103 protein-coding genes, 7 tRNA genes and 1 pseudogene are annotated in these 105,754 nt (G+C 58.4%); 73 read left to right on the top strand and 38 right to left on the bottom strand.

Annotated features, from left to right (window positions below; translation table 11 throughout):
• Nucleotides 1–204 precede the first annotated feature (204 nt).
• The 3 genes from R3F64_RS16150 to R3F64_RS16140 all read left to right on the top strand — a co-directional run bounded on the left by R3F64_RS16150 (nt 205) and on the right by R3F64_RS16140 (nt 4,712).
• On the top strand, nt 205–2,667 hold the full coding sequence (locus R3F64_RS16150) for a DUF1266 domain-containing protein (protein WP_268902405.1): 2,463 nt from the start codon (nt 205–207) through the stop codon (nt 2,665–2,667).
• Nucleotides 2,668–2,780: 113 nt separating this feature from the next.
• Nucleotides 2,781–3,476 (top strand): C40 family peptidase, encoded by a 696-nt coding sequence (locus R3F64_RS16145; protein WP_199283688.1) that lies wholly within the window; start codon nt 2,781–2,783, stop codon nt 3,474–3,476.
• 27 nt (nt 3,477–3,503) lie between these two features.
• Nucleotides 3,504–4,712, top strand: a complete 1,209-nt coding sequence (locus R3F64_RS16140; protein ID WP_085917748.1) for an MFS transporter — start codon at nt 3,504–3,506, stop codon at nt 4,710–4,712.
• Here R3F64_RS16140 and R3F64_RS16135 read toward each other — a convergent pair.
• From R3F64_RS16135 to R3F64_RS16115, 5 genes are read right to left on the bottom strand one after another with little or no spacing between them, the layout of a single operon-like run.
• Nucleotides 4,660–5,298 carry an ABC transporter ATP-binding protein gene (locus tag R3F64_RS16135; protein ID WP_309780871.1) on the bottom strand — a complete coding sequence of 213 codons (639 nt, stop codon included), beginning with the start codon at nt 5,296–5,298 and terminating at the stop codon, nt 4,660–4,662. The two genes, R3F64_RS16140 and R3F64_RS16135, sit on opposite strands and share 53 nt — an antisense overlap.
• Entirely contained in the window at nt 5,291–6,106 is an 816-nt protein-coding gene (locus tag R3F64_RS16130) for an ATP-binding cassette domain-containing protein (RefSeq protein WP_332612593.1), read from the bottom strand. Before R3F64_RS16130 ends, R3F64_RS16135 begins: the two co-directional genes overlap by 8 nt.
• Before the next feature lie 20 nt (nt 6,107–6,126).
• Nucleotides 6,127–6,927, bottom strand: a complete 801-nt coding sequence (locus tag R3F64_RS16125; RefSeq protein ID WP_199283685.1) for an ABC transporter permease — start codon at nt 6,925–6,927, stop codon at nt 6,127–6,129.
• Entirely contained in the window at nt 6,924–7,904 is a 981-nt protein-coding gene (locus R3F64_RS16120; RefSeq protein ID WP_332612590.1) for an ABC transporter permease, read from the bottom strand. The genes R3F64_RS16125 and R3F64_RS16120 overlap by 4 nt, the downstream gene beginning before the upstream one ends.
• Nucleotides 7,895–9,484, bottom strand: a complete 1,590-nt coding sequence (locus R3F64_RS16115) for an ABC transporter substrate-binding protein (RefSeq protein WP_332612588.1) — start codon at nt 9,482–9,484, stop codon at nt 7,895–7,897. Before R3F64_RS16115 ends, R3F64_RS16120 begins: the two co-directional genes overlap by 10 nt.
• Before the next feature lie 87 nt (nt 9,485–9,571).
• Between R3F64_RS16115 and nikR the strand changes: the two genes are divergently transcribed.
• Nucleotides 9,572–9,973, top strand: a complete 402-nt coding sequence (nikR, locus tag R3F64_RS16110; RefSeq protein ID WP_199283682.1) for a nickel-responsive transcriptional regulator NikR — start codon at nt 9,572–9,574, stop codon at nt 9,971–9,973.
• Nucleotides 9,974–10,048: 75 nt separating this feature from the next.
• On the opposite strand, the gene R3F64_RS16105 is transcribed toward nikR, so the two are convergent.
• On the bottom strand, nt 10,049–10,534 hold the full coding sequence (locus R3F64_RS16105; protein WP_085917753.1) for an FKBP-type peptidyl-prolyl cis-trans isomerase: 486 nt from the start codon (nt 10,532–10,534) through the stop codon (nt 10,049–10,051).
• A gap of 173 nt (nt 10,535–10,707) precedes the next feature.
• Here R3F64_RS16105 and R3F64_RS16100 point away from each other — a divergent pair, with 173 nt between their 5' ends.
• On the top strand, nt 10,708–10,986 hold the full coding sequence (locus R3F64_RS16100; protein ID WP_332612586.1) for a hypothetical protein: 279 nt from the start codon (nt 10,708–10,710) through the stop codon (nt 10,984–10,986).
• A gap of 94 nt (nt 10,987–11,080) precedes the next feature.
• On the opposite strand, the gene R3F64_RS16095 is transcribed toward R3F64_RS16100, so the two are convergent.
• The 9 genes from R3F64_RS16095 to R3F64_RS16055 form a co-directional block, all read right to left on the bottom strand.
• The gene (locus R3F64_RS16095; RefSeq protein WP_066318047.1) at nt 11,081–11,548 is read right to left on the bottom strand and encodes a glycine zipper 2TM domain-containing protein; all 468 of its coding nucleotides are present in this window, start codon (nt 11,546–11,548) and stop codon (nt 11,081–11,083) included.
• Between the two features lie 309 nt (nt 11,549–11,857).
• Entirely contained in the window at nt 11,858–13,456 is a 1,599-nt protein-coding gene (locus R3F64_RS16090) for an isocitrate lyase (protein WP_085917755.1), read from the bottom strand.
• Between the two features lie 303 nt (nt 13,457–13,759).
• Nucleotides 13,760–14,197, bottom strand: coding sequence for a GNAT family N-acetyltransferase (locus tag R3F64_RS16085; protein ID WP_199283680.1), 438 nt, complete (start codon nt 14,195–14,197; stop codon nt 13,760–13,762).
• Nucleotide 14,198: 1 nt separating this feature from the next.
• Nucleotides 14,199–15,383 carry a cupin domain-containing protein gene (locus R3F64_RS16080; protein ID WP_199283679.1) on the bottom strand — a complete coding sequence of 395 codons (1,185 nt, stop codon included), beginning with the start codon at nt 15,381–15,383 and terminating at the stop codon, nt 14,199–14,201.
• An 80-nt stretch (nt 15,384–15,463) separates the two neighbouring features.
• Nucleotides 15,464–16,849 carry an adenylosuccinate lyase gene (purB, locus tag R3F64_RS16075; RefSeq protein ID WP_332612583.1) on the bottom strand — a complete coding sequence of 462 codons (1,386 nt, stop codon included), beginning with the start codon at nt 16,847–16,849 and terminating at the stop codon, nt 15,464–15,466.
• Between the two features lie 42 nt (nt 16,850–16,891).
• Nucleotides 16,892–17,530 (bottom strand): high frequency lysogenization protein HflD, encoded by a 639-nt coding sequence (gene hflD / locus R3F64_RS16070; protein ID WP_332612581.1) that lies wholly within the window; start codon nt 17,528–17,530, stop codon nt 16,892–16,894.
• Nucleotides 17,527–18,681: a tRNA 2-thiouridine(34) synthase MnmA gene (gene mnmA / locus R3F64_RS16065; protein ID WP_199283677.1), complete on the bottom strand. Its 1,155-nt coding sequence runs from the start codon at nt 18,679–18,681 to the stop codon at nt 17,527–17,529. The genes hflD and mnmA overlap by 4 nt, the downstream gene beginning before the upstream one ends.
• Before the next feature lie 69 nt (nt 18,682–18,750).
• Nucleotides 18,751–19,194 carry an NUDIX domain-containing protein gene (locus tag R3F64_RS16060; protein WP_085917760.1) on the bottom strand — a complete coding sequence of 148 codons (444 nt, stop codon included), beginning with the start codon at nt 19,192–19,194 and terminating at the stop codon, nt 18,751–18,753.
• Entirely contained in the window at nt 19,191–19,805 is a 615-nt protein-coding gene (locus R3F64_RS16055) for a pseudouridine synthase (protein ID WP_332612579.1), read from the bottom strand. The genes R3F64_RS16060 and R3F64_RS16055 overlap by 4 nt, the downstream gene beginning before the upstream one ends.
• 232 nt (nt 19,806–20,037) lie before the next feature.
• Here R3F64_RS16055 and R3F64_RS16050 point away from each other — a divergent pair, with 232 nt between their 5' ends.
• The 3 genes from R3F64_RS16050 to clpA all read left to right on the top strand — a co-directional run bounded on the left by R3F64_RS16050 (nt 20,038) and on the right by clpA (nt 25,242).
• A complete protein-coding gene (locus R3F64_RS16050) occupies nt 20,038–22,272 on the top strand; it encodes an NADP-dependent isocitrate dehydrogenase (protein ID WP_085917761.1) in 2,235 nt (744 codons plus the stop codon).
• A 247-nt stretch (nt 22,273–22,519) separates the two neighbouring features.
• A complete protein-coding gene (gene clpS, locus R3F64_RS16045; RefSeq protein WP_085917897.1) occupies nt 22,520–22,828 on the top strand; it encodes an ATP-dependent Clp protease adapter ClpS in 309 nt (102 codons plus the stop codon).
• Nucleotides 22,829–22,965: 137 nt separating this feature from the next.
• Entirely contained in the window at nt 22,966–25,242 is a 2,277-nt protein-coding gene (gene clpA, locus R3F64_RS16040) for an ATP-dependent Clp protease ATP-binding subunit ClpA (RefSeq protein ID WP_085917762.1), read from the top strand.
• A gap of 148 nt (nt 25,243–25,390) precedes the next feature.
• Here the strand turns inward: clpA and infA are convergent, their stop codons facing one another.
• From infA to aat, 3 genes are all read right to left on the bottom strand, one after another.
• A complete protein-coding gene (infA, locus tag R3F64_RS16035; RefSeq protein ID WP_066318014.1) occupies nt 25,391–25,609 on the bottom strand; it encodes a translation initiation factor IF-1 in 219 nt (72 codons plus the stop codon).
• Between the two features lie 137 nt (nt 25,610–25,746).
• The gene (locus R3F64_RS16030) at nt 25,747–26,481 is read right to left on the bottom strand and encodes an arginyltransferase (protein ID WP_085917763.1); all 735 of its coding nucleotides are present in this window, start codon (nt 26,479–26,481) and stop codon (nt 25,747–25,749) included.
• Between the two features lie 59 nt (nt 26,482–26,540).
• Nucleotides 26,541–27,275 (bottom strand): leucyl/phenylalanyl-tRNA--protein transferase, encoded by a 735-nt coding sequence (gene aat / locus R3F64_RS16025; RefSeq protein WP_332612575.1) that lies wholly within the window; start codon nt 27,273–27,275, stop codon nt 26,541–26,543.
• A 130-nt stretch (nt 27,276–27,405) separates the two neighbouring features.
• On the opposite strand from aat, the gene R3F64_RS16020 reads away from it, so the two are divergent.
• Both R3F64_RS16020 and lolA read left to right on the top strand, forming a co-directional pair.
• On the top strand, nt 27,406–30,408 hold the full coding sequence (locus R3F64_RS16020) for a DNA translocase FtsK (protein WP_332612573.1): 3,003 nt from the start codon (nt 27,406–27,408) through the stop codon (nt 30,406–30,408).
• 141 nt (nt 30,409–30,549) lie between these two features.
• Nucleotides 30,550–31,206, top strand: a complete 657-nt coding sequence (gene lolA, locus R3F64_RS16015; protein WP_199283671.1) for an outer membrane lipoprotein chaperone LolA — start codon at nt 30,550–30,552, stop codon at nt 31,204–31,206.
• Between the two features lie 28 nt (nt 31,207–31,234).
• Here lolA and R3F64_RS16010 read toward each other — a convergent pair whose 3' ends face one another.
• On the bottom strand, nt 31,235–32,569 hold the full coding sequence (locus R3F64_RS16010; protein ID WP_332612571.1) for a replication-associated recombination protein A: 1,335 nt from the start codon (nt 32,567–32,569) through the stop codon (nt 31,235–31,237).
• A 111-nt stretch (nt 32,570–32,680) separates the two neighbouring features.
• Between R3F64_RS16010 and R3F64_RS16005 the strand changes: the two genes are divergently transcribed.
• The 5 genes from R3F64_RS16005 to R3F64_RS15985 all read left to right on the top strand — a co-directional run bounded on the left by R3F64_RS16005 (nt 32,681) and on the right by R3F64_RS15985 (nt 41,462).
• Nucleotides 32,681–33,226, top strand: a complete 546-nt coding sequence (locus R3F64_RS16005) for a hemerythrin domain-containing protein (RefSeq protein ID WP_066318002.1) — start codon at nt 32,681–32,683, stop codon at nt 33,224–33,226.
• A 135-nt stretch (nt 33,227–33,361) separates the two neighbouring features.
• Nucleotides 33,362–34,195 carry a glutamate racemase gene (locus tag R3F64_RS16000; protein WP_332612568.1) on the top strand — a complete coding sequence of 278 codons (834 nt, stop codon included), beginning with the start codon at nt 33,362–33,364 and terminating at the stop codon, nt 34,193–34,195.
• 40 nt (nt 34,196–34,235) lie between these two features.
• A complete protein-coding gene (trmA, locus tag R3F64_RS15995) occupies nt 34,236–35,348 on the top strand; it encodes a tRNA (uridine(54)-C5)-methyltransferase TrmA (RefSeq protein ID WP_264823419.1) in 1,113 nt (370 codons plus the stop codon).
• A gap of 164 nt (nt 35,349–35,512) precedes the next feature.
• Nucleotides 35,513–40,336 carry an NAD-glutamate dehydrogenase gene (locus R3F64_RS15990; RefSeq protein WP_199283669.1) on the top strand — a complete coding sequence of 1,608 codons (4,824 nt, stop codon included), beginning with the start codon at nt 35,513–35,515 and terminating at the stop codon, nt 40,334–40,336.
• 100 nt (nt 40,337–40,436) lie between these two features.
• Nucleotides 40,437–41,462 carry a quinone-dependent dihydroorotate dehydrogenase gene (locus tag R3F64_RS15985; RefSeq protein ID WP_085917771.1) on the top strand — a complete coding sequence of 342 codons (1,026 nt, stop codon included), beginning with the start codon at nt 40,437–40,439 and terminating at the stop codon, nt 41,460–41,462.
• Between the two features lie 59 nt (nt 41,463–41,521).
• Here the strand turns inward: R3F64_RS15985 and rmf are convergent, their stop codons facing one another.
• On the bottom strand, nt 41,522–41,731 hold the full coding sequence (rmf, locus tag R3F64_RS15980; protein WP_066317995.1) for a ribosome modulation factor: 210 nt from the start codon (nt 41,729–41,731) through the stop codon (nt 41,522–41,524).
• Between the two features lie 366 nt (nt 41,732–42,097).
• On the opposite strand from rmf, the gene rlmKL reads away from it, so the two are divergent.
• Both rlmKL and R3F64_RS15970 read left to right on the top strand, forming a co-directional pair.
• The gene (rlmKL, locus tag R3F64_RS15975; protein ID WP_332612563.1) at nt 42,098–44,290 is read left to right on the top strand and encodes a bifunctional 23S rRNA (guanine(2069)-N(7))-methyltransferase RlmK/23S rRNA (guanine(2445)-N(2))-methyltransferase RlmL; all 2,193 of its coding nucleotides are present in this window, start codon (nt 42,098–42,100) and stop codon (nt 44,288–44,290) included.
• 19 nt (nt 44,291–44,309) lie between these two features.
• The gene (locus R3F64_RS15970; RefSeq protein ID WP_199283667.1) at nt 44,310–44,642 is read left to right on the top strand and encodes a glutaredoxin family protein; all 333 of its coding nucleotides are present in this window, start codon (nt 44,310–44,312) and stop codon (nt 44,640–44,642) included.
• 21 nt (nt 44,643–44,663) lie between these two features.
• On the opposite strand, the gene R3F64_RS15965 is transcribed toward R3F64_RS15970, so the two are convergent.
• On the bottom strand, nt 44,664–44,945 hold the full coding sequence (locus tag R3F64_RS15965; protein WP_085917774.1) for a hypothetical protein: 282 nt from the start codon (nt 44,943–44,945) through the stop codon (nt 44,664–44,666).
• Between the two features lie 96 nt (nt 44,946–45,041).
• Here R3F64_RS15965 and pdxB point away from each other — a divergent pair, with 96 nt between their 5' ends.
• Nucleotides 45,042–46,187 carry a 4-phosphoerythronate dehydrogenase PdxB gene (gene pdxB, locus R3F64_RS15960; protein WP_332612558.1) on the top strand — a complete coding sequence of 382 codons (1,146 nt, stop codon included), beginning with the start codon at nt 45,042–45,044 and terminating at the stop codon, nt 46,185–46,187.
• An 80-nt stretch (nt 46,188–46,267) separates the two neighbouring features.
• Here the strand turns inward: pdxB and htpX are convergent, their stop codons facing one another.
• From htpX to ylqF, 3 genes are all read right to left on the bottom strand, one after another.
• The gene (gene htpX / locus R3F64_RS15955) at nt 46,268–47,173 is read right to left on the bottom strand and encodes a protease HtpX (protein WP_085917776.1); all 906 of its coding nucleotides are present in this window, start codon (nt 47,171–47,173) and stop codon (nt 46,268–46,270) included.
• 138 nt (nt 47,174–47,311) lie between these two features.
• The gene (locus tag R3F64_RS15950) at nt 47,312–48,559 is read right to left on the bottom strand and encodes a pyridoxal phosphate-dependent aminotransferase (protein ID WP_199283665.1); all 1,248 of its coding nucleotides are present in this window, start codon (nt 48,557–48,559) and stop codon (nt 47,312–47,314) included.
• Between the two features lie 58 nt (nt 48,560–48,617).
• Complete coding sequence (gene ylqF, locus R3F64_RS15945; protein WP_085917778.1) at nt 48,618–49,571, bottom strand: ribosome biogenesis GTPase YlqF; 954 nt, start codon at nt 49,569–49,571, stop codon at nt 48,618–48,620.
• A gap of 160 nt (nt 49,572–49,731) precedes the next feature.
• Between ylqF and R3F64_RS15940 the strand changes: the two genes are divergently transcribed.
• Together R3F64_RS15940 and R3F64_RS15935 are read left to right on the top strand one after the other, a co-directional pair.
• Complete coding sequence (locus tag R3F64_RS15940; RefSeq protein ID WP_085917779.1) at nt 49,732–50,193, top strand: YeeE/YedE family protein; 462 nt, start codon at nt 49,732–49,734, stop codon at nt 50,191–50,193.
• Nucleotides 50,190–50,603 carry a DUF6691 family protein gene (locus R3F64_RS15935; protein ID WP_199283664.1) on the top strand — a complete coding sequence of 138 codons (414 nt, stop codon included), beginning with the start codon at nt 50,190–50,192 and terminating at the stop codon, nt 50,601–50,603. The genes R3F64_RS15940 and R3F64_RS15935 overlap by 4 nt, the downstream gene beginning before the upstream one ends.
• A 5-nt stretch (nt 50,604–50,608) precedes the next feature.
• Here R3F64_RS15935 and dsbG read toward each other — a convergent pair whose 3' ends face one another.
• Complete coding sequence (dsbG, locus tag R3F64_RS15930; protein ID WP_199285483.1) at nt 50,609–51,355, bottom strand: thiol:disulfide interchange protein DsbG; 747 nt, start codon at nt 51,353–51,355, stop codon at nt 50,609–50,611.
• A 172-nt stretch (nt 51,356–51,527) separates the two neighbouring features.
• Nucleotides 51,528–53,291 (bottom strand): sugar phosphorylase, encoded by a 1,764-nt coding sequence (locus tag R3F64_RS15925; RefSeq protein WP_199283663.1) that lies wholly within the window; start codon nt 53,289–53,291, stop codon nt 51,528–51,530.
• Nucleotides 53,292–53,435: 144 nt separating this feature from the next.
• On the opposite strand from R3F64_RS15925, the gene nrdR reads away from it, so the two are divergent.
• The 10 genes from nrdR to R3F64_RS15875 all read left to right on the top strand — a co-directional run bounded on the left by nrdR (nt 53,436) and on the right by R3F64_RS15875 (nt 65,031).
• Nucleotides 53,436–53,912, top strand: coding sequence for a transcriptional regulator NrdR (nrdR, locus tag R3F64_RS15920; RefSeq protein WP_085917782.1), 477 nt, complete (start codon nt 53,436–53,438; stop codon nt 53,910–53,912).
• A 2-nt stretch (nt 53,913–53,914) separates the two neighbouring features.
• A complete protein-coding gene (ribD, locus tag R3F64_RS15915) occupies nt 53,915–55,075 on the top strand; it encodes a bifunctional diaminohydroxyphosphoribosylaminopyrimidine deaminase/5-amino-6-(5-phosphoribosylamino)uracil reductase RibD (RefSeq protein WP_267905867.1) in 1,161 nt (386 codons plus the stop codon).
• Between the two features lie 42 nt (nt 55,076–55,117).
• Nucleotides 55,118–56,275 (top strand): bifunctional 3,4-dihydroxy-2-butanone-4-phosphate synthase/GTP cyclohydrolase II, encoded by a 1,158-nt coding sequence (ribBA, locus tag R3F64_RS15910; protein WP_085917783.1) that lies wholly within the window; start codon nt 55,118–55,120, stop codon nt 56,273–56,275.
• 29 nt (nt 56,276–56,304) lie between these two features.
• Complete coding sequence (gene ribH / locus R3F64_RS15905; protein WP_199283662.1) at nt 56,305–56,796, top strand: 6,7-dimethyl-8-ribityllumazine synthase; 492 nt, start codon at nt 56,305–56,307, stop codon at nt 56,794–56,796.
• Complete coding sequence (nusB, locus tag R3F64_RS15900; RefSeq protein WP_085917785.1) at nt 56,789–57,292, top strand: transcription antitermination factor NusB; 504 nt, start codon at nt 56,789–56,791, stop codon at nt 57,290–57,292. The genes ribH and nusB overlap by 8 nt, the downstream gene beginning before the upstream one ends.
• A gap of 59 nt (nt 57,293–57,351) precedes the next feature.
• Nucleotides 57,352–58,329: a thiamine-phosphate kinase gene (thiL, locus tag R3F64_RS15895; RefSeq protein ID WP_199283661.1), complete on the top strand. Its 978-nt coding sequence runs from the start codon at nt 57,352–57,354 to the stop codon at nt 58,327–58,329.
• Nucleotides 58,326–58,799, top strand: coding sequence for a phosphatidylglycerophosphatase A family protein (locus tag R3F64_RS15890; RefSeq protein ID WP_199283660.1), 474 nt, complete (start codon nt 58,326–58,328; stop codon nt 58,797–58,799). The genes thiL and R3F64_RS15890 overlap by 4 nt, the downstream gene beginning before the upstream one ends.
• A gap of 48 nt (nt 58,800–58,847) precedes the next feature.
• Complete coding sequence (locus R3F64_RS15885; RefSeq protein ID WP_085917788.1) at nt 58,848–60,104, top strand: DUF945 family protein; 1,257 nt, start codon at nt 58,848–58,850, stop codon at nt 60,102–60,104.
• Nucleotides 60,105–60,195: 91 nt separating this feature from the next.
• Nucleotides 60,196–62,640 carry an endopeptidase La gene (gene lon, locus R3F64_RS15880; protein ID WP_085917789.1) on the top strand — a complete coding sequence of 815 codons (2,445 nt, stop codon included), beginning with the start codon at nt 60,196–60,198 and terminating at the stop codon, nt 62,638–62,640.
• A 225-nt stretch (nt 62,641–62,865) separates the two neighbouring features.
• Entirely contained in the window at nt 62,866–65,031 is a 2,166-nt protein-coding gene (locus R3F64_RS15875) for a methyl-accepting chemotaxis protein (protein WP_332612553.1), read from the top strand.
• 57 nt (nt 65,032–65,088) lie between these two features.
• Here R3F64_RS15875 and msrB read toward each other — a convergent pair whose 3' ends face one another.
• From msrB to R3F64_RS15850, 5 genes are all read right to left on the bottom strand, one after another.
• Nucleotides 65,089–65,487 (bottom strand): peptide-methionine (R)-S-oxide reductase MsrB, encoded by a 399-nt coding sequence (msrB, locus tag R3F64_RS15870; protein WP_085917791.1) that lies wholly within the window; start codon nt 65,485–65,487, stop codon nt 65,089–65,091.
• 146 nt (nt 65,488–65,633) lie between these two features.
• The gene (locus tag R3F64_RS15865) at nt 65,634–67,220 is read right to left on the bottom strand and encodes a gamma-glutamyltransferase family protein (protein ID WP_085917792.1); all 1,587 of its coding nucleotides are present in this window, start codon (nt 67,218–67,220) and stop codon (nt 65,634–65,636) included.
• 30 nt (nt 67,221–67,250) lie between these two features.
• Entirely contained in the window at nt 67,251–68,576 is a 1,326-nt protein-coding gene (locus R3F64_RS15860; RefSeq protein ID WP_332612550.1) for a TRAP transporter large permease, read from the bottom strand.
• 3 nt (nt 68,577–68,579) lie between these two features.
• Nucleotides 68,580–69,089 carry a TRAP transporter small permease subunit gene (locus R3F64_RS15855; RefSeq protein WP_332612548.1) on the bottom strand — a complete coding sequence of 170 codons (510 nt, stop codon included), beginning with the start codon at nt 69,087–69,089 and terminating at the stop codon, nt 68,580–68,582.
• A 1-nt stretch (nt 69,090) separates the two neighbouring features.
• Nucleotides 69,091–70,194, bottom strand: coding sequence for a TRAP transporter substrate-binding protein (locus R3F64_RS15850; RefSeq protein ID WP_066317930.1), 1,104 nt, complete (start codon nt 70,192–70,194; stop codon nt 69,091–69,093).
• 312 nt (nt 70,195–70,506) lie between these two features.
• Here R3F64_RS15850 and R3F64_RS15845 point away from each other — a divergent pair.
• From R3F64_RS15845 to R3F64_RS15680, 34 genes are all read left to right on the top strand, one after another.
• Nucleotides 70,507–70,582 (top strand) — tRNA-Glu (locus R3F64_RS15845).
• 22 nt (nt 70,583–70,604) lie between these two features.
• A tRNA-Gly gene (locus tag R3F64_RS15840) sits at nt 70,605–70,679 on the top strand.
• Nucleotides 70,680–70,758: 79 nt separating this feature from the next.
• Nucleotides 70,759–70,834, top strand: a tRNA-Glu gene (locus tag R3F64_RS15835).
• A 37-nt stretch (nt 70,835–70,871) separates the two neighbouring features.
• Nucleotides 70,872–70,946 (top strand) — tRNA-Gly (locus tag R3F64_RS15830).
• Between the two features lie 22 nt (nt 70,947–70,968).
• A tRNA-Glu gene (locus R3F64_RS15825) sits at nt 70,969–71,044 on the top strand.
• A gap of 22 nt (nt 71,045–71,066) precedes the next feature.
• Nucleotides 71,067–71,141, top strand: a tRNA-Gly gene (locus R3F64_RS15820).
• 218 nt (nt 71,142–71,359) lie between these two features.
• Nucleotides 71,360–72,334, top strand: a complete 975-nt coding sequence (locus R3F64_RS15815) for an ABC transporter ATP-binding protein (protein WP_332612543.1) — start codon at nt 71,360–71,362, stop codon at nt 72,332–72,334.
• Entirely contained in the window at nt 72,331–73,104 is a 774-nt protein-coding gene (locus R3F64_RS15810; RefSeq protein ID WP_085917796.1) for an ABC transporter permease, read from the top strand. Before R3F64_RS15815 ends, R3F64_RS15810 begins: the two co-directional genes overlap by 4 nt.
• 3 nt (nt 73,105–73,107) lie before the next feature.
• Nucleotides 73,108–73,941: an NADPH-dependent 7-cyano-7-deazaguanine reductase QueF gene (gene queF, locus R3F64_RS15805; protein WP_332612542.1), complete on the top strand. Its 834-nt coding sequence runs from the start codon at nt 73,108–73,110 to the stop codon at nt 73,939–73,941.
• Between the two features lie 48 nt (nt 73,942–73,989).
• On the top strand, nt 73,990–74,550 hold the full coding sequence (locus R3F64_RS15800) for a nitroreductase family protein (protein ID WP_085917798.1): 561 nt from the start codon (nt 73,990–73,992) through the stop codon (nt 74,548–74,550).
• Between the two features lie 2 nt (nt 74,551–74,552).
• Nucleotides 74,553–75,059, top strand: a complete 507-nt coding sequence (locus R3F64_RS15795) for a YiiD C-terminal domain-containing protein (RefSeq protein ID WP_085917799.1) — start codon at nt 74,553–74,555, stop codon at nt 75,057–75,059.
• Between the two features lie 94 nt (nt 75,060–75,153).
• Nucleotides 75,154–75,241 (top strand) — tRNA-Ser (locus R3F64_RS15790).
• A 162-nt stretch (nt 75,242–75,403) separates the two neighbouring features.
• Entirely contained in the window at nt 75,404–76,687 is a 1,284-nt protein-coding gene (locus R3F64_RS15785; RefSeq protein ID WP_332612536.1) for a tyrosine-type recombinase/integrase, read from the top strand.
• On the top strand, nt 76,680–77,540 hold the full coding sequence (locus R3F64_RS15780; RefSeq protein WP_332612534.1) for a hypothetical protein: 861 nt from the start codon (nt 76,680–76,682) through the stop codon (nt 77,538–77,540). The genes R3F64_RS15785 and R3F64_RS15780 overlap by 8 nt, the downstream gene beginning before the upstream one ends.
• 66 nt (nt 77,541–77,606) lie before the next feature.
• Nucleotides 77,607–77,825, top strand: a complete 219-nt coding sequence (locus R3F64_RS15775; RefSeq protein ID WP_332612532.1) for a helix-turn-helix transcriptional regulator — start codon at nt 77,607–77,609, stop codon at nt 77,823–77,825.
• A gap of 266 nt (nt 77,826–78,091) precedes the next feature.
• Complete coding sequence (locus R3F64_RS15770) at nt 78,092–78,298, top strand: hypothetical protein (RefSeq protein WP_332612530.1); 207 nt, start codon at nt 78,092–78,094, stop codon at nt 78,296–78,298.
• The gene (locus R3F64_RS15765; RefSeq protein WP_332612528.1) at nt 78,295–78,597 is read left to right on the top strand and encodes a hypothetical protein; all 303 of its coding nucleotides are present in this window, start codon (nt 78,295–78,297) and stop codon (nt 78,595–78,597) included. Before R3F64_RS15770 ends, R3F64_RS15765 begins: the two co-directional genes overlap by 4 nt.
• A complete protein-coding gene (locus R3F64_RS15760; protein WP_332612525.1) occupies nt 78,594–78,827 on the top strand; it encodes a hypothetical protein in 234 nt (77 codons plus the stop codon). The genes R3F64_RS15765 and R3F64_RS15760 overlap by 4 nt, the downstream gene beginning before the upstream one ends.
• The gene (locus R3F64_RS15755; RefSeq protein WP_332612523.1) at nt 78,824–79,072 is read left to right on the top strand and encodes a hypothetical protein; all 249 of its coding nucleotides are present in this window, start codon (nt 78,824–78,826) and stop codon (nt 79,070–79,072) included. Before R3F64_RS15760 ends, R3F64_RS15755 begins: the two co-directional genes overlap by 4 nt.
• Entirely contained in the window at nt 79,069–79,488 is a 420-nt protein-coding gene (locus R3F64_RS15750) for a hypothetical protein (RefSeq protein ID WP_332612521.1), read from the top strand. The genes R3F64_RS15755 and R3F64_RS15750 overlap by 4 nt, the downstream gene beginning before the upstream one ends.
• Before the next feature lie 187 nt (nt 79,489–79,675).
• The gene (locus R3F64_RS15745; RefSeq protein ID WP_332612519.1) at nt 79,676–80,005 is read left to right on the top strand and encodes a hypothetical protein; all 330 of its coding nucleotides are present in this window, start codon (nt 79,676–79,678) and stop codon (nt 80,003–80,005) included.
• Nucleotides 79,998–81,533, top strand: a complete 1,536-nt coding sequence (locus R3F64_RS15740; RefSeq protein WP_332612517.1) for a YfjI family protein — start codon at nt 79,998–80,000, stop codon at nt 81,531–81,533. Before R3F64_RS15745 ends, R3F64_RS15740 begins: the two co-directional genes overlap by 8 nt.
• Nucleotides 81,534–81,787: 254 nt before the next feature.
• Nucleotides 81,788–82,309: a hypothetical protein gene (locus tag R3F64_RS15735; protein ID WP_332612515.1), complete on the top strand. Its 522-nt coding sequence runs from the start codon at nt 81,788–81,790 to the stop codon at nt 82,307–82,309.
• Nucleotides 82,310–82,364: 55 nt separating this feature from the next.
• A complete protein-coding gene (locus R3F64_RS15730; RefSeq protein WP_332612513.1) occupies nt 82,365–82,838 on the top strand; it encodes a hypothetical protein in 474 nt (157 codons plus the stop codon).
• A gap of 115 nt (nt 82,839–82,953) precedes the next feature.
• The gene (locus R3F64_RS15725; RefSeq protein WP_332612511.1) at nt 82,954–83,241 is read left to right on the top strand and encodes a hypothetical protein; all 288 of its coding nucleotides are present in this window, start codon (nt 82,954–82,956) and stop codon (nt 83,239–83,241) included.
• 355 nt (nt 83,242–83,596) lie between these two features.
• On the top strand, nt 83,597–83,755 hold the full coding sequence (locus R3F64_RS15720; protein WP_332612510.1) for a hypothetical protein: 159 nt from the start codon (nt 83,597–83,599) through the stop codon (nt 83,753–83,755).
• 215 nt (nt 83,756–83,970) lie between these two features.
• Nucleotides 83,971–84,729, top strand: coding sequence for a hypothetical protein (locus tag R3F64_RS15715; protein WP_332612508.1), 759 nt, complete (start codon nt 83,971–83,973; stop codon nt 84,727–84,729).
• Nucleotides 84,730–84,798: 69 nt separating this feature from the next.
• On the top strand, nt 84,799–85,356 hold the full coding sequence (locus tag R3F64_RS15710; protein WP_332612506.1) for a hypothetical protein: 558 nt from the start codon (nt 84,799–84,801) through the stop codon (nt 85,354–85,356).
• A gap of 717 nt (nt 85,357–86,073) precedes the next feature.
• A complete protein-coding gene (locus tag R3F64_RS15705; RefSeq protein ID WP_332612504.1) occupies nt 86,074–86,241 on the top strand; it encodes a hypothetical protein in 168 nt (55 codons plus the stop codon).
• A 488-nt stretch (nt 86,242–86,729) separates the two neighbouring features.
• The gene (locus R3F64_RS15700; RefSeq protein WP_332612503.1) at nt 86,730–86,915 is read left to right on the top strand and encodes a hypothetical protein; all 186 of its coding nucleotides are present in this window, start codon (nt 86,730–86,732) and stop codon (nt 86,913–86,915) included.
• A 502-nt stretch (nt 86,916–87,417) separates the two neighbouring features.
• Nucleotides 87,418–87,585 carry a hypothetical protein gene (locus tag R3F64_RS15695; protein ID WP_332612501.1) on the top strand — a complete coding sequence of 56 codons (168 nt, stop codon included), beginning with the start codon at nt 87,418–87,420 and terminating at the stop codon, nt 87,583–87,585.
• Nucleotides 87,572–88,234, top strand: a complete 663-nt coding sequence (locus tag R3F64_RS15690) for a hypothetical protein (protein WP_332612499.1) — start codon at nt 87,572–87,574, stop codon at nt 88,232–88,234. Before R3F64_RS15695 ends, R3F64_RS15690 begins: the two co-directional genes overlap by 14 nt.
• Nucleotides 88,235–88,596: 362 nt before the next feature.
• The gene (gene mobV / locus R3F64_RS15685; protein WP_332612497.1) at nt 88,597–90,048 is read left to right on the top strand and encodes a MobV family relaxase; all 1,452 of its coding nucleotides are present in this window, start codon (nt 88,597–88,599) and stop codon (nt 90,046–90,048) included.
• Nucleotides 90,049–90,520: 472 nt separating this feature from the next.
• Nucleotides 90,521–91,189, top strand: coding sequence for a hypothetical protein (locus R3F64_RS15680; protein ID WP_332612495.1), 669 nt, complete (start codon nt 90,521–90,523; stop codon nt 91,187–91,189).
• A 270-nt stretch (nt 91,190–91,459) separates the two neighbouring features.
• Here the strand turns inward: R3F64_RS15680 and R3F64_RS15675 are convergent, their stop codons facing one another.
• The 6 genes and pseudogenes from R3F64_RS15675 to R3F64_RS15650 form a co-directional block, all read right to left on the bottom strand.
• Nucleotides 91,460–91,732 carry a BrnA antitoxin family protein gene (locus R3F64_RS15675; protein WP_332612493.1) on the bottom strand — a complete coding sequence of 91 codons (273 nt, stop codon included), beginning with the start codon at nt 91,730–91,732 and terminating at the stop codon, nt 91,460–91,462.
• Entirely contained in the window at nt 91,710–91,985 is a 276-nt protein-coding gene (locus tag R3F64_RS15670; protein ID WP_332612491.1) for a BrnT family toxin, read from the bottom strand. The genes R3F64_RS15675 and R3F64_RS15670 overlap by 23 nt, the downstream gene beginning before the upstream one ends.
• Before the next feature lie 858 nt (nt 91,986–92,843).
• Nucleotides 92,844–93,444: pseudogene (locus R3F64_RS15665) on the bottom strand (IS3 family transposase); the annotation flags it as partial.
• Entirely contained in the window at nt 93,438–93,659 is a 222-nt protein-coding gene (locus R3F64_RS15660; protein ID WP_253024470.1) for a hypothetical protein, read from the bottom strand. The pseudogene R3F64_RS15665 and the gene R3F64_RS15660, both read right to left, overlap by 7 nt.
• Before the next feature lie 137 nt (nt 93,660–93,796).
• Nucleotides 93,797–94,141 (bottom strand): cation transporter, encoded by a 345-nt coding sequence (locus R3F64_RS15655; RefSeq protein ID WP_253024468.1) that lies wholly within the window; start codon nt 94,139–94,141, stop codon nt 93,797–93,799.
• 31 nt (nt 94,142–94,172) lie between these two features.
• The gene (locus R3F64_RS15650; protein ID WP_253024466.1) at nt 94,173–94,376 is read right to left on the bottom strand and encodes a DUF2933 domain-containing protein; all 204 of its coding nucleotides are present in this window, start codon (nt 94,374–94,376) and stop codon (nt 94,173–94,175) included.
• A 347-nt stretch (nt 94,377–94,723) separates the two neighbouring features.
• Between R3F64_RS15650 and R3F64_RS15645 the strand changes: the two genes are divergently transcribed.
• From R3F64_RS15645 to R3F64_RS15600, 9 genes are all read left to right on the top strand, one after another.
• Nucleotides 94,724–95,230 carry a Spy/CpxP family protein refolding chaperone gene (locus R3F64_RS15645; RefSeq protein WP_092825699.1) on the top strand — a complete coding sequence of 169 codons (507 nt, stop codon included), beginning with the start codon at nt 94,724–94,726 and terminating at the stop codon, nt 95,228–95,230.
• Nucleotides 95,231–95,560: 330 nt separating this feature from the next.
• Nucleotides 95,561–95,926, top strand: a complete 366-nt coding sequence (locus R3F64_RS15640; protein WP_233337241.1) for an NADH-quinone oxidoreductase subunit A — start codon at nt 95,561–95,563, stop codon at nt 95,924–95,926.
• 50 nt (nt 95,927–95,976) lie between these two features.
• Nucleotides 95,977–97,881: a heavy metal-binding domain-containing protein gene (locus R3F64_RS19450; RefSeq protein ID WP_422828729.1), complete on the top strand. Its 1,905-nt coding sequence runs from the start codon at nt 95,977–95,979 to the stop codon at nt 97,879–97,881.
• Nucleotides 97,878–98,774 carry a complex I subunit 1/NuoH family protein gene (locus tag R3F64_RS15625; protein ID WP_332612482.1) on the top strand — a complete coding sequence of 299 codons (897 nt, stop codon included), beginning with the start codon at nt 97,878–97,880 and terminating at the stop codon, nt 98,772–98,774. The genes R3F64_RS19450 and R3F64_RS15625 overlap by 4 nt, the downstream gene beginning before the upstream one ends.
• The gene (locus R3F64_RS15620; protein WP_092825691.1) at nt 98,774–99,310 is read left to right on the top strand and encodes an NADH-quinone oxidoreductase subunit J family protein; all 537 of its coding nucleotides are present in this window, start codon (nt 98,774–98,776) and stop codon (nt 99,308–99,310) included. Before R3F64_RS15625 ends, R3F64_RS15620 begins: the two co-directional genes overlap by 1 nt.
• Nucleotides 99,307–99,618, top strand: coding sequence for an NADH-quinone oxidoreductase subunit NuoK (gene nuoK / locus R3F64_RS15615; protein ID WP_092825689.1), 312 nt, complete (start codon nt 99,307–99,309; stop codon nt 99,616–99,618). The genes R3F64_RS15620 and nuoK overlap by 4 nt, the downstream gene beginning before the upstream one ends.
• Complete coding sequence (locus tag R3F64_RS15610) at nt 99,615–101,516, top strand: NADH-quinone oxidoreductase subunit 5 family protein (protein ID WP_332612476.1); 1,902 nt, start codon at nt 99,615–99,617, stop codon at nt 101,514–101,516. Before nuoK ends, R3F64_RS15610 begins: the two co-directional genes overlap by 4 nt.
• 15 nt (nt 101,517–101,531) lie before the next feature.
• Nucleotides 101,532–103,001, top strand: a complete 1,470-nt coding sequence (locus tag R3F64_RS15605; protein WP_092825685.1) for a complex I subunit 4 family protein — start codon at nt 101,532–101,534, stop codon at nt 102,999–103,001.
• A complete protein-coding gene (locus R3F64_RS15600) occupies nt 103,001–104,365 on the top strand; it encodes an NADH-quinone oxidoreductase subunit N (protein ID WP_092825683.1) in 1,365 nt (454 codons plus the stop codon). Before R3F64_RS15605 ends, R3F64_RS15600 begins: the two co-directional genes overlap by 1 nt.
• Nucleotides 104,366–104,844: 479 nt before the next feature.
• Here the strand turns inward: R3F64_RS15600 and R3F64_RS19445 are convergent, their stop codons facing one another.
• Complete coding sequence (locus tag R3F64_RS19445) at nt 104,845–105,057, bottom strand: tyrosine-type recombinase/integrase (RefSeq protein WP_442786520.1); 213 nt, start codon at nt 105,055–105,057, stop codon at nt 104,845–104,847.
• Nucleotides 105,058–105,754: the final 697 nt, after the last annotated feature.

Below are 105,754 nucleotides of genomic sequence, written 5' to 3'. Positions count from 1 at the left end.
GTTGAAGTCACAAAGTGAATATCGGCCGCAAGGGGTATAAATCCTCCTTGCAGCTGGTATCGAGAGACGGTATCTACAAACCCCGCCTGCACTTGGCTTTGAAAACCCGCCTTCAACATCTATCGGCCTTTGGAGCTGTTTCCGTTACACTAAGCGGCTTTAAGCTTGCCTGCGGGCAGTGGGTGTTTTTTGTCGAGGTGTCTCTTGGGTGACGCGCTACATGCTTGGTGGGCGCAGCAGTTGGTGCTGTGCGATTGGCATTTTACGCCGCATCCCTTATCGGTGGATGCGGGGGCGGCAGAGCAGCGTTTGCTGGGCCAGGGGATTGCCCATCGGGGTGAACTGGCCGAGCAATGGTGGGTTGCGCTGCATGCGCCGGCAGGCGAGGCGGATCAACTGCTGGCAGCGCTTGAATGGGCGGCGTTGGCCGGTGCAGCGGGGTGGATAAGCCCCGAGCAGGCCAGCGACTGGGCCTGCTGCGTGATGCAGCGTATTCATCGTGAGTACCGCGACCTGCGCAGTTGGCTGGGCGATGTGCGCCGCTCCCTGGGCGTGCGTGGCTGGGCCTCCGGGGCCGATGACCGTTTTATTGATGCCTGTCAGGTGCTGGCGGATTCGGAAGCCGAGGGCGCGGGGATCACCTGGGAAATGTTTGAGACGGCGTTGCGCGAGCACGGTGAAGTCGCCCTGTGGCCTACGTCGCCTGGCGCTCAGCCCTGGCGGCTGTGTGCGCTGTTTCGCCCGCTGCTGAATTACCCGGCAAGCAAGGCGGATTGGCCTGATGCGGTCAACTGGTTAGGTACCGCTTGGGACATCGACAGCCGCGACGAGCTGCTGACCGGGCTGTTATGGCTGGGTGCCCAGGGTGAACGCCAGCGCTGGGATGTTGAAGCGCGCGACCTGCTTGCCATGGACGCGGCCCAGCGCCAGGAGTGGCAACGCAATGCCCAGCCCGATTCGCACCACGCCAGCGTGCTGTGCCGCTTTGTCAACCAGGGCGAGCCCCTGGAGTGGGCCGCCTGGGATTGGTTGCGGCTGGTCGAGCTGGCCTGGGCGGGCGCCTGTAGCGGCTGGTTGAGTCAGGCCGAGGCGGATGCCTTTGCGGCGCACGCCGCCGAACTGATGCAGCGCCGCTACCACGACTGGCGGGCGGTGATTGTTGCCTACCGACGAGGCCAGAGCTTGTTTGATGGCATTGACCGGCGCGACATGACGCCGTCTGAACGCGAGACGCTGTTGCTGAGCGGCTCGTTCAGCCCTTGGCAGGTCGCCGTTGACGACCTGCTGGACGCCGAGACCCAGGCTGCCTCGCGCGAAATGCTTGGCCAATGGCGCAATACGCCACACCGCTGGTTGCTGGCCATGGCGGGCGTGCGCGAGCCGGATGCCATGCTGCGGCTGGCCAATCCCGGCGCCCCGCTGAGCGAAGCGCAGCGCGTCGAGGCAGGAGAGTACCTGGATGGGTCCTTAGGGTTGCATGCCGATGAGGGTGCGGCGGCCATGGCGCGCTACTGGCTGCCCGCTCAGGCGCATCATCTGAATCAGCTCGCTGCCGATGCGGCCCACGGTGTCATGCCGCCTTCCGCGACGCTGTTTGGTCAGCCGGACTTCCCGGTTAACGCCCAGCGCCAGGCGCTGAAAGGCGTCAGTCGTCATGCCGCCACAATCCACATGGCCGAGAAGTTTGCCTTCTACCTGCATATGGCCCTCAACAGCGAACTGCTCGAGACGGAAGCGCTGTTGGATTACGCGCGCTCGCTGCGCAGCTGTTTGTGCCGCTTTTATCCCAATGCCAAGCGCATGCTGGAGGCGTGGCTGGCCTGGGAGCACTGCCTGCCGGAGAGCGAGCACGCCTCGCTGTGCAATGAAATTGCCTGGCATCTGGAAGATCCGGGCAGTCTGTTCCACTGGCTGGACTGGCGCGCCGATGCCTGGCGCGAGCCCAGCGAGCGACCGACGCTCAGCCAGTTTACCGCGATGTCCCTGGTTGGACCGCTGAACAGTGCGGTATGGAGTGAGCCCCAGCAGGAAAGTCCCCGCGAGTGCGCGGAGATTCGTGAGTGGGTGGAAAGCCATTATCACCTGGCCAGCGCCGACGATATGCAGACCTTTCTGGCGTCCATGCTGGAGGCGGGTGACCGCCAGGAATACCAAATCAATTACGAGCCTTACACACTCAATACTCAGCGCCTGGAAGCCGAGATTGCCATTCTGGAGTCCGGTGATTGCGCGGAGGAGGATCGCCATCACCTGCTTAGGCTGCGCCGCGTGCGCGATAACGAGGATGGGTGCAACGAGATCGACATGGCGGCCTGGGACATTGCCCAGATAGTCGACCTGGCCATTGCCGGTCGCCAATTGGGCTGGTTATCATCCACGTCCTTTGCCGATGTGCTGGGGCGCGCCTATCAGCTGGCGGCGGATCACTACTCGGGCTGGCAGGATTACGCGGCTGGCATGTACGCTGGTTTCTCGTTCTTCATGGGGGAAACCCCCGAGCGGGAGAGCTTTCTGGCCAGTTTTCGGCAGGCGTTGGTCGCCTGGCTGTGCGCGGCACCGATACTGGCGGGGCCTTGGGCGAGCCTGGATTTTCCCGGCAACAAGCCGCGTCATTTTGCGCCGCTGCACATCGATACGTTGCCCGGCGATCAACGTACCTTGCATTGAGACTCGCTTAACGTAGGTATTTTGGCTTATAGTCATGGTTAACCAGTATTAGCTCAGCCAAGAATAGGTCTGGCCACTGGTGTTTTTATTCAATTATTGACGAGGGATCGCGCATGGTTGCGTTGCCAACTATTGCTGTTACCGCTGCTCGTTTTATCAATCTTTATTCTGGTCGATTACGTGAACGCCATGCGCCTCTTGCGATGGCTGGCTGTATGGTCGTTGTGCTGAGTGGCTGTGCGACCAGCGTGCCGCGTGACGATACGCCCGATGATTATTTTGCCCGCTCGATGCCGGGCCTGCCTGACGATTGGAAGACGCAGATGTCGCCCTTCGATGGGCAATACGATGCCTTCGGGAATTGGCAGGCCTCGCCAACCGAGCAGGTGCGAGAGGCACTGCTGGCCCAGCATGAGCAGTGGGTAGGCACGCCATATCGACTTGGTGGCACCAACCAGCGTGGCATCGACTGCTCGGCGCTGGTACGCAACATCTTCCGCGATACCTTTGAGCTGGAGCTGCCACGCTCCACCCGTGGGCAAGTCCATGAGGGACGCCCGATCGACCGCCAGGAATTACAGGCGGGCGATCTGGTGTTCTTCCGCCCGCCGGGAGCGTATAACCATGTAGGCATTTACGTTGGCGACGGGCATTTCCTGCACGCCTCTACCTCGCAGGGGGTAATTATCTCCAGCCTGGATAATGTCTACTGGAAACGCTACTACTGGCAATCGCGGCGGCCGCTGGCGCCGTCACACCTGGCCAAGCTCAAGGACGCGTTGCCGCTCAACGCCTCTCGGTCGATGTAGCGGACCTTTCTCACCGTTGAGCATCACATGATCGAAGCCAACACCCGTGCCTGGTGGCGCGCGACCTTTGCCCTCTGCCTGGGCTCCTTTCTGGTGTTCATCAATCTTTATGCCCCGCAGCCGTTGCTGCCGGGGTTAAAAGAGACCTACGGCGTGTCTACCCTGGTGGTTAGTCTGCTGATGTCGGTATCGACGTTGTCGCTGGCTCTGGCACTGCTGGTATTCGGGCCACTTTCCGACGCGATCGGACGCGAAAGTATTATGCGCATTACGCTCTTGCTGGCCGGTGGTTGTTCGCTGGCGCTGGCCTTTGCGCCCACTTTTGAAACCCTGTTGGCGCTGCGGTTGGTGCAGGGCTTTGTATTGGGTGGCCTGCCCGCGGTGGCGATCGCCTGGATGGGTGACGAGTTCGATAAACCCGCGCTACTCAGCGCGGTGGGGCTGTACATCGGCGCCAATTCGCTGGGCGGCATCAGCGGGCGTGTGGTCGGTGGCGTGGCGGCGGATATCGGCGGGCCCTCGGCGGCGTTTTTAACTGTGGGTGTGCTGACGCTGGTGGGCTGTGCGGTATTCTGGCGGCTGTTGCCCAACAGTCAGGCGTTTCGTCCGCAGCGCTTTCAGTTGCGCGTCGCACTGGGTGATCTGGCCGGGCACTTGCGCAATCCGGTCCTGCTCGCCGCCTATGCGCTGGGCGGCATCAACTTCCTGATCTTCATCAACCAGTACAGTTATATTACGTTCCGCCTGGCGGAGTCGCCTTATCAATTGGCGGCGAGCAGCCTGGGGCTGGTGTTTCTGACCTACCTGGGCGGTACCGTCGGGTCGACGCTTTCAGGGCGGCTGGCCCAGCGCTTCTCACCGGCGACCTGCATGAGCATGGGCGTGGCGATCCTGATGCTGGGCACGGCGATCACGCTGGCGAATTCCCTTTTGCTGATTATCCTTGGGCTGACCATCAACGCCTTTGGGTTTTTCCTGGCCCATTCGCTGGCCTCAAGCTGGGTGGGTCGCCATGCCCAGGGCGCTCGGGGCAGCGCTTCGGCGTTGTATCTGGTGTTCTACTACGTGGGGGCCAGCCTGGGCGGTTTCTGGCTGGAGCCGTTCTGGCAGTGGGCGGGCTGGCAGGGCGTGGCGCTGGGATCGTGGCTGCTGCTTGGCGTGACGCTGGTTGTGGCGCTGGGGCTCAGGCGCTTTGAGCGCCGTGCCGCGCAGGCGGGCTCAGCCGCCCCTCGCTGAGCGTCAATCGTCTTGGGCAGAGGCGTTCAAGCAGGGCCGCGTCGTGGCTGATGACCAGCACGCCAAGCCGACGCTCATCGGCCACCTGGCGCAGTGCTTGCCAAAGGGCAAGCTGGGTGAGGGGATCGAGCATGCTGGATATTTCATCCGCTATCAGATAGCGCACCCCGGGGGCCAGGGCGCGCAGTACGCAGACGCGCTGCAGTTCGCCGCCGGATAGCGCGCTGGGGTAGCGGTTCAACCAGCCGGGTTCGATCCCGAAGGCTTCACGCAACGCTGTCGAGGGTGTCCAGGCTTCTTCCAGAATGCGCTTGACCCGCCAGCGTGGATTGACCGAAAGCTCCGGCGACTGGGGCAGCCATTGCACGGGTTGCAAGCCGCTTCGTGGCGGCGCTGCGCCGTCCACCTTTATCACTCCCGCCTGGGGTGTGAGATGCCCCGCCAGCAGTTGGCCAAGGGTCGACTTGCCCGCCCCGGAAAGGCCGTTAAGCCCTACCCACTCGCCCGCCTCAAGTGATAGGGACACGTTATCCAGCACGGCCGTCTGGTCGGCAAACGCATGAAGTAAGCGATAGGCGCTAAGCAACGTTCTGGGCCTGTGTGGTTGTGAGCACGCCAAAATGGTTGTCCGGCAGCGCCTGCCACAGTGCCCTGGCGTAGCCGGTGGCCAAGGTGTCACCGTCGCCCCGGAAGGCGCTGGCGCATGCGGTTTCGATACATCGCCCTTGGTTCATGAGGGTGACTTGCTGGGCAATGGGCAGGGCGTGGCGCAGATCGTGGGTAATCAGCAACACTGACTTGCCTTCGAGGGCTAGTGCCGCCAAAGCGTCAAGCACCCGGTTGCGCTGCTGCGGGTCGAGGCCGACGCTGGGTTCGTCGGCGATGATCAACTGCGCGTGGCTCACATGGGTCATGGCGGTGAGTACCCGCCGTGCCATGCCGCCGGACAGTTCATGGGGAAAGGCCTGCCTGCCACGTTCATCCAACTGGTAGTGAGTGAGCGCTTGCCCAGCTGCCTGCCATGCATCAGACCTGGCGTGCCCTGCGCGGCTTGCCGCCCAACTGACCTGACGCTGACTGCGGACCAGAGGGTCGAGTGCATCGAGCGACTGGGGGATCAAGGCCAGTTCACGACCTCTTAGCTGGCGCTGACGCGCAGCGGTAAGCGCCCGGTTCTGGAAGGTCAGGCGGCCGGTTTGGTGTTTGGGCTCGGGCAGCAGACCCAGCAGTGCATGGGCGAGCAGGCTCTTGCCCGCTCCCGAAGCGCCCACCACGGCATGCACCTCGCCGGGGTGAAGCTCGAGTGAAACGTCGCTCAATACCTCGGCCCAGCGGCGTCGCCACCAGCTGGTGTAATACGGCAATTGCAGGGTCAGGTGTTCAATGGACAGCATGTCAACTCTCCTTACAGTGCCTAAAGCGCATGACGCCAGTGGCTGGAAAGGCGCTCAAGACTGAGTACCACCAGCAACAGCCCAAGCCCGGGAAATACCCCGAGCCACCAGGCGCCGCTGCTCAAGTAGCGCATGGCATCAGCGAGCAGAAGCCCAATGGCGGGTTGGCTGGGGTCCAGCCCGACGCCTAAAAAGGTCAGCGCGGCTTCGTGCAAAATGGCGTGGGGAAACAGTAGCAAGGCGCCGACCACACATTGGGGTAGCGCATGGGGCAGATAGTGGTAGGCCATCACAAAGCGTCGTGACTTGCCGAGCGCCCTGGACATGACGATATACGGGGCATGGCGAAGCTGAAGTAGCTCGGCGCGCAGTAATCTCGCCAAGCGAGGCCAATGGGTCACCGCCACGGCAATAATCACCGCCTGGGTCCCGCCGCCGAGCGCAAAGGCAATCAGCAGTAACAGAATCAGGTGTGGCACACTGAGCAACGTATCGATCACCAGGGCGACTAGCGCGTCCCAGCGTGGCCCCAGCATGGCCAGCATGGCCATGCCCAGCGCGATGAGCGTGCCGAACAGCGCTGCCAGGCTGCCGACCCCGATGCTGAGGCTAAGGCCTGCCAGGGTGCGCGCCCATAGGTCGCGGCCCAGCGCATCGGTGCCGAGCCAGTGGTCCAGGCTGGGAGGGGCGAGGCGGGCGTCAAAGTGCATCTGGCCTGGCGTGTCGCCGAGCAGCCAGCGACTGCTGAGTAGCGCGACGAGCAGTATGGCGATGGCGGTACCGATCCAGAACGCATCGCGCCTGGGTTGCGCTCGGCTCATGGCGTCACCTTCTGCAGGCGCGGGTCAATCATCGCGTGGAGAGTATCGGCAAGCAAATTGCCCACGCTGACGAACAGCGCGGTAAACAGCGCAATGCCCAGCAGCAGCGGCACATCGCTGCGCAGCCCGGCGGCGACCGTTGCCTGGCCCAGGCCGGGGTAGGCAAACACCTGTTCGATGAGTATTGAGCCACCAAACAGCTCCCCCAGCGAGGCCAGTGAAAGCGTCAGGGCGGGGAGGCTGGCATGGCGGATACCGTGCCGCCAGGCGATATCCCAGCGGCTGGCGCCTTGTGCAAAAGCGTGGGTGGCGATGTTGGAGTTCATCAGCGCGAGCATACGCGCGCGGGTGTGCAGGGTAATATTGGCGATGCCGATCAGCGCGAGCGTCGCTACGGGCAGGACCAGATGGTGGAGCCGGGTGGCTAGGCCGACGTCCTGGCTTAGAGTGCCGGTGGGGCCTGCGCAACATACCGGCGTCCAGCCAAGGTAAACCGAAAATAACAGCAGCAGTAACATGGCCAGCCAGAAAGCGGGCGTCGAGGCCGTCAAGTAGGCGTAGGTGCTAATGATTCTATCCAGCAAGCTGCCTTCTTTTGCCCCGGCGATCACCCCGAGGGCAAAGCCAACCAGTGTGGTGAGCAACCAGGCGCTGCCCAGCAACATGATGGAGCGCTGAAAGCGCTGGCCGATGACCTCGCTTACCGGCTGGTTATACACATGGCTAACGCCCAGGTCGCCCTGAAGTAGCTGGCCCAGCCAGTGGCCAAACTGAACCACCGGCGGCTCGTCGAACCCCCAGCGCTCGGCGATCAGGTGGCGCTGTTCCGGGCTTACCTGGGCCATTTGAGGTCCCAGGTAGGCGTCAATCGGGTCAATGGGTGACAGCATTATCAAGCTAAACGACACGACCGCGACGCACACCAGTACCAGCGCAAGGCGCAGCAGACGAGCGGCGGTGATCGCGATCAGTTGCACGTCCAGCGCCAGTCGAGCAGGTTGGCGGTAATCGGCCAACCGTGGCCGTGAGGGGCAACCCCCAGCGTGCCGAGATCAAGGCAGCTGTCGGCGGCGTAGATGTGTTCCAGGTTGACCATCCATGCCCAGGTTGCGTCGCCGCGCACGCCATAGCCGGTTTCGCCGTCCCATTGGGCATTGCGCCAGTGGCGATTGGCCTGTTCGGCGCTGGCGGCTCGCTGGGCGTTGTCGAGGTGATCGTCCACGCTGGGGTTGGTGTAAACGCCGCTGTTGTAAAAGCCGTTGCCGCTATGCGCGCTATGGAACAGGTAATAGATCTCTTGGGGACTGTGGCTGCCAAAGCCCATTACAACGGCGTCCTGATGGATCGCTTCGCGCTGTATCTCATCCCAGTGGCGGGCAGTGGGTTGCATCTCGATGCCCAGGGGGCGGACCATTTGCGCGCTTATTTCGGCCAGCCGTTGCCGGGTGGTGTCGCCTGCGGGATAAGTCAGCCGGAAACGGGCGGTTTGACCGTCTTTTTTGCGCAGGCCGCCGTCGCGCTGCTGCCAACCAGCGTCTTCCAGGCGCTGAATGGCCTGCTCAAGGTCAGGGGCCGCCAGGGTTTCGTCGGGGTCGCTCCATGGCATCCCGTCGGCAGGGCCGAACGCCGGGCGGCCGTAGCCTTCAAGCGCTACGTCCACCAGAGTGTCGCGGTCCAGCGCCAGGTTGATTGCCTGGCGGATGGCAATATCGGCGGTGACATCGTTGCCAATCGGTGCGCCATTGTCGGCGGTTTTGCCTTCATCATGCTGCATGGGAAACAGAATGCCGCGGTTGTCGACGCTTTCCATCACCACGCGCTGCATGTCGGATGGGATCTCGCCGGCAAGCGCCGGGGGCAGGGTAGCCAGGTCGACGTCGCCTGCGCGTAAGGCGTTAAGGGTGGTATCCTCACCGGTGAACAAGAACACTAGCCGCTCAAACGGCGGGGTGGGGCCATAAAAGTATGGGTTACGTTCGACGATCAGCTGCTCGCCTTCCTGCCATTCCACCAGCTGATAGGGGCCGGAACCCAGCGGGGCACGGCCGTAGTCATCGTCGTAACCGTTTTCGCGCGCGGCACTGGGGACAATCCCTAAGGTCATCAACTGGTCGATAAAGGTGATGCGCGGCTCGCGCAGGGTGAGAGTGACGGTTTGAGAATCGACGGCCTCGGCGTTTTGCAGCACGCTCAGGTCGGCTCTCCCGCCGGCCTTGGCAGCGGCATTGAAGGTAAAGGCGACATCGTCAGCGGTCAGCCGGGTGCCATCGGCAAAACGTACGTCGTCGCGTAGCGTCAGCGTCCAGGTGAGGCGATCGTCAGAGAGCGACCAGTGGGTGGCGACCTGCGGCTGAGGGGCAAGGTCGATGCCTCGAGCGAGCAGCGTCGACTGAAATAGCGGGTTGCCATACTGCCCCCAGCCAAGTAACGGGTCGAACCCCTGTTCGGGCTCACCGCCGATGGCCATCACAAGTTGGTCTTTGGGTTCGGCGGCATTCGCCAGCGTGACGCAACTTAGGGCCAAGCCGAGTAGAATCGTTCTTGAGTCGAGCGCCATGGCCGTTTCCTGAGGGGGACGGGTATGATGTTTTTTTAATATCATCATACTGGCAGCCGGGGGTCAATTTTTTGGAGGGGGAAGCCGATGCAACGCGTAACGGTCACGCTTGATGAAGAGTTGTTGGCAGATGTGGATGCACTGATCCAGGAACGCGGTTACCAGAACCGTTCCGAGGCGATTCGCGATTTAACCCGTAGCGGGCTTCAGCAGGTACGCGAGGAAGCCGCGCCACAGGCGCCGTGCATGGGCGCACTGGTGTATGTCTATGACCATGCCGCCAGGGAGTTGTCCAAACGGCTGACGCGCCATTCCCACGCCCATCATGACCTCACCCTTTCGACGCTGCACGTCCACCTGAATGAGCAAAGCTGCATGGAAGTCGCGTTGCTCAAGGGGCAAAGCGACCAGTTGAAACAGTTCGCCGCTGAAGTCACCTCGTCACGCAGCGTTCGCCACGGGCGCCTGGTGCTGATTCCTGAAGAATGAGCATAAAAAAGGCGACCGCTTGGGTCGCCTTTTCGCATGTCACGCGTCGGCTGGGAAACAGCCAGGGGGAAGAGCTTAGTGCTGCTCTTCGCCACCTTCGCCGTGTACATGGCCGTGCTCAACTTCTTCTTCGCTGGCTTCGCGTACTTCGGCGATTTCAACGTCAAAGTTGAGGTGCTGACCGGCTAGCGGATGGTTGCCGTCGACAACGACAGTGTCGCCTTCGACTTTCTTCACGGTGACCATCAGCGGGCCGCCTTGGGTCTGCGCCTGGAACTGCATGCCCGGCTCAACGCTTTCAACGCCCTGGAACGCATCGCGCGGAACTTCCTGCATCAGTTGTTCCTGAATCTCGCCGTAACCCTCTTCCGGGGCAACCTGGACGTTCAGCTTTTCGCCAGCCGCGTGTCCTTCCAGTTCTTTTTCCAGGCCAGGAATGATGTTGCCTGAACCATGGAGGTAGGTGAGGGGCTCGCGGCCTTCGGAACTGTCTAGCACTTCACCTGAATCGTTGGTCAGGGTGTAGTGGAACGCGACAACCGAGTTTTGCGCAATTTGCATTAAATAACCTTTCGGTGAGTGCATGTCCCTAACATGGTAACGCGTGAACACTGGATTGTCAGGGGGTAGAGGGCATTTTCTGCCGTCTTGCCTTTATGCAGTATTGCGCCCAGGATTTAGCAGGGCTACCCTAGCCAGACACTTTTTTCGCCGCACCTTCTACGGAGCATGACATGACCATATTTATCATCTGGTTAATCGCCCTTGTGCTGATTGGCTATTTTGTCAATCAGCGCTGGCAAACCGTGAGTGCCGCGTTGGATAAAATGTTGCCCCGGCCATTGAAGACTCATGGCGATAACCGCTGGCTTTGGGTGGGTGCCCTTGCCGTACTGGGGGCGACCACATTGGTGCGTCCGGTGGAGATCCTGCTGGTGGCTATTCTATTGGGCATCATCGCCGCAGTGGTGTACAAATTGATCGGTTGGGCATCGAGCAAAGCGCCTCACTAAACACCCCAAGCATCAACACAACGAAAAAAAGCCCCGTCAGCGATGCTGGCGGGGCTTTTTCTTGCAGCGATTAGCTATTTATATCTACTAACCATCAGTAAGGGGCAACGCTTGCATTGGCACCGTTACCAATCAGGCGAACTTTCTGACCCGGCTGGAACTGGCGGTCGGCGCGCTGTACGACCACTACGTCGGTACCGTCTTCCAGGCGGATTTCCATTTCCAGGGCGTCAATGCGATTGGCGCGGTCTTCAGCAGCGGTACCGGCAATAGAACCACCCAGCGCGCCGGCAACGGTGGCCAGTTGACGCCCGGAACCGCCACCGATTTGGTTACCCAGCAGACCGCCGATAATGGCACCGCCACCACCGCCGAGCAGGCCGCCGGTGCGGCTATCTGCCTGAATTTGTACCGGGCGCACCGCGGCAATGGTGCCAATCCTTACATTTTGCGTGGTCTTGGCCTGGTTACCGCTATATACATCGCCCGAGTAGCCCGCTGTGTTGGCGCAGCCAGCAAGCGTGAGAACGCTGAGAGCGGCGATAGGGAGTAAACGTTTCATGGACACCTCCGGGTGGTTGTCTTAGTGATCCCGTCTGCAACGAGAACTTTCGACCATATTATAGAACAGCGTTCGTTAACAACATACCTAAAAATGCTGATGTTGATAAGCGGTCGTTTGAAATGCTGACTATGTAAAGTAGTAATATAAGACAATGATGCAAGCTAATAGTGCAAAATGATTATGTAGAACAGTGTAGTGGTTGATTAAGAAAAGAGTGTGCAAAGCACGCAGGTGGGTATAAAAAAGCCCGGAAAGTGGAAATCTTTCCGGGCGTTGGGCCATTAGATTAGCGTCTGGCGGCCGGTGTCAGCCGAACTGGTTCATGGTGTTGTCTTTGCCGCCTGCTTTCAGCGCGGCTTCACCCTGGAAGAACTCCTTGTGGTCATCGCCGATGTTGGAGCCTGCCATGTCCTGGTGCTTGACGGTGGCAATGCCCTGGCGGATTTCCTCGCGCTGGACTTTCTTGACGTAGGCCAGCATACCGTCATCGCCAAAGTAGCCCTTGGCCAGGTTGTCGGTGGACAGCGCCGCCGTATGGTAGGTGGGCAGGGTGATCAGGTGATGGAAGATACCCGCCTCACGTGCGCTGTCGCGCTGGAAGTTACGTGTCCACTCGTCGGCCAGTTGGCCAAGTTCGGTGTTGTCGTACTCGATACCCATCAGCTTATCGCGCTCGTAGGCCGAGACGTCCTTGCCTTCTTTTTCCCAGGCATCGAATACTTGCTGACGGAAGTTGAGTGTCCAGTTGAACGACGGTGAGTTGTTGTAGACCAGCTTGGCATCCGGGCAGACTTCGCGGATACGATTGACCATGGCGGCGATCTGGCCGACGTGGGGTTTTTCGGTCTCGATCCACAGCAGGTCTGCGCCGTTTTGCAGGCTGGTGATGCAGTCGAGCACCACGCGGTCTTCACCGGTACCCGGTTTGAACTGGTAGAGGCCTGAGGCGAGCCGCTTGGGCTTGACCAACTTGCCGTTCTGCTTGATGACCACGTCGCCATTATTGATGTCGCTGGCGTTTTCGATCACGTCGCCGTCGAGGAAACTGTTGTACTGGTCGCCCAGATCGCCCGGCTCGGTGGTCACGGCGATCTTCTGGGTCAACCCCGCCCCCAGCGAGTCTGTACGTGCCACGATCACGCCATCATCAACCCCCAGTTCCAGGAAGGCGTAGCGTACGGCGTTGATTTTGGCGATAAAGTCTTCATGGGGTACGGTGACCTTGCCGTCCTGGTGGCCGCACTGCTTCTCGTCGGATACCTGGTTTTCCAGCTGGATACAGCAGGCACCCGCTTCGATGAATTTCTTGGCCAGCAGGTAAGTGGCTTCCGCGTTACCAAAACCGGCGTCGATGTCAGCGATGATCGGCACCACGTGGGTTTCGTGGTTGTCGATCTGGCTGATCAGTTCCTGCTCCTTGGACTTGTCGCCAGCCTCTTTGGCGTCGTCCAGGGCGCGGAACAGGTGGTTAAGCTCCCACGCATCGGCCTGCTTGAGAAAAGTGTAGAGCTCTTCGATCAGGTTGGCGACCGAGGTCTTTTCATGCATGGACTGGTCAGGCAGCGGGCCAAACTCTGAACGCAGCGCGGCGACCATCCAGCCTGACAGGTAGAGGTAGCTGCGCTTGGTGGTGCCGAAATGCTTTTTGATGGACAGCATTTTCTGCTGGCCGATAAAGCCGTGCCAGCAACCCAGTGACTGAGTGTACTTGCTGGTGTCGGCATCGTAGGCGGCCATGTCGTCGCGCATGATCTTGGCGGTATACCGGGCGATATCCAGACCGGTGTGGAAGCGGTTCTGGGCACGCATACGCGCGGCGTATTCGGGTTTGATGTTATCCCACTTGCCGCCTTGTGCTTCGCGTAGTTGGGCCAGTGCCTTGATCTCTTCGAGAAGTCCAGTCATGAGCTAATCCCTCCGGGGTTATGATGGCGATGCGCATGTAAGCAGTGTCTTATGCTGCACCTGCGAAGTCGCTTTCAGCATCGTTCAATTCGCTTGGCGTGTCTTTAAGAAATAAGTCTCTTAATAGAACGTCGTAAGCGGGTTTTCCGGGCAGTCCTTGCGGCACTGCAGTAAAGACACTATCCCTGAAGGGGCGGAGGGCAACAATTGACACTTGGGGGCAGGCAGCGTTGTAGCTTGACTACAGCCGGGCGACAACGCTGGGGTCTGTGTAGTGGAATTTCGTGATCAGCGGGGAAGCGATCAGCTGAAGGTCAGCGTCATCTCGCGGTGAGGGATGCCGGCATCCATGAAGGTCTCGCCATGGGCGACGAAGCCGAGCCGTTCGTAAAAGGCCAGCGCATGGAGCTGTGAGCTCAGGACGACTTGAGGGTGGCCGACTCGCTGGGCGGTGGCGATAGCGGCGGCCATCAATTGGCCACCGATGCCGGTTCCGCGTGCTTCGGCAAGCACCGCCACGCGGCCAATATGGCCATCAGGCAGGAGTCGTGCAGTGCCCACTGGGTTGCCGTCCAGGTAGGCCAGGAAATGATGGCAGGCGGGGTCCTGGCCGTCCCATTCCTCGTCCTGGGGCACCTGTTGCTCGTCAATGAACACCACGCGACGGATATGGCTGGCGATCTCGCCCAGCGCTTGCCAGTCGCCTTCCTGAACGGTGACCGGTAGGCTGTCGCGGGGCATGCTATTCCTCGTCGTCATCGTCGTCCTGCAGCCAGCTCAGGCTGCCCGCGTTGACAAGCTGGGTGATGAGCGCTTTGGCACCCGGTAGTTCCAGCACGTCTTCATGCAGCGGTGCCGTTGACGCCAGCCGCTGAGCAAGCGCTTCTGTGCAGGTGTAGCCTTCACCGTCGACGAACAGCGTGGTGGTGCCATTCTCGGTGCGCCAGGCAAAGCGCGAGCCAGGCATATGATAGAGTGGACCATCTTCCTGTAGCTGAGCGACAAGACCTGATTCGTCCATCGGCGTATCCAGCGGGACCACCTGGTCAACGTACTTGGGCTGGGTCATTGCACGCCCGAACCACTGAGCGATTTGCTGGGGATTATCCAGTGTCGACAGGATCAGTTGGCGCATGCGCTCCACCGAGACATCGTCCAGCTCGCCACTGTGGGCCGCAGGGGCCCGACCGGCGTCGCTGTAGCGCAGCGAAGCGGGTAGCTGTTCGCCCCGGTAATCGGCGTAGGAGGTGACCGCTTCATCCGCCGATGGCGCCCTGAAACCCACCGACATGGTGATGCAGTCGTCGGTCTGGCTAACCCCGTGGTGAGCCCAGCCCGGTGGCAAGTAAAGCATGTCGCCGGGCTCCAGTACCCAGTCGGAGTCTTCTTCAATCTCGAAGGTTTCCAGAATGCGTAGGTCAATGCCCTGCACAATCGGCGCGTCATCACTGGTCGGGCCGCCCAGTTGCCAACGGCGCTGGCCACTGGCTTGAAACAGGAAAACGTCGTACTGGTCGACGTGGGGACCGACGCTGCCCCCGGGCGGCGCGTAGCTGACCATGATGTCGTCCAACCGCCAGCGGGGCAGAAAGTCGAACTCATCCAGCAGGGCTGCCACCGAGGGCAGATAGTGATCCACGGCCTGTACCAGGAGGCTCCAGTTGCGCTCCGGCAGCCGCTCGAAGGTGGCTTCGTCGAAAGGCCCGTGGGACACCTGCCATGCGCCGTCCGGGCCTTTTTCTTCTACCAGACGGGCTTCGATGCCCGGCTCGCAGGCAAGCCCTGCCAGCTCATCGGGTTCGATGGGGCTGATGTAGTCGGGTATCGCCCCGCGAATCAGTAGCGGCTTTTGTTGCCAGTAGCTCGCCAGAAATTCCGCCGGGGTCAAATCGCCGAGCAGGGTCAGTGGCTTATCAGAAGGTTGCATGGTGGTATCCTAAACGAACGTGGCAGTAGAGCCGTGGTTCCAACCTAATCAGGGTAGACCTTAACTAGAGTAAAACTTAATTATAGTGCATCAAGCCGTTGGCGAATGGCTTCGGCCTGGGCTTTTGCATCGCCGATGTAGGTGGCGGGTGACATCGCCTTCAGTTCGGCTTTGGCGTCGTCGGGTAGCGCAAGCGTGTCAATGAAGGCGGCAAAGCCTGCCTGATCGATGCGTTTGCCTCGGGTCAGTTCCTTGAGTTTCTCGTAGGGCTTTTCAATCCCGTAGCGACGCATGACGGTTTGAATCGGCTCGGCGAGCACTTCCCAGCTGTTGTCCAGATCCTGGGCCAAACGCTCCGGGTTGGCTTCCAGCTTGCTGATGCCCTTGAGGCTGGCGTGGTAGCCAATCAAGCCATAAGCCAGGCCAACACCCAGGTTGCGCAATACGGTGGAGTCGGTCAAATCGCGCTGCCAGCGCGAGATCGGCAGCTTTTGCGCCAGGTGGCCGAGCACGGCATTGGCCAGGCCAAGGTTGCCTTCAGAGTTCTCAAAGTCGATGGGGTTGACCTTGTGGGGCATTGTCGACGAGCCAATTTCGCCTTCCACGGTGCGCTGTTTGAAGTAGCCCAGCGAGATATAGCCCCAGACGTCGCGGTCGAAGTCGATCAGGATGGTATTGAAGCGGCATACGGCATCGAACAGCTCGGCGATGTAGTCGTGGGGTTCGATCTGGGTGGTGTAGGGGTTGAAGCTCAGCCCCAGGCCTTCCACGAAGGTACGCGCGTTGGCTTCCCAGTCGATCTCGGGGTAGGTCGCCAGATGGGCGTTGTAGTTGCCTACCGCGCCATTGATTTTACCCAGGATCTCGACGCCTTCGACCTGCTTGAGCTGGCGCTTGAGGCGGTAGGCCACGTTGGCCATTTCCTTGCCAAGCGTTGTGGGGCTGGCCGTTTGCCCGTGGGTGCGCGACAGCATCGGCTGCCCGGCATGGGCAATGGCCAGTGCGGCGATGTCGTCGGCCACGTTATGCATGACCGGCAGCAGTGCCTGGAGGCCATCGGCCAGCATCACGCCGTAGGAAAGGTTGTTGATATCTTCGGAGGTGCAGGCAAAGTGAATGAACTCGGTGACCGCATGCAGCTCGCTGTTGTCGGCAATCTTCTCCTTGAGAAAATATTCCACCGCCTTGACGTCATGGTTGGTCGTGCGCTCGATATCCTTGATGCGCTCGGCGTCAGCCACGGAAAAATCACGGATCAAGGCTTCAAGAAACGCCGTTGCCTGGGCGGAAAGCGGCGGCACCTCGACGATCTGGTTATGCTCTGCAAGCCGCTGCAGCCAGCGAACTTCCACAATGACACGGGCACGAATCAGGCCGAATTCGCTGAAATGTTCGCGCAGGGCGGCGGCTTTACTGGCGTAGCGGCCGTCAACGGGGGAGAGAGCAGTCAAGGCAGAAAGTTGCATGGCTTGGTTTCCAGAGGTGAAAGCAGTTAAGCGTAAAAGGCGTTATTTCAAGTCATCCAGCGCGCGACGCAGGGCCTTGCGCTGGAACATCAGTTTCCAGCGGCGACCGCCTTGCTGGTGCCACAGTAGCGCGAAGCGAATGCCCGCCATCAAGCAGGCACGTACGCGCTCGGGCATCATACGGGTCTGCAGCAGCGACGGGTCGCCCTGAACGACAATGCGGGTTTTAAATGTCGAGATGGTTTCCTGATAGGCCTCGCCCAGGCTGGCGACCACGTTTTCATGGGTAGCGCCGAAGTGTTCCGCCTGGTCCTGAATATGGTTCATTTTTTGCCCCAGGGTATCCATCATCTTGCGGTTGGTGCGCAGCTTGTTCATGAGCAATAGCAGTGAGAAGCCATAGCGCAGTACCACCGGGTTGGCCTGTTCCCGGCCGACCAGCATCTCGAGGGTGTCGAGCCCCTGGCGCAGGTTGTTGGGGTGGCCGCCGTAGATCGCTTCAAAGCTTTCCGGGTTGGGGTTGCTGGTGGCTTCGATCAGCGTTTCCCAGGCGCGCGGCTCTACCTGGCCGGTGCGGGCCAGTTCGTCCACCAGGCTGGCGGCCTGAAAGACCCCCGCTAGCGCAAGGGCTTGTCGCGCGGTCGGGTTTTCCGGCGCGCGGTGTATCGGCGTTGGGTTCATGCGGCTGCCTCGGTTGCCTTCCATGTGGAGTGAATCACGCCGCCGCCCAGGCAGATATCGCCGTCGTAAAGAACCAGCGACTGGCCTGGGGTAACGGCGCGTTGAGGCTCGTCGAAATGCACCTCGACACTGCCATCGGGCCTGGTGATGATATCGCAGCCGCGGTCGCTCTGGCGGTAGCGGGTTTTGGCCTTGAAACGTCCCTGGGTCACCGGTGGCTCACCGGCGACCCAGTCCATCGCCTCGGTGACCAGGGCATCGCTGTAGAGCAGCGAGTGGTGCTTGCCTTGCACGGCCACCAGCACGTTGCGATCCAGGTCTTTTTCAGCGACATACCACGGGTCTTCAGAGTAGTTGGCCAGGCCGCCGATACCCAGCCCCTGACGTTGGCCCAGGGTGTAGTACATCAACCCCATGTGCTCGCCAATCACGTCGCCGTCGGGGGTTTCGATGGTGCCGGGCTGGGCAGGCAGGTACTGCTTCAGGAAATCACTGAAGCGCCGTTCGCCGATAAAGCAGATGCCTGTGGAGTCTTTCTTCTTGGCAGTCACCAGGTCGTGCTGCTCGGCCAGCGCGCGTACGGCGGGCTTCTCGAGCTCACCTACCGGAAACAGCGTGCGGGCGATGGCGGCTTCAGGCACGGCGTGCAGGAAGTAGCTCTGGTCCTTGTTGGCGTCCAGGCCTTTCAGCAGGCGCGGGCGACCTTCTCGGACCCCTTGACGAACGTAATGACCGGTGGCGATTTTGTCCGCGCCAAGCATCTCTGCGTATTCGAGAAAGACCTTGAACTTGATTTCCCGGTTGCAAAGGATGTCCGGATTGGGCGTGCGGCCCGCTTTGTACTCGGCCAGAAAGTGCTCGAAAACGTTATCCCAGTATTCGGCGGCAAAGTTGGCCGTGTGCAGCTTGATGCCCAGCTTCTCGCACACCGCCTCGGCGTCAGCGAGGTCTTCCTTCGCCGTGCAGTACTCCGTGCCGTCGTCTTCGTCCCAATTCTTCATGAACAGGCCTTCGACCTCGTAGCCTTGTTGCAACAGCAGCAAGGCTGAGACGGAGGAGTCAACGCCGCCGGACATGCCGACAATCACCTTGCCGGTGGGAGGTGTATCGGGCGTGCTTTTAGGCATCGTGGTGCCAGTGATGGATGTCATCGCCATCCTCGGTTGAGTGTGCAATCAGGCGGTGATTATACACGATGGAGCCATGGCGCTTCGAGTGGTTCACTCGCGGATAACGTTCAAGGGGTAGCCGTTACCTTGCATGGCGTCTTCGATGCGGGTGATCACCAGCGGGCTACGCAGTCGACCCGCGCTATTGAGCGCCTGAATTTCGGCAAGCGTCAGCCAGTGGGTCGCGGTGATATCGATGTCCAGCGGTGTGGCGAGGAACGTCGTGGGCGTGGCGATGAACCCGTGACTGTGAAAGGTTTTCCCCTGGGGGGTATGGAAAATATAGAGCCCCAGATAGCCGGTCAGCGTGACCTGCCAGGCGGTTTCTTCGGCGACCTCGCGTAAAATAGCGGCCATGGGGCCTTCGCCCGGCTCAATGTGTCCGGCTGGTTGGTTGAATACCGTGGCCGTGCCGCCGCGGGCTTCCTCGACCATCAGGAAACGTGCGCCCCGCTGGATGACGCAGGCGCAGGTACTGTGAAGTGTGTTCGTCATGACCGCTTGCGTCCTGAAGTGGGCCGTTTGCGCTGGCTGGACGGCTTGGGCCGGGATGTGCTTCGAGGCGCATGAAGGGTTTCCCGGCGCCACTCGCCGGGCGCCAGTTCGCCAAGCTGCCAGGCGCCAATAGCGGCGCGAATGAGGCGCAGCGTGGGGAAGCCGACATGGGCGGTCATGCGTCTTACCTGACGATTGCGGCCTTCGCTGATGGTCAGCTCCAGCCAGCTGGTGGATGGGTGACGTTTGGGATCTATGGCTGGCTCGCGCGGCGCGATGTTGGGCGTTTCCATGCGACGAACCTTGGCGGGCAGCGTGGGTCCATCTTTTAATGTCACGCCGTTTTTCAGGGCCGCTAGCGCGGCATCGTCCATGCGACCTTCGACCTGGACCCAATAGGTTTTGGGTTGTTTGTGACGCGGGTGGGCAATGCGATGGATAAGGTTGCCGTCATCGCTGAGCAGCAGCAGGCCCTCGGAGTCGTAGTCGAGCCGCCCGGCCGCGTAAACGCCGGGGACTTCGATGATATCCGCAAGAGTGGCACGGCCCTGAGGATCGGTGAACTGGGAGAGCATGCGGTAAGGTTTATGCAATAGGTAGAGGTTGCTCATCGTGGTTTGGGCCCGGCCTTGATTTGTCGACAATCGCTCATGCGGTTAACGTTCAGCGCTGGTATACTCCTGCGTGGCCGCTGGGGTCGTCACCACCACCGATCAATCACCTTGTGAAAAAAGGAGCCACCTAAAAGGCTCCGCACGCTTCGCGGTAGGGTTGCTTGCTTAATGAACCGCTTAGCTTACGAATTAATAATCACAGCGACAGAAAAAAGAGGTTAACGCAAAAATGTCCGATACGCCGAAGATCATTTATACGCTCACCGACGAGGCGCCTGCGCTCGCGACCTATTCGTTGTTACCGATTATTGATGCCTTTACCGACTCGGCGGGCATTATCGTTGAGACGCGCGATATCTCGCTTGCCGCGCGCATACTGTCCCAGTTTCCTGACCTGTTGAGCGAAGAGCAACGCGTCAGCGACGACCTGGCCGAGCTTGGACAGCTGGCGACCACACCTGAAGCCAATATCATCAAGCTGCCCAATATCAGCGCCTCAGGCCCGCAGTTGAAAGCCACCATCAAAGAGCTTCAAGGCCAGGGGTATCCGCTACCGGATTATCCCGACGAGCCGAAAAACGATGAGGAAGCTTCCATCAAGGCGCGTTACGACAAGGCCAAGGGCAGTGCGGTCAACCCGGTTCTGCGTGAGGGTAACTCTGACCGCCGCGCGCCCAAGTCGGTCAAGAGCTATGCACGCAAGTATCCGCATCGCATGGGGGAGTGGAGCGCCGACTCCAAATCCCATGTGGCCCATATGAGCGAGGGCGACTTCTACGAAAGCGAGCAGTCCACGGTGATCAAGCACGCCACCAAGCTCAAGATTGACCTGGCTCAGAAAGATGGCACCCACACCGTATTGAAAGAAGGCCTGGCCGTGCAGGAAGGCGAGGTCATCGACGCGGCCTGCATGAGCAGCCGCCGTCTGCGCAACTTTATCGACAGCCAGATCAAGGACGCCAAGAAAAACGACGTGCTGTTCTCGCTGCATTTAAAAGCGACCATGATGAAGGTCTCTGACCCGATCATGTTCGGTATGGTGGTAGAAGAGTTCTATAAAGATGTCCTTGAAAAGCACGCCGAGGGCCTGACGCTTGCGGGCTTCAACCCCAACAGCGGTATTGGTGATCTTTATAGTTCAATCGAAAAGCTGCCCGGCGAACAGCAGGAGGCCATCAAGGCCGATATCGAGGCGCTTTATAAAGAGCGTCCGCCCATGGCGATGGTCAACTCGCACAAGGGCATTACGAACCTGCACGTGCCCAGCGACGTGATCATCGATGCTTCGATGCCTGCCATGATCCGTGATTCGGGCAAGATGTGGAACGCCAATGACGAGCTTCAGGATGCCAAGGCAGTCATCCCGGACCGTTGCTACGCGACCATCTATCAGGCAGTCATCGAGGATTGCAAGAAAAATGGCGCTTTCGATCCGACTACCATGGGCAGCGTGCCTAATGTTGGCCTGATGGCCCAGAAAGCTGAAGAGTACGGCTCTCACGACAAGACCTTCCAGATCCCTGCTGATGGCACCGTGGTGGTCGCTGACGAAAACGGTCATACGCTGTTCCGCCACGAGGTCGAGGCGGGTGATATCTGGCGTATGTGTCAGACCAAGGACGCGCCGATCCAGGATTGGGTCAAGCTGGCAGTCACCCGTGCCCGGGAGAGCGGTGCGCCGGCGATTTTCTGGCTCGACGGCAACCGTGCCCACGATGCTCAGCTGATCGAGAAAGTCGAAACCTACCTCAAGGACCATGACACCAGTGGCCTGGATATTCGCATTCTGCCACCGGTCGAGGCGATGAAAGTATCCCTTGAGCGTATCCGTAAAGGCGAAGACACGATCTCGGTCACTGGTAACGTGCTGCGTGACTATCTGACCGACCTGTTCCCGATCATGGAGCTGGGTACCAGCGCCAAGATGCTGTCCATCGTACCGCTGATGAATGGTGGTGGACTGTTCGAAACCGGTGCGGGCGGCTCGGCACCCAAGCACGTTCAGCAGTTCCTTGAAGAGAACCACCTGCGCTGGGATTCGCTGGGCGAGTTCCTGGCCCTGGCGGCGTCGCTTGAGCACCTGGGCAGCACCTTCAGCAATGCCCGTGCCACGCTGCTGGCCAATGCCCTGGACGAGGCCAATGGCAAGTTCCTGGACAGCAACAAGTCACCGTCGCGTAAGGTGGGCGAGCTGGATAACCGCGGCAGCCACTTCTACCTGGCGCTATACTGGGCAGAGGCACTGGCCGCTCAGGATGATGATGCCGAGATGAAAACGCTGTTTGCGCGTCTGGCGGAAACGCTGAAAGCCAATGAGGCGACTATCGTCGACGAGCTCAATAGCGTTCAGGGCCAGCCGGTGGATATTGACGGCTACTTCCGCCCCAGCGGTGAGCTGGCAAGTCAGGCCATGCGTCCCAGCAAGACGCTGAACAACGCCCTGTCGATGGTCGCAGCCGACTGACGCATCAGGCCGCCGTTGCGTAAAGCCCTCGCCCGCTCGTCGGGCGGGGGTTTTTTGTCCGGCCTAGTGTGATAATTTTGATATTTCCATGAACCCTTGCTGATTGCGCACGTCTTATACATAGCACACCATGTATTTACGATGTTGCCCGTCAGCCGAGAGATGAAAAACCTTGCTGCTTATGTCCCACACTAACAGTTCATACCCGGGCGCGACTTCGCTTGAAGCGGGCATGACACGCCCCGATATGCCTGATTATGACGACGACCTGACGGTGCAGTCTGCCGAGCCTGAGTTGGCTCAGCCGCCACTTTTCAAGGTGGTGCTACACAACGACGACTTCACGCCGATGGAGTTTGTTATCGAAGTGCTGCAAGGCTTCTTTAACATGGATAGTGAAAAAGCCGTTCAGGTGATGTTGGCGGTGCATACCCAGGGCAAGGCGACCTGCGGGGTGTTCACCCGAGACATTGCTGAAACCAAAAGTTACCAAGTGAACGAATACGCCCAGGAGTGCGAGCATCCTTTAATGAGCGATATTGAAGCCGCCGATTGAGAACGTTGAAAAAAATCGGTAGGTGGGCTTGCAACTGTACGATTTGTACCCGATGTTGAAGGTGCCGGTCGATTAAACTGATCCGACGCAAGCCTAGTTGGCACTATGCCCTAGGATGTAGCGAAAAGGGGACTGCCATGCTGAGCAAAGAACTTGAACTGACCCTGAACACGGCCTTTACCGTGGCACGCTCCAAGCGCCACGAGTTCATGACCGTCGAGCATCTACTGCTGGCGCTGTTGGACAACGCCTCGGCGATGGATGTGTTGAAGGCCTGTGGGGCAAACCTCGACAAGCTGCGGTCCGATTTGCAGGACTTCATCAATTCGACCACGCCGCTGATTCCTGAAGGCCAGGGCGACCGCGAAACCCAGCCCACCTTAGGCTTTCAGCGAGTACTGCAGCGGGCCGTGTTCCACGTGCAGTCCTCCGGGAAAAGTGAAGTGACCGGTGCCAATGTGCTGGTGGCAATCTTTTCCGAGCAGGAAAGTCAGGCCGTCTACTTCCTCAAGCAGCAGAATGTGGCTCGGGTGGATGCAGTCAATTACATCGCGCATGGCATTTCGAAAGTGTCGGGTCACGGCCCATCGCCATCGCCTTCCCAGCAGGAAGGTGAAGAGGCCGAGGAAGGCAGCACCGAAGGGGCTGCTCATCCGCTTACTGGCTACGCCACCAACCTCAACGAGCAAGCGCGTCTGGGCAAGATCGATCCCCTGATCGGCCGCGACCACGAACTCGAACGCGTGGTGCAGATTCTGGCACGGCGCCGCAAGAATAACCCGCTACTGGTAGGCGAAGCCGGCGTGGGTAAAACGGCGGTTGCCGAAGGCCTGGCCAAGCGTATCGTCGAAGAAGATGTCCCGGAAGTGATTGCTGATGCCGTGGTGTACTCGCTGGATATGGGCGCGTTGCTGGCAGGTACCAAATACCGCGGCGACTTCGAGAAGCGGCTGAAGAGCCTGCTGGCTGAGTTACGCAAACAGCCCAATGCCGTTCTTTTCATCGACGAGATCCACACCGTGATCGGCGCAGGGGCTGCGTCGGGCGGTGTGATGGATGCATCCAATCTGCTCAAGCCGTTGCTTTCCTCGGGCGAGTTGCGCTGCATTGGTTCGACCACTTTCCAGGAATACCGCGGTATCTTCGAGAAAGATCGTGCCTTGGCGCGCCGCTTCCAGAAAGTCGACGTCATGGCACCGTCGGTGGAAGACACCATCAAGATTCTGCAGGGGCTGCGGTCACGGTTCGAGGAGCACCATGCTCTCAAGTACACCGATGGGGCGCTTGAAAGCGCGGCCCGCCTGGCAGACCGTTACATCAATGATCGCTACCTTCCGGACAAGGCCATCGACGTGATTGATGAAGCCGGGGCGCACCAGCGTCTACTGCCGGAAGAGGTGCGTGTCGATACCATTGATGTGGAACAGGTTGAGGCAGTGGTTGCGTCGATTGCCCGGATTCCGCCGAAGAGCGTGTCCAGTTCGGATCGCAAGCTGCTTGAAAAGCTTGACCGCGACCTGAAAATGCTGGTGTTTGGACAGGATGAGGCCATCGATACCCTGTCCGCCGCCATCAAGCTGTCTCGCGCCGGGCTGAAGTCGCCTGACAAGCCGGTAGGCAGCTTCCTGTTCGCCGGTCCGACCGGGGTGGGCAAAACCGAGGTGGCCAAGCAGCTCTCGCATATCATGGGGATCGAGCTTGTGCGCTTTGATATGTCGGAGTACATGGAACGGCACACCGTGTCCCGGCTGATCGGGGCACCCCCGGGGTATGTGGGCTACGACCAGGGTGGCCTGTTGACCGAGGCGGTGACTAAACAGCCCCACTGCGTACTGCTGCTGGATGAAATCGAGAAAGCGCACCCGGAAGTCTTCAACCTGCTGCTGCAGGTGATGGACCACGGTCGCCTGACCGATAACAACGGCCGCGAAGCCGACTTCCGCCACGTCATCCTGATCATGACCTCCAACGCCGGGGCAGAGCAGGCGGCACGGCGCTCGATCGGGTTCCAAAGCCAGGATCACTCGACCGATGCAATGGAAGTCATTCGTCGCACCTTCTCGCCAGAGTTCCGCAACCGTCTGGACGGCATCATTCAGTTCCATTCGCTGCCAACGTCGGTTGTGCGCAACGTGGTCGACAAGTTCCTGATCGAGCTGCAAGCGCAGCTGGATGAGAAGCGTGTTCAGTTGGAAGTCGACGATATGGCCCGCGATTGGCTGGCGGAACTGGGGTACGACCCGGACATGGGCGCGCGCCCGATGGCACGGCTGATTCAGGAGAAACTCAAAAAGCCGCTGGCAGAGATGATCCTGTTTGGCGAGCTTGCCGATCAGGGGGGTATCGTGCACGTCAGCCTGGAAGAAGGCGAGCTGCGCTTATCCACCGAGTCGGAAATGGCCGATGCGCCCTAACGGGCGCGCAGGTTGAGGCAAACAACGCAGCGCCCTGTCATTGACGGGGCGTTGTTGTTTGGGTCGAGCTGTTTGGGTCGAGCTGTTTGGGTCGAGCGGGCATCAAAGCTGGGTGACGGGCAGGGTGCTGTGACACCTGCTGGGCGCCTTAGCGCGAACGGTAAACGATACGGCCTTTGGACAGATCGTAAGGCGTCAGCTCAACCTTGACTTTATCGCCGGTCAGGATGCGGATGTAGTTTTTACGCATTTTTCCGGAGATATGCGCTGTGACGACGTGACCGTTTTCCAGCTCAACACGGAACATGGTGTTGGGTAGGGTATCGACAATAACGCCATCCATTTCAATATGATCTTCGCGTGCCATATAGGCAATTCCTCACTTAATTTAACGTAATGGGTATGCTCAAAACGACTGGGCATTGGGCAGTGTTTTTAGCCACCACCTCGGATAGCGCTATATTGTGCCGCAAGGCTGCCGTCAAGGCAAAAAAGCGTGGCTAATTACCGAATTAATTCTCGCCATTGGCGACCATCAAGTACCTCAAGCGGCGTAAAATTCTGCTTGTAACGCATTTTTCGGCACGCTTCTATCCAGTAACCGAGGTACAGGTGGGGTAGCCCCTTGTCATGGGTCAATTCGATAAGCCGTAAAATGGCCAGGGTGCCCAGCGAGCGCTTGTCGAGGCTTTCATCGACGCTAAAGAAGGTATAGATGGCCGAGAGGCCGTGTTCAAGCTCATCGAAGGCGGCCACGCCAATCAGCCTGTCCCCCAGGTAAAGCTCCATCAATTGCGCATAGGGCTCGTCCAGGGTCAAAAACGTCCGGTACTGTTCGCGGCTGGGAGGGTACATATCGCCATCGGCGTGGCGATGATTGATATAGTCGGCGTAGAGCGCGTAGTGGCGTGCATCAAAGTACGCCGGGGTAATGTGCGTGGTGATGTCCTCATTGCGCCGGCTGATTCGCCGCTGGGTACGATTCGGTGCAAAATGCGCCACAGGCACGCGCACGGAGCGGCAGGCGTTACAGCCTTCGCAGTGCGGACGGTATAAATGGCGACCGCTGCGCCGAAAACCGAGCAATGAAAGCGAGTCGTAAACGCCAGGCATGGGCGATTCCTGAGGGTCCAGAAACAGCGTGGTGGCTTCCTGGTCGGGCAGGTAGCTACAGGCATGCGGCACTGTCAAAAAGAAGCGCAGGTCGCGAACGAGCCGACGGGGAGCGTTGCTGCTCACAATTTGCCTCCTGATGGGGTTAACGTTGTCGCCGCTAGCCTGTCAACATGGCTGGAAAACTAGAGTCCAATGGCGGCCAGCCACGGAGAGGGCGGTACGACGGGCACACTCTCCGGTGAGGCTGAGAAACTAAAATCAGTCTCTGGCAACCACTTCTCAAGATAGCTGATGAATGTCGCCCGGGCGACTGTTGTTGCGCCCAGGCTTGCCAGGTGGGGCGTATGCATCTGACAGTCGATGAGCTTGCCGCCGCGTTCGCGCATGGCACTGGCGAGATGAGCCAGGGCCACCTTGGAGGCATCCGGAACCTGGGAAAACATGGACTCGCCGAAAAACATCGGGCCCATGGCAATACCGTAAAGACCACCTACCAGGCGTTGATGCTGGTGCACTTCAATGCTGTGGGCGATGCCATTGGCCTGAAGCTGACAGTAGGCATGAACCATGTCATCGGTGATCCAGGTGCCCGGTTCGTCGCCCCTGGGGGCGGCACAGGCGTCGATCACCTGCTCGAAATGTTGATCGACGGTAATCTCAAAGCCCGCATTACGCAGCTTTTTTGTTAAGCTGCGGCGCTGCTTAAAGTGTTCCGGTAGGAGTATCATGCGGGGATCGGGGCTCCACCACAGGATGGGGTCGTTGTCGCTGAACCAGGGGAAGATGCCGCGCCGATAGGCCTCCACCAGCCAGCCGGGGGTTAATTCGCCGCCTGCCGCGAGCAGGCCGTTAGGCGAGTCCAACGCCGAGGTGACGGCAGGGAAGTGAGGCATTGGCGAAGATAGCCAAGGTAACATTGAGTGCTCCGGTCGGTAACGACAGTAACAAGTCCGCATCGAGAGGCCCTGTGACGGCAGCAGGATGCTCGGTATGATACAAACTCGCAAGTGGATTAACGGCGCCAATGGGTGCAAAAGGGAGAGTCGCTTGAAAGTGAATAAAGCGGTCGACAAGCGAACACAGCGTAACACGCGCCAAAGTGGGTCTTCTGCGCGGGTTAATGCCGCCAAGGACAAAGCGCGTCGGTTTGGGTTACGCCTGCAAGGGGCTGCGCGGGATGGCGTGGTCGTGGCGTTGTTGGCGGTATGTACGTTTTTATTACTGGCATTGTTTAGCTATTCGTCATCGGATCCTGGCTGGTTGTCCGAGGGTCCGGAAACCGCCGTCAGCAACTGGATGGGCCCGGTAGGCGCATGGCTTGCCGATGTGCTCTATTCGCTGCTGGGTGCCAGCGCCCTTTGGTGGCCTGGCATGGTGGGCTATCTGGCCTGGTGGCTGGTGCGTTCCCGACAGGTGCGCTTCGAGCTGGACCCGGTTGCCGTGGCGGTGCGCGCCGGTGGCCTGATGCTGTTGATGTTCGGCACCACCATGCTTGGTGCGCTGCATTTTTATAACCCTGAAAGCCCGCTGCCTTATGCCTCGGGGGGAATTCTTGGTGAAGGCCTGGTCGGCGCATTACGCCCGCTGGTTAGCAGTGGCGGCGTGGGGCTGATTGCCGCCGCGCTTATCTTGAGTGGTTTTCCGCTCTTCAGTGGGATGTCGTGGCTACAGGTTGCCGACGAAGTGGGCCGGCGTCTCTGCCGCCTGGGGGGCTGGTGGTCAGCACGCCGTCAGGCGCGTCGAGAGGCCCGGCGTGCCCGCGCCAAGCAGCGCGCAGCAGCGCGGCCCGCGGCGGAGCCCGCGCAGCGCTCGCCATTGGCAGAGCAGGCTACTGAGAGCAGCGTCGGTAAGAAACGCCGTGAGCCCGCCGTATCCGCGCCTTCGGCGGAAGACGACTCAACGGAACGTGATAACGTGACGGATACGTCGATTCCCTGGACCGCCGCTGCGCGAACGCCGTCTGCCACGGCTTTCAAGGCGGAACCCCAACCACGGTCAGCGACTGAAGAGAGCTCAACTGATAGCGCTACACAGACGCCCATGAAGCCTGAAACCGCTGCGACGGCACCCTCGCTGAGTGAGACGCCGACCGTTGAGTCTTCGGCTGATCGCCAGGGGAGCCACCTGGACGAACCATTGACGCCGTCCTCCAGTGAGGACGAGGCCAGCGAGTCGTTTCCGTTGCACGCCTCGCGCCGAGATGCTGAGGCTGAACCGTCATCTAACTCGCCGCTGTCAGCCGCCGATGACGAACCCGCGTCGCCACCATTGGCGGGCGCCCCGGCATCCGAACAGCCTCGGCCGCTGACAGCCGAACGGACCAAAGAGCGCGTGCCTGAAGTCGTGCCCGAGCCGGTTTGGGACGATGATGATGAAGAGCTCGCGTCACAACCAACGGTATCGACACCAGCCCCTGCGCGTAGTGAGCCGACCTTCAGCCCGGACGACGCCGCCGAGGCAGAGGAATCCGATAATGGGCCGACGCTGTGGACCGTTGAGCATCTGCAGAACCAGCGTCCCAGCTTCGATCATATCCCTGACCCTGAAGGTGATGTGCCGAGCTTGCGCCTGCTGACGCCGGCGGAGCCTCACCAGCCCAACTACACCGACCAGCAGCTCGCCGATATGGCCGAGCTTCTGGAAGTGCGGCTGCGCGAGTATGGTGTGAAGGCCGAGGTGGTCGATACTTGGCCGGGGCCGGTGATTACGCGCTTTGAAATCAAGCCGGCTGCCGGTGTGAAAGTTTCCAAGATCAGCAATCTGGCCAAGGATTTGGCGCGTTCGTTGATGGTCAAGAGCGTTCGCGTGGTCGAGGTGATTCCCGGGCGCCCGACGGTGGGTATCGAGATTCCCAACCCTCACCGGGCAATGATCCGGCTCCGCGAGGTGATCGATTCCGACCGTTATCAACAGGAAAAATCACCGCTGACCATGGCCTTGGGGCAGGATATCGGCGGTGGCCCTGTCGTGGCCAACCTTGGCAAAATGCCACATTTGCTGGTGGCCGGTACGACCGGGTCGGGCAAGTCGGTGGGCGTCAACGCGATGCTGATTTCGATGCTGCTCAAGGCCACGCCGGATGAGCTGAAACTGATCATGGTCGACCCCAAGATGCTGGAGCTATCGGTCTACGATGGTATTCCTCACTTGCTGGCGCCGGTGGTCACCGACATGAAAGAAGCGGCCAATAGCCTGCGCTGGTGCGTCGCCGAAATGGAGCGCCGCTATAAGCTGATGGCGGCCATGGGGGTGCGTAATATCGCGGGCTTCAACGCCCGTCTGGACGAAGCCGAGCGCGCTGGTGCCCAGGTGGCGGATCCGCTTTGGGAGCCGCAACCCTGGGAAATGCACCAGACGCCGCCGATACTTGAGAAGCTGCCCTACATCGTGGTGGTGATCGACGAATTTGCTGACATGTTCATGATTGTGGGCAAAAAAGTCGAAGAGCTCATCGCCCGTCTGGCGCAGAAAGCCCGCGCGGCGGGCATCCATCTGATACTCGCCACCCAGCGCCCGTCAGTGGACGTGGTCACAGGTCTGATCAAGGCCAATATCCCCTCGCGGATGGCCTTCCAGGTCTCGTCGCGGATCGATTCACGCACCATCCTGGACCAGGGCGGCGCGGAGAGCCTGCTGGGGCATGGCGACATGCTCTACCTGCCTGCCGGGTCAGGCCCGCCCAATCGAATCCACGGGGCCTTTGTCGACGACGATGAAGTTCATCGCGTCGTCGAGGATTTGAAACGCCGCGGTGAGCCTGAGTATATTGAGGAGATCCTGTCGGGCGGCGTATCAGCGGATGCATTGACCGGCCTGGAAGCCGAGGGTGGCGACAGCGACGATGCCGAGCAGGATGCGCTGTACGATGAAGCCGTGCAGTTCGTGACGCAAACGCGCAAAGCGTCGATTTCTGCCGTGCAGCGGCGCTTTAAAATTGGCTATAACCGTGCGGCCCGCCTGGTGGAAGCCATGGAGGGCGCGGGCGTGGTGTCGTCGATGGGTACCAACGGTGCCCGCGAAGTCCTGGCGCCGCCACCGGTGGGCCAGTAGCCCGCACGTCAAACGTGCAATAAGCGTGAAAGTCCGGCGAGTGGTGAAACTTGGGCGCCGGACGAGCGTCTTAATGGCTAATCGAGTGGTTCGGCTGATCCACTGTTATGTTTATCTGGCAAGGTTGCCTAGGGAGATCGCATGCGCGATACGCAAACTCGACGTCCTTCATCGTTAGCACTGGCTGCCAGCGCGCTGGGGTTAACACTTACAGCGCCGTTGGCCTTGGCCAATGAGGCGGCAGAGCGATTGACTGAACGCCTCGACCCGCTGCAAAGCTATCAGGCTTCGTTCGAGCAACGGATTCTTGATGGCAGCGGCGAGCGGTTACAGGACGCGCGGGGCGAAATGTGGTTGTCCCGCCCCGGCCTGTTGCGCTGGGAAGTCGAAGCCCCTTATACGCAAACCGTGGTATCCGACGGTGACGATGTCTATCTCTACGACCCTGACCTTGAACAAGTGACCGTTCAGGCACTGGATGAGCGCGTTACCCACACACCCGCGCTGTTGCTTTCAGGCCAGGTTAGTGAGCTGACGGAAAGCTACGATGTCGAATATGAACAAGACAGCGGCGATGACGTCTTTACCCTGGTGCCTACCTCGGTAGACACCTTGTTCGAGCAGCTACAGATGGTCTTTGACGGTGATATGCTCACCGAGCTGTGGATGACCGACAGCACCGGCCAGCGCACGTCGATTACCTTCAGCAACGCCGAGCGCAATGGCTATATCGATGACGAGCGTTTCGAATTCGACATCCCTGACGGCATTGATGTGATCCGCGAAGACCAGCGCTAGCCTCCATTGACTTCTGAACAGAGGCCGATCAGGCATCCGGTGCCTGATCGGCCTCTTTGTCTTGTGCGTCGCGCCAGGCCATGATCTCGGCAAAGCGCTTTTCCTGGCCGAATCCGCTGGGTTGGTAAAACGTCTGTCTGGGTAGCTCGTCCGGCCAGCAGTCGTGAGCACTGCCGGCCGGGTAGCCGTCTTTTTCATTGTGAGCGTAACGGTAGCCTTTGCCATGGCCGAGCTGCTCCATCAGCTTGGTGGGCGCGTTTCGCAGGTAGGTCGGCACCTCAACCTGGGGCTGTTGGCGGACGAACTGCTGGGCTTTGTTCCAGGCCTGGTCAATGCGATTGCTTTTGGGTGCCACCGCGAGGTGTATGACCGCGTGGGCGATCGCCCGCTGGCCTTCGTAGTCGCCCAGGCGTAGATAAGCATCCCAGGCGGCGATAACCAGTGGCAGCGCGCGAGGGTCGGCGTTGCCCACGTCCTCAGAGGCAATGGCGCTGAGCCTTCTCACCACATCAAGTGGATCGCCGCCGCCCTGAATGAAGCGCGCCATATACAGCAGAGCAGCATCGGGCCGCGATGAGCGCACCGATTTGTGGATCGCCGAGAGCAGGTCATAATAGGCGTCGCCCTGCTTGTCGAAGGCGCTGGCCTGATGGCCAATCACATCATTGAGTACACTCTCGGGAAGCCTTTCGCGGCCTGCCTCGTGCAGGGTGAAGTCGCAGGCGGTTTCCAGTAGGCCTAATGCGCGGCGGGCATCCCCGGCGCTGGCGTGGGCCAGGGCGGTCAAGACTGAAGGTTCCACCTCGATGGCGCGCTTACCCAACCCGCGCTCGGGGTCCTCCAGCGCCTGGCGCATCACGCTGATCAACTCGTCTTGGGTAAGCGATTTCAATACGTAAACCCGTGCCCGGGAGAGCAGTGCCGAGTTGACTTCAAAGGACGGGTTTTCGGTCGTTGCACCAATCAGGGTCAAAAGCCCGGACTCCACGTGGGGAAGCAGGGCATCCTGCTGACTCTTGTTCAATCGGTGAATTTCATCTAAAAATAAAATCGTCGGTGAGTTGATCTGTTGGGCGCGATCGACAACCAGACGAATATCCTTCACACCTGCCATGACGGCGCTGAGCTGCTCAAGATGGGCATTTGACGCATGCGCGAGCAGTTCCGCCAGCGTGGTTTTTCCGACCCCCGGCGGTCCCCAAAGAATCATCGAGCGGACAACCCCCGACTCTGCCATGCGTCGAAGCGGTTTATCCGGGCCGACGAGGGCTTGCTGGCCGATAAAGTCTTTAAGTAGGCGCGGCCGCATCCGGTAGGCTAATGGGGCATCGTCGGCTGGGGTTTCGCGGCTGAAAAGATCCATGGAAGCTCCGTTTATCGCTGACCCATCTGTTGGGTTTGTTATCTTAAGGTGTATGGTAAAGCATGTCTGCTCAGACTACCTTTGGCGTAAGACGATAAAGGAGACGGCCCAATGTTAAACCAACTGCGTTCGGATCATGCCAACATGGCAAGGATGCTGCACGTCCTGCAGCTCAAGCAAAAGACGCTGGCTCAGGGCGAACGTCCCAACTTTCAACTCATGCGCGAGGTGGTGGATTACATCTTGTCCTATATGGACGGCTTTGCCGTGCCGTTGGAGCGGATCTGCGTCGAACGCCTGGGTAAGGTGGCGCCCGAATACTCGTCCCTCACCGAGAAAATGGCCGAGGATTATCGGCAACTGACGCCTCGTCTGCAGCAGCTATCCAATGATATCGATATGATTCTGATGGATAACGTGCTGCCGATGGATAGGTTTGCCGACGATTTGAAAGCCTACCTGGACGCCCATCGGGCCTACTTGCGTCACGAGCGTGAGGAGCTGTTTCCGTTAATCGACAAGCACTTCAGCGAAGATGACATGGAAGCGTTGCGCCAGTCGTTGCCGGCTGAGGCTCAACAATCGCTTGAGCGTCTGCAGTTGGCGTACCCGGAACTTTATGCCGAGCTGCGCGGCGCCGATGTGCCCAACGTGTAAGTTTATCTATTGACCGGGCTGACGATGGCTTATCAGCTAGCGCGTGCGTGTTAAAGTAGGCGCCTTGATGAAACGCATACTGGGTCAATAGGCAGGGGCGATAGTGGGCATAAGCATCGGCTGTAGCGTGAAAGGATGAGCCAGGGGCCTGTTCTTATATTTGATTCCGGCGTGGGCGGGCTTTCGGTAGCGACAGCGCTACGACAGCACTACCCCCACGCCGGTTTTTGTTATGCCTGCGACAACGCATGGCTGCCTTATGGCCTGCGTGACGACGCCACGCTTGCCGACCGCATTGTGGCCGTTTGCCTGGCGGCCGTGGCGGCCTGCCAGCCCAGCGTACTGGTCGTCGCCTGCAATACCGCCAGCACCCTGGCCCTTGAAAGGCTGCGCTGGCATTTGACGATTCCCGTAGTGGGTACGGTACCGGCGATCAAGCCGGCGGCGGCGCTCAGCCAGACCCGCCATATCGCGCTGCTGGCCACCAGGGCCACCGTCGGTCGTCCCTACACCCAGGCATTGATCGACCGCTTTGCCAGCGACTGCGTGGTGACCAGGGTCGCAGCAGATGCTCTGGTGAGCGAAGCCGAAGCTTGGCTGGCAGGTCATCCCCCCGATGAAGCGCGCCTCCAGGCAGCGATGGCGCCGCTCTGGCAGGCCGCTCAGCCAGATCTCACCGCGCCCGTCCCGCCTACGTCTGGGCCGCATGCCCCCGCGTTGGATACGATTGTGCTGGGCTGCACGCATTTCCCTCTCTTGAAACCCTGGTTGGTCGAGCTTGCCCCTGTGCCGCTCAACTGGGTCGATTCCGGCGATGCCATCGCCCGGCGCGTCGGCCAGGTGGCGGGGACGCTGTTAACGAGTGCGGCGGACGGACGTTGCTTTACCACGGCACCGGCCCCGCATTTAACGGATGGTCTGTCACGCTATGGTTTTCACCCCGCGCAGCCCTTAACCCTTGCGCCTTGATGTTCACAAATATTGTTTACGAATATAAAAAGGAGCCGCTTTGGCTATTCCCGACGTTGACCCCGAACGCTATGCCGAGCAACTCGCCGACAAGCAGGCCTATGTCGAACGCCTTTTTGCGTCCTTCGAGCCGCCGACCCTGGAGGTGTTTGCCTCGCCGCCCAGCCACTATCGCCAGCGCTGTGAGTTTCGTATCTGGCATGAGGGCGATGATCTTTTCTACGCCATGTTCGAAGTCACCCCGGGGAATCCCAAGAGCAAGCGCGTTATCCGGCTCGATCAGTTCCCGGTGGCCAGCGAGGCGATCAACCGGTTGATGCCGCGGTTACGCGACGCCTTTCTGGCAAGCGATGAGCTGCGCCGTCGACTGTTCCAGGTCGAGTTTTTAACCACGCTCTCTGGCGAGGCGCTGGTGACGCTGATCTATCACCGTCCGCTGGGCGATGACTGGGAAGCCGAGGCACGCGCGTTAGAGGCAGAACTGGGCATCATGATCATTGGTCGTTCGCGCAAGCAACGCCTTGTGCTTACCCAGGATCACGTCTGGGAGCGCCTGGAAGTGAAGGGCCGCACGCTGCATTACCAGCAGGTCGAGAACAGCTTTACCCAACCCAATGCGCATATCTGCCAGGCGATGCTGGGATGGGCCTGCGACGTGACAGCGGGGCGCGAGCAAGAGGATTTAGTCGAGCTATACTGCGGTAACGGTAACTTTACCATTGCCCTGGCAAAGAACTTCCGCCGCGTGCTGGCCACCGAAATCTCGCGCACCTCGGTGGCCAGTGCCAACGTCAATCTGGCTGCCAATGGCGTGACCAATGCTCAGGTGGCGCGGATGTCGGCTGAAGATTTCGCCCTGGCACTGAAAGGTGACAAAAGCGGCCGACGTGTAGCGGAAATGGCGCTAGACACATATGACTTCTCGACGGTGTTGGTGGACCCGCCACGGGCCGGGCTTGATGAGCAAAGTTGCCAGCAGATCAGCGAATACGCCCAAATCGTCTATATTTCATGCAACCCGGTAACACTTGCTGACAACCTGGCTCAGCTTATGCAAACCCACAAGATTGAACGCTTTGCGTTGTTTGACCAGTTTCCGTTTACCGACCATTGTGAATGTGGGGTATGGCTTACGCGGCGCTCATCACCATGATGATACCCATGCTGGTGATGCGTAAGTGGTATGCGCTATGAGCAACCGTGCAGGTGACTAGGGCGATGCCTGCGGGTAGCGTAAGCTAACTGGAATGATGGCCTAAAGGCCTATTGTCCTTCGTTTTTTTGGCCAGGTGATGGCCCCGGCAGTAGAGGTGATGGATGCATTACGTTGCGATTGAAGAAAGTCGGCAAGATTTGTTGAAGCAGCTACAGGAACGTCTGCACGATCGCTTGGAGCCGACCCGCGCCGAGGCCATTGATGCCTTCGCGCGTCACTTCTACGCGACGGTGCCCGTTGAAGACCTGATTGACCGTCGCCTGGATGACCTTTACGGGGCGACACTGTCGATTTGGCAATTCCTTCAGCACCACGATCCTCAAAGCCCCAAAGTGCGTGTGTTCAACCCCGATTTCGAAGAGCACGGCTGGCAGTCGACCCATACCTTTGTGGCGGTGCTTCACGAGGATATGCCGTTCCTGGTCGACTCGGTGCGGATCGAGCTCAATCGTCGCGGTTTAACGGTGCATGCCATTCAAAATGCGGTGTTAGCGGTGAGCCGTGATGCCCAGCATCAGTTGCAAGCGCTTGGTTCACCCCGCGATGCCCAGGCACCCGAGGCGCGCGAATCACTGGTGGTGATCGAAGTTGATCGCCACACCGACCCGGAACTGTTGGGCACAATCGAGCACAATCTTCACGAGGTGCTGCGCGATGTGCGTACCGCCGTGGGTGATTTTGATGCCATGTGCGAGCAAATTCGCAGTTCGATTCAGGAGATCGAGAAAAACTGCCCGCCGCAAATCGACCCTGACGACCATGAAGAGGCGATTGCCTTTCTGGAATGGCTGCTCAAGGATAACTTTACCTTTCTCGGCTACGATGAGTACCTGCTCGAAGATGGTGAGCTGACCCGGGATCCTGACAGCGTGCTGGGGGTTTTCCGTCTGGATCAACCCCGCTATTGCGAGCGGATCCGTACCGAAGAAGGTATCGGCGACGACGATAACTACGTGTTGGTGCCGCAGTTGCTGTCGTTTGCCAAGAGCGCCCATCACTCGCGGGTTCATCGCCCCACCTATCCCGATTACATCACTGTCGACCGTTACGACGACGACGGCAATGTCATTGGCGAGCGGCGTTTCTTCGGCCTGTTCACTGCCACGGTGTATAACGAGTCGCCGCGCAATATTCCCTTGCTGCGCCGCAAGCTCAAGGCCGTCATGGATATCGCCGGGTTCAACCCGCAGGGGCATAACGGCAAGCAGTTGCTTCAGGTGCTGGAAGTTTATCCCCGCGATGACCTGTTCCAGATGAACACCGAGGCGCTGGCCAGTACGGCGTTGGGCATTCTGGATATTCGCGAACGCCGTCAGGTGCGACTGTTCATACGCGCCGATGTCAGCGGCAAGTTCTATTCGTGCCTGGTCTTCGTGCCGCGGGACGTGTTTTCCACTGATTTGCGTCAACGCATTCAACATCTGCTCTGCGACGAGTTGGACGCCCGCTTCGGGGACTTCAACACGTACCTGTCGGAGTCGGTACTCGCGCGTATCCAACTGATTTTGCGCTTCAATGGTGATGCACCCAGCCAATACGACCTGAAACGCCTGGAAAATAAAGTTGCGCGCCTGGCACGCAGCTGGCGCGATGATTTGCAGGCGGCGATGATCGAGGGGTTCGGCGAAGAGCAAGCCAATAACCTCATGGAACAATTCCAAGAGGCGTTTTCTGCCAGCTATCGCGAAGACTTTACCGCGCGTACGGCGGTCTTCGACGTCCAGCATCTGCTGACGCTGGATAGCGAAAACGACCTGGCGCTTTCTCTCTACCGGCCGTTGGAAGAGCAGAGCGGTGGCGTGAATTTGAAGCTGTTCCATCGGGCGTCGCAGATTCCGCTGTCGGATGTGCTGCCGATGATGGAAAACCTTGGCCTGCGGGTCATTGGTGAACGTCCCTATGATATCAACAGCCCTCAGCAGCGCTACTGGATCCACGATTTTGAGCTGGAGCACAGCGGCGCCGAAATGAGCCTGTCGGAAATGCGCGAAACGTTCAGCGAAGCGTTCAAGCGCATTTGGGTGGGCGAAGCCGATAACGACGCATTCAACCGCTTGATCATCGGTGCAGGCCTGGACTGGCGGGAAGTGGCCATGCTCCGGGGCTATGCCCGTTATCTGAAGCAGATTCGCTTTGGCATGTCCCAGGATTATATCGCTACCACGCTGGCAAACTATCCCGTGATTACCCAGACGCTGGTCGAGCTTTTCCAGCAGCGCTTCGACCCAGGTCTGGATGAGCACGACACCAGCGACTGCATAGCGCGTATCAATGAGCACCTTGAGGCGGTTGCCAGTCTTAATGACGATCAACTGCTGCGCCGCTTCATGGAGCTTATCCAGGCGACGTTGCGCACCAACTATTACCAGCAAACCGAGAATGGCCGAGCCAAGGACTACATTGCCTACAAGCTTGAGCCTTCCAAGGTCACCGGGATGCCCAAGCCGCGCCCGATGTTTGAGATCTTCGTTTGCTCGCCACGGGTCGAGGGGGTGCACCTGCGCGGCGGCAAGGTGGCCCGGGGCGGGCTGCGTTGGTCCGACCGTCACGAAGATTTCCGCACTGAAGTGCTCGGGCTTGTGAAAGCACAGCAGGTCAAAAACGCCGTGATCGTGCCTGTCGGCGCGAAAGGCGGCTTCGTCTGCAAGCGGATGCCGGAGAATGCCGACCGCGAGACCCAGCAAAAAGAAGGCATTGCCTGCTATCAGCTGTTTATCCGTGCGTTGCTGGATGTCACCGATAATCTTGTGATGGGCGATGTCGTGCCACCACAACACGTGGTTCGCCACGATGAAGATGACGCTTACCTGGTGGTTGCCGCGGATAAGGGCACGGCAACCTTTTCGGATATTGCCAACGAAATCTCGCTTGAATACGGCCACTGGCTGGGAGATGCCTTCGCGTCTGGCGGTGCCAACGGCTATGATCACAAGAAAATGGGGATCACTGCACGCGGGGCCTGGGAATCGGTCAAGCGTCACTTTAAGAACCTGGATATCGACACCCAGCGTGATGAGTTCAGTGTGATCGGCATCGGTGACATGGCAGGCGATGTGTTTGGCAACGGTATGCTGTTGTCCGAGACGATCCAGCTGGTGGGGGCTTTCAACCATCTGCACATTTTTGTCGATCCCACACCGGACCCGGCCGCTACCTTTGCCGAACGCCAGCGCTTGTTCAAACTGCCACGTTCCAGTTGGGAAGATTACGATCAGACGTTGATCTCCCAGGGTGGCGGCATTTTCAGCCGTAGCGCGAAATCGATCGTCATTACCCCTGAAATGCAGGCGGTGTTTGGCATTGAAGAGACGCGGCTGTCACCCAACGAGTTGATCCGCGCCATGCTGGTCGCCAAGGTCGACTTGATCTGGAACGGCGGCATCGGTACCTACGTGAAAGGCTCCGAAGAAACCGACGCAGAGGTGGGTGATAAAGCCAACGATTCGCTGCGCATCAACGGCAACGACCTTAACTGTCGTGTGGTCGGCGAAGGCGGTAACCTTGGCCTGACGCAACTGGGCCGCATGGAAGCGGCTGCCAAAGGGGTGCGGGTTTATACCGACTTTATCGATAACGCCGGGGGCGTTAACTGCTCCGACCATGAAGTGAATATCAAGATACTGATTGATGAAGTGGTCAAACGCGGTGACATGACCGACAAGCAGCGCAATCAGTTGCTGGCCGAGATGACCGATGAGGTGTCCGATCTGGTCATTCTGGATAACTACCGCCAGACCCAGGCGCTGGATCTTTCGGCGATTCTTTCCCAGCAGGGCATGGGTCCTTACCGGCGCTTTATCAGCGAACTTGAGTCGGCGGGGCAGATTGATCGGGAACTTGAATTCCTGCCCACCGACGACGTCTTGAAAGAACGTTCAAGCCAGCAGCAGGGGATGCGCCTGCCGGAACTCTCGGTGTTGATCTCTTACGCCAAGAGCACGCTGAAAGGCGACCTGATCGCCTCAGAGGTGCCCGATGACCCGTATATTCACCATCATCTCGAGCGCCTGTTCCCGGCGGTGCTGACCGAACGCTATCGGTCGGAAATGTATGACCACCGTCTGAAACGTGAAATCGTCGCCACCCAGGTGGCCAACGATCTTGTCGATCACATGGGGGTTGTGTTCGTACGCCGGCTGATGGATTCAACGGGCGCTGGCCGAGCGGACATCGCGCGGGCTTATGTGGTTGCCCGGGACAGCTTTAATCTGCCTTCCCTGTGGGCCCAGTTGGAAGCGCTGGATAATCAGGTACCCAATCGCGTTCAGTACGCGATGATGCTGGATGTGATGCGCATGATCCGCCGCGCGACGCGCTGGTTCCTGCGCCAGCATATGGGGCTCTCGACCCAGGACACCATCGAGTACTTCCGGCCGCGGCTGACGCAACTCCAGGAAGGGATTGGTGAGCTGTTAAGCGGTGAAGAGCAGGCGGCATGGCAGCAACGCTATGCAGAGTTGCAGTCAGCGGGCGTGCCGGATGCGTTAGCCTCAACCGTAGCAGCGGCCCCCAGCCTGTATGCGGGGCTGGGTATTATCCAGGCGGCCCGGGCCACTAATGAGAAACCTCAACGGGTCGCCGAGGTGTACTACGAGATTGGTAGCCGTCTGGAGCTTCCCTGGATGATTCAGCAGGTTACCCAGCTTGATGTGCGTGATGCCTGGCAGGCCCAGGCGCGGGAAACCTTCCGTGATGATATTGACCGCCAGCAGTTGGCGCTGACCACCAGTGTGCTCAAGCTGGAAGCGGGCAGTCGCGAGACCCAGGAGCGAGTTGCCCAGTGGCTGGAACAGCACGCGGGTCTGCACAACCGCTGGTGTCGCTTGATCGACGAGGTGCGTAGCGGTAGCGAAGGCGGTTTTGCGCTGTTCGCGGTGGCTATTCGTGAACTGGTCGATCTCGCTGAAAGCGATAGCGAAAGCTAGTTCGACGCTTTCACCGATGTATCAAGCGCGCCCTCGGGCGCGCTTTTTTAGGTTATAATGACGCCCGTTTTAAAGCCTTCCTCGTTTCAAGAGACTTTCCATGTACGCCCTTGCCCGTTCGCTGTTCTTCCGCATCGACCCCGAGACCTCCCACGGTATGGCGCTGGGCGCTCTGGATGCCCTGCACCGCGTAGGCGGCGTTAAACGGTTGATGGGCCCGCCCGTTGATGACCCTGTCGAGTTGATGGGGCTGCGTTTTGCCAACCGGGTGGGCCTGGCAGCGGGGTTGGACAAGAACGCCGATCACCTCGATGCCCTGGGAGAGATTGGCTTCGGGTTTATAGAAGTCGGCACCGTCACCCCGCAGGCCCAGCCGGGTAACCCCAAGCCCCGCCTGTTTCGTCTTGCCGGGCACGAAGCCATCATCAACCGATTCGGGTTTAACAACCGGGGCGTTGCGCATCTGGTCGCGCAAGTAAAGCAGCGTCACTATGGCGGTATCGTGGGCATTAATATCGGCAAAAACCTGACCACGTCGGTTGACGATGCGTTGGGTGACTACCTGGCCTGCCTGGAAGCGGTTCATGGGGTGGCGGATTATGTGACCGTGAATATTTCTTCACCCAACACACCAGGACTGCGTACGCTGCAGTTTGGCGCTCAGTTGGATGCGCTTTTGGGCCCCATCCGGGCGCGCAGTCAGGCTCTGGACGAGCAGGAAGGTCGACAGGTGCCATTGCTGGTAAAAATTGCCCCGGACATGACTGACGAAGAAGTGGCATTGGTGGCAGCTAGTATCGAGCGCAACGCCTTTGACGGGGTGATTGCCACCAATACCACCATCTCACGGGAAATGGTGGCGGGTGACCCCCAGGCTGACGAAGCAGGTGGACTTTCGGGCAAGCCGGTGTTTGAAGCCTCGAACCGTATCATCCGTTTGCTGCGCGCCCACTTGCCGGATATGCCGATTATCGGCGTCGGCGGTATCGACAGCGGCGAGGCCGCCAGAACCAAGCGTGACGCCGGCGCGGACTTGGTGCAGCTGTATTCCGGACTGATTTATCGTGGCCCCAGGCTTGTCAGCGAGTGTGCCGAAGCACTACAAAACGATAAAAAGCCCGCTTGATGGAGCGGGCTTGAGGGGTATTCAGTAAAACGATGTATAGAGATTAGGGTTGTTAAGGGTTAGGTCATAACAGTGGGGTTTTTATGGATACCGGAAACGCCGGTCATGCCATCCCACTGGTCGCCGCGACCTTCACGCCAACCGCTCATCCAGTATTCGCGTAAATTTACCTCTTGACTGGGGCAATCATCACGGGAGCGACCCGTAACGCCCGCTTTGTAGCCGTGTACATAAGCCCGCTGGAAGCGATCACGTTTTTGTCGTTTCATTGGCTAACCTCTTTGTATGAAAGCCTTTGAGATGAAATAACGGGGAATGACGAGATAGAAAACCCAACTCTATGTCGCGCCCCATCATTTCGAGAGCTAACTTCAAGAGTGAACTGCCGTTTGGGCGAAGTGGTCTAGCACTCACGTGCTGAACCCACCGGGCGGCTCGCTCGTCAACGCCATAGGTCCTTGAGACGACTCCTTGAGACAATCTTCAAGACCCTGGCAGGCAACGCATGCGTTTTCAGTAGCTACTCTCTTATTGTTAGACCATGATGGGGTCGCTTGTCGACCATCAAATTGTCATAAGACGTAAACTCATTTGCAATATATAGGAATATCGCGCGGTTACGCGCAGCCATTACCATGACCGAGTCGAGCCAAATTGCCCCCCTAGAGCTGCTGGCAACGTGCCCCAAGGGTATCGAAAGCCTGCTTGCCGACGAACTGACTGCGTTAGGCGCCACCCCAGGTAAAACCACCGTGGCAGGCGTGTACTTTGCTGCCGATCAGTCCACGGCCTACCGTGTTTGCCTGTGGTCGCGGCTGGCAAATCGCATCATCCTGATCCTGGCTCGCGAGCCGATGATCGAAACCGCCGACCAGTTACGCACTGTGGTGTCGGGTATCGACTGGACGCGGCACCTGGCCCCGGGGCGGACGATGGCGGTGGATTTCCACGGCCGCAGCGACCACATCCGCCACACCCGCTTTGGCGCCCAGACCGTCAAGGACGGCGTGGTGGACGCACTGCAGCTGGCCGGCCAGGAACGCCCCACGGTGGATACCAAGGCCCCGCACCTGCGCCTTTATGCCCATCTGCACCGGGCCAATGCGACGCTGGGAATCGATTTATCCGGAGAAAGCCTGCATCGTCGTGGCTACCGGCGCGATGTGGGGCACGCACCGTTGAAAGAGAATCTTGCAGCGGCATTGCTGGTGCGTGCCGGTTGGCCCGAACGCGCCAAAGCGGGTGAACCGTTGATGGATCCACTGTGCGGCGCGGGCACGCTGTTGATTGAGGCCGGCCTGATGGCGGCCGACCAGGCACCCAACCTGCACCGCGAACGTTTCGGATTTCACGGCTGGTCTGGTCACGATGAAACCGAGTGGCAAGAGCTTAAGCGAGAAGCTGACGCTCGGGCGTCGATTGGTCGCAAACGTTGTAAAACGTCATTGACCGGCTTTGATGAAAGCCCGGCGGCACTGTCGGCTGCCAAGGCCAACGCCATGCGCGCGGGTATTCCCGCTCTGATCCACCTGCACGGCCAACGCCTCGGTCAGCTGACGCGGCCTGCCGAATTGACCGCCGAACAGGGGTTAATGATTACCAACCCGCCCTACGGCGAGCGTCTGGGCGAGCTGCCCGAACTGGTTCAGCTGTATGCTCAACTGGGTGAAAAGGCCAAGGCGTTGTTTCCTGGCTGGACCCTTGCCGTGTTTACCGGTAATCCGGATCTGGGGCATCGGCTTGGCCTGCGGGCACACAAACAGTACGCGCTGAAAAACGGCGCCCTGGATGCCAAGCTGTTGTTGATGACCATTGACCCCAAGACTAGCCGGGTAGAAGAGGGCGACAGTGCACCATCGACAGTTGCGCAGGCCGCACCCAAAGGGTCCGAGAACGCCCAGATGTTTGCCAACCGGCTGGTCAAAAATCAGAAGCGCCTGAAAAAGTGGCTCAAGCAAAGCGGTGAGACCTGCTACCGGCTTTACGATGCGGATATGCCCGAGTATGCCCTGGCGGTCGATCGCTATGGTGACCATGTGCACGTCCAGGAGTACGCTGCGCCGCGTTCGGTGGATCCTGCCCAGGCACAAAAGCGCCTGTTCGATGCGCTGGAGGTCATGCCCGACGCACTGGGTGTTGACCCCAGCAAGATCCATGTTAAACGCCGTGAGCGGCAAACCGGCAATGCCCAGTATCAAAAACGTGATGCCAGCGGCGAGCGTTTCGAGGTGCGCGAAGGCAATGCACGGATATGGGTCAATCTGCGCGATTACCTGGATACCGGGCTGTTTCTTGACCACCGGCCCGTAAGGCGCATGCTGGGCGAGATGGCCAGCGGCAAGCGTTTTCTGAATCTGTTCTGCTATACCGCGAGCGCCACTGTGCAGGCGGCACTTGGCGGCGCGAGCGACAGCGTCAGCGTGGATATGTCCAATACCTATCTTGAGTGGGCGCGGGACAACTTCACGCTCAACAAGCTCGACCCCAGACTGCACCGAGTGGTGCGCGATGACTGCTTCCGCTGGCTGGAAACCGCCAACGCCGAGTTCGATCTGATTTTCATGGACCCGCCGACGTTCTCCAACTCGAAGAAGATGCGCGATACGCTGGACGTTCAGCGTGATCATCCGCGCTTGGTAGAATTGGCCATGGCGCGACTGGCGCCGGGCGGAGTGCTGGTGTTCTCCAATAACCAGCGGCGTTTCAAGCTGGATGAGTCGCTTGGCGAGCGCTACGTGGTCGAGGATATGACCGCGCGCAGTTTTGACCCGGATTTTCAGCGGCGCAGCAATGCACATCAGGTGTTTCTATTACGCCACCGCGAGTAACGTCATTCAGGTCTGCAACATGATTCGGCTAACGCTATATACCACACAGGGCTGCCACCTTTGCGCTGAACTGGAGGCGCAGGTGGCAGCGCTAACCCGGCAGCCCATTGCGTGGCAGCGGATAGAGGTGGCTGATGATGAAACACTGCTGGCATATTACGGCGAGCGAATTCCCGTGTTGGCGGACGACGCGGGAAACGAGCTGGAAGCTGGGTATGTGCTTGAGCGACTATGCGACTGGCTGCGGGCGCGTGGCTGGCTTGATGAATCAGCCATCAGCGATGGGACGAAGCCCGAGGCCCTAGCGCCGAAAGGCAGGCACCAGCGCGACGGGCGGCGTTATCTGGGGTGAGGCGTTAAGCATATCGGGGTGTTAGATCGTGTCCAGCAGTGAAAGCTGGCGCATGGCTTCCTGGCCTTCGGGAGAGTTGTCAGCCACTTCGAGTACCTTGCGAAACCCGCGTGAGGCCTGGATGGTGGTTTCATCTTCCAGCCACATATGGGCCTGGGCCAGGGTGTCGGCCAACTGATGCTTCAGGCCACCAAACTGAGTGCCGATCTGTCCCCAGGCGCGGCTGAATATCCAGTCACCCAGCATGTCCTGATGAATATGCACCAGCACGTAGTCATGGTCGGTTTCCCAGCGTACGATCAAAACATTCTCCTTGGCATTCTCTGTAACGCCTCCTTAAACCTGCCTGCAGCAAACGTCGTTGCGGGCGTATTGTAAAGCCCGGATAAGCAAACGCCTATGAAAGTTGTTATCGACGCCAATATCCCAGCCGCCGACGCTTGCTTTGGGGCCTTCGGCATGCTTGCGCGCGTGCCCGGTCGCGAGATCAGCGCTGCCGACGTGGCTGATGCCGATGCGTTGATTGTCCGCTCGGTGACTCAGGTGAATCAGGCACTACTTGCCAATAGCCGCGTCGGGTTTGTCGGCACTTGTACCATCGGCACCGACCATATCGATCAGGCCTTTCTGAACGAGCAAGGTATCGGCTTTGCCAGCGCGCCTGGCTGCAACGCCGAGGCGGTTGTCGATTATGTCCTCAGCAGCTTGCTGACGATTGCGGAGCGTGAGGGCTGGGCACTGAGTGAGCGCAGCGTTGGTGTAGTGGGCGTGGGTAATGTGGGCAGCCGACTGCTCGCACGGTTGAAAGCACTGGGAATATCGGTGCTGGCCTGCGATCCACCCAGGGCCGAGGAGGAAGGTGCCCATGGCTTTTCTGATATCGACGAACTCATCGCCCGCTGTGATGTGCTCTGTCTGCATACGCCGCTGGTGGCATCCGGCCCCCATGCCACCCATCATCTGCTCAACGCACAGCGAATCAATGAGCTGGCACCGGGCAGCGTGCTGTTGAACGCCGGGCGGGGGGATTGTGTGGATGGTCTGGCGCTACGCAGCCGGCTGGCGGGCCAGGGCGATATCATCGCCGTGCTCGATGTATGGGAGCAGGAGCCTGCCATCGATGCGAATCTGCACGATCTAGCGGCCCTGGCTACGCCCCATGTTGCTGGCCACAGCCTGGACGGCAAGCTGCGCGGTAGTTGGATGATCCACCAGGCGTTGGCGGCCCATCTGGGTCAGTCGAGCTCGTTGGGGTTTGACGAACTCTGCCCGCCGCCAGCGCTTGAGAGTCTGACGCTCGAGCAGGCGCTGCCGGTGGAGGATGCGCTCAGGCTGTGCGTTCGGGCGGTATATGATACGCGCCGCGATCACGACACCCTTCAGCGCCAAGTGCACCAGTTGGGGGTGGCAAAAGGCTTTGACCATTGCCGCACCCACTACCCGCTGCGCCGCGAGCTTGCCACGCTCGAAGTGCGGCTGAAAGGCGCTGCCCACGAGTTGTTTGAGCCACTCGGCGCTGCGGGGTTCCGGGTAAGCGTTGCATAAAAAACATCATCATAGATGCTGTCTGTCAACGCAAAGAGGCCCGCTCAAAGCGGGCCTCTCAGGTGTCCTACCTTGACTGTTTACTGACGATAAGCGGCTTCTTTAAGCGCGCGAATACGATCATCCAGCGGCGGGTGGCTGGCAAACAGTTTCTCGACCAGCGAACGTGTCTGGCCTTTAGTGATGGCCATGGCACGCAGGGTATCGGGCATCTGGTCGGGCATTTCGGTTTCGCCTTTCAGGCGGGCCAAGGCATTGACCATGGCGCTGGTTCCTGCGAGGCGTGCGCCTGCTTCGTCGGCACGGTATTCACGAAAGCGCGAGAACCACGCCACGATGGCCGAGGCCGCGATACCGAAGATGATTTCAGCGACCATCACGACAGCGAAATAGCCCATAAAGCCCAGGCCGCCCTCACCATCGCTGCGACTTTTCAGGAAGCCGTCGATGAGATGGGCCACGACGCGGGCAAAGAACATTACAAAGGTATTCACGACCCCCTGAATCAGGGCCAGAGTGACCATGTCGCCGTTGGCAACGTGACCGATCTCATGGGCCAGCACAGCGCGGACTTCATCCGGGCGCATGCGATTTAAAAGCCCGGCGGAAACCGCTACCAGGGCGTCGTCTTTTTTCCAGCCCGTCGCAAAGGCATTGGACTGTTGTGCCGGGAAGATACCCACTTCGGGCGTCTTGATGCCAGCCTCGCGGGCCAGTTCGGCGACGGTGTCGACCAGCCACCTTTCAGTGTCGTTCGACGGGTTTTCAATAATCACCGTACCGGTACTGCGCTTGGCCATCCACTTTGAGATGAACAGCGAGATCATTGATCCCGCCATGCCGAAGATAAAGCAGAAAATCAGCAAGCCGGTGAAGTTGATGCCCTGGGCGTTGAGGTAGCTTTCCACCCCAAGCAGTCGTAATGTCAGGCTGGCGACCAACAACACCGCTATGTTGGTACCTAAAAACAGCAAAATGCGCATCATGTGGCGGATTCTCCCTAGGATATAACCGTCTTGAGTTTGGCGGCGTTGAGCAGAACGATTGCTGTCGAGCCGTACTGGTTTGATTAGATACGTGCAGTGTGCCCGGGTTTCAAGTACTCACGCCAAATATCGTATCTTTTACTGCCGATAGCGGGCGAGGAAGTTTGCAAAGCGGTCCAGGGCATCGCCCAGCTGATCAGCCCATGGCAGCGTGACAATGCGAACATGGTCAGGCTCTGGCCAGTTGAACGCTGTGCCCTGTACCAGCAGGATCTTCTCTTGCAGCAGCAGATCAAGCACCATCTGCTGGTCGTCCTTGATGTTGAACACCTTGGGATCTAGGCGTGGAAACGCATACAGCGCCCCTTTGGGTGTTACGCACGATACCCCAGGGATGGCATTGAGTTTTTCCACGGTGATATCGCGCTGGGCCAACAAACGTCCGCCGGGCAGGATGAGATCATTGATCGACTGGTAGCCGCCCAAGGCCGTTTGAATGGCGTGCTGGGCGGGCACGTTGGCGCACAGACGCATCGAGGCCAACATGGTCAGCCCCTGAATGAAATCCTGGGCGTGGAGCTTGGCCAGTGTGCCTGAAATGGTCATCCAGCCCGAGCGAAACCCGGCGCAGCGGTAGCTTTTCGACAGTCCGTTCATGGTGATGACCAGTTGATCGTCATCTGCCAACGCACCGGTGGCGGTGTGTTCGACACCGTCGTAGAGAATCTTGTCGTAGATCTCATCGGAGAACACCACCAGATTGTGCTGCTTGGCGATATCCAGCACTTCACACACCACGGCGGGCGGATAGACCGCGCCGGTAGGGTTGTTGGGGTTGATCAGCACAATGGCGCGGGTGCGACTGGTGATCTTGGCGCGAATATCGGCCATGTCCGGCGCCCAGTCCGCCTGCTCGTCGCACATGTAATGCACCCCATGACCCCCGGAAAGGTGCGCCGCGGCGGTCCACAGCGGGTAATCCGGGGCGGGGATCAGCAGTTCGTCGCCGTCGTTGAGGAGTGCTTGCATGGCCATGACGATCAGCTCGGAAACGCCATTACCAATGTAAATGTCCTCAATGCCGACGCCGGGAATCTGCTTGCGCTGGCATTCCTGCATGATTGCCTTGCGTGCCGAGTAGAGCCCCTTGGAGTCGCAGTAACCCTGAGCGGTGGGCAGGTTGCGCATGACGTCCTGAAGAATTTCTTCGGGTGCCTCAAAGCCAAACGGCGCAGGATTGCCGATATTGAGCTTGAGAATTCGCTGGCCTTCTTCTTCCAGCCGCTTGGCATGGTCGAGCACCGGGCCGCGAATGTCGTAGCAGACGTTACTCAGCTTGTGGGATTTTTTAAGCGTGGGGGATTCTTGAGGTTGGGGGGTGTCCATGAGCCTTGATTTCCAAAAAGTGTCCAGTGGCCGCGCGGCATTGTCGGTCGATGCCTCATTATGCGTCGGAATGGGAGGTGCTGTCTTCGTCGCTGTGCACCGGCGGCGGTGGAATATCGTCGGGGGTTTCCAGTGTCAGCCTTCCCAGCTTGCCGTCACGCAGTTCGTGCAGCAAGACTTCAGCGCCCCGGTGCAGGTCAACCGTGCCGCCGGGGCGCAGCCCGCCACGCTTGCCTGCTATTTCCTTGAGAATGGCCTGGCCGTCAAAGCCTGCGATCGCCAGAAAATCAGGCTTTTGCGGGCCGTCAGCATCGACCTCATCGGTGCTGGATGGCGCATAGCGGGGCAACGTCTTGAGCTTGTAGCGGGCGGTCAGTGCATCCGGGTAACGTCTCGCCAGTTCCGCGCTGGTGATGATCGCCACGTCGGTGTATTCAATCGCGGTATCACGAATCGCGCCACTGGCGGCGAGACGGTAGGCGCTGGCCTGGTCTTCAATCTTGGGCCATAGCACGCCGGGGGTGTCGATGAGCGCGACCCGACCGTCGATGCGTACCTTCTGCTGGCGCTTGGTCACCGCTGGCTCGTTACCGGTTTTGGCGATCTTACGCCTTGCCATGCCATTGATCAGTGTCGACTTACCCACGTTGGGAATGCCCATCACCATGACACGTACATCGCGGTCGACACGAACGGCCCCCGCCAGCTCGTGGCAGAGCTGGGGAATTTTTTTCAGTTCTCGGGTATTGGTGGTGGTGACTGCCAGCGCGCGCGTGTCGTCCTGGGCGTCGAAAAATGCGACCCATTCGGCAGTACGCTCCGGGTCGGCCAGGTCCGCACGGGAGAGAATCTTGAGCACCGGCTTGTGGCGGGTCAACTCGGCCAGCATGGGGTTGGCGCTGGAGTAGGGTAGCCGCGCATCGAGCACTTCGATGACCACGTCGATTTCCGGCAGCGCCTCCTGGATCTGGCGGCGGGCCTTGTTCATATGTCCGGGGAACCAGCCGAGCATGGGTCTCTCCTGCAAATTGCTAATGCGGTGCATCTTAACAGAAGGAGGTGGCTAAACGGTTGTTAACGCGTGATGCCGGTCATATATTCGCTTGTGATATAAGTATATAGTTAATGGAGCGGTATGATGCCGCTAAGTAATCGCTGAAGAGGAGCAATACATGGAACTGTCATCGAGCCTGCAGGGGCTTGCAGGTGGCATATTGATCGGTATCTCGGCGGTCTGGCTGATGGCAAGCCTGGGACGAATCGCCGGTATCAGCGGTATTGTCGGTAACTTGATCGCCCAGCGGCCTAAGGGCGATAGCGCTTGGCGGGCGGCGTTTCTCGTCGGCCTGGTCAGCGGGCCATTACTATTAATGGGGCTAGGTGCTGGATGGGGCAATGTCGTCAATCACCCCGGCGCGGTTATCGGCCAGCCGCTGGGCGGCGTGCCGCTGATGCTGGTGGCCGGCCTGCTGGTGGGGCTGGGCACCGGGCTCGGCAGTGGCTGTACCAGTGGTCATGGGGTGTGCGGTCTGGCGCGTCTCTCACCGCGGTCGTTGGCGGCGACGGTCACGTTTTTGGGTGCCGCCCTGGTGACCGTCTATGTCGTGCGTCACGTCCTGGGAGGTGGAGCATGAGCAGACAGGCTCTGACCCTGGTGGCGAGCTATGTAGCCGGCCTGCTGTTCAGTCTGGGACTGGCGGTATCGGGCATGACTGATCCGGCCAGGGTGGTCGGCTTCCTGGATGTCGCCGGCAACTGGGATCCGACGCTCATGTTTGTACTCGGCGGGGCGGTCATTACCACCTTTATCGGCTACCGTTTCGTGCTGAAGCAGCCGGTACCTCTGCTGGCAAAGCGTTTTCAACTGCCCGATAAGCAGGGGCTGGATGCCAGACTGTTGATCGGGGCGGCGTTGTTCGGCGTGGGGTGGGGGCTTTCAGGTTACTGTCCGGGGCCCGCCATCGCGTCGCTGGGCGGTGCCACGCTACCGCTGGTGGCAATGCTGGCGACCATGGTGCTGGGCTGGGTGATCGCCAGGCGTTGACGACGCTATTGCTCAGGTGCCGGACCGCCCATCATTTCTTCCAGGCGCTCTTCATCCGGCATGCCTTCGACGCGGTCCAGACGGGTGACGCCGTCATCGGTCTGGCGCTTGAAAGCGCTGGTCGGGGTGGCGTAGAGGCCCAGACCGTCAAACAGCTGGTTGTTGCTGTATACCTGCTCTTCAATTTCACGAGGTTGGGCGCTGGCGCGGATGTGGTCGCCTTGCTTATGGCGGGCAAGGGCGTCGGCGGGATCGTCGGCAGCGAGTAGCGATGCGGCCTTGGCGGGGCTGTCGGCGTCAAGAATGCCCACCACGATATGGCGTAGTTGCACCTCGCCTGCTTCAACCCAGGGCCGTGCGGCTTCCCAGAAAGCCTGGCAGTAGGGGCAGTTGGGGTCGGTAAAGGTGTAAACCACCCGTGGCGCGTCACGCTGGCCATCCTGAATCCAGTAGCTGTCTTCGAGGAGTTGCCAGGTTTGTGCTTCAAGTGGTGCCCGTACGTGCTTGTCCAGCGCTGCTTCCTCGAGCTGGTTGTCGCCCTCCTGGTCGGTCAGCGAGCCGGTAATGGCGTGCTCGCCGTCGGGGGTGAGGTAGATGGTCACTTCCTGGCCCTGACGGCTGGCGCCAAAGCCACGCATGCCGCCAGGGGCGTCAAATTCGCCGTGAATCTCCAGTCCTTGATCCGCCAGTGCCTGTACAGGGGCGGGGAGAGAGTCCGCTTGGGCTGTCGGCATCATGAGCATGCCGAGCATCGCGCTGCCGAATAGGGGCGAACGGCGTGATGTTGGCCGGGGTTGGAATAAGCGGTGCAGGGTGAACACATCGCGCATAGCGTTCCTCAATCGTTGCAGAATCGAGGGGATAGCCTAACGCGCAGGGCCTGAATCGGCATCATTTTCCGCTAATAAATCGATGCCGGGAATATCAAGGGCCATGAACCAGCCAGCGCACGGCATAGGGAGGCAAAGGGTCGGTGGCTTGACCAGAGGATCGGGCGTTGAGGTCTTGCCATGGGACTGACGATAACGCGTGCTGGACGTCATCACCGAGCTGATCAAATGATAGGGGCACCTCGGTGACATTGTATAGCGCCAACAGGCGGCGACCGTTGGCCAGCGGACCACGTTCGATGGCCAGCAACGATGGATCCGAAGTCAGTACGCGCTGTGCGGCATTGGGGTGGAAACAGGGCTCCCGGCGTCGGCAGTCCAGCAATCGACTCAGCGCATTGAAAACGTCATGGGTGGGTGTGGCGGTGCTGTCGAGGAGTAAATCGAGTTCGCGGCGCTGCCAGCGGCGGCGATTGATAGAGCGTAAGCGACCGCTGCGCTCAACGCCTTCCACGTCGTTGAGGGTGCCGGTCAGGGTATGGATATACAGGGCCGGAATGCCTTGAAGACTGAGCATGATCGCCTGGCTGCACAAGAAACGTGCAATTTGCCACGGATCGGGGCCTTTGCGCGTGCCTTGCATGGCTTCAAACCAGGTGATGTTGATTTCATAGGGGGTGTCGCTGCCGTCGGGGTTGCTGCGCATGCTGACAAAGCCGCCAAATCGGTGCATCAGTTCGAGCAGCGCATCGCGTTCGTGATCGGGTAACAGGCCTTCCAGTGGGCGTACGCCAATGCCATCGTGGCTGGCGGTAAAATTGAGATAGGTGCAGTGGTCGGGTAGAGGCGGCAGGCTGGCCAGCCAGCCTTGCAGGGTATGCGTTTCGCCCCGTGTCAGGGTGTGCAACAGCAGCGGCGGCAAGGTGAATTGGTAGATCATGTGGGCTTCGTCGGGCGGGCCGTCGGCGAGGCGGTCAAGACCGAAGTAACTGATGTTTTCGTGATGCGGCACGTTGGTTTCGGTGATCAGCAGCGTGCCGGGGGCAACGTGGTCCACAATGGCGCGTAGCAATCGCACGACGGTGTGGGTTTCCGGCAAGTGAATGCAGTTGGTTCCCAGCCGCTTCCATAGAAAGGCGACGGCGTCCAGGCGCACGATACGGGTGCCCTGCTCGAGGTAAAACAGCAGGATGCCGACAAATTCCAGCAGCACATCGGGGTTTTCGAAGTTCAGGTCGAGCTGGTCTTCGGAAAACGTCGCCCATAGGTAACGTGTTCCCCGGCGGGTGGATATCGGCACCAACAGCGGGCTGCTACGTGGCCGAACCACTGCCGACACATCGGTGTCGGGGTCGACTTCGATAAAATAATCGCGCCCCGGTAGGCTACCGCTAAGATAGTCGACAAACCATAACGACTCCCGGGACACATGGTTGAGCACCAGGTCCGCCATCAGGTCGTAGTGGCGGGCAAGGGTCTGAATATGCTGCCAGTCGCCCAGGTCGGGGTTTACTTCCCGGTAGTGGATTACTGAAAAGCCGTCGTCGCTGCTCCACGGGAAAAACGGCAGTACGTGGACGCTGCTGATACGTTCACCGAGACGCGCTTGCAAAAAGTCGTCGAGCACTGCCAGCGGGGGCGCTGGGTCATCAACGATAGAGTCACCATAGGTGATCAGCCACTGGTCTTTCTCGCTCCACAATGGTGCACGCTGACCCTGCTGCTCGATGGAAAGTTGCGGCTCCGACGCTGGGCAAAAATGCGCCAGGCGTTGATTCAGGCGGCGCTGAACCTCCGTGGCGCGGGGCCCGTAAAGGTGATCCAGATAAACGTGCACAGTGTCGTCGAAGGCGGTCATAAGGGTGTCCCAGTAAACAGGCTTCCACAAACGGTGCAGCTTGTGTGCCAAAACGTTACAATAGGCGGTTAATAGCGCATTAACAGGTCGTATTTTGCTTTCTCGTGCAGCGCTTTCGCACGGGCCGACAACAGGTTGAACGCCATGCATTGCCCTTTTTGTGGTGCTAACGATACTCGCGTGACCGATTCGCGGCTGGTAGCCGACGGTGACCAGGTGCGTCGCCGTCGCCAATGTGCAAGTTGCCAGGAGCGTTTTACCACTTATGAAACCGCCGAGCTGGTCATGCCCCGTGTGGTCAAGTCTGACGGTTCGCGCGAAAGCTTCAACGAAACCAAGCTGCGTGCCGGTATGCTGAGGGCGCTCGAAAAGCGGCCGGTCAGCGCAGAGGCCATTGAGGCGTCCGTCGAGCGGATACGCCAGACGCTTCGCGCGCGGGGAGACCGGGAAATTGACGCCCGCGATATTGGTGAGTCGGTCATGCAGGCCTTGAACACCCTCGATCAGGTGGCCTACATTCGCTTTGCATCCGTGTATCGCAAGTTTCAGGATCTGGACGAATTCCGGGCTGAAATTGATCGCTTGTCCCAGGAACCTGCTGACGGCAGGCCCTCAACGTGAGCGTGGCCTTGTTCAGTACCGATGACCATCGTTACATGGCCCGCGCGCTGGCGCTAGCGGCATACGGTCTGTACACCACCGACCCCAACCCTCGTGTGGGCTGCCTACTTGTCCGCGATGGTAAGGTTGTGGGCGAGGGCTATCACCGCTACGCGGGTGAGCCGCATGCGGAGGTCAATGCATTGGTTGCGGCGGGCGAGAACGCTCGTGGCGCGACCGCCTATGTCACGTTAGAGCCGTGTTCACATATTGGCCGCACTGGCCCCTGCGCCGTGGCGTTGCAAGACGCTCGGGTGGCGCGCGTAGTGGTGGCCATGGTAGACCCCAATCCTCAGGTCAGTGGCCGGGGCATTCGCCTTTTGGAAGATGCGGGGATCGAGGTGTCAGTCGGGTTGCTGGAGGCAGACGCCCGCGCGCTCAATCCTGGCTTTATCGCCCGTATGGCGAGCAAACGTCCCTTTGTGCGCATGAAGATGGCGATGAGCCTCGATGGTCGCACCGCCATGGGGTCGGGTGAATCCCAGTGGATTACTGGTCCTGAGGCGCGCGCGCAGGTTCAACGATTACGTGCCCGTTCAAGTGCGATATTGAGTGGTGTGGAGACCGTCATCATGGATGATTCACGCCTGACGGTTCGTGCCGAGCAACTCGGCTTGGATGATGCCGCTGACATCGCCAGGCGCCAGCCGCTGAGGGTAATTGTCGATAGCCAACTGCGATTGCCGTTGGCAGCCGCCTGTTTGCGAGCGCCCGGGCGTACGCTGATTGTTACCACGTCCAGGGATACTGAGAAGCGCGGGCGACTGATAGACGCTGGGGCTGAGGTGCAGGTGTTAGCCGCCGATGCCCAGGGTCGTGTTGATCTGTCGGCTCTGCTTGAGTGGCTGGCGGCAAACGAAGAGGTTAATGAGCTGCTGGTTGAAACCGGCGCCACACTCGCCGGCGCCATGCTAAACGCGGGATTGATCGATGAAATGCAGCTATTTGTCGCGCCGACGCTGTTGGGCGGAGACGCCAGGCCGCTGTTTGCACTCCCGGGGCTTGTCCAGATGGCCGACCAGCAGCGCCTCACTATTCACGATATGCGGGCCGTTGGACAGGATTGGCGAATTATCGCCTCGCCAGTGGTGACTGGCACGAGCGACGATACCAAGGTACCCTGACGCGCGAAATCGCACCCTTGCGACAACTTTACTGGAGATTCCATGGCGCACGCTTCCTCTGGGACACTAGCCCCCATTGCTGAACTGGTCGATGATATTCGCCAGGGCAAAATGGTGATTCTCATGGACGACGAGGATCGCGAAAATGAAGGCGATATCATCATGGCCGCTGAAAAAGTCCAGGCGGAGCATATCAACTTCATGGCACGCTTTGCCCGCGGCCTGATCTGTTTGCCGATGACACGGGCGCGCTGCGAACAGCTGAATCTGCCGCTGATGGTACGCGACAACGGCTCCGGGTTTGGCACCAAGTTCACCCTGTCGATCGAAGCGACCGAAGGCGTGACCACGGGGATCTCCGCCGCCGACCGGGCGCGGACCGTCCAGGCCGCCGTTGCCCCGCATGCCAAACCCACCGATATCGTCCAGCCGGGACACATCTTCCCGCTGATGGCCGAGCCCGGTGGCGTTCTGCGTCGTGCCGGTCATACCGAGGCCGCCTGTGACCTGGCAGCCCTGGCAGGTTGTGACCCGAGCGGCGTGATTTGTGAGGTCATGAACGATGACGGCAGCATGGCGCGCCGTCCTGAGCTTGAAGCTTTCGCTGAAGAGCACGGCATCAAGATGGGCACCATTGCCGATTTGATTCACTACCGCATCGTCAATGAGCAGACGGTGGATCATCTCGAAGCCTCGCCGATTACTACCACCCAGGGCGAGATGACGCTGCATGTGTTTCGCGACCGCATTCAGGGCGCGCATCACTTAGCCCTGGTCAAGGGCCAGCCAGCGCCTGAGCAGCCCACGACGGTGCGGGTCCATCTGGCCGACACCTTGCGTGATGTGCTGGGGTTGACCAAAGACGAGCAATGTCGATGGGATGCCCAACGAGCGCTTGTCGAAATATCCGAGGCTCCTGCGGGCGTGTTGGTGCTGATCGATGACGGGCGCCCGCATCAAGACCTCAAAGACCAGTTGGATGTCTTTTTAGAGCGCGTGCGCCAACCGCGCACCAGCGATTCTGACGGCGCGGGAAATTACTTAACTATCGGTACCGGCTCGCAAATACTTCGCCATCTTGGCGTGGGTAAAATGCGTTTGCTCAGTTCGCCCTGGAAATTCTCGGCACTTTCCGGCTTTGACCTGGAAGTCGTCGAGCGGCTGGGGCCGAACGATACGTCCGATGAGTCCACCGCTTAGCCGTTATACACTTTAGCAGGAATAAATTGATGCAATCCCTTTCTCAAGTTGAAGGTACCTTTGTCGACGTCGATGGCCGTTACGTCATCGTGGTTGGCCGGTTCAATCACCATGTCGTAGACAGTCTGGTGGAGGGCGCCGTCGATAGCCTGGTTCGTCATGGCGTTGATATGGAGCACATCGATATTGTGCACGTCCCCGGTGCCTGGGAGCTGCCGCTGGCCGTCAAGCGTGTCCTCAAGGTGGTGAAGCCTGACGCGGTCATCGCCCTGGGGGCGGTGATCCGCGGTGGAACGCCGCATTTTGAATATGTGGCGGGTGGCTGCAATACCGCCCTCAACCAACTACAGCTCGAGTTCGATACGCCCATCGCCAACGGCGTGCTGACCGTCGAGTCGATCGAGCAGGCCATTGAGCGTGCCGGTACCAAAGCGGGTAACAAGGGTACTGAAGCGGCCATGGCGGCCATGGAAATGGTTTCGTTGCTGCGCGCTATTGCGCCGGGTGATACTCATGAGTGAACGTCGTGAGCGCAAGCCTTCGGCTGCCCAGCAGGGCCGGCAAGCGGCGCGTGAGCTGGCGGTGCAAGGGCTCTATCAGTGGCACATGACGGGTAAGCCGATCAACACCATTGAGGCCGAATTCCGCAGCCATCTACCTGATGCCGACATGGAAGATCATGAGAATTGGGCCAAGGTGATGGAGATTGCTGACAAGGCGCTGTTTCATGAGCTGCTGATCAATACGTCGCGTTTCAGTGCGGAGCTGGACCGGGATATAGCACCGTTGCTTGACCGTCGTCTGGAAGACCTGGATGCCGTCGAGCTGGCCATTCTTCGCCTTGGAGCCTACGAGCTGTCGCGGCGTATGGAAGTGCCTTATCGTGTGGTCATTAACGAAGGCGTTGAGCTGGCCAAGTCGTTTGGTGCCACTGACGGCCATAAATACGTGAACGGCATTCTCGACAAGTTAGCCATTCGCTTGCGGAGTGCCGAAGTCAGTGCGCGTCGCCGCTAACCGGCCCCATGGACCGGGTGACTGCGCGTTCTTGCTGACGTTGCGTTCAAGGGGCCTTTGTGCTTGCCGAATTTGATCTGATTCGACGTTATTTTACGTCGCCGTGTCGCGATGCGAGCTCTCGGAGCGTGGCGCTGGGGGTCGGTGATGATGCTGCCGTACTGACGCCACAGCCGGGCCGCCAGCTAGTGGTGAGTGTGGATACCTCGGTGGTAGATGTTCACTTCCCCGGCGAAGCACCCGCTGAAGCCATTGGACACCGTGCGCTGGCTGTGGCGCTGAGTGACCTGGCCGCCATGGGGGCGACGTCACGTTGGTGCGTGATGGCGCTGACCATTGATCAGGCGCAATTTGCCGATGATAACGCTGCTGATGCCTGGCTCTCGGGCTATGCGCGGGGGTTTGCCGCACTGGCTGACCGGCACGCAACAACGCTGGTGGGTGGCGACATCACGTCCGGCCTGCTTTCCATCGCCGTGACTGTCATGGGTGACGTGCCCAATACCACAGCGCTGACACGAAGCGGCGCCCGGCCTGGCGACGTGATTGCCGTTACCGGCGCGCTGGGCGGGGGAGCCGGCGGTTTGGCGCTGTGGCGAGAGGGTGAACGCGATAAGGCTCACCCGCTGCTTGAGCGCTATTTATGGCCGACGCCGCGCTTGGCGGCAGGCGAAGCGTTGCGCGAGTGGGCGACCGCGGCGATTGATATTTCAGACGGACTGTTAGCTGATCTGGGCCATCTGCGCGAGGCATCTGGCGTAGGGGCAACGTTATCGCTGGACGCATTGCCGCTGGCTGAAGGCCTGGAACATGCCTTGGGGCCAGAAGCGGCTCGACAGGCCGCATTGACCGGCGGCGACGACTATGAACTACTGGTGACGTTGCCCTCGACTCACGTCGAACAAGCGCGCCAGCAGCTTGCTGCGTCAGGCGTTCCACTCCACGTGATTGGTGAGTGCAGCGACATCTTGGGCGTGCATGGACTTCCCGTTCAGCGCTATCACGGCTGGCAGCATTTCAAGGGAGAGACGCCATGAATCATGCCCCTGCAAGCGTTTGGCGTCGGCCCACGCATTTTTTTGCCTTTGGGCTTGGCAGTGGTGCCGTGCCTTTTGCGCCGGGTACGTTTGGCACGCTGGCGGCGATTCCTTTTTATTGGTTAATGGCCGATCTGTCGCTAGGCTGGTACTTAAGTATTGTTTTTGTCGCCTTTGTGATCGGCGTATGGCTGTGCGATAGAACGTCCAACGATTTAGGGGTGCATGATCATTCCGGGATCGTTTGGGATGAATTTGTCGGCTACTGGATTACCATGGCGGCGGTGCCGTTTTCATGGGAATCTGCACTGTGGGGCTTTTTGGTGTTCCGCATTTTCGATGTATTCAAACCCTGGCCTATCCGCTGGGCGGACCGGAGGGTGGCCGGCGGGTTTGGCATCATGATCGATGATGTGATGGCAGGGATCTACGCCTGGAGCATAATGCATCTGTGGTTTTGGCTGCATTGACCGTTTAATAACGCTGCCCGTTGGCGCGTTTGGCTCAAGGGAGATGCCATGCGCAAGGAACGTTTGATTGTCCCCGTTCTGGCGGTAATAGCCGTGCTATGGGTAGCGGCACAGCTGCTTTCAAGCGTGTTGTTCGAGCGCAGCCTGCGTCAGGCGCTGGATGACCTGGCCGCCCGCGGTGAGTGGCGGGTGACGCGTACTGAAAGCGATCAGGGATGGTTAACCTCACAAGGCCGATTGGTTCTTTCGCCTTTGCTCGGGCGGCCCTGGCGACTGGAGCTTAGCTACACGGCCCGTCACGGTCTTTTAAGCACCGACGTGGAAGGCACGCTTTTGCCTCGCCTCGATACCGTCCTTCAGCAAGCGTTGGGGGAGGTATCTGCGCCTTCCGTACCGCGTTGGCAAGGCACTTACCACACATTGAGCGGTCACAGCGAACTGCGTCTGGCGCTTGCTCCCTTCGTTATTCAGCAAAACGGCAGGGAATTAGCCGTGCGCGGTGGTCGGCTGCGCCTAGAGGGCGTTTACGGCGATTGGCGGCTACGGGCGCTGATGGATCAACTGACCATTACCGATGGGCCGGCCGAGCTGCGTGTCGGGCCCTCGACGTTGGAGAGCCGCTACACCTACACCGAAGACGCCTACCACTTTACCCAGTACGATTCTCTACATATCGAGAATGTGGCGCTGTCCTACCCTGCTTTTGATGTGCAAATAGCCCCGCTTGATGTCAGTAGCCGGATGATGCTCGACGAGCAGGAGTTGCGCGTGAAAGGAGAGCTGCATATTGGCGAGGTCAGGGTGCCTTCCGAAGCGCCGGACACGCCGTTACTGCAAAACGGCCATATGGAAATGGAGCTTTCCCGGATCAATGCCGATGCGGTGCGCGATACCATACGTCAACTGCGCCAGGAAGCCGCATGGGGCGATGCTCGCTTACCCTTGGCGGAGGGAACCCTGACTCGCCTGCAGCCCGACTTGCGTCAGCTGTTAAGCGATTCACCGCGGTTGGATGTCTCGACCATCGCTGTCGACAGTCCGCTGCTGGGGATTCGATTGGATGCCGATGGCGCGCTGTTCTTTGACAACCGCCAGCTGGACAAGTTGGACATCACCAAGCTGGATGAGCCTGAAGAGCAGGCGCGTTGGCGTGAGCGTATCGACGGGGACTTTACCTGGCACGATGCCCCGACCGTCGCGGCCCTCTGGTTGGGGCTGCCGTTGGGTACTCAGGAACTGGCGTTCGACGTGGTGCGTGGCCAGTGGCGCGTCAATGGTCGTCCAATGCCCAATCTATGGCCCTGAGCGTCAACGGTTGAAGTTTGTCTGATGTGCCCGCATTTCCATCACAAAGCCGAGCGGCAATCGCCACCGGCAGGTGTTGATTGGAGGGTTCATGAGCGACCAGGAATTTGACCGAGACGACCACTTTAACGTGCAGGACGACAACGATCCGACCTCGCAGGGTGAGGACGACCAATTCCGATCAGACGGTGAGCGTGTCAACTCAATGGTGCCCGCCAGTGACATGCTTCCCGAACGTATCTATCTGCTACCGATCCATAATCGGCCCTTCTTTCCCGCCCAGGTGCAACCGCTGGTCATCAATCGTGAACGCTGGGAAGAGACCATGCGCCGGGTGGGTAATACCCCGCACCAGACTGTAGGGGTTGCTTATGTGGGTGAGCAGGGTATCGACTCCCTGGATAGTGAAGGCTTTCCGACCATTGGCACGGCGGTCAAAGTTCACAAGATGAAGGGTGAGGATCAGCAGATCCAGTTTATCGCCCGGGGTGTGCAGCGCTTCAAGATTCAGCGTTGGCTATCCAGCACGCCGCCTTACCTGGTTGAAGTGAGTTACCCCAAAGAGCCGGTGGATGCAGAAAACGAAGAAACCCGCGCTTATGCGATGGCGATTATTAATGGGATCAAGGAATTGCTGCCCATTAATCCGCTGTACGGCGAAGAGCTCAAGCACTACCTGAACCGTTTCAGCCCGCACGAACCCGGTCCGCTGACCGACTTTGCCGCGGCGATTACCTCTGCCAAGGGTCCGGAGCTTCAGGATGTGCTGTCGACGCTGGATGTTGCTGAGCGCATGCAGAAGGTACTGCCACTGCTGCGCAAGGAGATTGACGTTGCACAGCTGCAAAGCGAAATCAGCGAGCAGGTCAACGCGCAGATGCAGGAGCGTCAGCGTGAGTTTTTCCTCCGCGAGCAGCTCAAGGTGATCCAGCGCGAATTGGGTATTTCCAAGGACGACCGTGAAAACGATGTCGATACCTTCCGCGCCCGCCTGGAATCGCTGGTGGTGCCCGAGCGGGTCCAGTCGCGGATCGACGATGAACTGGACAAGCTCAGCGTACTGGAAACCGGTTCGCCTGAGTACGGCACGACACGCAATTATCTTGACTGGCTGACGTCGCTGCCATGGGGCGTGACCAGTCCTGACCAGTTGGATCTGAATCATGCCAGACAAGTCCTGGACCGTGATCACGACGGCTTGAAAGACGTCAAGGAACGGATTGTCGAATTCCTCGCCGAAGGGTCCTTCAAGGGCGATGTTGGCGGCTCGATTCTGCTGCTGGTAGGCCCGCCTGGCGTGGGTAAAACCTCTGTTGGGCGTTCGATTGCCGAAGCGCTGGGTCGTCAGTTCTATCGCTTTTCCGTCGGCGGCATGCGCGATGAGGCCGAGATCAAGGGACACCGCCGTACCTACGTGGGCGCGATGCCCGGCAAGCTGGTTCAGTCGTTCAAGGAAGTCGAAGTCGAGAATCCGGTGATCATGCTCGATGAAATCGACAAGCTGGGCCAGTCTTTCCAAGGGGATCCGGCATCGGCGTTGCTCGAGGTACTCGACCCGGAGCAGAACGTCGATTTCCTCGACCACTATCTGGATGTCCGTATGGATCTCTCCAAGGTGCTGTTCGTGTGTACGGCCAATACCCTGGATTCCATACCGAGTGCGCTGCTGGATCGCATGGAGCAAATTCGTCTGTCGGGCTACATTGCCGAGGAAAAGCTGGCGATAGCCAAGCATCACCTCTGGCCCAAGCTGCTCAAGCGCGACAACCTGCCCAAAAAGCGTATTCAGCTCAGTGACGCCGCTCTAAAGCAGGTGATTGAGGGCTACGCCCGGGAAGCGGGGGTGCGTCAGCTGGAGAAACAGCTGCACCGCATCGTGCGCAAGGCAGCCGTCAAGCTGCTGGAAGACGACGTTGAGACCGTCAAGGTGTCGGTTAAGAACCTCGAGGAATTCCTGGGCGCGCCCATCTTCCGCAAGGAAAAAGTCCTCAAAGGTGAGGGCGTGGTTACCGGTCTTGCCTGGACGGCAATGGGTGGTGCCACTTTGCCCATCGAAGCGGGCAAGGTTCATTCTCTGGATCGTGGCTTCAAGCTTACCGGCAAACTTGGCGATGTGATGCAGGAGTCTGCCAATATTGCCTACAGCTATACGCTTGGCCATCTGCAGGAATACGGCGCCGATAGCGACTTTTTCGACTCTGCCTTTGTACACTTGCACGTGCCGGAAGGTGCCACGCCCAAAGATGGTCCCTCGGCGGGGGTCAGCATGACCACGGCGCTGCTATCACTGGCCAGGCATCAGGCTATTGACCGTCCTCTGGCCATGACGGGTGAGCTGACGCTCACCGGCCAGGTACTGCCTGTGGGCGGCATTCGCGAAAAAGTGATTGCGGCGCGCCGCAGTGACATCTTTGAAGTCATCCTGCCGGAGGCAAACCGGCGTGATTATGAAGAGCTGCCCGATTACCTTAGAGAAGGCATGACAGTGCACTTTGCCAATCGCTATCGTGATGTGGCCAAGGTTGTTTTCAAATAGCTCATTAAGCGAATTAGTCATTGACTTGCTTAATTGGTGATGCTGCTATCGATTATCATCGTTAAATCAGGCTTTCTGGCCATTAACGTTTAGTCCTGTATAACCTTTAAACGCTATCCTCTCGGATAGCGTTTTTTTCTTTGTAGATCACTATTTAGTTTTTACGCTCAAGGTCGATATGCATAAAAGCTTCTTAGAAAAAATACATTCTTCACAGGGATCACTATGCGCAACAACCAACCCGTCACGCAGCAAGAATACCCATTAACTGAAGAGACCGTGCTGATATCGCGCTCGGACTTGAAAGGCAACGTGACCTATGCGAACCCGACGTTTGTTGAAGTAAGTGGTTACTCCCGCGATGAGTTGATTGGCGCGCCGCATAATTTAATTCGACACCCGGATATGCCCGAAGCGGCCTTTGCGAATTTATGGAAAACCCTGAAGGCAGGCACTACCTGGCAGGGCCTGGTCAAGAACCGCCGTAAAAACGGTGATCATTACTGGGTGCATGCCACGCTTGCTCCACTGCGTGACGGTGACCGTATCGTGGGGTATACATCGGTACGCCGCAAGGCGAGTCCCAAGGCCGTTGCCAAGGCGGAAAAGGTCTACGCCGAGATGCGTGAGAAAGGCAAATCCAGGCACTACACCCTGGTACGCGGTGAGCTTCGACGCAAGGGGGTTATCGGCATCGTCTCGCGCTTCAAGCTCACCAGCCTGCGCGCAAAGCTGATCGGCATGGTGCTGGCGTCCGTGGCGCTGATAGGGATTGCTGGTGGACTGGGTATTTACGGATTGATGGTCTCCGGAGATCGCCTGGATACCCTGAGCCGCTCGGGACTGGATGACGTCGCGAGCCTGCAGGGAATCGAACAGGCCGCCGGGCAGGTAGTGGATGAGCTGGATCCCGCCGTGCTCAATCCGCGCGCCGTGGACGCCGATGAACTGGCCGCGTCGGTCGGCACAAAACGGGAAAGGATCGAGGCGCGCTGGGACGAATACCGCGCCGATGAAGATCCCGACAGCCAGGCACTGCAGTCCTTTGGCTCAGCGCTCGGCAACTGGAGCGACGGGGTCGATCAGGCGGTGACCGCCCTGGTCGAGAAAGAGAGCTACGACGCCTTTGTCGCCTTCAACGATATCGTCAAGCCCGGCACGCAAACGTTGCAAGCCGAGGTCAGCCAACTGGTTGAAAGCGAACGAACCTTTGCTGCCGAGATGCTGGCGGAGGCCGACCAGGGCCGCCAGCAGATGATGATTGCCCAGCTGGTGCTGATGGGGCTGGGCGCGGCGGTCATGATCGGCTTGAGCATGCTGATTCTGAAATCGGTGCTGCGTAGCCTGGCCGGCGCGCGCTACGTGACCTTCCAGATTGCCGCGGGCAACCTGGCGGCCCGGGAGCGTCGCCAAACCGGTGATGAGCTAGGTGAGCTTCTGTACTCGCTCGACACGATGCGTTTTAGCCTGTCAGGTATTGTGGGTGACGTTGAAAACCGTGTCTCGGTGGTTACCCCGGCCATTCAGCAGATTGCCGCCGAAAATGAGGAGCTGGCGTCGCGTACTGAGCAGCAGGCATCGTCGCTGCAGGAAACGGCCTCGAGCATGGAAGAAATGACCTCGACCGTGCAGCAGAATACCGACAATGCCCGCAAGGCGAGCGAATTGGCCGTACAGAACTCGCACAGCACTCAGCAAACCAGCGAGCAGATGCAGCAGCTGGTTGAGCGTATGCAGCGGATTGCTCAAAGTGCTGAAAAAATGACCGAAATGATCAGCGTGATTGACGGCATCGCCTTCCAGACCAATATTCTTGCCTTGAATGCCTCTGTGGAAGCCGCCAGGGCTGGCGAGCATGGTCGAGGGTTTGCGGTGGTGGCCAGTGAGGTACGTAACCTTGCCGGGCGAAGCGCTGAAGCCGCCCAGGAAATTCGTCGCATGATCGACAGCACCACTCAGGAAGTCACCGGCGGGAGAAGCGCCGTGGAGGAGGCCGAGAAAGCGATCGACGCCGTTATGCGCCAGGTCAACCAGGTAAGCGAGCTGATGGAGTCAATCAGCACGGCATCCAGTGAGCAGAGTAGCGGAATTGGGGAAATCAATTCGGCGATTGCTGAAATGGATAACGTCACCCAGCAAAATGCCACCAAGGTGCAGTCGATTGCCGCGTCGGCGGATAACCTGTCCCTGGAAGCTTTCGAGTTGGCTAACGTGGTGGACGCATTCCGCCTGGAAGGGGCTCAGGAAGAGAGCATCAAAATAGCTCGCGCACATCTGGAAAGAATGAATCAAGCCACTCAGAAAACCGCCAAGGCATTACCCAGCCATTCTTCATCGACGAAAGCGCGCGAGGTGGCGACTGAAACTGCTGATCAATGGGATGAGTTCTAACGCTAGGGTGCGCGCAGATCATTGCGCCCGCCACTTGGTGGGCGCAATGGGTAACATCTATTCGTCGGGATGAAACTCAAGGGCTACCGAGTTGATACAGTAGCGCAAGCCGGTACTCTCGGGGGGGCCATCGGGGAATACGTGGCCAAGATGCGCATCGCAGTGGGAACACACCACTTCGGTGCGCACCATGCCATGTGTAGTGTCCTGATGCTCTTCGACGCAGCGGGTGCCAAGCGGACGGTCAAAGCTTGGCCAGCCGCAGCCTGCATCAAACTTGTGTTCGTTCTCGAATAGAGGGGCATGGCAGCAAACGCAATGGTAGATACCTTGCACCTCTCTGACCTGGTAGTCCCCGGTAAACGGCCGCTCAGTGCCTTTTTCACGAGTGACGCGATACTGCTCCGGCGTGAGTTTTTCTTGCCATTGATCCGGGGATTTTTCGATTTTTGCCATGGGGGTCTCCTCTCCCGCTTCCTGACTCAGGATAGCGTATCACTATCGTAAAGGACTTTATCGCCAAGGGCACTATCGTCAATGACAGTGCCTGGCCTGCTTGAGTTCAGGATGCGCAATATCGGCAAAAATCGCCAGCCAAGCCATCAAACGCTGGCCGCGCCACCGTTACTACGCGGGTCGTGAGCGCTTTCAATCAGCCCGTCAGGGTGATGAACGATACCTCCCGCATGTCCCATGGTGTCGCTGAACGGCTCATCGAGCACTTCGACATCATGCCCAGCCGCCTTGAGCGCTGCCACCAGTTTGGCGTCAAAGCGATCCTCGAGTTTTAAGTTCATGCTCGATTCGCCCCAAGTACGGCCCAGGAGCCAACGTGGTGCGGTAACCGCCTGCTGCAACGGTATATGGTGAAACGCGTAGCGCGAGAAGACCGCGGCTTGCGATTGCGGCTGACCCTCACCGCCCATGGTGCCGTAGACCATGGTACGGCCATCGTTAAACCGGGCCATCGCTGGGTTAAGCGTATGGAAAGGCTTGCGCCCAGGGGCCAGTCCACGAAGCGATTCCGGGTCAAGCGAGAAGCTGATACCGCGGTTCTGCCATAGCACGCCGCTTTCCGGCAGGACAACGCCGCTGCCAAACTCCCAGTAGATGCTTTGTATGAAGCTGACTGCTCGACCCTCGCTATCTACCGCGCCCATCCAGACGGTATCGCCTGGCGCTGGATCGTGGGGCCAGGGCAGTGCTTTGGATGAGTCGATCTGGGCAGCCTCAGCGGCAATGCGTTCGTCGCTGAGTAACCCTTGAAGCGAGGTGGGGACCCGCGCCGGGTCCGTGACGTATTGGTCACGCAGCATGAAGGCGCGCTTGGTGGCTTCAATGAGGCCGTGCAAGTGACCAAAGCCATTGGGTTCGGTGGCTTTGATGCGCTCGTAAATGGCGAGGATCATCAGCGACGCCACCCCCTGGGTAGGGGCAGGGAGGTTATACAAGGTGGCGTCGGTGAGGCCTACTTCCAGGGGCGTCACGCGCTGGGCGCGATACTCGTGGAAGTCCTGCAAACGCAGCGGGCTACCCAGCATCTCCAAATCCCGGGCCATGCTTTCGGCCAACTTACCGCGATAAAAATCATCCAGACCGGCCGTGGCCAGTCGTTCCAGCGTCGCGGCCAAACGCGGCTGGCGAAGCCGGTCGCCTTCTCTGGGCGCTTGACCATCGACCAGAAGTGCCTCGCTGAACCCAGGGCTTTGTGATAAGCGCTCCAGGTGCTTGGCAGTCAGCGTTTCCTGGCTCTTGGAAACCGCGACGCCTTTTTGTGCATGACCAATGGCATCGGCCAGCAGCGTTGTCAGCGGTAGAGGTTTTCCCCAGTCGGCGGCAACCGCTAGCGCCTCCTGCCAGCCGCTTACCGTGCCTCCCATGGTGAGGGCTGCTTTAGGACCGCGTTCGGGAATCTGCGTGTCACCGGCATAGAAATCCGCATTGGCCAACCCCGCAGCTGGGCCGCAGGCATCAATGGCCACCGGTGCCTTGCCAGGCTCATGGATTAACCAGAAGCCATCACCGCCAAGAGCATTCATGTGCGGATAGACCACGGCGATGGTGGCCGCGGCCGCGACCATGGCTTCCACGGCGTTGCCCCCCTGCTTGAGTACGTCTCGACCGGCACTGGCGGCGAGGTGGTGCGGAGCGACACAGCTGCCGCTGAAGCTACGTTGCGTATGGAGCATAAGCTGTCCTTTTATTATTGAGCCTGAGGTTTACCAGCCAATGGCGGCAGGCAGCCACGTGGCAATACCCGGAAATAGTATCACCATGGCAATGGCGAGAAACTGTAAAGCGATAAACGGTAGCACGCCGAGATAGATATCCAGCGTGGTGACGCCTTTGGGGGCGACGCCTTTGAGGAAAAACAGTGACCAGCCGAAGGGCGGCGTTAAAAACGAGGTTTGCAGCACCAGCCCCACCAGAATGCCCAGCCACACCATGTCAACGCCCATCTGGATAAAAAAGGGCAAGAACAACGGCAGGGCGATATAGCTGATTTCGATCCACTCGAGAAAGAAACCGAGCACAAACATCAGCAGTAGCATGAAGAGCAGTGCACCTATCTCACCGCCGGGTACCCACTCGAACATACGCGCTACCAGGTGCTCGCCGCCAAGACCACGAAACGCCAGGCCGAATACCTGCGCGCTGATCAGGATAAAGAACACCATGGATGAGATGATCAGCGTTGCCTTCGCGACCTCTGTCAGTAGGTTAAGGCTAAGCCGCCCGGAGCTGGCAACAAATACCAGGGCGCCCAGGGCGCCCATGGCGGCGGCTTCAGTGGGCGCGGCAATGCCGCCGATGATCGAGCCAAGCACGGCAACGACCAAGCCCACCGGCGGGCCTACCACCAGTATGACCTTGCGTAACAATTGCGCCTTGCCCATTTGGGCACGCTCTTCGGCAGGGATCGGTGGCATTAGATGGGGTTTCCAGGCGGCGAGCGCAAGAATGGCAATAATGTACACCGCTGCCAGGGTCAATCCAGGCATCATGGCGGCAGCGAACATAGTGCCCACCGATTCACCCAAGATCTCTGCCAGTAGAATGAGCACAAGGCTTGGAGGAATAATCTGCCCCAGCGTGCCAGAGGCGCATATCATCCCGCTGGCAAGTGCCTTGGGGTAGCCGCGACGCAGCAGTGTCGGCAAGGTGAGCAGGCCGAGCGTCACGATGGTGGCGCCGACGATGCCCGTGGCCGCACCAAGCAGGACACCGACAAAAATAATCGCCACACCCATTCCGCCCGATACATTACCGAACAAGTGACCGACTACATCGATCAGTTCGGCGGCAAGTTTCGACTTTTCGAGCATCACACCCATGAAAACGAACAGCGGGATAGCCATGAAGGTGTAGTTGGTTACCACGCCGTAGATACGCGACGGAAGCAGGTTGAAAAGCATCGGACCAAAGCCGATAAAACCAAAGACAAAGGCGGTCGTTGCAATGCTGATCGCCACCGGAATGCCGATCAGTAGCATGACGAAAAAAGCCCCGATCATGCCGATCGCCAGCCATTCATTTAAAGACATCGGTTAGTCACCTTGTGCGGGGAGTGCGAACGCATTGCGCAGTGCATGGGCCAGTCCCTGCAGCGCAAGCAGGGTGAAGCCAAAGGGAAGAAAGGCCTTTAAAACCCAGCGGTAGGGCAGGCCACCAGGATTGGGTGACCCCTCGCCGCGGCCAAACGATTGCGCGACCCAGGGAAGCGTCAGCCAGGCGATATACAAGCCTATAACCAGCAGCGTGAGTCCGCCGAATACCTCGATAGTACGTTTTACGAGCACCGGGAAGTGCTCGTAAAAAACGTCTACCCGAACCTGTTCGTCGTTAAGTAGCAAATACGCCATGCCGAACAGGGCAATGGGCGATATCAAGTGCCACTGCAGCTCTTGCAGCCATAGGGCTCCGAAGTCGAACAGGTAACGCAGTATTACATCACCGGAGACCAGTGCTACCAGCAACACACAGGTCCAGGCGGCGATCCGGCCAAATAGCCGGACCAGCACCTCTATGCTATTAACTACCTTTTCTACCGCTCGCATATCACACTCCGATGATATCGCTTAGCCAAGCGCGTTCACTGGCACCTGCCCAGCGGTCATGTTGAGCCTTGAAGGCCATGTAGCTGTCGTGGATTTTGCGTACCGCCGGATCGGCGTTGGCTTCGGTTTGCAGCGTATCCAGCGTGGCTTCGCGCAGTGCATTGACGATTGATTCTGGCAGTTGATTGGCGATGACCCCGTGATTATCGACCAGGTCGGTCATGGCTTCACCGTTCACGGCCTCCGACCAAGTCAGGCTTTCCAGGCAGGCGGCCATGCACGCCGAGCGAACAATCATCTGCAGATCTGCTGGCAGACTGTCCCAGTGGGATTTGGAAATCAGTAGCTCACCGGTGGTGGAGGGTTCGTGCCAGCCGGTGGTGTAATAGTATTTCGCAGCGTCTTGAAGTCCCATACGGCGGTCCTGGAAAGGGCCGACGAATTCGGCGGCGTCAATCACGCCGCGTTCCAGCGCCGGGAAAATCTCACCACCGGGTAATACGCGGGCATCGACACCGAGGGAAGAGTAGACCTTGCCGGCCAGGCCGGGAACGCGCATGCGCAGGCCATCAAGCTGGCTGATGTCTTCAATTGGTTCACGGAACCAGCCGGTCATTTGTACGCCAGTGTTATTCAGCGGGAAGGCGACCATGCCATACGGCTCGTAAAGCTCGTGCCAAAGCTCGAGGCCGCCGCCGTGATAAAGCCAGGCCATATGGCCCATAAAGCTCATGCCGAATGGCACGGTGGTGAAATACTGAGCGGCAAAGGTCGTGCCTGACCAGAAATAGCTGTTGGCCGCATTCATTTGGATAGTGCCGCTCTGTACCGCTTCAAACCCCTCGAGCGCCGGGATCAGTTCACCCGCGGCAAAGTGTTGAATATTGAGGCGACCACCCGACATGGTGTTGATTTTTTCGATGACATCGGTGGGGCTGCCGGGTCCCTCGACATAAAACGGAGAGCCTGGCCCGTAGGCATTGGTCATGCGCCAGTTAAAGGTTTCGGACGATTGTGCTCGCGCAATGCTGGGAGCTCCCAATACCAATCCTGCAGTGGAAGAGACAGCGGCGGTCGTAAGAAACTTGCGGCGTGTAAAGGTCATGAGTCACCTCTTGGCGGTGGAGAAATCAAATTTGTCCCACCAAGGTGTTAGCAAACGCCATGCCATAAAATCGATTTTATTTTAAATAAAAGATTTTTACAGTGTTTATCGGCTGTCGCTTACCGCTACCGTGGTGGCCGTTGCACTCAGCTGGCGCGCCGCGTCATGCTTTGTGCACCACCTTGAGGCGGCTATGTGCCTGCGTTGATGGAAGTGACGCTGTCGAGTCGGGAAGGGCGATTGGACCGGGAATGCTTGACAGTTCAATAAGGGGTGAGTAACATACGCGCCACCTCGACGAGGCATTGCGACGTCCCATTCGTCTAGTGGTCCAGGACACCGCCCTTTCACGGCGGTAACAGGGGTTCGAACCCCCTATGGGACGCCATCTCGTACTTGTCTTTTGCGTTGCGGGAATAGCTCAGTGGTAGAGCATCGCCTTGCCAAGGCGAGGGTCGGGAGTTCGAATCTCCTTTCCCGCTCCAATTAGGTGTGTGGTAAAGCAGACGAGGGTCGTGAGCTGGAACGCCAGCCCGGTCGAATCTCCTTTCCCGCTCCAATTGCGTCCCATTCGTCTAGTGGTCCAGGACACCGCCCTTTCACGGCGGTAACAGGGGTTCGAACCCCCTATGGGACGCCATCCGATAGCGAGAATGCGTTAGGCGTAGGGTTATAAAGCGGGAATAGCTCAGTGGTAGAGCATCGCCTTGCCAAGGCGAGGGTCGGGAGTTCGAATCTCCTTTCCCGCTCCAATTAATTTTATGCTTGCACAGTGTCCCATTCGTCTAGTGGTCCAGGACACCGCCCTTTCACGGCGGTAACAGGGGTTCGAACCCCCTATGGGACGCCATCTCGTACTTGTCTTTTGCGTTGCGGGAATAGCTCAGTGGTAGAGCATCGCCTTGCCAAGGCGAGGGTCGGGAGTTCGAATCTCCTTTCCCGCTCCAAGCGCATACTTAGATAGGGCATACTGCCTAGGGTCGTGAGCTGGAGCGCCAGTCCGATCGATCTCCTTTCCCGCTCCAAGCGCACCCATCTCTACTTCCCTTCTCTTCAGTTATTCATAGCCTTCCGGGACAGAACTGTTTGAAAAAATAGTTTGCGCCCTAATATCTAATGTTTACGCATGTGATGACTTCCTTATTTTTGCTGACAGGACATGTTTATGGCCGAACCGGCATTGTCGATACGTGGCCTTACCAAAGAGTACGGTAACGGCTTTCAAGCGCTAAAAGGTATTGATCTCGACGTCCAGCAGGGCGATTTTTTTGCGCTCCTGGGCCCCAATGGCGCAGGCAAGTCTACTACCTTGGGCGTGGTTTGTTCGTTGGTGCAGAAGACCCAGGGAAAGGTATCGGTCTTTGGTATCGATATCGATAAAGACTTCTCTAAAGCGAAATACCAGATCGGCGTGGTACCGCAAGAGTTTAATTTTAACCAGTTCGAAAAAGTGCTCGATATCGTGCTGGCGCAAGCGGGCTACTACGGCATGACGCGTCGTGAGGCGCTGCCTCGCGCCGAGCAGCTGTTGACCGATCTGGGGCTGTGGGACAAGCGCAATGGTAGCGCACGCATGCTGTCCGGCGGCATGAAACGCCGCTTGATGATTGCGCGTGCCTTGATGCACCGACCTAAATTGCTGATCCTTGACGAGCCGACCGCGGGCGTGGATATCGAGCTACGCCGTAGCATGTGGGAGTACATGCGCCGCATTAATCGTGACGAAGGCACTACGATCATTCTGACGACGCATTATCTGGAGGAGGCCGAGAGCCTGTGCCGCAATATCGCGATCATTAATCACGGCGAAATCGTCCGTAACACCAGTGTGCGGGAGTTGCTCACCGAACTGAGTCGAGAGACCTTTCTATTGGACCTTGCTGTCCCTGTCAGTGATACCCCCGTGGTGGAGGGATTTGATATCCAGCGAGTGGAAGCCTCGCAGCTATCATTGGTGATCCATCGTGGCCAGCGACTCAACGATGTGTTTGGTGCATTAACCGAGCAGGGCTTGCAGGTTGTCTCCATGCGCAACCGCGCCAACCGCCTGGAGGAGATGTTTGTGTCGATGGTGGAAGGCAGTCAGAGCTCAATCGATCAACGGGCAGAGCAGCCTCAAGCACAGGAGGCGCGGGTATGAACGCCAGTCAAACGCTCATCGCCCTGTGGACGCTGGTACTCAAGGAGATCAAGCGCTTTACGCGGATATGGCCGCAAACCTTGTTGCCACCCTCTATCACTATGGCCATGTACTTCATTATCTTTGGCAACCTGATCGGCTCGCGCATTGGGGCGATGGACGGCTTCACGTACATGGACTTTATTGTTCCCGGGCTGATCATGATGTCGGTGATCACCAACAGCTATTCCAACGTCGCCTCCAGCTTCTTCTCGAACAAGTTCCAGCGTTCGATTGAAGAGATGATGGTCTCGCCGATGCCTAACTGGGTCATCTTATCCGGTTTCATTTTTGGCGGTATGGCCCGTGGTCTTGGCGTCGGGCTGATTGTGACCATTGTTTCGCTGTTTTTTACTCGCCTGACCGTCGAGCATCCGTTTCTGACCGTGCTGGTGGTGGTGCTGACGTCGGCGCTGTTTTCCATCGGTGGTTTTATCAACGCGCTGCTGGCCAATAAATTCGACGACATTTCCATCGTGCCGACCTTTATCCTCACGCCGCTGACCTACCTGGGGGGAGTGTTTTACTCGATTTCCATGCTGCCCGATTTCTGGCAGGGCGTGTCGATGCTCAACCCGATTCTGTACATGGTGAATGTCTTCCGCTATGGCTTCCTGGGTGTGTCGGATATCCCGGTTGGCTGGGCCTTGGCTGCCGTGCTGGGCTTCATTGTCGTGCTGTTTGTCGTAGCGCTTCGCATGTTGGAACGTGGTAAAGGAATCCGGAGTTAAGTCATGTCGCATCGACCCGAAACACTGATAGAGGCACCGTTGGGGCGCGAATCTGTTTATCCAGACGCCTATGATCCTGACCTTTTGTATCCGCTTCCCCGTGCGGCCAATCGAGCCCCGTTGGGCATTGTCGAGGGCAGGCTGCCGTTTGTCGGTGAGGACGAGTGGCATGCGTTTGAGGTGTCCTGGCTGAACGGGCGCGGCAAGCCGGTGGTGGCTGTTGCACGCTTTCGTTTGCCCGCTGACTCACCCAATCTGATTGAGTCAAAATCCTGGAAGCTATACCTCAACAGCTTTAATCAGACTCGCTTTGCCCATCGAGACGACGTCATTGCGACATTAACCCGGGATTTAGCAGACGCAGCGAATGCGCCGGTTAGCGTCGAGCTTTTTGATGTTGACGCCGACACCTTGGCGCCTCGGCAGCTTCCGGGGGAGTGCCTGGATGCGTTGGATATCAAGGTAAGCTATTACACCCCGAGTGCTGACCATTTGAAGGCAGGTGATCAGGTGGTGGAAGAAACACTGTACTCGCACCTTTTAAAATCCAACTGCCCGGTGACCGGTCAGCCGGATTGGGGCAGCGTCATGATTCGCTATAAAGGTCCGCAGGTCGAGCGAGAGGGGCTATTGCGCTATTTGATCGGCTATCGTCAGCATCAGGACTTTCACGAACATTGCGTTGAGCATATTTTTACCGACCTGATGCAGCGCACCAAGCCCACTGAACTATTGGTCCTGGCGCGCTATGTGCGGCGCGGAGGGTTGGACATCAGCCCCTGGCGTGCCACGCCTGGGCTTTCGCCGCCCAGCCCGCTGCGTCTGGCAAGACAATAAATGATTGCGCTAAAGTAGCGCTCATCTCATTGAACCGACGGAGTCATCATGGACGCACTTACGCTGCTGCACGAACGTAGCTCCATGGGCAAGCTGAACGAGCCCGCGCCCAATGCCGAGCAGCTTGGCGCAATCTACCGGGCTGCGCTGCGTGCCCCTGACCATAAAGAGCTGCGCCCCTGGCGGTTTATCGAATTCAGCGGGGAAGGGCGTGAACGCCTGGGTGAGCTGTTTGCCGAGGCCGAGTTCCAGGAAGACCCGCATGCCAAGGATTCCGTGCTTGACTCGGCGCGCAAAAAACCACTGCGGGCGCCGATGATCATTGCCGTGATCGCCAAGGTGACGCCGGATATTGCCAAAGTGCCCAAGATGGAGCAGGTGATCTCCGCCGGCTGCGCGGCCCACGGTATTCTGCTGGCGGCTCATGCGCTTGGTTTGGGTGCCATGTGGCGTAGCGGCAAGTATGCCTTTGACCCCGTGGTGCACAAGGGGTTGAGCCTGGAAGACGACGACGAGGTCGTTGCGTTTATTTATCTGGGAACCCCCGCTGGTCGCCACAAGCCGCTTCCTGAGCATCAAACTGATGACTTTGTCGAACGCTGGAGTTAGCCATGGCAAGCAGCCGAGAAGCCGGTGTCGCTTACCCACGGCTACCGTTAACCGAAGGGTCGGATGATCTTGTTGCCTTTCAGCAGTGGCTCGGCGAGGCAATTCCCATGGTTGGCGCGCTGGGCATCATGCAGATGGATCGCCAGGGTGACACGCTTACCTGGCAACTGTCGTTAAAGCCCAGCCTGAATGATAAAGGCACCGGTTTTGGCGGAGCGCTGACCGCGCAAGCGACACTACTGGGTTGGTGCTGGGTAACGCTATGGCTGCGTGCGCAGGGCAGAGCGCAAGACGTGGTCGTCGCCGAATCGAGCCAGCGCTTCCATGCGCCGGTGACGGCAGATTACCGCATGGTATGTAGTCCGCATGATTCCCAAGGCCCTGTAATGCTTGCCGACAAGCTTCAGCAACGCGGTAGAGGGCGCATTACGCTGGATCAAAAGCTCTATTGCGGTAACACGCTGTGCCTGGAGGCGACCGGCAGCTACGTGGTTCTTCCCGAGGCCTGATCTGAAAATGGCTTGCTATTTCGCAGCTTAGGCCATAGAATACGCGCCGTTCTGTTGGGAAAAGCATCGCTGGTCTCAAAAGAGCAAACAATGCGGAGGAGTGTCCGAGTGGTCGAAGGAGCACGCCTGGAAAGTGTGTAAGTCGAAAGGCTTCGAGGGTTCGAATCCCTCCTCCTCCGCCAGAATGCGTTAAAGAAGCCCGCCAAGAGCGGGCTTTTTTTCGTCTGTGCCATAGCAAATCAATAGCTTATGTTCTCATGGTGTTTTATCGGGTTGCACCACATCGCACACAAGCGCAAAATCTATGTAGGGTGGGATGTTGGGTAAACAGTTAGGAACCCGTTATGCCAAGACAAACGAAGCCGTTAACCGCTTTGGAAGTGAAGCGCCTCACGCAGCGGGGGCTTCATGCGGTTGGTGAAGTGCCGGGCTTATACTTGCAGGTATCCAAGACAGGTACACGGTCATGGGTGTTGCGTTATGCCACTGGCGAAACTCGGTTATCTGAATCAGGCAAGGCGTTCATGGTGCGCCGAGATATGGGGCTGGGGAGTTATCCTGGTGTCACGCTGGCGCAGGCCCGTGACAAGGCTCGTGGTGTACGCGAAAAGTTGGATGCCGGTATTGACCCGGTAGCTGAGCGAAGAGCCGCCAGTCAATCACGCCGGGCTGCTGAGCTGGCGCGTATCACCTTCGCCGATGCTGCCGCCGCGGTTATCAAGATCAAGCAGGCTGAGAGCCGCAACCAAAAGCACGGCAAGCAATGGCAATCCACGCTTGAAACCTACGCTTTTCCGGTTTTGGGCAAGATGGCCGTTAGCGATATTGATCTGGTGCACATCAAGCAAGTGCTTCAGCCCATCTGGGAAACCAAAACGGAAACCGCCACCCGGGTGAGGCAGCGTATTGAAGCTGTGCTGAGCTGGGCGACTGTTAACGGGCACCGGTCCGGTGATAATCCAGCACGCTGGAAAGGCAACCTGGACACCATACTGCCGGCGCCTTCCAAGGTAGCTAAGGTGGAGCACCATCGCGCCATGCCGATCGATTCTATGCCTACATTCTGGCACGCCTTGGAAAAGCGCACCGGAGACGCGGCCGCGTGCTTGGCGTTTACGATCCTGACAGGCTGCCGATCTGGCGAAACCCGTGGAGCGCGCTGGGATGAAATCGACCTGGCCAGCGGCGCCTGGACAATACCCGCCAGCCGCATGAAGGCAGGCAGAGAACACCGGGTGCCGTTATCCGCGCCAGCATTGGTTCTGCTCGAGGCACAACCCCAGACGCGGGAAAACGTCTTTCTGAGCCCACAAGGCAAGTTGCTGTCTGATGCTGCCATGACCGCCTTGCTCCGCCGGATGAAGGAAGATCACCGGGCAACCGTTCACGGCTTCCGGTCAACGTTCAGGGATTGGATGGCAGAGCGCACTGGAACCCCGCACGAAGTAGCAGAGGCCGCGCTGGCGCACAGCATTCGAAACAGCACAGAAGCGGCATACCGCCGTGGTGATCTATACGCCAAGCGGGCAAGGGTGATGGATCAATGGGCCGCTTTCGTCACTGCCCCGGTACCCGTTGGCGCTGGCAATATTGCACCGATCAGGGGAGAGGTGGCCACCGATGGATGATGAGCTGAAGGCGATCCAAGACGACCTGGATAATGTTCTAGAGCGGTTGGCTGTCTACATGGGGCATGAAAGCCAGAAAAGCGAGGATATAGGTCCGAGAACTTACCGCAAAGAAGACGCCGCCCGGGCGGCATTGAGTTACCTAGAAGTCGAAGGGGTCACGCTGGAAACTTCACTTCGTGTTGGACGCTTTAGAGAGAAACGACTGAAAGAGGAGCACCCCGAAGGAACAATGCTCCACCATCATGCTAGAAACCGTGGTGAAGAATCCACGCTGATTGAAGCCCTTCGCGCCTTAGAGGAGTGGCTTTTAACCGCATGGCCTCCCGAAAGCCACCATTTAGACACTTTGGCTCTAGCTGTTAACGAATGGTCAAACAAGCGCGGACGTTTTATTGGTGAAAGCATGGGGCTTCCTATTACGACTGGGCGCTTGGATCCTAAAAAGGACGCGAAGAAAGGTGCGGTTGCGTGCGTTTGGGCATTACACAAAATAGACCCTAAAGCTTATCCCTTAGACGTAGCTTTGTTTGAATTTGTAGGTGAACAATTTGGCGGCATGGGAGAAAGAACCGTATCACGCGCCTATTACAGTGAAGATGGGCGCTTGGGTAGAAATATCTTCGAAGAAGTTGCAAATGATCCTGAACTAACGGAATACCTGATGCCGCTGGCATTAGAGATGTTTAGCGAGGCGCTAGACGACAGTTATGGAGAAATAACGTACTGGAAAATGGCTTTAGATCCTTGCTCATGGAGAGTATTCGCTGATGCTCCTCGATTGAAGCTGTCCCCAAACGAAGAAGAGTTATTATTTACCCCTTTCGACTTGTCAGAAACCTGCGAAAACTGACAATTACTCCTATCTGCCACCCCGCCATGCTTTACCACGTTACCCAATACGACGAGGTAAAGCACCATGGCAGCGAAAACGAAACGCCAGACACCCCCAAAGCCCGGCAATGAATTTCTAAGCGCCGATCAAGCGGCCAATCGCTATGGCGTACACCGCGCCAGCATTTATCGCTGGGCAAAAGAAAGCGCCTTCCCAGCACCGATCAAGCTAGGCCCCAACGTCACGCGCTGGGCATTGGCAGACCTTGAAGCGTGGGAAAAATCCCAGCGGGAGGCATCCTAATGCTTGCCAATGCGACGCCCTGCGTTTACGCTAAGACTGCTGGCGCAAAATCGTCAGCCGGGTTTAGCGGCCCGACTACCTCTAGGCGCACTAGCGCCCCCCTTGACGGCGCTTTTTTAGTGCCCGTCAGTTATGGCGGCTGTGCGTGGGACACCTTCGGGTGTGCCGGTTTCCTAGAGTGCCGGTCCGCTAACCTGCGTACAGTCGCCCCCATCAGTTGTTTAGCGGCAACTGGGGACGACTCCTCAACTCTAGGAGTCACACCCATGGCATCACTACGCCTGTCTAACGTCATTACCCGCAGTTTATCTGGCCGCGCCGCTGCACACAGAGCGATGGCGAAAGCCGCCCTGTTTGCCGATAGCAGCGCCAGCACCCGCCTAAAGCGTTACAACCACCACATTGAAAAAGTCCAGCAGCTTGAAGCCCGCCTTTCTGACACTGCCAAGCGCAGCGCTGGAGGTGTGGCATGAACCAGCATCAAATACCCCAAGCCCACCGGGACGCCATCGCCCATATTCAAGCGCTGGCGCTGCCTATCAGCACCCGAGTCCAAGGCGGCTATTGGGTAGGTGTCGAATTTTCGGGAATGCTACTTCAACTGAATGTAAGCGTTAGCCGCCGCGCTGACTTGCATCGCCCGGATGCCTGGCCCAAGTCATACAGCGTGTATGTCCCACCTTGCACACGCGCTGCACCTGATAGCCTCGAACAACTTCAGATGATTGCCCGCGATCTGGAAGCGCTGCTTCCTGGGGTGGTGGCGTCATGAGTCGCGTTCAGCCCCACGTCGACAAGCTAGAAGATTTGCTAGGCACCATGAGTGGCCTTGCCGGCATCATGCAAAAAGACCTGTGCCGTAGAGGGAGCGAGGAAGGGCCTGCTCTCAATGATCATGACATTGGGTGCCTGCTATCCGCCATTGATGAGCTCGCCAACCGTGGTTATTACGCCCTGGATGCGATCGATCGAGCCTCGCAAGGCCAGGAGGTGCACTCATGAGCCATATCCAGAACCACGCCGAAAACCTCCAAGACATGATGGGCGCCATTTACGGCCTGGCCGACATGCTCGAGAAAGCTGGTAGCGGTGATACCAGCGAAGACGAAGCATTAATGCTTTCGCGTTTCCAGCGCGGATGCATGGTCACGGCCATCAAACACCTTGCGGGCCATGCCGACTCTCTGACCGATGTTATCCAAGAGCAGGAAGCCCGTAAGCCTGCTGGCGCTGGAGGTGAGGCATGAACACCCGCCAAACCCATCTAACGCTAGAACAAGTTACAGCCCTTATTGGCGTTAGCGACAAGTTAGACGACCTGGCAGACGAGAGTGAAAGCCTTGGTGTGCCCGCTACCGACGCGATCAGTCGTTATAGCGATGCTTGCCGCCATATTCAGCAGGCCGTTGAGGCGTTATTAAGCGCCGTGGAGCACAACCATCAGCCCATCACTCAGGCGTCCAAGTGGGTAGAGCTGGCGCTTTATGCCGACGATGCCCGCGACCTGGCGCACAAGCTTAAGGAAACCGCCAAGCAGCTTGAGAGCGACCCGCGTGAATTGAAGGTGATGGCAGAGGCGAAGGGGATCCGAATGGGTGGTGACGGCCCGGAAGTTGGCACGTTCAAGGTAGCCGAAAGAGAAGGGGGCAATGATGCCAGCTAACGCCCAAAACAAAGTAGCCCGGCACAGTGGCCGGGCGACAGCGCCGCCTACCAGAGCAAACGCTAAGCCTGAGAATAGCACACACGCCGATGTGTACGCCTTGCTGTCGCGCCTAGAGAAGGTGAAAGAGAACGGGCCAGGCCGCTGGCTGGCGTGCTGCCCAGCCCACCAAGACCGATCACCTAGCTTGGCAGTCCGTGAGACGCCAGACGGCACCATCCTGGTGAAGTGTTTTGCTGGGTGCCCTACGCCTGATGTGCTAGCCGCCGTTGGTGTCGAGCTTAAAGACCTGTTCCCCCAGCGCGGCCGTGATGACTACCACGCCAGCAAGCGCCCGGGTGAAAGGTGGGTACCACGCGACGTGTTGAGCGCTATTGCCCAAGAAGCACTTATCACCCTGATAGCCGCCGAAGCCACTCACCGCGGTGACCGGTTGGCGCGTGTCGATCTGGACCGGCTGGCCACAGCCGCCGGCCGTCTGCGAAGTGCAGCAAGGGAGGTAGGCTGTCATGTATGAAGCCACGCAAATGGAAGGCGCGACCTGGTTGGATGATTATGCCCAGAGCCACCAGCCCGGCGCGCCCAAGCCGCTTATTCCGCTACCTAGTGCATTGGCCCCGGTTGCCGCGTTTCAACCTGACATGCTGCCAGAGGCAATCAGCGCCTATGTGATGGACGTATCCGACCGTCAGCAGTGCCCGCCGGACTTCGTAGCCGTCACGGCGATCTGTGCGTTATCTGCCCTGGTGGGCCGTAAAGTGCTGGTATGCCCAAAGCAGCGGGACGATTGGACTGTCACGCCGAATCAGTGGGGGGCCATCATTGGCCGCCCCAGCGCCATGAAAAGTCCCAGCATGAAAGCCGCGCTTGCCCCGTTGGTGAGGATCCAGCAGGACGCTAGCGATGGCCACAGTGAAGCGCTGCAGCAGTACAAGGCAGAGCAAAAGCTGGCTGAGTTGGAAAAGAAGGCCACTGAGAACAAGGCCAAGAAGCTGCACCAGCAGGGCAAGCGTGACGAGGCGTTAGCCGAGCTGGCAGAGGCTGAGCGGGAAATACCGCCCCCGGGCAAACCGCGCCTTATCGTCAATGATGCCACCGTAGAAAAGTTGGGGGAGCTGCTGAACGAAAACCCCAACGGCCTGATTCTGGTGCGCGATGAGCTGGCGGGCTGGCTGGGTAAGCTGGCGCAAGATGACTACCAAAGCGACCGTGCTTTTTATCTTGAGTGCTTCGACGGCAACGGACGGTTTACTTACGACCGTATAGGCCGGGGAACCATCGAGATAGAGAACTGCACGCTGTCCATGATTGGAGGCATCCAGCCAGACAAGATAGCGCCGATCGTTCGCAGCGCCAGCAATGGCACGGCCAACGATGGCCTGGTACAGCGGCTTCAGCTGGCGGTGTGGCCAGACGACCTAAAGCAATGGCGCTGGCGCGACCGGGCCCCAGACCCCCAGGCACGGCACGCTTACGAGCAAACCTTTTTCAGGCTACAAGGGCTGGCGCCGGAAACCGATGCCGAAGGCGAACCGCCAGCTTGGCGTTTTACTCCGGAGGCACAGGCGCTGTTCATTGAGTGGATGGAGAGCCTCAACATCGAAGCCCGGGAAAGCGACCTGGCGCCAGCGTTAGAGAGCCACCTGCTCAAAATGCCCCAGACCATTGCAGGGCTGGCGCTGCTGTTTGAGTTGATCGAGGGAGAAGGTGGAACCGTTGGCCAGGTAGCCGCTGCCCGAGCCCTGGAGTGGGCTGATTATCTGAAAACCCACGCAGAGCGCCTGTACAGCGCCGCCACCAATCGAGGCGCAATAGGGGCAGCCCTGGTTGTTAAACGCCGGGATAAGCTGCCTAGCCCGTTCACGTCGCGGGATGTGCGCCGTAAGCAGTGGTCAGGGCTGGACAGCACTGAGGCGGTGCGCGATGCGCTGGATGTCCTGGTGGAGCATAACCACCTGACAGCCCTGGAGGTGCCGACCACCACTAAGCCAAGAACAGAGTATCACTGGCACCCTGAATTGGTGCTGGCTGGGGAGGTGCGCTGATGGGACGCTGGCTCGCTAAAATACAGAAAAGCCCTATGTGTGCAACTGACAAAACTGACTTATCCGAATCAGTCAGAAAAGTCAGTGACACAAACGGGGCATTTGCTGAAACGGCAAGCACCACCGCTGTTATGCATGAAAGCCCCCTACAGGAAGCTGACAAAACTGACTTATCTGAATCTGTCAGAAATGTCAGTAACACAACTAGGGCGTTTGAGAAAAAACAGAGGGGAAGCGCCGCTGAAGTGGATGCCATGCTGGCCACATTGCGAGCGATAGGACGCGACCTTGGTGGCACTCTTGAAAAGCTGGCGCGCGAGCGGCTGCTAGGCCTAGATAATCCTGTTCGTGCTGAAGTAATAGCAGCGCTGGATGATGCCTTTACGGTAGCCCCAGACTTGCCTAGCGCCCGGAAGCAATGCCGGCACCTACTGACCGATCCTAACGCCCTAGACGCCGCCAAAGCCTGCTGGCCCGCTTTGCCTGAGCCGGTCGGTGAGGTATCTGCCGTTCCCCACCGACACACAGTGGCGCCCATCATAGAGCCGTGGCTGGCGCTTATTGAGCAGCACTGCACGCTGGTGCCAGAGGATAAGCGCTTCATCCGCCTAAGGTTGGTAACGCTTAGCCCTGGCCATGCAATGCGGCTGGCACGTCAGTATGTGGAGGCGTGGAAGCAGGCAGCCCGGGGTGAGCCACGGAAGCATGCCAAAGACAATGCAGGCCGCCGCGCTGCTAATCACCTGCTGATCACCCGCCTCAGTTCCAAGCACTAACGTCTTGTTGATGCTGCAACCATCACACCAACAGGACAGCCAAGGAGTAACGCACATGCCAACCATCGTCGCCCCAGACCAGTTGATCCACGCCGTAGTACAGGGCAAGAGCATTGCTCACCTGACGCCTGAACAGGCATACGCGATCCATATACTAGGGATGCCAGCAGGCGCGATAACTAATCCGTTACCTAAACACCTGGTTGTGTTGCTCGCCAATATCGACCGCATGGCAAGGAAGGGTTTCAAGCAAGCCTGTTCGAACCCTGAAGGGCTGATAGAGGCAGCATACGACGAACGGCACCCTTACTACTTGCGGCGGCCGGTTCAGGCTGAGCTTGCACGTGGTATGCGTGAGTGCTTCCCAGAGTTGAGGCCAACCGGCGTTGATAGCAATGGCCAGTGCGTATACCGCGCCAGTGATGTGGCCACTGCCCTGGATACCAGTGAGGTGGAATTGAAAGCACTAGGAGAGCGCCACGGGATGCAGAATGCCACTGCCGATAGCGACGTTACCCCGATTCATTAATAGGCGCATACGGCTCTTGCCCACTAAGCCCGGCACCTGCTGGGCTTTTTTACGTTTGGGCACTATGGCTGTATATTTATTCAGTAGTCCAGTGCTGCCACCACTAGGGGATACCATGCGCCGCCATAGCCACGCCCGCCGTAACTTTGCCACCGACGCCCGCAAGATCAACGATAACGCTTTCAAGCATGAATGCCGTGATGCTGAACAGTATCGGGATGAGCGCCTAGAGCTCGAGCGAGAAAAGCTAGAGCGCCGACTGACATGGGCTTTTGGTCGTGGCGATGCTGCTGGTGTTGAGCGGTTGCAGCGTCGTCTCGACAAGCTGGCCGATGAAGCGCTGACCGCTATAGAACCTGGCTGCCGGCCGGGACACATAGAGCGTTGGAAGAAGGATCTGTGACAGTAAGGCTTGGCGGAAAATCGCGGGTCCTTCCCCCAGGGGCAGCCTAGTCCACGGGGGAGCGTAGCCGCGGAATTCGACAAATTTTCGGCAAAACATGATCGTCAGCAGCACCTGCTCTCAACCCGCATGGTTGCGGTATTTAGAGGTGCCGAAGGTGACGAAACCACAGCGGTACGCTTTCGGCACCTAGTAGCCTGTCATTCGGCACTGTCAGCCCGCTAGGCCAATCTGGCAACAAGCGTTTTGTGACCCTCCCAAAGAGGACCGCAAACCTCCCCGCAGGAATAGCAAAAAGCACAATAAAGCCGAAAAAATGCTAATATTAACTGTATATAAAAACAGTTGTAATGGTATGAAGACACGAGGTCCCCAGGCCTACCCAACCCACAAGCAGCGCCAAGAGCTAGCCCGCATGTTGGTAGACATGGCAAGCGAAGGTGATGTTAACGCCGCTGGCTGGCTGCTGCTGTTATCCGAAATTCGACAACAGAGACGAGAGACTACCCAATGAGCGACTTAACCACCTGGAAAACATGGCTAGAGCAAAACCAACAAGCCCAACAGACTTTTGATGCTGTACCAGTCAGCACCGCAGAGCAGGCTTTAGAGAAAGCTGAAAACAAGCTTTCTACCTTTGTAAGTGATGCGGCGCCAGCCGGAACTAAGGTGAATCACCCGCCTACTCCTGAGCAAGTCGAGGTTGTGCTTTCGAAGCTAGCGGCTTGGATGAGTGCGAACACCGGCGTTAACCAACGCGACCGCTATTCAGAGTGGGCACAGCAAGCCAGCAAGATTAAGCAAGCGCAAGCCGAGAGGGAGAACGCCCAAGCGGAACTGGAAGCCGTAATGAGCGAAAAGCAGCAAGCCGAGCAAGCGCTTCAGGATGTGCAAAAGCAGATGCCTACGCCTTCGCCAAAAGCGCTTGAGGCGATTCAAGTAGAGATTGATGAGCGCCGGCAACAGGTGAGCAAAATCGACGCGACCCTGAACAGCATGAAGGACAGCGCTAGCATTGCCGTGGAACTGGAGCAGAAAGCCCAGGCGGCCTCGGAAGAGGTGGAACGCTTGGAGGCACAAGCCTTGCTCGGGGATGTAGACGAAGCGGCGAAAGGACAGGCGGCCACCACCCTGGCCAAAGCCCGTAAGGCTTCAGAGAAAGCAGCAGAGCAAGCAGAAAAGCAGGACGCGGCCAAGCGTGGATTAGAGAAGATGCGAAGCGGCTTGCATGAAAAGCTGGCAGACCTGGAAGCACTACGTAAAGGCGTTGGCTTTGAGGTTGGCAAGGCCACGATGGAAGCTCAGGAGCAGGCGCTTATCAAAGCAATCGAGGGTATCGACCTTGAGACCTTGCTGGCCAATATCAACGCTGCAAGGGATCAGGCTAACGAGCACGCACCTGATGGCCAAAGCTACGACAGTGCCAGCATGCAGGTGAAACTGCCGTTGCTATACGCCGTAAGCGCACCGGATAGCATCGAATACTAAAGCAAGCGCCTCGATAGCCTGATTAGATCAAATAGTCAGGCAATTAAGGATAATCAAGGAGATAGGATAATGAAAACAGTGCACTTATATGGCAGCTTGGGAGAGCGCTTTGGCGAACGCTTTTCATTAGAAGTGCGCGACCCCGCTGAAGCAGTCCGCGCGCTTGCCGTTCAATTAAAGGGGTTTCGGGAAACGGTAGAGGCTGGCCATTGGCATGTGATACGCGGCCCGCTAGAAAAAGGGGATGACCTGGATGAAGACAGCATAGCGGTGGCGCTGGGCAATCAACGAGAGATCCACATCATACCCGCCGTTGAAGGCGCTGGCGAAGTGTTCAACGTCATCGCTGGGGTGGCGCTTATCGCCGTCGGCGCAATGTCCGGTTTCAACCCCCAACTGATGGCCGCCGGTGCGGGCATGGTGCTTAACGGAGTTACGCAAATGACTACCTCAGTACCGGGGTCTGACTATAACGAACGCGAATCCCCCGCCGAGCGGCCTTCATTCTTGTTTGATGGTCCGGTGAATACCAGTACACAGGGCCTACCGGTACCGGTGATATACGGCCGTGCGCGCGTGGGCAGCGTGGTGATTAGCGCGGGGATGACAGCTGAGGAGTTGGACTGATAGACCAAAGAAGCATTATTAATACCCGGTAGGGCTTTTCATATCGTCTTTTCGGGATTGCGCCAACCGATTTCCAGCGAGGGCATGAACTCAAGGCCGATGATCAGTGTTATCTGTTGGGCGACGGCCTGCTGTGTGTCGCGGTGAAGCCTGCGGCTGTGGTGGTGAGCGCTTCGAAGAGTTGCTGTCTCGAAACTTATCCCAAACTGACTTAGCTTTCTGCCGGTTCTCAGGCTTACGTAACCAATTTGCCGCCGCCATCATTATCCATCTTTTCATGCGAACCTCCTGTTTCCATATTGAGAGGTGAAGAACTACTAATTAGAGCTTAGTCACTGTTAGTGGCTTATCAAGATACTGACACGCTGCAATACAGTGTGTTCCTAACGCGTTGCTTCCAAAAGCCCGAAGCAAGGGAGCTATACCTTCTTAGCTATATCTTGAGGAATCATGTCTACTCACTCACCTGCCTATTGATACGACGAAGCGGCGCTGCTGCGCATTGAGCCACCACCTACCGATTCGCGAGCGGGCAACCTGGCCGATTATCACGACATGCTGGCTTACCGCTGAGGGTACGCGTCGCTTTGGTAATGAGGATGGCTATGACGCGCTGCTAGGTGGTAAGACGCTCGATAGCTACCACGACTATCCCCGCCAACTGGTTTGGCTCCCTGCATATGAGATCAGATCAAGCGCTGCTGCCGTTATCAGATCATGGCTCGCAGGTGGGATGACCTGGTAGAGCTCTTCGGCCTACTCAACTTCACGTCGGTTAGCCATGACGAGGGTGCTTTGCACCTTATCCGCCAATGCAAAGCCCTGTTGTTGATCCATGAGGGCCGTATCCGCGATGCCATCCACGCTGGAGGGCGACCCATGTAAAAGGTTACTCGAGGTAATCATTTGTGCTTGCTTAACGCTGGCGAACTTGGTTTTCCGCAGGCCCTGGCGGCGGTAGGAGGCGCAGCCATTGCGTTCTTAGGCGTTGAGTGGGTTCGTGACCGCTTAGAAGCACTGCATGAGAAGCTGATTAGCAGGTGGCTCAAATGATTGCTCGTGTCTACTCGTTAGCGCAATGCCCTGGCTGCTTGACGCGCTCATTGGCCTGTTGTTGCTCCAGTATCAGTAGCTGCAGCACGCTGACGCTGAACGTGATACGGCTGACTTAAAGGCCGAGCACGAGCAGGAGCGCGCCACCATTCTGATCGAGAGCCAGCGTGAGCAGCTGGAAGCCCTGGACGCGGCGCTCACAGCACGCGATCAAACGCTATCTGCCATCGCTGACGACATACGCGCCAGCAACAGAACGCTCGAGGAACTGGGAAAACACAATTCAGAAGTCCACGCCTGGCTTGACGGTAGTTTGCCTCATGGTATTCGTAGCCGGGTGCGACTGCCCGACAGTTCCCAACCGCCTGACGAGCGAGCTACCCGATCCCAGCAGCAATCGCGGCCTGTTGCTCCTGATCGCTGAGTATGAAGCGCTACGCCGCCGGTTCAATGCTGGCCGGGCGGCGATGGTGGAGGTGCTGAGAAAGGATGAAAGCACCGAATAGCGCCCAATGCTGTGCAAAAAAACGCTTGGGTCCTCCCAGGCACCCCTATGGGTCTACGGGGGAACGTAGCCGCAGAATTCGGCTATTTATGAGAATTTTCCAAGGCGAGGTTGTTGTTTCGTTGTCGATCAGAAGACAGCGATCGCCAGACCCGTAATGGCTGAAAAAAAGCCAGATGGCGGCTGGCTGGAATTGGCTTGCAAGCATTTGATAAGCAGGGTGTTAAGCCATTTGCAAAGACATGCCGAAGGATCTATTTCTCCTGTCGTTCATCGCAAGATGCAAAGCTGCTGGAAGCGGGGCGAAACAACAACCTCCGCAATCTGGAAAGCATGATTTTATCAGTGGCGCTTATTGCCTCCTATTAGACCTGCAATAGCTACGTGACGATCCTTTTTCTCCCGCATATAACACAGCCCGGTGCTGTGTTTTTTATTCAATAAAGCCCCAAAAACCCTAATTAAATGCTATTATTGCTGTATAAATATACAGGTGATACGCGATGAATGTTCGTTCTAAGCAAGTGTTTCCTACGCAAGAGCGGCGACGTGAGCTAATTCGCCTGCTGGATGAATTGGCAGAGGCCGGAGACGCTAACGCGATTGGCTGGCTGCTACTGCTGGACAACTTAAAGCGCAACCAGGAGGTATTCGGTAATGTTAGGCATTAAAACTGCTGATGTTCTAGATTCCGAACCCGAATCAAGCCCCAGGCTGCTGGGTGCTATCGACAATGAGATTAAGAAAGTTAACTCGGAGTCGGACAAGGTGAAGTCCACCCTTGATCAGCTCGAGGCCGAAGCTGGAGACTTGGAGGGAGCCAAGCAAGAGGCAGAAGCCGCCCAGCTTGAGCTGGATGAAATCGAGGCGGGCGAATTACTTGGAGATGCTGACGAGGTCGCACGTCGCCAAGCCGTGGCCGCCTTGAATAAAGCTCGCTCCAAAGCGCAAAAGGCTCAGGATGAAGCCAGTCGGCGTGAAGCGGCGGCCAGGGGGCTACGCCGCAAGCATGAAGCGCTTAGTGGACGCATTGACGCGCTGAGCCGTAAGCGTGCCGAAGTGGCTTTGCTGGTCTATCGGAGTGAAATCGAGCAGGCCGAGATCCGCCTTATTGAAATGCTTAAAGGCAATGAGCTGGCCGAGATAATGGAAAGCCTTAACGCCTCTGTGAGGAATTACAGAAAGGCCCAGAAGGTGGAAGACACCAATGTTGGGGCGATCGAGCCGCGGGTGCTGAAGATCGAACTCCCTTCATTAATGGCTCACCCTGATCGCAAGCGACTGACTGGACGAGATTCGGCAGGAATCCTGACTATCTGAGCAATGACGCCATAGCGGTTGGCGAACTCGCCGCCCGGTAGCGCCGGCCTAGTGCCAGGGTGGAAAACGAGAAAAACGCCGGACGCTGGTATTTCATGTGACAAGCTCTCCTCGTCTTGTTTTTGATGCCAGCATTAAAGGCCCGAAAGGGCCTTTTCTCGTTTTGGATGCCTCCTTGTCGGGCGTCACGCCTATCGATCGCTTTAGTAAGTGACGTGCTGAGGGTGGCGGCAACAAACCTTTCGAGCATGTTCATTTCACAAAAGTCGGACGCGAGACCCCTCTTGCTAAATCAAGGGGGGCAAATATCGGATCTGTGCCCCTTATCTCTATTAGTCCAATAGGAAATTTGAGGGGTAACGATGCCATTAAACGGAAAAGCCCACAGCAACGCGCCAGCGATTCTACGTGCTAATAAGCTCAAAACATGGAGCGCGGTTGCGACGTCTGGAGGCCATACTTGGCGCTCGCTGCCGGTCCCTCATGCCGATCCTGAGCGCCGCCATTTAAATGAAGATTGGCGTAGCGTTAACAGTCCGGATGCGTTGCGCGCAGCCATCAGAGAGCGACTGACGCTGGTGACCGCCGCCACGGCAAAACACCCAGTTTTGTGCGTTGAATACCTTGTGACCGCCCGGGCAGAGGCTTTTGCCGAGCATGGTGGGGAAACTGACGCAACCGCCTATTTCCGCGCGGCCCTGACGTTTCTGGAAGATCGGCACGGCGCTGCCAACGTGGTAGCCGCGAACGTCCAAAACGACGAAGCTGCTCCCCATTTGGTGGTTTATGTTGTGCCCTTGGTCGAGCGGCCAGCCCGCACTATTCGAAAAAGCGTGTTTTCCGGCGGGCGTGATGAAGAGGGCAAATTGAAGCGAGTCACTAAAGGGATTCACCTACCTGGTGAAGTGGCCTTATCAGCCGATTATTATAATGGCACCCCAGCAAAGCTAGTCGCGCTACAAACCGCTTTTGCCGAGAAGGTGGCCACCCATCATGGTTTGGCGCGAGGCCTGGAGCTGTCCGCCGCCAGCCACACGACGAACAAACAGCACCATCACGCGTTATCGCGCGCCCTGGCCGGGCATATTGGCCTGACGCCCGAGGAGCTGGAGCGCAAAGGCCGCCTGTGGTCGAAAGAGTCGCTCGAGGAGCAAGCCGCCCGGCTGTCTGAGCTGATCCGCGACCACTATGCGCCGGTGATAGCCCAAGCCGCCACGGCTGGCCACGACCGTCGGCGGGTCAGTGAGATGGAAGAAACCGCCCGCCGTCATGAGCAGCGCTACAAAGCCGCCGCCAGTAAGTTGGCCGCCTTTACTGGAGGGTTGAGCGAGGCGCAACAAGATGAGTTGAAGGCAACGGCCACCCGCTGGCGCCAGGAGGCTGAGGACCGCAAGCGCCGGGAGGCTGACCAGGCACGGCAGCAACGCGAGGAAGCCGAGCGCACCCGCAAACTGGAGGCACAGCGAGAGAGGGAACATCTGGAGCGCCGGGAGCGCGCCCTGGTGGAGCGCCTGAAGACCGCCACCCCATTGGCGTTTGCAGGCGCAGATGCCGACACACGCCGCGAGTGTTGGGGGCTGCTGGCGAGCCGTGACGATCTTGCGCAAGCGTTTGAGCGAATGGATGCCAGCCCGTTTTTTGATGACGCTGGTCACCTGACGGAAGCGGGCCGCCGGGCCGTGGCAGAGGCGAACGCAATGGAAGCGGTCGAGCGCGGCAACCCTGACGAATTGACGAAGCCCCAGCCAGCCGAACCGGGTACGCCCACATCACCCCCTACACCACCCGCCGGGCCGCGCGGCCCGGGAAGGTAGGCTAGCCCGCCGTTTTACCTGCCTGCTGGCTTTTCCGTTCACTGCCTGTGGTTGATTGTTGTTGTTTAGCCGAAGCGGCCCATATTCGTCGCTGTGTAGGGAATGTCCATAGCCAGCCGTTTTTACCTATGTGTGAGAAATTCTCAGAGCGTTGCTGTTCGTTATCGCTACCCCTTATAGCTTGAAAGCCGCGTGGTTAGCGCCTTTGCGGTGCTCATAGCATCGTCTAAATCACCAACTAAACCCAGCTAAAACGGCTTTTCCGCAAAAATTCCGCGCTAGACCCCTCTTTTTCGTTAGAGAGGGGCACATTCGCGACTAGTGCCCCTTATCAGCTATACACACCTAGCGAAAAGGGGCACCGATGAACCCGCACACCCACCGCCGAACGCCTGCAATCCTATGCATAACGAAGCTAAAAACGTGGAGTTCCGTTGCCACATCCGGTGGCCACACCTGGTGCACGTTGCCAGTGCCGCCCGCCGATCGTGAGCGTACACACCTGAACCAAGTTTGGCGCGACGTGGCCAACCTGGACGAGCTACGCACTGCGATAGATCAACGATTGGCGCTGGTCAATGCTGGCCATGATCGCCGCCGGGCTAAAGAGATGGAGGAAACTGCCCGCCGGCATGAAGAGCGTTATAAAGCCACGTCTATAGAGCTTACTGCGTTTACGGAAGGGCTGAGCGCTGCCCAGCAAGCCGAGCTTAAGCAAGCCGCGAGCCGTTGGCGCAGGGAGGAAGAGGAGCGCAAGCGCCTAGAGGTAGAGCGGTTGCGCCAGCAGCGGGAAAAGGCCGAGCGGGAGCGTAAGCGTAAGCGGGAAGCCCTGAGAGAAAGGGAGCGCGCCCTGGTGGAGCGCCTGAAGATTGCCACACCGCTAGCCTTTGCTAGTGCGGATGTAGCCACGCGCCGGAAGTGTTGGCAACTGATGCTAGGCCATGATGAACTGTTTGAGGCGCTCCAGAGGATGGATACTAGCGGTTTTTTTGATAATGCCGGGTACTTGAGAGACGCGGGCCGCCGCGCCGTGGTGAGCGCTGCCGATCACACCGCCAGTAAGTCGCCGCGCCCCAGAGAACCCAAAGCGCCAGCCGCGCACCGCCCACTGTACACCGAGCCACGCGGGCCTGGTATGTAATGTGCTGAGACTGGGGCAGGCCGAAGCCGCGTGGAGAACCGGCCGCCAGCCTGGGGGCGTCGTTCGTGCTGCGCTGTCAGGGGAGCGCACCGCGTGGATGCTTGCCCGCAAGTGGTAGCCACCCCGTGATACGGTGCTGCGTCACTATAAAGGTAATGGCTATAGCCACCCTTAAAAGGGGAGAATCCTCCCCTTTGCGCCAGCACTGTGGGCAACGTATTGATTTAGCGTAATTCCTTCAGAGAGCCGGAATTATAGTCGCGTGCCACCTTATCGGCTGTGGTTGTGCTCTTGGATGTACGTCTTTAGCGCTTGATCGATGCGCCGCTGCCAGCCTTCGCCTTGCGCCTTGAAGTGCTCGATCACTTCCGGCGATAAGCGGATAGACGTCTTTACCTTGGTAGGTGACTGCTGGCGCCCGCGCTGGCCAATGGCCCGCTGCAGATTAGCGGGCAACACCTCAGACATAGGACGCATCTGCTTAACGTCCTGGTCCGTGAGTTCTCTTACTTCACCGTCTTTATTCGTGAGTCGCGTTTTCATAGCGCCTTACCTCCCGTGTGTTGGCTTTCCTCAGGCTGATTACTCGTATGCCGCCTTCGATGGGCGTAAAGCACATCACGTGTACCCGTTGCCCGATCTTGCCCAACCCGATGAAGCGCTTTTCTGGATAGTCGTAGCGGTCATCTTCATGGAATAGCGCACCTTCCCAATCAAAGCGTTCAACGGCAGTGAAAGGTAGGCCTCGCTCCTCCTCATTGCGAGCGCTCTTGTTCGGGTCAAAGTCGATTATCATATATTTAATTGTATGGACAAAAAGAGAAAAAGGAAAGTTCTATCTGTTTGGGGCCGAGGCGTGACACCGCAACGGTGTTGGCAGAGTTTAAGATGTGTCGTTATTGGCTATGGCGGCCTGGCCACCGTCTGCAAGCGGGCACTCTGGAAAAATACAACGCCCACCCGCCATAGTGTGTTACGGGGGCTGGGGGTGTGCGGTGTGCTGAGGGCCAACACCATAGAGGCTAAAGGTGAGCCACCGTCACAATAAGCTTACCGCCATACAAGTAAGAACCTCCCGTAAGGAAAGCCCACCAGCGCCAGCAGGAAGACCTCTTATGTTGTGCCGATCCTTCACGCCAGTCTCACCAGTGAGACAAATAGCCACCACCTGTTTACCCTGTGGAGGTTAATGGGCGCAAAATTACGCCCGTTGAATGGCTACCCTGTGAAAGTAGGAGAAAACCTATAACTAATTGGTTCTAAAGCAAAGCGTAAAAATGCGTCGCGCGTGATTTTGGAACGGTAGGAGTACCCAGATTGGGTACGCCTTGCCCAGAAGGTTGCCGCCAGACACGACTCCCTTTCTGTCATTCAAAAACACCAAAAAGACGCGCATCACGTCGCACAAAGTAGCACTCAAGCGCCTTTTTTTATGTTGGGTTATATGTTGGGTATAAATAGAAATGTGCTATAAGTTACTGAAATTAAGGATGTGTTAGCGGACTCCTCCTCCGCCAAAAACATAGATTAAGCCGCTGATTTCAGCGGCTTTTTTGTTTCCTGCTTATAACTGACCCACACCTTGGCCCACACTTTCGTATTGGCTTCTACAGAATCACAGTGAACGCCTTTGGACGATTCTCCTTTTTAGACATCGCAAATTTATCGGCTCGTAGTGGATTGCTTCCACTTTCATTGAATGGATGAAGCTTTCCACGCAGGCGTTTTCCCAGCAGTTGCCTTTAAGGCTCATACTTTGACGCAACTGCTGCGTTCGCAGCCGATCCAGGTAGGCGCGTGAACAGTACTGGCTTCCATGGTCACTGTGACAGATCACCCCGATGCGGAAATTGCGTCGCCACAGCGCCATTTCCAGCGCATCGCAGACCAGGTAGGTCTGCCGTCATCCTGGTATTCATGGACCAGCCGACGACAGAGCGCGAATACAGGTCAATGATGACGGCTAGATACAGCCAACCTTCAGAGCTCATCAGGTACGTGATGTCACCGGCCCACTTCTGGTTCGGGGCGGTTGCCACAAAGTTCTGCTCCAATAAGTTGGGCGACACAGGCAAGCTATGGTCGCTGTCTGTGGTGACGACGAACTTGCGGGCAGCCTTTGGCACCTACGACTGGCGCCGCATACTGGCACCTATCGTTTTGATATCATATGGGTGACCATCGGTCGCCAGTGTAGCCTGAATGCGTCGAGCCCCATTGAGCTGCTTGCTCTGGCCGAATGCCTCTTTCACGCGACGAGCATCATGTCATGAGATATGACATTGAGTTTGTAGCTGGGTCGTTCGGGTTGCTCGCGTGCATTGCGTCGCTTCAACAGCAAAGAGTTGCTGATCACCGACAGCGAGCTGGTGGTCATGTCGATAACACCAATTATCGGGTGCAACAGGCTGATGGCGGCGCGTTCGTTGGCGCCGGTGATCATCATCACGACGTGGAGGCCCGAGGTCATGCATGACGCGAATGGCTGCTACCAACTCCTGCTTGAGGGTATCAGCCACGGCCACCTGACACAGAGCCTTACCACCGACGGCGATGGTTACCACGTTGCCCCTTTTTTTACAGTACCGATTAACGAAAGACTGCGTTTTAATGACAACTCCAAGGCTCTTTCTTGGCGTTGTCTTTAACGTTCTGGTCGACGAAGCGGTAATACTCTTCCTTGAAGCGGTTCCATCGGTCAGCGCTGACCTCGATCCCATGGCGTATAAGGATCTTTTCGACATCATCAATGCATAGCCGCAGCGCATCGTAAGCGAGACAGATATGCCTGTGTTTTTCGTCGTAGACTACCTTATCCATCCCGTAAAGCTGATCGATATCCGCTATTGCGTCGTCGATGCGCTCACGCTCATGGCGTTGGATTTTTAAATTCCGAGTCACTAATGTGTTTTCGGAAACGCCTAAGCGATGCTCTTGATGTTTCGGTTTCATAATGATCCCCCCGCATGATTTAAAGGGTGTTTCACTCCTTATCTGCTTTATCGCCGTGCCCACCGTGATGTCGATGCATAAAAAAATGCATCAATGGACAGGCTGCCAAAAAAAGTAAAGGTAAGGCCTGAAAGAGGTGAAAGTGGTGATCTGTTCCCATCAAGTAACCCACCAAAATGACAAACCCGGCAAGCGGTATCCACATCATCAGCAGACGGCTAGTTTTTTGACTCATAGGCACTCCTATAGCACTTCCGGGGGTAAAGAGGTAACGGTTGTTTGTCGATGGTTATATGCCCACGTTACCCCAAAAATAGCCCGTTAATCTGAATTTAAACTGAAATTACACGCCGTAGTTATCTGAAGTCGCCTAGTTTTTTATAACATATCAACCTGAAACAGATTTCAAAACGGTCGACAAAAATTGACTTGTGACAATATTGAGGTATCGGGTTTGGTTTCTCTTTGACCTGCGGGCTACCTATAGGTTGTAGGCTTATAACGGAAGTTAACTCTGTCTTCTTCCATTTTTATTGGAGTAAGGCGACTTCTCGACCCGCAACACGATGAGAGGAAATTGATATGGCTAAGTATAAGAAGATCGTTGCCATTGCGTTGGCTGCAAGCCTTGGTGCCACAAGCAGCGCCACCTTCGCTCAAGGCATGAACCAAGGCGCCCAAGGTCAGGGCGGAATGATGGGCGGCCAAAGCGGCATGGGTCCTGGCATGATGATGGGAGGCCAAGGTGGCATGATGCCTTGCCCCATGATGGGTGGTATGGGTCCGATGTCCGGCATACTCGACGACGAACAAATGAGCTCGATGCGCGAGATGCGCCAGGAACATCGCTCTACTCAATTGGAGCGGATGGGCGAAATGATGAAACTGAGTGATGACATGATGATAATCATGCAGGCCGAGCGGCCTGATCCGGAGGAAGTAAAAGCGCTGCACGGTCAAATGGCTAACCTACATGGCGACATGATGGCCGATAAAGTGAGCATGCATAATCAGATGCAGGACCTGTTGACCGACGAGCAGCGACAACAGATGAAGGGAAACATGCCAAGCCACCATGGCCAGCAATAAGCCTTGGTGAGTACCACTTTGTGAATTAGGAGTGATGCCATGTGCCGATGGAAGCTGTGATGGCACTGTTTGACCAAAAACCGGATATCGACGGTACTGGTTTAGCCGGTATTGCGATTGATACACCGTGTACACCGAGGCCGCAAGACGAGCCTTACTAGGTATTCGCGTTTACGGATCAGGGACATAAACCCTCTATAATGCTATCAGTGGGGGCGGGCTATTCTCCCAGGCACGGCGCATAGCTTGCGGGTGCTCTACTATTTTTCGACTCTCGGTGGTCATCGACTTAGGTGCGGGACATGCTTGGTTGATTAATCAGGAGGTCAGATGATGACTCTTTTGGAGCAATACAGATTACTGCTGGCACTGGCGATTGGCGTCGTAGGCAGCGTTTTCTGTCTGTATTCGCTTGCCCGCGCGATAGGCCTGACACGTCAGGAGCCGGGCAAGGATGTGCCGGCGAGTTCCGGAGCTCTGTCGCGGGATCCGGTATGGGGGCGCTATCACGCCCGCTACTACGGATATGGGTTGCTGTTTCTGGCCTTTGATATGGAGATGGCGTTCATGTACCCGTGGGCAGTGGTTTACAAGGAAGTAGGGCTGGTTGCCTTGCTTGATATGGGCGTGTTTCTGGCGATTCTCTTTCTTGGCCTGCTTTACGGATGGAGCCAGGGGGCTTTCAGGCGGCAATGAGTTTTGATTCAGCAATAAACATAACGGGCGCACGACAGAAACGGCCCTCAGTGCTGCAGAAGCTGGTTTCTCGGGCCCTGGCGCGTAATCTGGGCTGTCTGATCGTTCCCGGGCCTGAGATTGCCCTGGCGCATGGTCTGGACGTGACCGCGGCAGGCATGCGAACCAGTACTACGCCTCGCGATGCAAGCGTGCTCATGATTGTTGGAGAGCTGTCGGAGAAAATGGGCGACGCCGTGGCCGTGCTCTACGCGCAGATGCCCCGGCCGCGTGCCATTCTCATCGTAGGCGGGCAGACACCGTCAACTTTACCTGGTGCCGATATTTCTGCAGGTCTCTCGCAAAAGGGACTGACCGAAGCCGTAGTTCGACTACAACGTGCATTCGCTGACGGTGCCTTTGTAGCCTCGCCGGAGGCGTTCGACGCCGATGTCCTGCACGCCAAGATTGAGTATGTCTGCCCCATGCATCCAGAAATTGTCGAGGATGAGCCGGGTAGCTGCCCCAAATGCGGCATGGACCTGGTAGCCCGAGAGGCAGGGGAGTCCACGCCCGACCACGATCATGAACACCAGCATGATCACGAACACCAGCACCATGGCCACAAGCATGACCATGAGCACGAGCACGAGCATTGCCATGATCAAGATCATAAGGGCCACCATGAACATCATCATGGCCATGATCACGAGCACAGTAACGAGCACCAACAGGAACACGCGCACGAAAATGCAGCGGCCGAATATACCTGCCCAATGCACCCGGAAATCGTTCGGGACGAGCCTGGAAGCTGCCCCAAGTGCGGTATGGATCTGGTAGCCCGTGAGGACGCGGAAGATGAGGGCGCCTCAGAAGAGGGCTCCGGGCACGGCCACAATCATCAACATAGCGAATCTGACCACCACTCAGAACATGAACATTCAGGCCATGATCATGGAGAACACGATCATGGTGGGCATAAGCATGGAGGGCACGATCACGGCGCCTCGGGATTCATGTCCATGATTGAAGTCACCAAAGATCTGCCACGCAGCGCCGATGGCCTGCAGATGGATTGGCTTGAGGTGCCGTTCGGCCCAGTCTTTCCGGGCTTACCAGGCGGACTGAAATTGACGTTGACCCTTGATGGTGACGGGGTGACAGAAGGGCAGGCGACCTCCCTGGCGGGTATGACCATCGAAGTTGAAGAGGGTGAAGAAAGCGAAGAGATAGATGTCGAGACCTTCATCGACCATCTGGCCACGGCAATGCCGCTGGCGCCGGTGAGCTATCGTCTGCTGGCCTGTCTTGCGATCGAGCAAGCGGCTGGGCTGAATGACGATCAGGCGACCACTCAGGCCCGGAACGGCGGACTTGAGCGTGAGCGCATCGCCAGTCATCTTGGTTGGCTGGCGCAACTGGGGCGCCAGCTCGGATTCGCTTGGCTGACGCAGCGGGCTTCGACTCTGCAACTGCAAGTCAGAGAGGCTAACCGGTACAGGCTTGCTGAGCTGGAACCAGCGTTGCGCACATTAGGAACCCGTCTTGGACGGACGCCTTTGCTCAAATCGCGGCTGAAGGATATCGGCGAACTCTCATCAGAATTTTCTGATCTGCGCGGCCCCTTAGCACGTGCTGCCAGCGAAGGCGGAGACGCCTGGGCTCGCCTGTGGCAACGTCTGGCCGAAATAACCGCCAGTCTCGACCTTATAAAGGCGAGCAGCGAACCGGCGCTGCCATCCCTGCGCGACATTGGCGATTTATCAGGAACCGGTGAGGTAACCGTTGATACGCCCCGCGGCGAAGCCCGGTTAAGTCTGAAACTGGAGCGTGGAAAGGTGAAATCCTACAAGCTGGACACCCCCTGCAGTCACCATATCGACCTGGTCCCGAAGCTTGTTGAGGGCCAGGAGTTGGGCGATGCGCTGCTGGCAGTCGGCTCACTGGATCTTTCGCCCTGGGAGGTGATCTCGTGACCGTCGCTAGCGTTCTTCTCGCATTGCTTGGCAGCACTTGTCTGCTGGCCGTGATCGAGGGCTGGATGACCACTGGCCGCCTGAGTCCGGCGGCGCCACTTTTTAGCGGGCTGGCGCACCTCGGTCGTGAATCCATTCTCCCGCGCTCGCCAGACCGGGTGTTTTTCGAGGCAGCGCCGGTGCTTCTCCTGGTTGTGGGGGTACTTGGTATGGCGGTCCTGCCGCTGGCGCCGGACCTGATCATTGCGGACCTTGGTACTGGTGCGCTGTTCATCAACGCGGCCCTGGCCTATGTGCTGGTCGCGGTGATCATGGCGGGCTGGGGACCGGACGGCGCCTACGCGATGATCGGTGGCTGGCGCTTTCTGGGCCAGCTTATTGCCTATTCCATGCTTATTGTCATGCCGATCACGGCCGTGGCCATGCGCGCCGAATCCCTGTTGAATACCGCGATCGTTGGCTCCCAGGCGGGGCTGTGGAACATCGTCTACCAGCCCCTGGGCTTCGTGCTGTTTTTCATTGCGGCCATGGCACTGGCGTTCCGGGCCCCGTTTGATCTGCCAACCGCAGAGGGAGAGCTTGGCGGGGGCGTGGACGCCGAATACACCGGGGTGCGCCTGGCAGTGCTTCGCCTGGCCCGACTGACTCTGGTGGTTACCCTGGCTTCCGCAACCACGGTCTTCTACCTCGGCGGCTGGCATGGGCCGCTACTGCCACCTTGGGCCTGGAGTCTGGTGAAGACCCTGGCCGTGGCCGTGTCGATGTTGCTGGTCGGTCACTATCTGCCACGCATTCGCGAGGCGGATCTGATGCGGTGGTGCTGGATTCTAGGCATCCCCCTTGCACTGGTGAATATCATTGTCGTCGGCTTACTGATTCTGGTGGTTCCCTAATGTACGCACAGGCTTTTTTCGTTGCCGTTTTCGGGTTGGCTGCCATCGGCTTTGGCGTGGTGGTGTTTCGCACATCGTCCATGGTCCGTTCTGCGCTGGCTCTGTTGTTTTCGCAGACCGCCGTCGGCTGCATGTTTCTGGCGATGCAGACCGAATTTCTGGGCGTACTGCAAATCATGATGATGGCCACGGAGATGAGTATCATGGCCATCTTCATGGTGATGTTCATGATGGATCCCGGTGGGCTTGGCGGTATGGACATGAGTCACCAGAAGCGTTTCTCTATCGGTGCTGGGGTGAGTGCGGCCGTTGTTGCTATCGCCGTTGCGCTGCTGTCCGACTGGGGCCCCGCAGCAAAGCAGGTGGTGGATGCGGAAGCGCAGACACGGGCGTTGGGCATGGAGCTGCTCGGGCGCTCGATGATGATCTTTGAAACCGCTGGTATCACCATCCTGACCGCAATGATTGCGGCCACCGCGGTGGCGATTCCGGTGCAGAACCTGGCGAGTAAAAGAGCCAAGGAGGCATCGGAATGACCGCAGTTCTGATAGTAGCGCTTGTGACCGGCGCCATCCTTTTCGGTATCGGCGTCTATGGCGCACTGTCCCAGACCAATCTGGTGATGATCATGATGGGCGTGGAGCTGATGCTGGCGGGGGCCATGGTGAATCTGGTGGCTTTCTGGCGCTTTCTACATCCCGAAGCTTATTCCGGCCAGATGTTCGTGCTGGTGGTGATGACGGTTATGGCACTGGAGATGGCCGTCGGATTTGGCGTCGCCATTGCGCGCTTCCGGGTTAAGGGCTCGGTTGAGATGGAAGAAGCGGAGGACCTGAAAGGATGAATGCAGTGCTCCTGCCAATACTACCGCCGCTGATCGCCGCCCTGGCTGTGTTGTTACTGCGCCGTGGGAGCGCTGTGTTGGCCCTGGCTGGTGCGACGCTCAACCTGGCAGGCAGTCTCTGGCTGATAGCCCGGGTGGTTGACGTTCAGACCGAAACGCTACTTCTGCCTGGGCTGCCGGACATGCCACTGCGCCTGGTCGCCGGGCCGATGACCTCGCTATTGACCGTGGCAGTAGCCACGGTGGCTACATTCGTTCTGATTTATGCCGTCGGTTATATGAAGCGGGAGTCCGGCCAAGCGCGCTTCTATGCCGTGATGTCGCTGTTCCTGGCGGCCATGCAGGCACTGGTGCTGGCGGGCGACTGGATTCTGCTGCTGGCGAGCTGGGAACTGATCGGTCTGTGCAGCTACCTGCTGATCGGCTTCTGGTTCCAACGCCCCGAAGCCGCGAACGCAGCCACACGCGCTTTCCTATATACCCGCAGCGCGGATCTCGGGCTTTACGTTGCGATATTCATACTCATAGGGTCAGCAGGTACTAGTGAGATTGCCGCTTCCCTGGAAGCTGACGCTGGAGCGCCCACCATTGCCGGGCTTCTGTTGCTGCTGGCCGCCATGGGCAAGTCGGCCCAGGTTCCCCTGCAGGACTGGCTTTTGCGCGCCATGGCGGGCCCGACACCGGTCTCGGCGTTGCTGCACTCGGCCACACTGGTGGCGGCGGGCGCCATTCTGCTGATCCGCTCGGCGCCACTGCTGACGCCTGAGGCACTGTTCGCTGTCGGTCTTGTCGGTGGTATCACCACGGTGGCTGCCGGGGTGATTGCGCTGGCTGAACGTGATCTCAAACGTGTGCTGGCGGCTTCCACGGCCAGCCAATACGGCCTGATGCTCATCGCAGTGGGCGCGGGGGTTCCACTGGCCGCGCTGTTGCATCTGCTCGCCCATGCCGCTATTAAAAGCACCCTGTTTCTTGCCGCCGGTGACTTTCAACATGTTCGCGAGGGTACCGGTTTCGATCAGTTGAAGGGCGTTGGCCGCGCCAGGCCCTGGTCCTTTGGCGGCTTTGCACTGGCAGCGATGGCACTGGCGGGCATCCCACCACTGAGTGGGTTCTTCTCCAAGGATGCGGTGATCGCCGCCGCTCTGTCTGCGCCGGGCCCCGTCTTGCTCGGCGCTCTGGCCCTGGTCGGCACTCTGCTGACCGGCGCCTACATGGCCCGGGCTCTACGGGTGCTATGGCAGGGCTCGGGCGATACCCGGCCGGTCGAAGGTACTGGCTGGATGCGCGCTGGCATCTGGGGCCTGGCGATCCCTGCCGCTGTCCTGGGTCTGGCCTTTGGTCCCCTCGAAAAAATGCTTGATCTGGCGGCTCCGGAAACTGCGGGCATCGTCGTCATAGTGCTTGGGCTGGTCGCCGCGTTGGGTGGGCTGGCCTTGGGTTGGTTGGTGCCGGCCCAACGCCTGCTTGGCCCTGCCCATCAATGGGCAGAGTCGGGGCTGGTGGTGGCAGGCGGGCTTACTGCCTGGGTAGGTCGGCCCGCGATGGCGGTTGCCGGGGGATGTAACCGTCTGGAAAACCATCTGTACGCGGCCGCACTTGGCATTGGCGATGCTGCTCTCAGCATCGCCCGTGGGGGCGAGCGCCTGGAAAAGCGCCTGTATCAGGACGTGCTTGGCGTCGGCCGAGCAAATCTGGCGGTGGGTCGCTGGGTTCGGGGCGGTGATGAGCGCGGAATCGACGGTCTGATCTTCGCGCTGGTGGCCGCTGTGCAGGCCCTGGGCGCCCGGGCAAGATCCCTGCAAAGCGGCATGATCCACCACAGTCTGGCGATCAGCGCGGTAGCCATCGCTGTGCTTTTTGTTGTCATCCTGTTTTCAGCTTCACTGAGTTTCTAAAGGAACCCTGTACTCATGTTACCACTCGTATCCCTGACCCTCTTTCTGCCTCTCGTCGGCGCCGTGCTGATTCTGTGTCTGCCGAAACCGACGGCGCGCACGGTGCATGGCATCGCGATCGTCAGTGCCGCCCTGACGCTGGTTGGCGCTCTGGCCATGTGGCTGCAGGGGGTAAGTGGTGACGGCTTTTCCCAGGTCGAAGAGCTGGAGTGGATGCCGGTCATCGGCGCCGCCTACCGGGTCGGGGTGGATGGCATCAGCCTGCCGCTGGTGCTGCTGAGTGCCGTGCTTTTCCTGGTTTCTCTCATCTATGCGTCGTCGCTTCGCGATCGCCCGCGTGCCTATGTGGCTCTGATCCTGCTTCTTGAGACCACGGCAATCGGCACCTTTACCGCCCTGGACGGCATTCTTTTCTATGTCTTCTTCGAAGTTTCCCTGGTGTCGATGTACTTCATGATTGCCGGCTGGGGGCACGAGGACAGGCAGCGTGCCGCGCTGATGTTCTTTATCTACACCCTGCTGGGCAGCTTGCCATTATTGCTCGCGATTCTGGGGCTTTACCTCGGCAGCCCTGATCCTACCTTCGATATGCGGGCCTGGATTGCCAATCCTCCCCTGGAGGGAGCGGTGGCCATGTGGGCACTGATTGCCATGCTGATTACCTTTGCGGTCAAGATTCCTGCGATACCTTTGCATACCTGGTTACCTGCGGCCCACGTTCAGGCACCGACAGTCGGCAGTGTCATCCTGGCGGGCATCATGCTGAAGTTCGGTACTTACGGGCTGGTGCGCTTCGCCCTGCAAATGACCCCTGACGCTTTCCGCGAGGCCGGAATCGTTGTTCTATTCTTCGGCGTAGTTAGCGCAATTTACGGTGCCTTTGCCGCCCTGGCACAGACCGATCTCAAGCGCCTGGTGGCCTATACCTCAGTCAACCACATGGGCTACGTCATTGTCGGCGTCGCTGCGGCCGCGTTGACGCTGGATCCAGCGATCCGCGCCACCGCTCTGGATGGCGCCGTGCTGCAGATGTTCAGTCACGGCCTGGTCACCGGTGCCTTGTTCCTGCTGGTGGGCATGATTCAGGAGCGCACCCATACCCGCGAAATGGGGGAGTTTGGCGGCCTGCTCAAAACGGTACCGTTACTTGGCTGGTTCTTTGTGCTGGCGGCCTTCGCGTCGCTGGGTCTTCCGGGCTTGGCGCACTTCCCGGCCGAGTTCCAGATATTCCTCGCGACTCTCGGCACTGCTCCCATTGCGGTTATCGTGATTTTGGGCATTGCCATTATCGCCGGAACCTTTCTCAAGGCTCTGCGTGAAATATTTCTGGGTGAGCCCCGGGATCGCTGGAATAGAATGCCGGACCTGAGCCCACGCGAAATTCTCGCGGTGGCGCCCTTGCTGGTGCTCACCGTTGCCACTGGCGTGGCGCCATCCTGGGTGCTGGACGTCATTCACCGCACCACATCAGCACTGGTGCTGTAATGGGTCATGATCTCGCACTATTAATTCCGGAAATTGCCGTTCTGTTGACGGCTGTCGGTGCGCTGATCGCGGAGATGCTGCGCCGGCCACGAATTTCACTGGTCGTTGCCGTCATTGGACTGGTCGTCGCCACGGGGCTGACCCTGCGACTACTCGGCACAGACACCACGATATTTGGCGGCAGCTTCCGTATCGATACGTTAAGTATCTGGGCCAAGCTCATTCTGCTGCCAACTACAGTGCTTTCGATGCTGCTGGCGAGAGTTGATGTCCGGGGTAGCGCCCGCGAGGGTACGGTCTACAGCCTGCTGATTTTTTCCACCCTGGGTGCCCTGGTGCTGGCGGGAGCAGGGGACACCATGTTCCTGGTGCTGGGCACACTGCTGACCGGCCTGGCGACTTTTGCCCTGGTTGCCTACCCGGACACCGACCCGGCGACCGAAGCCGCCATGAAATTCTTCGTGTTCGCTTCGGTCACCACATCGATCATGATTTTCGGCCTGAGCTACTGGTTCGGTGCCTCTGGCTCTACGCTACTCGTCGATCTGCCGGGCATGGATACGATGCCGCTGGCTGTGATTCTTGGGTTCGTGGCTGTGGTTGTGGGTCTGGGCTATAAGGCATCACTGGTTCCGTTCCACTTCTGGGCACCCGACGCCTATGAAGGTGCACCCCTGTCAATTGCCGCCTATCTGTCGGTAGTGCCCAAAATTGGTGCCCTGTTTGCGCTGGCGCAGGTGGTTCGTGAGCTGCCCCTGGAAACTGGCTGGACGGTAGTCATGGCGGGCCTGGCCGTGCTGAGCATGACCTATGGCTATCTTGCGGCGCTGGTGCAGGACAACGTTATCCGGCTGCTGGCCTATTCATCGATTGCCCAGTCCGGCTATTTCCTTCTGGGCATCCTGGCGGTGGGCTCCAGTGAGCTTGCCTTACCATCAATCATACTGTTCGCTGCCGCGTATGTGGCCATGAACCTGGGCGCATTCTCAGTTACTGCCACCACCGGGCGCACTCTGAGTGATTTTGACGGGTTGGGGCGCACGCGACCGCTGATGGGAATCGCAATGGTGATTTTCCTGTTGTCGCTGGTCGGCATTCCGCCACTGGCCGGCTTCGTCGGTAAGTTTATGCTTTTTGCTGCAGCCATCGATGTCCAGTTTACCTGGCTGGCTGTGGTGGCAATCATTAACAGCGTGCTGTCTCTCGCGGTATATCTCCGCGTCATCGTGCCGATGTACCGGGCTGGGGAGTCGACGTCCGCGGCAACGGACCCATGGCACGGAATCGCAGTGATAACGGCGCTTGCGGCTACGCTTATCATCGGCTTCGCTGCTCAGTTTTTCCTGGTCAGGGCATTTGCTTAGTGGCGCAGGGCTACGTGCGGACGTATCTTATCTTTCCAATAAACTATGAATATCGGGAGATAACAGCGTCGTGTAGGATCAATCGCGCTATCGCAAATACCGATCTTGAGGCCGTGGACAAAAGACAGCGTCAGGCGCTAACCGATCACGGTTCGGGATGCTGACGGAAATTGACATCTAGGTCACCATGCAGAAAAAGCTGGATAAGAAAACAGTAAACGCGTGCTTTTGATCACATTTGTCCATCTGGATTACCGATATAGCATGCCAATATGTCATTGCAGCCGATGGATTTTTTGATTGGTGAGCTTTCCTGTATGTGGCCTAGGAATAAATGGATGACTGAAGCCAATTGGAGCAAGTGGTCGCATTCTTCGTTGCTCTATATGGAATTTGCTTCTGAAATTATACCAGCCTTCGCTAAAAGACCGCTTTTGGCCGGACAACGACGGCCCGAAATAGGCCGTCGTTGATCCTCATCAAACTTCTGTCTGTTCAGCCATTTCCAACGCGTCATTTACCTCTATCCCTAGATACCTGACAGTGCTTTCCAGCTTCGTGTGACCCAGGAGCAGCTGCACTGCCCTTAAGTTTTTCGTGCGACGGTATATCAGCGACGCTTTGGTGCGGCGCATCGTGTGCGTGCCATAGATTGACGCATCTAAACCTATTTCGGTGACCCAGACTTTCACGATACGGGCATATTAGCGCGTGGAGAGATGCTTTGCGCTATTGATTCGGCTAGGGAGCAAGAAGTCTTCGTTTCTGAGTTGAGCAAGCTGTATCCAGTCCATAATAGCGATACGGGTTTGCTCGGTTATTTCGAACTGGACAGGTCGATGCGTTTTTTGCTGCATCACGATGGCTCGTGGGGATATGCGTGCACCATGGGCTATATCGCGTACTCATAAATTGACGAGGTCGCAGCCCCTTAATTTGCTATCGATGGCTAAATTGAAGAGGGCAAGGTCTCTCGTCTTTTTCGCAAGTTGTAGCCGAACACGGATGGCCCAGATATCTCTGAGGCGTAGAGGTGTCTTCTGCCCAACCAACTTGCCTTTATTCCCAGGAGTAAAGGGGGGTTGAGTCGAAACGTTCATGGCAAGGTCCTCCATCGGGTGGAGATCGAAGAATGGAACATTTCACCTAAGCTTGTGCTGTGATGGCCAGTGTGCATGGTGGTCATCAATAACAAAAACGTGTCGATGAGAGCCTCGAGAATGATGGTGGGAATGGCGATGAGGTTCCGGCCCCTCCCACCCTTCATGATCGTGTTTATGGTGTTCATCGTGATAGTGAAGATGGCTATGACCTATAGGCGAGTGCTCATGCGCAATCTCTCTTGGGTCACGACGAGGCCAAGCAAGCATCGCAAGCCCTGTCGCGGTT

The sequence above is a fragment of the Halomonas sp. 5021 genome (genome assembly GCF_036663435.1).
Classification (GTDB): Bacteria; Pseudomonadota; Gammaproteobacteria; order Pseudomonadales; family Halomonadaceae; genus Vreelandella; species Vreelandella janggokensis.
Note: the sequence above shows the minus strand (reverse complement) of the source record. Positions and strands in the feature narration are given on the sequence as shown.

Excerpts from the sequence above, each read along its gene's own strand:
- R3F64_RS15885 (WP_085917788.1), top strand. The coding sequence starts at position 58,848 with ATGCGCAAGGAACGTTTGATTGTCCCCGTTCTGGCGGTAATAGCCGTG.
- dsbG (WP_199285483.1), bottom strand. The coding sequence starts at position 51,355 with ATGCTCGGCATGCTCATGATGCCGACAGCCCAAGCGGACTCTCTCCCC.
- R3F64_RS16000 (WP_332612568.1), top strand. The coding sequence starts at position 33,362 with ATGAGCCAGGGGCCTGTTCTTATATTTGATTCCGGCGTGGGCGGGCTT.
- R3F64_RS15710 (WP_332612506.1), top strand. The coding sequence starts at position 84,799 with ATGAAAACAGTGCACTTATATGGCAGCTTGGGAGAGCGCTTTGGCGAA.
- R3F64_RS16095 (WP_066318047.1), bottom strand. The coding sequence starts at position 11,548 with ATGAAACGTTTACTCCCTATCGCCGCTCTCAGCGTTCTCACGCTTGCT.
- ylqF (WP_085917778.1), bottom strand. The coding sequence starts at position 49,571 with ATGCTCGGCTGGTTCCCCGGACATATGAACAAGGCCCGCCGCCAGATC.
- R3F64_RS15755 (WP_332612523.1), top strand. The coding sequence starts at position 78,824 with ATGAGCCATATCCAGAACCACGCCGAAAACCTCCAAGACATGATGGGC.
- queF (WP_332612542.1), top strand. The coding sequence starts at position 73,108 with ATGTCGCATCGACCCGAAACACTGATAGAGGCACCGTTGGGGCGCGAA.
- R3F64_RS15875 (WP_332612553.1), top strand. The coding sequence starts at position 62,866 with ATGCGCAACAACCAACCCGTCACGCAGCAAGAATACCCATTAACTGAA.
- R3F64_RS15605 (WP_092825685.1), top strand. The coding sequence starts at position 101,532 with ATGTTACCACTCGTATCCCTGACCCTCTTTCTGCCTCTCGTCGGCGCC.
- rmf (WP_066317995.1), bottom strand. The coding sequence starts at position 41,731 with ATGAAACGACAAAAACGTGATCGCTTCCAGCGGGCTTATGTACACGGC.
- R3F64_RS15770 (WP_332612530.1), top strand. The coding sequence starts at position 78,092 with ATGGCATCACTACGCCTGTCTAACGTCATTACCCGCAGTTTATCTGGC.
- R3F64_RS15640 (WP_233337241.1), top strand. The coding sequence starts at position 95,561 with ATGATGACTCTTTTGGAGCAATACAGATTACTGCTGGCACTGGCGATT.
- R3F64_RS16055 (WP_332612579.1), bottom strand. The coding sequence starts at position 19,805 with ATGAGCAACCTCTACCTATTGCATAAACCTTACCGCATGCTCTCCCAG.
- R3F64_RS15865 (WP_085917792.1), bottom strand. The coding sequence starts at position 67,220 with ATGCTCCATACGCAACGTAGCTTCAGCGGCAGCTGTGTCGCTCCGCAC.
- R3F64_RS15695 (WP_332612501.1), top strand. The coding sequence starts at position 87,418 with ATGAATGTTCGTTCTAAGCAAGTGTTTCCTACGCAAGAGCGGCGACGT.
- R3F64_RS16010 (WP_332612571.1), bottom strand. The coding sequence starts at position 32,569 with ATGGATCTTTTCAGCCGCGAAACCCCAGCCGACGATGCCCCATTAGCC.
- ribBA (WP_085917783.1), top strand. The coding sequence starts at position 55,118 with ATGGCGCACGCTTCCTCTGGGACACTAGCCCCCATTGCTGAACTGGTC.
- hflD (WP_332612581.1), bottom strand. The coding sequence starts at position 17,530 with ATGAACCCAACGCCGATACACCGCGCGCCGGAAAACCCGACCGCGCGA.
- nikR (WP_199283682.1), top strand. The coding sequence starts at position 9,572 with ATGCAACGCGTAACGGTCACGCTTGATGAAGAGTTGTTGGCAGATGTG.
- R3F64_RS16005 (WP_066318002.1), top strand. The coding sequence starts at position 32,681 with ATGTTAAACCAACTGCGTTCGGATCATGCCAACATGGCAAGGATGCTG.
- R3F64_RS15985 (WP_085917771.1), top strand. The coding sequence starts at position 40,437 with ATGTACGCCCTTGCCCGTTCGCTGTTCTTCCGCATCGACCCCGAGACC.
- R3F64_RS16130 (WP_332612593.1), bottom strand. The coding sequence starts at position 6,106 with ATGCTGTCCATTGAACACCTGACCCTGCAATTGCCGTATTACACCAGC.
- R3F64_RS15860 (WP_332612550.1), bottom strand. The coding sequence starts at position 68,576 with ATGTCTTTAAATGAATGGCTGGCGATCGGCATGATCGGGGCTTTTTTC.
- R3F64_RS15620 (WP_092825691.1), top strand. The coding sequence starts at position 98,774 with ATGTACGCACAGGCTTTTTTCGTTGCCGTTTTCGGGTTGGCTGCCATC.
- R3F64_RS15850 (WP_066317930.1), bottom strand. The coding sequence starts at position 70,194 with ATGACCTTTACACGCCGCAAGTTTCTTACGACCGCCGCTGTCTCTTCC.
- htpX (WP_085917776.1), bottom strand. The coding sequence starts at position 47,173 with ATGATGCGCATTTTGCTGTTTTTAGGTACCAACATAGCGGTGTTGTTG.
- R3F64_RS15750 (WP_332612521.1), top strand. The coding sequence starts at position 79,069 with ATGAACACCCGCCAAACCCATCTAACGCTAGAACAAGTTACAGCCCTT.
- mnmA (WP_199283677.1), bottom strand. The coding sequence starts at position 18,681 with ATGACATCCATCACTGGCACCACGATGCCTAAAAGCACGCCCGATACA.
- R3F64_RS15800 (WP_085917798.1), top strand. The coding sequence starts at position 73,990 with ATGGACGCACTTACGCTGCTGCACGAACGTAGCTCCATGGGCAAGCTG.
- R3F64_RS15815 (WP_332612543.1), top strand. The coding sequence starts at position 71,360 with ATGGCCGAACCGGCATTGTCGATACGTGGCCTTACCAAAGAGTACGGT.
- R3F64_RS15725 (WP_332612511.1), top strand. The coding sequence starts at position 82,954 with ATGCGCCGCCATAGCCACGCCCGCCGTAACTTTGCCACCGACGCCCGC.
- R3F64_RS16085 (WP_199283680.1), bottom strand. The coding sequence starts at position 14,197 with ATGCCCCGCGACAGCCTACCGGTCACCGTTCAGGAAGGCGACTGGCAA.
- R3F64_RS15785 (WP_332612536.1), top strand. The coding sequence starts at position 75,404 with ATGCCAAGACAAACGAAGCCGTTAACCGCTTTGGAAGTGAAGCGCCTC.
- nusB (WP_085917785.1), top strand. The coding sequence starts at position 56,789 with ATGAGTGAACGTCGTGAGCGCAAGCCTTCGGCTGCCCAGCAGGGCCGG.
- purB (WP_332612583.1), bottom strand. The coding sequence starts at position 16,849 with ATGCAACTTTCTGCCTTGACTGCTCTCTCCCCCGTTGACGGCCGCTAC.
- ribH (WP_199283662.1), top strand. The coding sequence starts at position 56,305 with ATGCAATCCCTTTCTCAAGTTGAAGGTACCTTTGTCGACGTCGATGGC.
- mobV (WP_332612497.1), top strand. The coding sequence starts at position 88,597 with ATGCCATTAAACGGAAAAGCCCACAGCAACGCGCCAGCGATTCTACGT.
- R3F64_RS15740 (WP_332612517.1), top strand. The coding sequence starts at position 79,998 with ATGTATGAAGCCACGCAAATGGAAGGCGCGACCTGGTTGGATGATTAT.
- lon (WP_085917789.1), top strand. The coding sequence starts at position 60,196 with ATGAGCGACCAGGAATTTGACCGAGACGACCACTTTAACGTGCAGGAC.
- R3F64_RS15950 (WP_199283665.1), bottom strand. The coding sequence starts at position 48,559 with ATGGACACCCCCCAACCTCAAGAATCCCCCACGCTTAAAAAATCCCAC.
- R3F64_RS15705 (WP_332612504.1), top strand. The coding sequence starts at position 86,074 with ATGGCTCGCAGGTGGGATGACCTGGTAGAGCTCTTCGGCCTACTCAAC.
- R3F64_RS15645 (WP_092825699.1), top strand. The coding sequence starts at position 94,724 with ATGGCTAAGTATAAGAAGATCGTTGCCATTGCGTTGGCTGCAAGCCTT.
- R3F64_RS15700 (WP_332612503.1), top strand. The coding sequence starts at position 86,730 with ATGGTATTCGTAGCCGGGTGCGACTGCCCGACAGTTCCCAACCGCCTG.
- R3F64_RS15935 (WP_199283664.1), top strand. The coding sequence starts at position 50,190 with ATGAGCAGACAGGCTCTGACCCTGGTGGCGAGCTATGTAGCCGGCCTG.
- R3F64_RS16115 (WP_332612588.1), bottom strand. The coding sequence starts at position 9,484 with ATGGCGCTCGACTCAAGAACGATTCTACTCGGCTTGGCCCTAAGTTGC.
- msrB (WP_085917791.1), bottom strand. The coding sequence starts at position 65,487 with ATGGCAAAAATCGAAAAATCCCCGGATCAATGGCAAGAAAAACTCACG.
- R3F64_RS16140 (WP_085917748.1), top strand. The coding sequence starts at position 3,504 with ATGATCGAAGCCAACACCCGTGCCTGGTGGCGCGCGACCTTTGCCCTC.
- R3F64_RS15855 (WP_332612548.1), bottom strand. The coding sequence starts at position 69,089 with ATGCGAGCGGTAGAAAAGGTAGTTAATAGCATAGAGGTGCTGGTCCGG.
- pdxB (WP_332612558.1), top strand. The coding sequence starts at position 45,042 with ATGAAAGTTGTTATCGACGCCAATATCCCAGCCGCCGACGCTTGCTTT.
- R3F64_RS15795 (WP_085917799.1), top strand. The coding sequence starts at position 74,553 with ATGGCAAGCAGCCGAGAAGCCGGTGTCGCTTACCCACGGCTACCGTTA.
- R3F64_RS15600 (WP_092825683.1), top strand. The coding sequence starts at position 103,001 with ATGGGTCATGATCTCGCACTATTAATTCCGGAAATTGCCGTTCTGTTG.
- R3F64_RS16050 (WP_085917761.1), top strand. The coding sequence starts at position 20,038 with ATGTCCGATACGCCGAAGATCATTTATACGCTCACCGACGAGGCGCCT.
- R3F64_RS15925 (WP_199283663.1), bottom strand. The coding sequence starts at position 53,291 with ATGACCGCCTTCGACGACACTGTGCACGTTTATCTGGATCACCTTTAC.
- R3F64_RS15775 (WP_332612532.1), top strand. The coding sequence starts at position 77,607 with ATGGCAGCGAAAACGAAACGCCAGACACCCCCAAAGCCCGGCAATGAA.
- R3F64_RS15610 (WP_332612476.1), top strand. The coding sequence starts at position 99,615 with ATGAATGCAGTGCTCCTGCCAATACTACCGCCGCTGATCGCCGCCCTG.
- R3F64_RS15970 (WP_199283667.1), top strand. The coding sequence starts at position 44,310 with ATGATTCGGCTAACGCTATATACCACACAGGGCTGCCACCTTTGCGCT.
- R3F64_RS16125 (WP_199283685.1), bottom strand. The coding sequence starts at position 6,927 with ATGAGCCGAGCGCAACCCAGGCGCGATGCGTTCTGGATCGGTACCGCC.
- R3F64_RS16100 (WP_332612586.1), top strand. The coding sequence starts at position 10,708 with ATGACCATATTTATCATCTGGTTAATCGCCCTTGTGCTGATTGGCTAT.
- R3F64_RS15650 (WP_253024466.1), bottom strand. The coding sequence starts at position 94,376 with ATGAGTCAAAAAACTAGCCGTCTGCTGATGATGTGGATACCGCTTGCC.
- rlmKL (WP_332612563.1), top strand. The coding sequence starts at position 42,098 with ATGACCGAGTCGAGCCAAATTGCCCCCCTAGAGCTGCTGGCAACGTGC.
- R3F64_RS15990 (WP_199283669.1), top strand. The coding sequence starts at position 35,513 with ATGCATTACGTTGCGATTGAAGAAAGTCGGCAAGATTTGTTGAAGCAG.
- R3F64_RS15780 (WP_332612534.1), top strand. The coding sequence starts at position 76,680 with ATGGATGATGAGCTGAAGGCGATCCAAGACGACCTGGATAATGTTCTA.
- R3F64_RS15655 (WP_253024468.1), bottom strand. The coding sequence starts at position 94,141 with ATGAAACCGAAACATCAAGAGCATCGCTTAGGCGTTTCCGAAAACACA.
- R3F64_RS15670 (WP_332612491.1), bottom strand. The coding sequence starts at position 91,985 with ATGATAATCGACTTTGACCCGAACAAGAGCGCTCGCAATGAGGAGGAG.
- R3F64_RS15810 (WP_085917796.1), top strand. The coding sequence starts at position 72,331 with ATGAACGCCAGTCAAACGCTCATCGCCCTGTGGACGCTGGTACTCAAG.
- R3F64_RS15730 (WP_332612513.1), top strand. The coding sequence starts at position 82,365 with ATGCCAACCATCGTCGCCCCAGACCAGTTGATCCACGCCGTAGTACAG.
- R3F64_RS15735 (WP_332612515.1), top strand. The coding sequence starts at position 81,788 with ATGCTGGCCACATTGCGAGCGATAGGACGCGACCTTGGTGGCACTCTT.
- clpA (WP_085917762.1), top strand. The coding sequence starts at position 22,966 with ATGCTGAGCAAAGAACTTGAACTGACCCTGAACACGGCCTTTACCGTG.
- aat (WP_332612575.1), bottom strand. The coding sequence starts at position 27,275 with ATGTTACCTTGGCTATCTTCGCCAATGCCTCACTTCCCTGCCGTCACC.
- R3F64_RS16080 (WP_199283679.1), bottom strand. The coding sequence starts at position 15,383 with ATGCAACCTTCTGATAAGCCACTGACCCTGCTCGGCGATTTGACCCCG.
- R3F64_RS15675 (WP_332612493.1), bottom strand. The coding sequence starts at position 91,732 with ATGAAAACGCGACTCACGAATAAAGACGGTGAAGTAAGAGAACTCACG.
- R3F64_RS15660 (WP_253024470.1), bottom strand. The coding sequence starts at position 93,659 with ATGACCTCGGGCCTCCACGTCGTGATGATGATCACCGGCGCCAACGAA.
- lolA (WP_199283671.1), top strand. The coding sequence starts at position 30,550 with ATGCGCGATACGCAAACTCGACGTCCTTCATCGTTAGCACTGGCTGCC.
- nuoK (WP_092825689.1), top strand. The coding sequence starts at position 99,307 with ATGACCGCAGTTCTGATAGTAGCGCTTGTGACCGGCGCCATCCTTTTC.
- R3F64_RS16090 (WP_085917755.1), bottom strand. The coding sequence starts at position 13,456 with ATGACTGGACTTCTCGAAGAGATCAAGGCACTGGCCCAACTACGCGAA.
- clpS (WP_085917897.1), top strand. The coding sequence starts at position 22,520 with ATGCCTGATTATGACGACGACCTGACGGTGCAGTCTGCCGAGCCTGAG.
- R3F64_RS15760 (WP_332612525.1), top strand. The coding sequence starts at position 78,594 with ATGAGTCGCGTTCAGCCCCACGTCGACAAGCTAGAAGATTTGCTAGGC.
- R3F64_RS15720 (WP_332612510.1), top strand. The coding sequence starts at position 83,597 with ATGAAGACACGAGGTCCCCAGGCCTACCCAACCCACAAGCAGCGCCAA.
- R3F64_RS15765 (WP_332612528.1), top strand. The coding sequence starts at position 78,295 with ATGAACCAGCATCAAATACCCCAAGCCCACCGGGACGCCATCGCCCAT.
- R3F64_RS16145 (WP_199283688.1), top strand. The coding sequence starts at position 2,781 with ATGGTTGCGTTGCCAACTATTGCTGTTACCGCTGCTCGTTTTATCAAT.
- nrdR (WP_085917782.1), top strand. The coding sequence starts at position 53,436 with ATGCATTGCCCTTTTTGTGGTGCTAACGATACTCGCGTGACCGATTCG.
- R3F64_RS15715 (WP_332612508.1), top strand. The coding sequence starts at position 83,971 with ATGAGTGCGAACACCGGCGTTAACCAACGCGACCGCTATTCAGAGTGG.
- infA (WP_066318014.1), bottom strand. The coding sequence starts at position 25,609 with ATGGCACGCGAAGATCATATTGAAATGGATGGCGTTATTGTCGATACC.
- R3F64_RS15940 (WP_085917779.1), top strand. The coding sequence starts at position 49,732 with ATGGAACTGTCATCGAGCCTGCAGGGGCTTGCAGGTGGCATATTGATC.
- R3F64_RS16105 (WP_085917753.1), bottom strand. The coding sequence starts at position 10,534 with ATGCAAATTGCGCAAAACTCGGTTGTCGCGTTCCACTACACCCTGACC.
- R3F64_RS15890 (WP_199283660.1), top strand. The coding sequence starts at position 58,326 with ATGAATCATGCCCCTGCAAGCGTTTGGCGTCGGCCCACGCATTTTTTT.
- R3F64_RS15690 (WP_332612499.1), top strand. The coding sequence starts at position 87,572 with ATGTTAGGCATTAAAACTGCTGATGTTCTAGATTCCGAACCCGAATCA.
- R3F64_RS16060 (WP_085917760.1), bottom strand. The coding sequence starts at position 19,194 with ATGACGAACACACTTCACAGTACCTGCGCCTGCGTCATCCAGCGGGGC.